This is a genomic window from Vibrio sp. A1-b2 (assembly GCF_021726015.1).
GTDB lineage: Bacteria > Pseudomonadota > Gammaproteobacteria > Enterobacterales > Vibrionaceae > Vibrio > Vibrio diazotrophicus.
The window spans coordinates 200,844-316,186 of sequence record NZ_JAKKCI010000004.1; the positions used below are offsets into that span (position 1 = coordinate 200,844).

General features: G+C 43.8%; 101 protein-coding genes and 1 tRNA gene (2 of these 102 cut by a window edge). 64 read left to right on the plus strand and 38 right to left on the minus strand.

Annotated elements, in window-relative coordinates:
- Positions 1-12, minus strand: the start of a protein-coding gene (locus L3V23_RS11025) for a hypothetical protein (RefSeq protein ID WP_042486183.1). It extends 795 nt beyond the left edge of the window; 12 of the gene's 807 nt are visible here — the first part of the coding sequence; its start codon is at positions 10-12; the stop codon falls past the left edge of the window.
- Between the two features lie 263 nt (positions 13-275).
- Positions 276-2,339, minus strand: a complete 2,064-nt coding sequence (gene metG / locus L3V23_RS11030; RefSeq protein ID WP_102965442.1) for a methionine--tRNA ligase — start codon at positions 2,337-2,339, stop codon at positions 276-278.
- Between the two features lie 159 nt (positions 2,340-2,498).
- Here metG and apbC point away from each other — a divergent pair, with 159 nt between their 5' ends.
- The 3 genes from apbC (at position 2,499) to L3V23_RS11045 (ending at position 6,716) form a co-directional block, all read left to right on the plus strand.
- Positions 2,499-3,572 (plus strand): iron-sulfur cluster carrier protein ApbC, encoded by a 1,074-nt coding sequence (apbC, locus tag L3V23_RS11035; protein ID WP_102965443.1) that lies wholly within the window; start codon positions 2,499-2,501, stop codon positions 3,570-3,572.
- A gap of 208 nt (positions 3,573-3,780) precedes the next feature.
- A complete protein-coding gene (udk, locus tag L3V23_RS11040; RefSeq protein ID WP_042486176.1) occupies positions 3,781-4,422 on the plus strand; it encodes a uridine kinase in 642 nt (213 codons plus the stop codon).
- Between the two features lie 152 nt (positions 4,423-4,574).
- A complete protein-coding gene (locus L3V23_RS11045) occupies positions 4,575-6,716 on the plus strand; it encodes an AsmA family protein (RefSeq protein WP_237292340.1) in 2,142 nt (713 codons plus the stop codon).
- Positions 6,717-6,803: 87 nt separating this feature from the next.
- Here L3V23_RS11045 and cobO read toward each other — a convergent pair whose 3' ends face one another.
- Entirely contained in the window at positions 6,804-7,409 is a 606-nt protein-coding gene (gene cobO / locus L3V23_RS11050; RefSeq protein ID WP_237292341.1) for a cob(I)yrinic acid a,c-diamide adenosyltransferase, read from the minus strand.
- An 85-nt stretch (positions 7,410-7,494) separates the two neighbouring features.
- Here cobO and L3V23_RS11055 point away from each other — a divergent pair, with 85 nt between their 5' ends.
- Positions 7,495-7,962: a low molecular weight protein-tyrosine-phosphatase gene (locus L3V23_RS11055; RefSeq protein ID WP_237292342.1), complete on the plus strand. Its 468-nt coding sequence runs from the start codon at positions 7,495-7,497 to the stop codon at positions 7,960-7,962.
- A gap of 47 nt (positions 7,963-8,009) precedes the next feature.
- Here L3V23_RS11055 and L3V23_RS11060 read toward each other — a convergent pair whose 3' ends face one another.
- The 4 genes from L3V23_RS11060 to L3V23_RS11075 form a co-directional block, all read right to left on the minus strand.
- Positions 8,010-9,290 carry an outer membrane protein transport protein gene (locus L3V23_RS11060; RefSeq protein WP_237292343.1) on the minus strand — a complete coding sequence of 427 codons (1,281 nt, stop codon included), beginning with the start codon at positions 9,288-9,290 and terminating at the stop codon, positions 8,010-8,012.
- A gap of 304 nt (positions 9,291-9,594) precedes the next feature.
- A complete protein-coding gene (locus L3V23_RS11065; RefSeq protein ID WP_102965446.1) occupies positions 9,595-10,890 on the minus strand; it encodes an outer membrane protein transport protein in 1,296 nt (431 codons plus the stop codon).
- A 242-nt stretch (positions 10,891-11,132) separates the two neighbouring features.
- The gene (locus L3V23_RS11070) at positions 11,133-11,855 is read right to left on the minus strand and encodes a DUF3379 family protein (RefSeq protein WP_102965447.1); all 723 of its coding nucleotides are present in this window, start codon (positions 11,853-11,855) and stop codon (positions 11,133-11,135) included.
- Positions 11,848-12,354: a sigma-70 family RNA polymerase sigma factor gene (locus tag L3V23_RS11075; RefSeq protein ID WP_237292400.1), complete on the minus strand. Its 507-nt coding sequence runs from the start codon at positions 12,352-12,354 to the stop codon at positions 11,848-11,850. Before L3V23_RS11075 ends, L3V23_RS11070 begins: the two co-directional genes overlap by 8 nt.
- Before the next feature lie 696 nt (positions 12,355-13,050).
- Between L3V23_RS11075 and fadI the strand changes: the two genes are divergently transcribed.
- From fadI to L3V23_RS11090, 3 genes are all read left to right on the plus strand, one after another.
- Positions 13,051-14,358 (plus strand): acetyl-CoA C-acyltransferase FadI, encoded by a 1,308-nt coding sequence (fadI, locus tag L3V23_RS11080; RefSeq protein WP_237292401.1) that lies wholly within the window; start codon positions 13,051-13,053, stop codon positions 14,356-14,358.
- Positions 14,358-16,481 (plus strand): fatty acid oxidation complex subunit alpha FadJ, encoded by a 2,124-nt coding sequence (gene fadJ, locus L3V23_RS11085; protein ID WP_237292344.1) that lies wholly within the window; start codon positions 14,358-14,360, stop codon positions 16,479-16,481. The genes fadI and fadJ overlap by 1 nt, the downstream gene beginning before the upstream one ends.
- 173 nt (positions 16,482-16,654) lie before the next feature.
- Positions 16,655-17,203: an NAD(P)H nitroreductase gene (locus L3V23_RS11090; protein ID WP_237292345.1), complete on the plus strand. Its 549-nt coding sequence runs from the start codon at positions 16,655-16,657 to the stop codon at positions 17,201-17,203.
- Positions 17,204-17,269: 66 nt separating this feature from the next.
- On the opposite strand, the gene L3V23_RS11095 is transcribed toward L3V23_RS11090, so the two are convergent.
- Complete coding sequence (locus tag L3V23_RS11095) at positions 17,270-18,145, minus strand: LysR family transcriptional regulator (protein WP_042486152.1); 876 nt, start codon at positions 18,143-18,145, stop codon at positions 17,270-17,272.
- A 237-nt stretch (positions 18,146-18,382) separates the two neighbouring features.
- On the opposite strand from L3V23_RS11095, the gene L3V23_RS11100 reads away from it, so the two are divergent.
- The 7 genes from L3V23_RS11100 to recR all read left to right on the plus strand — a co-directional run bounded on the left by L3V23_RS11100 (position 18,383) and on the right by recR (position 24,184).
- On the plus strand, positions 18,383-19,486 hold the full coding sequence (locus L3V23_RS11100) for a response regulator (RefSeq protein WP_042486149.1): 1,104 nt from the start codon (positions 18,383-18,385) through the stop codon (positions 19,484-19,486).
- Positions 19,487-19,697: 211 nt separating this feature from the next.
- On the plus strand, positions 19,698-19,829 hold the full coding sequence (locus L3V23_RS21345; RefSeq protein WP_102940142.1) for a hypothetical protein: 132 nt from the start codon (positions 19,698-19,700) through the stop codon (positions 19,827-19,829).
- 18 nt (positions 19,830-19,847) lie between these two features.
- On the plus strand, positions 19,848-20,240 hold the full coding sequence (locus L3V23_RS11105) for a YbaN family protein (RefSeq protein WP_255209384.1): 393 nt from the start codon (positions 19,848-19,850) through the stop codon (positions 20,238-20,240).
- Between the two features lie 137 nt (positions 20,241-20,377).
- Positions 20,378-20,923, plus strand: coding sequence for an adenine phosphoribosyltransferase (apt, locus tag L3V23_RS11110; RefSeq protein WP_042486144.1), 546 nt, complete (start codon positions 20,378-20,380; stop codon positions 20,921-20,923).
- An 89-nt stretch (positions 20,924-21,012) separates the two neighbouring features.
- Positions 21,013-23,157, plus strand: coding sequence for a DNA polymerase III subunit gamma/tau (gene dnaX, locus L3V23_RS11115; protein ID WP_237292346.1), 2,145 nt, complete (start codon positions 21,013-21,015; stop codon positions 23,155-23,157).
- Between the two features lie 80 nt (positions 23,158-23,237).
- Positions 23,238-23,567, plus strand: coding sequence for a YbaB/EbfC family nucleoid-associated protein (locus L3V23_RS11120; RefSeq protein ID WP_042486139.1), 330 nt, complete (start codon positions 23,238-23,240; stop codon positions 23,565-23,567).
- 14 nt (positions 23,568-23,581) lie between these two features.
- On the plus strand, positions 23,582-24,184 hold the full coding sequence (recR, locus tag L3V23_RS11125) for a recombination mediator RecR (RefSeq protein ID WP_042486136.1): 603 nt from the start codon (positions 23,582-23,584) through the stop codon (positions 24,182-24,184).
- Between the two features lie 53 nt (positions 24,185-24,237).
- Here the strand turns inward: recR and aqpZ are convergent, their stop codons facing one another.
- Positions 24,238-24,939 (minus strand): aquaporin Z, encoded by a 702-nt coding sequence (aqpZ, locus tag L3V23_RS11130; protein WP_237292347.1) that lies wholly within the window; start codon positions 24,937-24,939, stop codon positions 24,238-24,240.
- Between the two features lie 121 nt (positions 24,940-25,060).
- Positions 25,061-25,309: a YkgJ family cysteine cluster protein gene (locus tag L3V23_RS11135; protein WP_171138455.1), complete on the minus strand. Its 249-nt coding sequence runs from the start codon at positions 25,307-25,309 to the stop codon at positions 25,061-25,063.
- 164 nt (positions 25,310-25,473) lie between these two features.
- On the opposite strand from L3V23_RS11135, the gene L3V23_RS11140 reads away from it, so the two are divergent.
- Both L3V23_RS11140 and L3V23_RS11150 read left to right on the plus strand, forming a co-directional pair.
- Positions 25,474-25,914: a YcgN family cysteine cluster protein gene (locus tag L3V23_RS11140; protein ID WP_237292348.1), complete on the plus strand. Its 441-nt coding sequence runs from the start codon at positions 25,474-25,476 to the stop codon at positions 25,912-25,914.
- 622 nt (positions 25,915-26,536) lie between these two features.
- Complete coding sequence (locus L3V23_RS11150) at positions 26,537-27,415, plus strand: hypothetical protein (protein ID WP_102962728.1); 879 nt, start codon at positions 26,537-26,539, stop codon at positions 27,413-27,415.
- 68 nt (positions 27,416-27,483) lie between these two features.
- Here the strand turns inward: L3V23_RS11150 and L3V23_RS11155 are convergent, their stop codons facing one another.
- The 3 genes from L3V23_RS11155 to rlmA all read right to left on the minus strand — a co-directional run bounded on the left by L3V23_RS11155 (position 27,484) and on the right by rlmA (position 30,396).
- Positions 27,484-28,518 carry a hypothetical protein gene (locus tag L3V23_RS11155; RefSeq protein WP_237292349.1) on the minus strand — a complete coding sequence of 345 codons (1,035 nt, stop codon included), beginning with the start codon at positions 28,516-28,518 and terminating at the stop codon, positions 27,484-27,486.
- A gap of 444 nt (positions 28,519-28,962) precedes the next feature.
- Positions 28,963-29,319, minus strand: coding sequence for a hypothetical protein (locus tag L3V23_RS11160; RefSeq protein ID WP_102953852.1), 357 nt, complete (start codon positions 29,317-29,319; stop codon positions 28,963-28,965).
- Positions 29,320-29,577: 258 nt separating this feature from the next.
- Positions 29,578-30,396: a 23S rRNA (guanine(745)-N(1))-methyltransferase gene (gene rlmA, locus L3V23_RS11165; protein WP_102986886.1), complete on the minus strand. Its 819-nt coding sequence runs from the start codon at positions 30,394-30,396 to the stop codon at positions 29,578-29,580.
- A gap of 285 nt (positions 30,397-30,681) precedes the next feature.
- Here rlmA and L3V23_RS11170 point away from each other — a divergent pair, with 285 nt between their 5' ends.
- Positions 30,682-32,565: a methyl-accepting chemotaxis protein gene (locus L3V23_RS11170; RefSeq protein WP_237292350.1), complete on the plus strand. Its 1,884-nt coding sequence runs from the start codon at positions 30,682-30,684 to the stop codon at positions 32,563-32,565.
- Between the two features lie 101 nt (positions 32,566-32,666).
- Here L3V23_RS11170 and L3V23_RS11175 read toward each other — a convergent pair whose 3' ends face one another.
- Both L3V23_RS11175 and gap read right to left on the minus strand, forming a co-directional pair.
- Entirely contained in the window at positions 32,667-33,551 is an 885-nt protein-coding gene (locus tag L3V23_RS11175; protein ID WP_102986823.1) for a D-hexose-6-phosphate mutarotase, read from the minus strand.
- 131 nt (positions 33,552-33,682) lie between these two features.
- Positions 33,683-34,678 (minus strand): type I glyceraldehyde-3-phosphate dehydrogenase, encoded by a 996-nt coding sequence (gene gap / locus L3V23_RS11180; RefSeq protein WP_042486118.1) that lies wholly within the window; start codon positions 34,676-34,678, stop codon positions 33,683-33,685.
- A gap of 336 nt (positions 34,679-35,014) precedes the next feature.
- Here gap and msrB point away from each other — a divergent pair, with 336 nt between their 5' ends.
- Complete coding sequence (gene msrB / locus L3V23_RS11185) at positions 35,015-35,419, plus strand: peptide-methionine (R)-S-oxide reductase MsrB (protein WP_042486115.1); 405 nt, start codon at positions 35,015-35,017, stop codon at positions 35,417-35,419.
- 42 nt (positions 35,420-35,461) lie between these two features.
- Here the strand turns inward: msrB and L3V23_RS11190 are convergent, their stop codons facing one another.
- Positions 35,462-36,283: a DUF2989 domain-containing protein gene (locus tag L3V23_RS11190; protein ID WP_237292351.1), complete on the minus strand. Its 822-nt coding sequence runs from the start codon at positions 36,281-36,283 to the stop codon at positions 35,462-35,464.
- 192 nt (positions 36,284-36,475) lie between these two features.
- Here L3V23_RS11190 and L3V23_RS11195 point away from each other — a divergent pair, with 192 nt between their 5' ends.
- On the plus strand, positions 36,476-36,760 hold the full coding sequence (locus L3V23_RS11195; protein WP_042486109.1) for a DUF1315 family protein: 285 nt from the start codon (positions 36,476-36,478) through the stop codon (positions 36,758-36,760).
- Positions 36,761-36,867: 107 nt separating this feature from the next.
- On the opposite strand, the gene ansA is transcribed toward L3V23_RS11195, so the two are convergent.
- Together ansA and sppA are read right to left on the minus strand one after the other, a co-directional pair.
- Positions 36,868-37,881 (minus strand): asparaginase, encoded by a 1,014-nt coding sequence (gene ansA, locus L3V23_RS11200; protein WP_042486106.1) that lies wholly within the window; start codon positions 37,879-37,881, stop codon positions 36,868-36,870.
- A 120-nt stretch (positions 37,882-38,001) separates the two neighbouring features.
- Positions 38,002-39,849 (minus strand): signal peptide peptidase SppA, encoded by a 1,848-nt coding sequence (sppA, locus tag L3V23_RS11205; RefSeq protein WP_237292352.1) that lies wholly within the window; start codon positions 39,847-39,849, stop codon positions 38,002-38,004.
- A gap of 207 nt (positions 39,850-40,056) precedes the next feature.
- Between sppA and L3V23_RS11210 the strand changes: the two genes are divergently transcribed.
- Positions 40,057-42,060, plus strand: a complete 2,004-nt coding sequence (locus L3V23_RS11210; protein ID WP_237292353.1) for an NADPH-dependent 2,4-dienoyl-CoA reductase — start codon at positions 40,057-40,059, stop codon at positions 42,058-42,060.
- 61 nt (positions 42,061-42,121) lie between these two features.
- Here the strand turns inward: L3V23_RS11210 and purU are convergent, their stop codons facing one another.
- Positions 42,122-42,955, minus strand: a complete 834-nt coding sequence (gene purU / locus L3V23_RS11215) for a formyltetrahydrofolate deformylase (RefSeq protein ID WP_102968121.1) — start codon at positions 42,953-42,955, stop codon at positions 42,122-42,124.
- A gap of 197 nt (positions 42,956-43,152) precedes the next feature.
- Between purU and L3V23_RS11220 the strand changes: the two genes are divergently transcribed.
- The 8 genes from L3V23_RS11220 (at position 43,153) to rnd (ending at position 51,077) form a co-directional block, all read left to right on the plus strand.
- Complete coding sequence (locus L3V23_RS11220; protein WP_042486091.1) at positions 43,153-43,362, plus strand: hypothetical protein; 210 nt, start codon at positions 43,153-43,155, stop codon at positions 43,360-43,362.
- A gap of 158 nt (positions 43,363-43,520) precedes the next feature.
- Positions 43,521-45,452 carry an ATP-dependent DNA helicase gene (locus L3V23_RS11225; RefSeq protein WP_237292402.1) on the plus strand — a complete coding sequence of 644 codons (1,932 nt, stop codon included), beginning with the start codon at positions 43,521-43,523 and terminating at the stop codon, positions 45,450-45,452.
- Positions 45,453-45,460: 8 nt separating this feature from the next.
- Positions 45,461-46,180 carry a tRNA (adenosine(37)-N6)-threonylcarbamoyltransferase complex dimerization subunit type 1 TsaB gene (tsaB, locus tag L3V23_RS11230; protein WP_237292354.1) on the plus strand — a complete coding sequence of 240 codons (720 nt, stop codon included), beginning with the start codon at positions 45,461-45,463 and terminating at the stop codon, positions 46,178-46,180.
- Positions 46,181-46,269: 89 nt separating this feature from the next.
- A complete protein-coding gene (locus L3V23_RS11235; RefSeq protein ID WP_042486082.1) occupies positions 46,270-46,566 on the plus strand; it encodes a hypothetical protein in 297 nt (98 codons plus the stop codon).
- 37 nt (positions 46,567-46,603) lie between these two features.
- Complete coding sequence (locus tag L3V23_RS11240) at positions 46,604-47,167, plus strand: Slp family lipoprotein (RefSeq protein WP_237292355.1); 564 nt, start codon at positions 46,604-46,606, stop codon at positions 47,165-47,167.
- The gene (locus L3V23_RS11245) at positions 47,164-48,024 is read left to right on the plus strand and encodes an alpha/beta hydrolase (protein WP_156102046.1); all 861 of its coding nucleotides are present in this window, start codon (positions 47,164-47,166) and stop codon (positions 48,022-48,024) included. Before L3V23_RS11240 ends, L3V23_RS11245 begins: the two co-directional genes overlap by 4 nt.
- Positions 48,025-48,166: 142 nt before the next feature.
- Positions 48,167-49,855, plus strand: coding sequence for a long-chain-fatty-acid--CoA ligase FadD (gene fadD / locus L3V23_RS11250; protein WP_102953861.1), 1,689 nt, complete (start codon positions 48,167-48,169; stop codon positions 49,853-49,855).
- Between the two features lie 103 nt (positions 49,856-49,958).
- The gene (gene rnd / locus L3V23_RS11255; RefSeq protein ID WP_180980125.1) at positions 49,959-51,077 is read left to right on the plus strand and encodes a ribonuclease D; all 1,119 of its coding nucleotides are present in this window, start codon (positions 49,959-49,961) and stop codon (positions 51,075-51,077) included.
- Between the two features lie 75 nt (positions 51,078-51,152).
- Here rnd and minE read toward each other — a convergent pair whose 3' ends face one another.
- From minE to minC, 3 genes are read right to left on the minus strand one after another with little or no spacing between them, the layout of a single operon-like run.
- On the minus strand, positions 51,153-51,416 hold the full coding sequence (minE, locus tag L3V23_RS11260) for a cell division topological specificity factor MinE (RefSeq protein WP_042486075.1): 264 nt from the start codon (positions 51,414-51,416) through the stop codon (positions 51,153-51,155).
- A 9-nt stretch (positions 51,417-51,425) separates the two neighbouring features.
- Complete coding sequence (gene minD, locus L3V23_RS11265; protein ID WP_042486072.1) at positions 51,426-52,238, minus strand: septum site-determining protein MinD; 813 nt, start codon at positions 52,236-52,238, stop codon at positions 51,426-51,428.
- A 21-nt stretch (positions 52,239-52,259) separates the two neighbouring features.
- A complete protein-coding gene (minC, locus tag L3V23_RS11270) occupies positions 52,260-52,922 on the minus strand; it encodes a septum site-determining protein MinC (RefSeq protein ID WP_042486069.1) in 663 nt (220 codons plus the stop codon).
- 191 nt (positions 52,923-53,113) lie between these two features.
- Between minC and L3V23_RS11275 the strand changes: the two genes are divergently transcribed.
- Positions 53,114-53,395, plus strand: a complete 282-nt coding sequence (locus L3V23_RS11275; protein WP_042486066.1) for a YcgL domain-containing protein — start codon at positions 53,114-53,116, stop codon at positions 53,393-53,395.
- Between the two features lie 20 nt (positions 53,396-53,415).
- Positions 53,416-54,387: a lytic murein transglycosylase gene (locus L3V23_RS11280; protein WP_042486063.1), complete on the plus strand. Its 972-nt coding sequence runs from the start codon at positions 53,416-53,418 to the stop codon at positions 54,385-54,387.
- A 67-nt stretch (positions 54,388-54,454) separates the two neighbouring features.
- Here the strand turns inward: L3V23_RS11280 and folD are convergent, their stop codons facing one another.
- On the minus strand, positions 54,455-55,315 hold the full coding sequence (gene folD, locus L3V23_RS11285; RefSeq protein WP_102965506.1) for a bifunctional methylenetetrahydrofolate dehydrogenase/methenyltetrahydrofolate cyclohydrolase FolD: 861 nt from the start codon (positions 55,313-55,315) through the stop codon (positions 54,455-54,457).
- Positions 55,316-55,515: 200 nt separating this feature from the next.
- On the opposite strand from folD, the gene L3V23_RS11290 reads away from it, so the two are divergent.
- Both L3V23_RS11290 and L3V23_RS11295 read left to right on the plus strand, forming a co-directional pair.
- Positions 55,516-55,592: transfer RNA gene (locus tag L3V23_RS11290), tRNA-Arg, on the plus strand.
- 735 nt (positions 55,593-56,327) lie between these two features.
- Positions 56,328-57,578: a dicarboxylate/amino acid:cation symporter gene (locus tag L3V23_RS11295; RefSeq protein WP_042486861.1), complete on the plus strand. Its 1,251-nt coding sequence runs from the start codon at positions 56,328-56,330 to the stop codon at positions 57,576-57,578.
- Positions 57,579-57,632: 54 nt separating this feature from the next.
- Here the strand turns inward: L3V23_RS11295 and L3V23_RS11300 are convergent, their stop codons facing one another.
- From L3V23_RS11300 to L3V23_RS11310, 3 genes are all read right to left on the minus strand, one after another.
- Positions 57,633-58,553 carry a DMT family transporter gene (locus L3V23_RS11300; protein ID WP_102965522.1) on the minus strand — a complete coding sequence of 307 codons (921 nt, stop codon included), beginning with the start codon at positions 58,551-58,553 and terminating at the stop codon, positions 57,633-57,635.
- Positions 58,535-59,155 (minus strand): LysE family translocator, encoded by a 621-nt coding sequence (locus tag L3V23_RS11305; protein WP_042486858.1) that lies wholly within the window; start codon positions 59,153-59,155, stop codon positions 58,535-58,537. The genes L3V23_RS11300 and L3V23_RS11305 overlap by 19 nt, the downstream gene beginning before the upstream one ends.
- 184 nt (positions 59,156-59,339) lie before the next feature.
- Positions 59,340-60,872, minus strand: a complete 1,533-nt coding sequence (locus L3V23_RS11310) for a bifunctional GNAT family N-acetyltransferase/carbon-nitrogen hydrolase family protein (RefSeq protein WP_042486855.1) — start codon at positions 60,870-60,872, stop codon at positions 59,340-59,342.
- A 500-nt stretch (positions 60,873-61,372) separates the two neighbouring features.
- Between L3V23_RS11310 and L3V23_RS11315 the strand changes: the two genes are divergently transcribed.
- The 7 genes from L3V23_RS11315 to L3V23_RS11345 all read left to right on the plus strand — a co-directional run bounded on the left by L3V23_RS11315 (position 61,373) and on the right by L3V23_RS11345 (position 69,818).
- Complete coding sequence (locus L3V23_RS11315) at positions 61,373-62,842, plus strand: protein adenylyltransferase SelO (protein ID WP_042486852.1); 1,470 nt, start codon at positions 61,373-61,375, stop codon at positions 62,840-62,842.
- A 140-nt stretch (positions 62,843-62,982) separates the two neighbouring features.
- The gene (locus L3V23_RS11320) at positions 62,983-63,711 is read left to right on the plus strand and encodes a response regulator transcription factor (protein WP_042486848.1); all 729 of its coding nucleotides are present in this window, start codon (positions 62,983-62,985) and stop codon (positions 63,709-63,711) included.
- 5 nt (positions 63,712-63,716) lie between these two features.
- Positions 63,717-65,171, plus strand: a complete 1,455-nt coding sequence (locus tag L3V23_RS11325) for an ATP-binding protein (protein WP_102953867.1) — start codon at positions 63,717-63,719, stop codon at positions 65,169-65,171.
- Between the two features lie 24 nt (positions 65,172-65,195).
- Complete coding sequence (locus tag L3V23_RS11330) at positions 65,196-66,443, plus strand: ABC transporter substrate-binding protein (RefSeq protein WP_102965524.1); 1,248 nt, start codon at positions 65,196-65,198, stop codon at positions 66,441-66,443.
- Positions 66,444-66,719: 276 nt separating this feature from the next.
- A complete protein-coding gene (locus tag L3V23_RS11335) occupies positions 66,720-67,718 on the plus strand; it encodes a TRAP transporter substrate-binding protein (RefSeq protein WP_042486840.1) in 999 nt (332 codons plus the stop codon).
- A 72-nt stretch (positions 67,719-67,790) separates the two neighbouring features.
- Positions 67,791-68,453, plus strand: coding sequence for a TRAP transporter small permease (locus L3V23_RS11340; RefSeq protein ID WP_042486838.1), 663 nt, complete (start codon positions 67,791-67,793; stop codon positions 68,451-68,453).
- Between the two features lie 3 nt (positions 68,454-68,456).
- Positions 68,457-69,818, plus strand: coding sequence for a TRAP transporter large permease (locus L3V23_RS11345; RefSeq protein ID WP_042486833.1), 1,362 nt, complete (start codon positions 68,457-68,459; stop codon positions 69,816-69,818).
- 88 nt (positions 69,819-69,906) lie between these two features.
- On the opposite strand, the gene L3V23_RS11350 is transcribed toward L3V23_RS11345, so the two are convergent.
- Positions 69,907-71,247 (minus strand): sigma-54 dependent transcriptional regulator, encoded by a 1,341-nt coding sequence (locus tag L3V23_RS11350; protein WP_102965525.1) that lies wholly within the window; start codon positions 71,245-71,247, stop codon positions 69,907-69,909.
- A 14-nt stretch (positions 71,248-71,261) separates the two neighbouring features.
- On the minus strand, positions 71,262-73,055 hold the full coding sequence (locus tag L3V23_RS11355; protein ID WP_102965526.1) for a sensor histidine kinase: 1,794 nt from the start codon (positions 73,053-73,055) through the stop codon (positions 71,262-71,264).
- Positions 73,056-73,579: 524 nt separating this feature from the next.
- Between L3V23_RS11355 and tig the strand changes: the two genes are divergently transcribed.
- From tig to pyrF, 13 genes are all read left to right on the plus strand, one after another.
- The gene (tig, locus tag L3V23_RS11360; RefSeq protein WP_102965527.1) at positions 73,580-74,884 is read left to right on the plus strand and encodes a trigger factor; all 1,305 of its coding nucleotides are present in this window, start codon (positions 73,580-73,582) and stop codon (positions 74,882-74,884) included.
- A 107-nt stretch (positions 74,885-74,991) separates the two neighbouring features.
- The gene (clpP, locus tag L3V23_RS11365) at positions 74,992-75,618 is read left to right on the plus strand and encodes an ATP-dependent Clp endopeptidase proteolytic subunit ClpP (RefSeq protein WP_042486819.1); all 627 of its coding nucleotides are present in this window, start codon (positions 74,992-74,994) and stop codon (positions 75,616-75,618) included.
- A gap of 83 nt (positions 75,619-75,701) precedes the next feature.
- Complete coding sequence (gene clpX / locus L3V23_RS11370; RefSeq protein ID WP_042486817.1) at positions 75,702-76,982, plus strand: ATP-dependent protease ATP-binding subunit ClpX; 1,281 nt, start codon at positions 75,702-75,704, stop codon at positions 76,980-76,982.
- A gap of 151 nt (positions 76,983-77,133) precedes the next feature.
- On the plus strand, positions 77,134-79,488 hold the full coding sequence (gene lon / locus L3V23_RS11375) for an endopeptidase La (protein WP_042486814.1): 2,355 nt from the start codon (positions 77,134-77,136) through the stop codon (positions 79,486-79,488).
- A 192-nt stretch (positions 79,489-79,680) separates the two neighbouring features.
- Complete coding sequence (locus L3V23_RS11380; RefSeq protein WP_042486811.1) at positions 79,681-79,953, plus strand: HU family DNA-binding protein; 273 nt, start codon at positions 79,681-79,683, stop codon at positions 79,951-79,953.
- Between the two features lie 154 nt (positions 79,954-80,107).
- Positions 80,108-81,967, plus strand: coding sequence for a peptidylprolyl isomerase (gene ppiD, locus L3V23_RS11385; protein ID WP_102965528.1), 1,860 nt, complete (start codon positions 80,108-80,110; stop codon positions 81,965-81,967).
- Between the two features lie 203 nt (positions 81,968-82,170).
- Positions 82,171-82,428: a helix-hairpin-helix domain-containing protein gene (locus L3V23_RS11390; RefSeq protein ID WP_180980286.1), complete on the plus strand. Its 258-nt coding sequence runs from the start codon at positions 82,171-82,173 to the stop codon at positions 82,426-82,428.
- Positions 82,429-82,670: 242 nt separating this feature from the next.
- The gene (gene cmk / locus L3V23_RS11395) at positions 82,671-83,351 is read left to right on the plus strand and encodes a (d)CMP kinase (protein ID WP_042486803.1); all 681 of its coding nucleotides are present in this window, start codon (positions 82,671-82,673) and stop codon (positions 83,349-83,351) included.
- Positions 83,352-83,456: 105 nt separating this feature from the next.
- Positions 83,457-85,127 carry a 30S ribosomal protein S1 gene (rpsA, locus tag L3V23_RS11400; RefSeq protein WP_042486800.1) on the plus strand — a complete coding sequence of 557 codons (1,671 nt, stop codon included), beginning with the start codon at positions 83,457-83,459 and terminating at the stop codon, positions 85,125-85,127.
- 308 nt (positions 85,128-85,435) lie between these two features.
- A complete protein-coding gene (ihfB, locus tag L3V23_RS11405) occupies positions 85,436-85,714 on the plus strand; it encodes an integration host factor subunit beta (RefSeq protein ID WP_042486798.1) in 279 nt (92 codons plus the stop codon).
- A gap of 129 nt (positions 85,715-85,843) precedes the next feature.
- Complete coding sequence (locus L3V23_RS11410; protein ID WP_042486796.1) at positions 85,844-86,131, plus strand: lipopolysaccharide assembly protein LapA domain-containing protein; 288 nt, start codon at positions 85,844-85,846, stop codon at positions 86,129-86,131.
- A 12-nt stretch (positions 86,132-86,143) separates the two neighbouring features.
- Positions 86,144-87,313: a lipopolysaccharide assembly protein LapB gene (gene lapB, locus L3V23_RS11415; RefSeq protein ID WP_042486793.1), complete on the plus strand. Its 1,170-nt coding sequence runs from the start codon at positions 86,144-86,146 to the stop codon at positions 87,311-87,313.
- 103 nt (positions 87,314-87,416) lie between these two features.
- Positions 87,417-88,112, plus strand: coding sequence for an orotidine-5'-phosphate decarboxylase (gene pyrF, locus L3V23_RS11420; RefSeq protein WP_237292356.1), 696 nt, complete (start codon positions 87,417-87,419; stop codon positions 88,110-88,112).
- 43 nt (positions 88,113-88,155) lie between these two features.
- Here pyrF and miaE read toward each other — a convergent pair whose 3' ends face one another.
- Both miaE and L3V23_RS11430 read right to left on the minus strand, forming a co-directional pair.
- Entirely contained in the window at positions 88,156-88,926 is a 771-nt protein-coding gene (gene miaE / locus L3V23_RS11425) for a tRNA isopentenyl-2-thiomethyl-A-37 hydroxylase MiaE (RefSeq protein WP_237292357.1), read from the minus strand.
- Between the two features lie 71 nt (positions 88,927-88,997).
- Complete coding sequence (locus L3V23_RS11430) at positions 88,998-89,762, minus strand: hypothetical protein (protein ID WP_042486783.1); 765 nt, start codon at positions 89,760-89,762, stop codon at positions 88,998-89,000.
- Between the two features lie 310 nt (positions 89,763-90,072).
- Between L3V23_RS11430 and cysB the strand changes: the two genes are divergently transcribed.
- Positions 90,073-91,047, plus strand: coding sequence for an HTH-type transcriptional regulator CysB (gene cysB, locus L3V23_RS11435; RefSeq protein ID WP_042486780.1), 975 nt, complete (start codon positions 90,073-90,075; stop codon positions 91,045-91,047).
- 55 nt (positions 91,048-91,102) lie between these two features.
- Positions 91,103-92,305, plus strand: a complete 1,203-nt coding sequence (locus L3V23_RS11440) for a methyltransferase (protein ID WP_237292358.1) — start codon at positions 91,103-91,105, stop codon at positions 92,303-92,305.
- 41 nt (positions 92,306-92,346) lie between these two features.
- Here the strand turns inward: L3V23_RS11440 and ald are convergent, their stop codons facing one another.
- On the minus strand, positions 92,347-93,471 hold the full coding sequence (gene ald / locus L3V23_RS11445) for an alanine dehydrogenase (RefSeq protein ID WP_042486774.1): 1,125 nt from the start codon (positions 93,469-93,471) through the stop codon (positions 92,347-92,349).
- A 156-nt stretch (positions 93,472-93,627) separates the two neighbouring features.
- Between ald and lrp the strand changes: the two genes are divergently transcribed.
- Both lrp and L3V23_RS11455 read left to right on the plus strand, forming a co-directional pair.
- Positions 93,628-94,122: a leucine-responsive transcriptional regulator Lrp gene (lrp, locus tag L3V23_RS11450; RefSeq protein ID WP_004726475.1), complete on the plus strand. Its 495-nt coding sequence runs from the start codon at positions 93,628-93,630 to the stop codon at positions 94,120-94,122.
- 188 nt (positions 94,123-94,310) lie between these two features.
- Positions 94,311-97,178, plus strand: coding sequence for a DNA translocase FtsK 4TM domain-containing protein (locus tag L3V23_RS11455; protein ID WP_237292359.1), 2,868 nt, complete (start codon positions 94,311-94,313; stop codon positions 97,176-97,178).
- Between the two features lie 71 nt (positions 97,179-97,249).
- On the opposite strand, the gene dsbB is transcribed toward L3V23_RS11455, so the two are convergent.
- Both dsbB and nhaB read right to left on the minus strand, forming a co-directional pair.
- Positions 97,250-97,783, minus strand: coding sequence for a disulfide bond formation protein DsbB (dsbB, locus tag L3V23_RS11460; RefSeq protein WP_102953880.1), 534 nt, complete (start codon positions 97,781-97,783; stop codon positions 97,250-97,252).
- An 83-nt stretch (positions 97,784-97,866) separates the two neighbouring features.
- Positions 97,867-99,459, minus strand: coding sequence for a Na(+)/H(+) antiporter NhaB (gene nhaB, locus L3V23_RS11465; protein ID WP_042486761.1), 1,593 nt, complete (start codon positions 99,457-99,459; stop codon positions 97,867-97,869).
- A 640-nt stretch (positions 99,460-100,099) separates the two neighbouring features.
- Between nhaB and fadR the strand changes: the two genes are divergently transcribed.
- On the plus strand, positions 100,100-100,939 hold the full coding sequence (fadR, locus tag L3V23_RS11470) for a fatty acid metabolism transcriptional regulator FadR (protein WP_042486759.1): 840 nt from the start codon (positions 100,100-100,102) through the stop codon (positions 100,937-100,939).
- 46 nt (positions 100,940-100,985) lie between these two features.
- Here fadR and L3V23_RS11475 read toward each other — a convergent pair whose 3' ends face one another.
- Together L3V23_RS11475 and L3V23_RS11480 are read right to left on the minus strand one after the other, a co-directional pair.
- Positions 100,986-102,146 (minus strand): DUF1887 family protein, encoded by a 1,161-nt coding sequence (locus L3V23_RS11475; protein WP_102962700.1) that lies wholly within the window; start codon positions 102,144-102,146, stop codon positions 100,986-100,988.
- A 177-nt stretch (positions 102,147-102,323) separates the two neighbouring features.
- A complete protein-coding gene (locus L3V23_RS11480; RefSeq protein WP_237292360.1) occupies positions 102,324-104,315 on the minus strand; it encodes a methyl-accepting chemotaxis protein in 1,992 nt (663 codons plus the stop codon).
- Between the two features lie 265 nt (positions 104,316-104,580).
- Here L3V23_RS11480 and hinT point away from each other — a divergent pair, with 265 nt between their 5' ends.
- The 7 genes from hinT (at position 104,581) to L3V23_RS11515 (ending at position 110,552) form a co-directional block, all read left to right on the plus strand.
- The gene (hinT, locus tag L3V23_RS11485; RefSeq protein WP_042486751.1) at positions 104,581-104,931 is read left to right on the plus strand and encodes a purine nucleoside phosphoramidase; all 351 of its coding nucleotides are present in this window, start codon (positions 104,581-104,583) and stop codon (positions 104,929-104,931) included.
- 64 nt (positions 104,932-104,995) lie between these two features.
- Positions 104,996-106,390 carry a hypothetical protein gene (locus L3V23_RS11490; RefSeq protein ID WP_237292361.1) on the plus strand — a complete coding sequence of 465 codons (1,395 nt, stop codon included), beginning with the start codon at positions 104,996-104,998 and terminating at the stop codon, positions 106,388-106,390.
- The gene (locus L3V23_RS11495; protein WP_237292362.1) at positions 106,390-106,779 is read left to right on the plus strand and encodes a YcfL family protein; all 390 of its coding nucleotides are present in this window, start codon (positions 106,390-106,392) and stop codon (positions 106,777-106,779) included. The genes L3V23_RS11490 and L3V23_RS11495 overlap by 1 nt, the downstream gene beginning before the upstream one ends.
- A gap of 20 nt (positions 106,780-106,799) precedes the next feature.
- Positions 106,800-107,390, plus strand: coding sequence for a penicillin-binding protein activator LpoB (gene lpoB, locus L3V23_RS11500; protein ID WP_237292363.1), 591 nt, complete (start codon positions 106,800-106,802; stop codon positions 107,388-107,390).
- A gap of 35 nt (positions 107,391-107,425) precedes the next feature.
- Positions 107,426-108,280: a phosphotransferase gene (locus tag L3V23_RS11505; RefSeq protein WP_102953886.1), complete on the plus strand. Its 855-nt coding sequence runs from the start codon at positions 107,426-107,428 to the stop codon at positions 108,278-108,280.
- A gap of 100 nt (positions 108,281-108,380) precedes the next feature.
- Positions 108,381-108,920, plus strand: coding sequence for an alpha/beta hydrolase YcfP (gene ycfP / locus L3V23_RS11510; RefSeq protein ID WP_102940667.1), 540 nt, complete (start codon positions 108,381-108,383; stop codon positions 108,918-108,920).
- Positions 108,921-109,262: 342 nt separating this feature from the next.
- Complete coding sequence (locus tag L3V23_RS11515; protein ID WP_237292364.1) at positions 109,263-110,552, plus strand: NAD(P)/FAD-dependent oxidoreductase; 1,290 nt, start codon at positions 109,263-109,265, stop codon at positions 110,550-110,552.
- 100 nt (positions 110,553-110,652) lie between these two features.
- On the opposite strand, the gene L3V23_RS11520 is transcribed toward L3V23_RS11515, so the two are convergent.
- From L3V23_RS11520 to mfd, 3 genes are all read right to left on the minus strand, one after another.
- Positions 110,653-111,192, minus strand: coding sequence for a GNAT family protein (locus tag L3V23_RS11520; RefSeq protein WP_237292365.1), 540 nt, complete (start codon positions 111,190-111,192; stop codon positions 110,653-110,655).
- 68 nt (positions 111,193-111,260) lie between these two features.
- Positions 111,261-112,034, minus strand: a complete 774-nt coding sequence (locus L3V23_RS11525; protein WP_102986857.1) for a peptidoglycan binding protein CsiV — start codon at positions 112,032-112,034, stop codon at positions 111,261-111,263.
- A 69-nt stretch (positions 112,035-112,103) separates the two neighbouring features.
- Positions 112,104-115,343: the 3' portion of a transcription-repair coupling factor gene (mfd, locus tag L3V23_RS11530; RefSeq protein WP_237292366.1), read on the minus strand. Its footprint extends 222 nt past the window's final position; 3,240 of the gene's 3,462 nt are visible here — the last part of the coding sequence; its start codon lies beyond the right edge, outside the window; it ends in the stop codon at positions 112,104-112,106.

The following is a 115,343-nucleotide window of genomic DNA, read 5'->3' on the forward strand; positions in this document are numbered from 1 at the left end:
AATGACAAACATAACCAACTCCTTGTTGCTACCTTGTCGTAGAGACGTGACAGTCGAAACTGTGCGTCAACCAGTGAAAGGATTTTATTGTTTACTAAAGGAATTGCAGTTTTAATGCCAAGGGTTATTTTTATTTAAATCAATAACTTAGAATTTGATGGATTGAAATTTCGCACCATTGAAGTGCAAATTGAACTAAAAGTGTGAGCTGGTTCATAAAAAAGGCCCCAGCGCTTATCACGTTGGGGCTTTCTTAAAGCTGATTTTCTGAGTGATTACATCACACGCATGCCAGGCTGAGCGCCTTCGTGTGGCTCAAGAATCCATAGTTCGCTGCCACCAGGACCAGCCGCTAGGATCATGCCTTCAGACATACCGAACTTCATCTTACGAGGCTTAAGGTTTGCAACAACAACCGTTAGCTTACCCACTAAGTCTTCTGGCTTGTAAGCAGCTTTAATGCCTGAGAATACTTGGCGCATTTCACCACCGATATCCAATTGGAATTTCAGTAGTTTGTCTGCTTTTGGCACAGCTTCGCATGAAACGATTTTGGCAATACGCAGGTCAACTTTTGCAAAGTCATCAAATTCGATTTCTTCTGCAATTGGATCTTTGCTTAGCTCAGTTGCTTGCGCAGCTTCTGCTTTTTGTTTTGCAGCGACTTCAGCGGCTGCATCTTCTTTCGAAGCTTCAATCATCGCTTCGATGTTCTTAGGATCGATACGGTTGAACAGTGCCTTAAACGCTGTGATCTCATGGCCAGTTAGCGGAGTAGCGATACCTTCCCAAGTTAATTCTTGGTTTAGGAACGCTTCTGTGCGAGCCGCGAGTTCAGGCATGACAGGTTTCAGATATGTCATTAGAACCCGGAACAGGTTGATACCGACAGAACAGATATCTTGTAGCTCTTGATCATTACCTTCTTGTTTTGCCACAACCCAAGGTGCTTTTTCATCCACGTATTGGTTTGCTTTGTCTGCCAGTGCCGTGATTTCACGGATTGCGCGGCCAAACTCGCGAGCTTCAAATTGCTCTGCGATACGGTCAGCGGCTGCTACGAACTCGTTATAAAGTTCTGGTTCAACAAAGTTGTCTGAAAGCTTGCCATCAAAACGCTTAGCGATGAAACCCGCATTACGAGAAGCAAGGTTAACGATTTTGTTAACTACATCAGCGTTTACACGTTGAGTGAAGTCTTCAAGGTTCAGGTCTAAGTCATCGATACGGCTGTTTAGCTTCGCAGCGTAGTAGTAACGCAGACACTCAGGATCTAAATGCTCTAGGTAAGTACTTGCTTTGATGAAAGTACCTTTAGATTTAGACATCTTAGCGCCGTTAACAGTTACGTAGCCGTGAACGAAAACGTTGTTAGGTTTACGGAAACCAGAACCTTCCAGCATCGCTGGCCAGAATAGGCTGTGGAAGTAAACGATGTCTTTACCTATGAAGTGGTAAAGTTCTGTCTTACTGTCTTTGTTCCAGTATTCGTCGAAATCTAGGTCATCACGCTTGTTACATAGGTTTTTGAATGAACCCATGTAGCCGATTGGTGCGTCTAGCCAAACGTAGAAGAACTTGTCTTTTTCGCCCGGAATTTCAAAACCGAAGTAAGGTGCATCGCGTGAGATATCCCACTGTTGCAGACCAGACTCAAACCACTCTTGCATCTTGTTTGCAGTTTCAGCTTGAAGAGAACCAGAACGAGTCCACTCTTTTAGCATGCTTTCAAACTGAGGCAGGTCGAAGAAGAAGTGTTCAGAATCTTTCATGATTGGCGTAGCGCCAGAAACTGCAGATTTCGGATTGATTAGCTCTGTTGGGCTGTATGTCTCACCACATGCATCACAGTTGTCGCCGTATTGGTCTTCTGACTTACACTTAGGGCAAGTACCTTTTACGAAACGGTCTGGTAAGAACATCTCTTTCTCAGGATCAAACAACTGAGAAATGGTACGGCTAGAGATAAAGCCATTCTTTTTCAGTTCTAGATAGATATGTGAAGCCAGCTCACGGTTCTCTTCTGAGTGAGTGCTGTGGTAGTTATCAAAGCTGATATCAAAGCCAGCGAAGTCTTTTTGGTGCTCTTCACTAACAGCGGCGATCATCTCTTCTGGTGTCATACCCATCTGTTGAGCTTTAAGCATAATTGGCGTGCCGTGGGCATCGTCAGCACAGATGAAGTTTACAGTGTTGCCGCGTAGACGCTGGTAGCGAACCCAGATGTCAGCTTGGATATGTTCAAGCATGTGACCTAAGTGGATTGAACCGTTAGCGTAAGGAAGGGCACAAGTTACCAGCAATTTCCTTGCGGTAGAGAGTCTTGGATCGTTTGCCATACTTAATATTCGCTTTCTTGATAGGTATAAAAATTTTGATGGGTAATACTACCCCATGAGCCATCTAACTCCAAGGTGTCAAAGGTGTGATTGCCTTAGTTTTTTCGGGGTTCTGTACAGGCTTAGCAGGTGGTAGCATAGGGTTAACAAGGAGGACCTATGCGTCAATTCAGTTCAAAGCAAGATTTTTGTGATTGGTTAAACCAATTTCAGCATCCTTTTCTTATTCAAGATTGGGCTTCGCAACCAAATATTGTTTCTGTGGAAGCTCAAGGCTTTAAGATAACACTCCCTTTTGCCGCACTCTCTTTGCCTGAAGAACTTTCAAGCTGGATTGCCCAACGGCAGCAGTCAGGTGAAGTACCTTCTTTCCACTATGAGGTTACTGTTAGTCCTAAAGCGCTAGAGACTCATGTCGCTTCAGAAGTGCGTGGCGTGAAAAACATTATTGCCGTTACATCTGCTAAAGGCGGGGTTGGTAAGTCAACCACGGCGGTCAACCTTGCATTAGCGATTGCAAAATGCGGCGCGAAAGTTGGTTTGCTCGATGCCGATATTTATGGTCCTTCAGTGCCTATGATGCTGGGCCAGTTAGATGCAAAACCAGAAGTTCGTGACAACAAATGGATGCAACCGATATCTGCGCATGGCATTTACACTCATTCAATTGGTTATCTGGTGGATAAATCAGACGCGACTATCTGGCGTGGTCCTATGGCATCAAAAGCATTGGCTCAGCTTCTTACTGAGACAGAATGGCCTGAACTGGATTATCTGGTTATTGATATGCCACCGGGTACGGGCGACATCCAGTTGACGCTTTCTCAGCAAATACCAGTAACCGGAGCACTTATCGTCACGACACCTCAAGATCTGGCGTTGGCGGATGCTCGTAAAGGTGCGGCAATGTTTGAGAAAGTGGATGTGCCGGTGATTGGCATGGTCGAAAACATGAGCTATCACATCTGTAGTCATTGTGGTGAGAAAGAACATATCTTTGGTCATGGAGGAGCACAGGCGCTGGCGAATGAATTTGGATTGTCACTGCTTGCTCAAATTCCGCTCCACATCAGCATGCGCGAAGATATTGATGCTGGTAAACCAACGGTCGCCGCTCGTCCAGACAGTGAGCATGCCGCCGTTTATATTCAACTGGCTGAACGTGTTTGCGCATCGATGTACTGGCAAGGAAAGGCGAAACCTGAGTCAATCATGTTTACCATGGTTGAGTAAGTTTGGTCATTTTCTGCGATTTAAAAGACGATCGAAATGAATGGTCACTGAGTCAGGGTAGATGTAATCGTTTACTCTGACTTTTTATTGTTCAACATCAGAAATTACTGTCATTTAACGCTAATGCAAACTGGTATAACCCTTTTTAACTCCCTATAATCAGGCGGTTTAACTTAATTCCCAAAATACACGTATCGAGTGCACATACATGTCTGATAATAATCAATGCGTCATCGTTGGTATCGCCGGCGCATCAGCTTCTGGTAAAAGTCTTATAGCCAGCACAATTTACAATGAACTGAGTGCGAAAGTTGGTGACCACCAAATAGGTGTGATTACGGAAGATTGCTATTACAAAGACCAAAGCCATCTGAGCATGGAAGAGCGTGTTAAAACGAATTACGATCACCCAAGTGCATTGGATCATGATTTGCTGTGTGAACACTTAACACAGTTAATGAACGGTCACGCTGTTGAAGTACCTGAGTATAGCTACACAGAGCATACTCGTACCGCTAACACCACCACAATGACACCTAAGAAAGTCATCATTTTAGAAGGTATTCTGCTGCTGACTGACCCACGTCTACGTGAGCTTATGCAAGTAACGGTATTTATGGATACTCCATTAGATATCTGTTTGCTGCGCCGCGTGAAGCGTGATGTAGAAGATCGTGGTCGCACAATGGATTCAGTGCTGAAGCAATATCAAAAAACGGTTCGTCCTATGTTCCTCCAGTTTATTGAACCGTCAAAACAATATGCTGACATCATCGTACCTCGTGGCGGTAAAAACCGTATCGCGATCGATGTGTTAAAAGCACACATTGCGAAATTGCTAAAATCGTAATTTTGACTAATGCTTGGCATTAGCCGACTTTATTTTTTAACTGAAAAGTGGCACTTTAAGTGTCACTTTTTTTATATCTATATCGTTGATTAATTGATTGAAAATTATCGGTTAATCACAGGTGTTGATGTTTTCAAGCAAGGATTAAACAGATGAAAAAACTGTTGCTCTTGGTTGCTGTACTTGTAGTCGTCGTTTTAGGCGCAGTTGCAGCACTTGTTTTATTCGTGAACCCAAATCAGTTCAAGCCTTTAATTGTTGAACAAACGAAGAAACAAACCGGATTAGATTTAATGATTGAAGGCGACATTGGCTGGAAATTCTTCCCTTCAATTGGCTTTGAAATAGGCAAAACCGAACTGAAAAACCCACAGGGATTCACAAACCCAAATATGTTCAAAGTGGACAACGTTGGGGTGGACGTCTCCGTGATGCCTCTGTTGGACAAACAACTGGTTATTGGCAATGTTCAGCTTGATGGTGCTGAAATTTATTTAGAAACATTGAAAGATGGTCGAACGAACTTAGACAGTTTGACTAAAGCGAAAACCTCACAAGAAGTTGCTGACACGCAAGCACCAGCAGAAAGCAATAGGCCTTCTCCAACACCAGAGCAAACCAGCGGTGTTCAGGATTGGACTATTCAACTGGCTGGCGTCACTGTCAACAATGCGTTGTTGGATATTCAGGATCGTAAAGCAGGAACGCAAACCAAACTCTACGATGTTCAGCTAAAAGTGGATGAGTTCGAAGCAGAGAAGTGGACCTTAGTGAGCTTCGCTGCAAAAGGACGCAATGAGCAGCAAAAAAACAATCCGCAGAACTTTGCAGCTTCAGGCAATGCTGAAGTCAAACTGTCGAGTGATTTTGCGCAATATGCGTTACGAAATATCAACGTGGACGCGAGCTTTAGCGACCAAGCAAACAACATTGAGTCTGCAAAGTTAGCGTTGGCAACATTCGATTTTGATAAGCCAAATGCGCTAGAGTTTTCTGTAAAAGGTAAAGCTGCAGATATGATGTTAGAGGCGAAAGGCTCTAGCTCACTGGTGGTGAATAAAGAGATCACAAAAGTAGCGGCATACGGATTTACTCTGGAAGCAAATCTGCAGGGCGCAGCTTTACCTCAGTCACCGATGAAGGTTGGCATGCAATCGGATATTGCTTTTGATATCAGCAAAAGCACGCTCAATGTTGTTCTTGCGAAGTTAACGGCTAACGCATTGCAGTTTGACGGTAAACTCGATGTGGCGTTGGCGGATATCCCGAAAGTAAGATTTAGCCTGCATAGCCCAGATATTGATGTAGATGCCTTCCTTGGTAACGAGAAAGCGGCTTCAGCAAGTTCTTCAGAAACGGCTTCTGAGAAACCAGCGTCGACAGAGACCAAACCCGCTAGTACAAGCAAACAAGAGGTGGAGCCGGATCTATCTGCACTGCAAACACTCGACGTTGCCGGCGACATCACTATTGATAAGCTAAAAGCGAACAATGCGAAAATGCAGAACGTGAAAGCGGATGTTGTCGTGAACCGAGGTTTGGTGACACTGAAATCTTTTACTGCCAACTTGTATCAAGGATCAGTATCAGCAACAGCCCTAGTGGATACCAGAAAAACACCTGCCACTTATACGGTGAAGAAATCAGTTAAAGGTGTGAAGGTACAACCTATGCTGATGGATGTGCTTGATAACGATATGCTTGAAGGCACAGGTAATATAGAAGTTAACGCACAGGGTAAAAGCTTAACGCCTACAGGTATCCAAAAGAACCTTGTCGGTACAGTTGCAATCAACTTCGCCGATGGCGCTGTTAATGGTATCAACGTTGCACACTTGTTACGTACTAACTACGCCAAAATAACGGGTGGAGATGTCACTGAAGCTGACCATGTTAAGAAAACCGATTTCAGTGCGATGACAGCGACGCTCAAGCTTGATAAAGGTAATATCACGACCGATGACTTGCATATGCAGTCACCCGCTCTTCGCATCAGAGGGCAGGGTAAAGCGAACTATTTAGATGAGACGGTAGACTTCACTCTCAGCACTTCAGTTGTGGGTTCGTTGAAAGGCCAAGGTGGTAAAGACGTTGATGAATTGCGCGATGTGACGATTCCGGTCAACATCTCAGGGAAATGGTCAGAGCCTAAATACAAACTAGTGTTTGATGATGTACTTAAACAGAAAGCGAAAAAAGAAGTAGACCGAGGTATCGAGAAATTGAGCGACAAGATCAAGGACGAAGATACTAAGAAAGCGGTTGATAGCTTACTGAAAGGTCTGTTTAACTAGCTTGATTCCTCTAATAAACAAAAAAGCGAGTGGGTGTAATGTCCGCTCGCTTTCTTTTATATGAAGAAAATGACTTCAACTAGAGCTTTACCAGTCGATACCTTGCAGAGCTTTAACTCCTGCTTCAAATGCGTGCTTGGTATTCTTGACTTCGGAAACGGTGTCGGCCATTTCAATTAAGGTTCGGTGTGCTGCGCGGCCAGTAATAATGACAGACTGCATATGTGGACGCTGGCTTAGTGCTTCAACCACTTCGTCTAATTCTATGTAGCCGTAGTTGATCATGTAAGTCAGTTCGTCGAACAGAATGACATCGATAGATTCATCTTTCAGCATTCGCTTACACTCTTGCCAAACAAGTTGCGCCGCAGCTGTGTCGCTTTCTTTATTCTGAGTATCCCAAGTGAACCCTGTCGCCATAACTTGGAATTCAACGCCTAACTTTTCAAGCAAGTTTCGTTCGCCATTATCCCAAGTTCCTTTAATGAACTGGGCTACGGCACATTTTTTGTTGTGTCCAACGGCGCGGGCAATAGTGCCAAAACCGGAAGTAGACTTACCCTTACCATTACCAGTAATAATCAACAATAACCCCTTCACTTCCTGAGCGGCTGCGACTCGAGCATCTACCTGTTCTTTTACTTTTTGCTGGCGAGCTTTGTGGCGCTCTTGTTTAACGTCATCATTGGACATGACAATTCCTTTTTCAATCTGATTCTTGTGACTATGATAACTTAATGAAGCGTTGGCAAACACAGATCAAAAACAAGGAATTACAATGACAAAAATTTTAGTGGTTTGCATGGGGAATATTTGTCGTTCACCAACCGGAGAAGCTGTCTTAAGAAGTAAGGCAGAGCAATTAGGTATCGATGTTGAAGTGGATTCAGCAGGCACGATTGGTTATCACCAAGGAGCGTTACCTGATAAGCGAGCGAGAGCCGCTGGAGAGCGGAGAGGTTATTCATTTTCTGGGATGTTAGCTCGCAAAGTAACAAAAAGAGATTTTGAGGATTTTGACTACATATTGGCAGCCGATCATGAGAATTTGGAAGATCTTATGCTCATGTGTCCAAAGCAATTGCAGTACAAGTTGTCGTTATTCTTGAGCCACGGAGAATCGAACTATGAAGAGATTCCCGATCCGTATTACGGCGGAGATCAAGGCTTTGAGTTGGTATTGGATTTAGTAGAAGAAGCCAGTGAACAGTTTCTATTGTTCCTAAAAAAAAGAGGCCAGTGGTAAGCACTGGCCTAATTAAGTAAGCAAATAGCTCCTAGAAACAATAGCTTTTAGAAACGGTAGCTCGCTTGAACACCTAGCAACCAAACACTACCAGTAGTTTGACCTGTGAATTGTCCACCAACTTTTTGAGCCGAGTTATCTGACTCATAACCACGAGATTCTTTGATTGAAGCATCTTTAGCTACGATATAAGTAAAACCAGCATCAACGGTGAACTGTTCTGTAACGTCGTAGCCTGCACCAATGCTTAACCAGATACGGTCCGTTTCTGGAATCGTAATAGTTCGGTTTTGATCACTAACAGCACCCATGTCGTAAGCCACACCGCTACGTAGAGCAAGCTTTGAATCTAACTGGTAAGTCGCGCCGAGAGCGAAACGGTAGTTATCTTTCCAGTTTTCCTCTTTAACCATCTGTGTGCCTAACTTGTCCAACTCAGCTTCAAGTTTTTCGAAGCTGCTCCAGTCAGTCCAGTTGATACTGCCGTGTAAGGCAAGTTTATCTGTTACTTTATGGAAGCTGGCAATTTCGGCGGTTGCTGGCATGGTAAGAACCATGTATCCCTTATCATTGAATACAGTTTTGCCAGTGAAAATTTTTGCTGTACCAGAGAGCTTAAGGTCAACTTCTGATTTATAGGTTAAACCAACGCGGTTACTCGGGTTGATTTGCCATGCAGCACCAGCTTGCCAGCCCCATGCGGTATCTTCACCTTCCATATATTTTAGAGTGGTGCCTTGGGGTAAAGAGTAAGCATTACTTGTAGGAGCTTTCGCACCGAAGTGACCTTCGCCGATAACGTAACGCACACCACCACCGATGCTAACAGCGTCAGTCAGTTGATAACCAAGGTTGGCATTCGCTTCCATGGTTTTTACCATTGCTTCATCACCAAAGTGACTGGCTGCGAAGTTAGAACCGAGTTCGGTCTCCATACCATAGTTTGTGCCTAGAGCAAGGCCAGCAACTAGTGTTTCATTGATTTGATGAGAGAGATAAAAGTTAGGAATAACAGCATCGTTTGCGTAGTCATTAGATTCAGCTCTGCGTGAAGAGTTACCTAAAGTCACATCTCCATGTACATCAACATTCGGGTTTACATAAATTGCGCCCGTTGAAACTTGAGTACCCTTTAGGTAAGTAAGCATTGCAGGGTTGCGCCATTGTGCGCTGGCATTATCTGCCATAGCGGCTTCACCTGCGTAGGCGCGGCCTAGACCAGTTGCCGAGTATTCGGCAAGTTGAAAACCTGCAGCATGAGAAAGAGTTGGTACGCTAGCCAAACTAGCAGCCACCGCTAGAGTAAGGAGAGTCTTATTTGTTTTCATTTTAATTTAATGTTCGCTGAAATTTTAAAAAACTGAACGGTAAAGTCTAAAAGTGAAATTTACGCATGAACAATGAAAAGCAATTTATAACCGATATATGAAACAATATTCTAAAAATATAATTTAATTAAAATTTATGACTGGGTTGTTATGGGTGGGGATGAAATTTCAGCGTACACGTGTAGGGGTTAAGGAGGGTTTTAAGACACAGGTGTGCGCTTAAAATAAAAAAGATTATTCGGAAATATGTAAAAAAGGGCTGGTAAACCAGCCCTTTAGCGTTTGTGTTGTTTCTAACTATTGATTAGAAAGAACGGCTGTATTGTAAGCCTATTAAGATTGCATCTGCGTGAGTTGTACCACTAACCGATGTGTAAGCATAGTTTGTTGGACTTGATGTTGAAGGTAGTACTAACTCTTCTTTAACATATGTGTCTTTACCTAACAGATAAGTAAAGCCAAAGTCTATGTCAGACTGTTGATCAATGTGGTACGTGAAACCAGCAGAGAACCATTGACGATCAGAGTCAGGTACAGAGATAGATGTTCTTGAATCTTGTGCGCTGGTGTCATACATATAGCCAGCACGCAGAGTCCAAGCGCTGTTTAGGTAGTAAGTACCACCAATTGAGTAGTGCCAGCCATCTTGCCATTCGTATTGTTTTGCGTAGCTCTTAGAGCTAGCAGCTAGTGCGGATTGACTTGCATTTAGGTTTTCGAAGTCAATTTTGTCAAATGCACTCCAGCCGATCCATTGAACACTATAGTGAACAGCAAATGACGTATCTTTAATTTTGTGGAATCCAGAAAATTCTGCGATATCAGGCAGCGGTAGTGTGATTTCTTGACCGTAATCGTCTTTTGCAGTGAATTCTGGGCTGTAGTGATAACCAAAACCAAAGCGGTTGTCTTCATCTAACTCGTAAACAGTACCTAAGTTAAATCCAACTGCCCATCCGTCTGCTTTGTCTACATTCAATAGAGACGTAGTCGTTGAACCTGGTACGTTACGCTTCATCGTACCTTGTCCATAGATTAAATCTAGACCTGCGCCAAAGCTTAGTTGTTCATTTACACGGTAAGAACCAGCTAAACCAAAGTTAAAGCTTTTAACATCAGTAAGACCGCCGTATTCAGTAGCTTTGTAGCTATCTGAAAACTCAGTTTTTGTACCAAAGTTAGTGTAAGCATTCACGCCCCAAGCAAACTTGTCGCTTACTGGAACAACTAGGTGAATATTAGGTGCTATAGATGTTCCGCCAACATCATCGTAGTCAGCGTTAGAAGATGTTGCACCTAAAACAGTACCCGTAGAACGATTATAAGCACCACTGGTATAAGTAGCATCTTTGACGTCAATTAGAGTAGTAATCGACTCGAAACCTAGAGAAAGTTCCATTTTGTCGAATAGTGCCATCGCTGCAGGGTTACGCGCCATTACTGAAGCGTTATCTGCGATTACGGCATCACCAGCAAATGCACGGCCTAGGCCAGTTGCTGATTGAGCGTTGAGCTGGAAGCCAGCAGCCATTGCTTGCTGCGTAGCTAGTGTTACTGTCACTGCTAACAGTGAACGTTTAAACAGACGCGTCTTGTTCATGTGTTTTTCCTTTTTTGTATAGCCTCTAGTGGGCTTTTTTGAGCAATTGCTCAGTTGGGGCTGATCCTAGTACCTAGTCTACAATATAGAAATCCGACCATTGTCTAATTGGACGAGAAAATTGCAGAAATGGTGGATAACTGACATGAATTTGTAAGAAATAATGATTTATTAGAGCTTTAACTCTAGTAAAAATGCAATAAGCCCACACTATTTGCGGGCTTATTGTCTATTCAGGTTGGTTATTTCTGAGGGCTTAGTAAAGGTAGGAGGTTATCTGCAATTTTACGGATGTTTTCACTACTTTCACCAACGATAATTAGACTTTTATCGCCGATTGACTCGACCATTCCAGACATTCCATCTTTATCAAAGTGTCCGCTAATATCGCTCTTAACGCCTGCAAGAAACAGTGTAACTTTGCCGCTATCACCTTGGAAAACCATATGCAAAGCGTTAGATTGTCCAAATCCGCAGTGATTTAGGTAGTAAACATGGTACGGGAAGTTCTCGGTGAACTTATAGGCAAAAGGCTGTAATTTTGCATTGATCTGTCTAGAGCTGACTTGTTCGTCAATATTTGACACAAAGCCTTCTTCATCGACCACATGTTTAATGGCGATATCAACCAAACTTGCCTGTGCTGGTGGAACGATGAGTTTCCCCCAGTTAACTTGTCCTGCAACCAAACCGAATACAAAGGCGATAGATGCCGCCATTGCCATTGCTTTACGAGCAAAGTTAACGGTAGTTACATTATCCGCGTGTGAACTTTGATTGAACAAAATTCTGTCGGCTAACCCTTCGGGCACATCAACTTTCATAGCATCAGCGATTTGTGCGTCGAGCTTTAACACATCATCTAAGAACTTTTGGTTAGCCTCTTTGGATAATGCACCAGCGTATTCGCTGTTTTTCCGTTTCGGTTCCGACATGACGCGGCGGCGAAATTCTAAATCATCCATTTTGCTGCCCTCTAAAGTTTTCGGAAGAATCCAACATTTCTTTTAATTGATTACGAGCTCGGAAAAGACGAGTCATAACGGTATTTTGATTGAGTTCGAGAATCTCGCTTATCTCTTCACCGCTAAAACCGCCAATGATCTGTAAGAACAGCGGTTCGCGATACTCATCTTCCAATTTCATGATCTGTTTTTGCAACCATTCTCTCTGGTGGTGAGCATCGTCTGAAACCTTTGCTTCATTTCCGTGTGTCTCAATATCAACTAAATCAAACTGTTTGCGCTCAAAGCGGCGCGCATTTTCTCGTCTCAGTATGGTAATGAGCCAAGATTTAGCAGCTTTTTCATCTTGCAAGCTTTCGAGTGATTTCCAAGCTCGTAAGCAAGTTTCTTGCACCAAATCTTCGGCCACACTTTGGTCTTTGCATAACCAATAAGCGTAGCGATAGAGATCGGTGTGATAAGCGCGCACAAGCGCTTCGTATTTTCTTTGTCTATCCATACCGTTATTGACCGGATGGTTAGCCGATTTCTTTCCAAATATTTTAATTATTGACACTCGAGTCTCCGGTGGCTTCGTAGTGTGATATTTCAATTCATTCCAAATTCGAAACTAAGGTGAGCACTTAGCCACTGAAATGGGTATTCAGGCTCTTTTGGGTAACGATGTTTTAGCATTGATGTGGAAAATTATGCTCAAAACAACTTTTCGACGAAATTAATTTCGTTCTTCTCAATAAATCACATTAAAATTGATCTATTTCAAAATCTATTGCTCAGGAGCAGTTATAGTTGTTCACGTCATCTAGTTAGTCCTTGTGACTAGCATGTTGAGCAAGATGACACTTCCTTTTGAAGGCTGACTTTACTTTCTCCTAATCAGGAAACTGATTATTTTCAATTGGCGTAAGTTAATTGTTTTACTATATATTCCGACCACACAGATTTGTGTGGTTTTTTTTTGCTTTCAATTCCTCTTTTTGAAAATATTTATTTCCTTTCTCACTCTTCAATCACTTTTAAACCATTCAAGACAAGTTGATATAGCTGATATAAAGGTTAGCAGAGCTTAAGCAGGAATACTTGTTTCGCTGCTGATATCACGTTTTCTAAACGCTTGTTTGATTGTATTAACAATCTCGTTACAATGAGCAGGTCAGACCTCTTATTCTAAGGAAAAGTAATGGGTAAACAGATAATGGGCAAACAGGAAGTCAAAACGCGTTCGGGTGAACGTGTCGCTATCGTCGCAGGTCTAAGAACCCCTTTTGCACGCCAAAGTACAGAGTTCAACCAAGTTCCCGCTGTTGATCTTGGAAAGATGGTGGTAAGTGAATTACTTGCTCGTACGAATATCGATCCCAAGTTGATCGAACAGGTTGTGTTTGGGCAAGTTGTTCAAATGCCAGCTGCGCCAAATATTGCGCGAGAAATTGTACTTGGTACCGGTATGGATATTAATACGGATGCTTATAGTGTGACGCGAGCATGTGCAACCAGCTTTCAATCAGCAGTGAACGTTGCAGAAAGTATTATGGCTGGCACGATCGACATCGGTATTGCGGGTGGTGCGGATTCTTCATCGGTACTGCCAATTGGCGTTTCAAGAAATTTAGCAGCGAGTTTATTGGCATTAAGTAAAACCAAAACAATCGGCCAAAAACTCAAAGTACTGAAATCACTATCGCTCAAAGACTTAATGCCTGTACCGCCAGCCGTTGCGGAGTATTCAACTGGGCTTTCCATGGGACAAACCGCCGAGCAAATGGCAAAAACCCACGGGATTTCTCGCGCTGATCAAGATGCATTGGCACATCGCTCACATACACTCGCTTCAACTGCTTGGAGTGAAGGCAAAATTCAGGGCGAAGTAATGACTGCTTTTCCTGAACCTTATAGAAAGTGGATCGAACAAGACAACAACATTCGCCATGATTCGACTTTGGAAGGGTACGCCAAATTGCGTCCTGCCTTTGACCGTCAATATGGCACAGTAACCGCAGCCAACAGTACTCCTCTTACTGACGGCGCAGCAGCCATTATCTTGATGCGTGAAGGTAAAGCGAAAGAGTTGGGGCTGGAGATTATGGGTTACATCCGTTCTTACGCGTTTTCCGCTATTGGTGTTCAACAAGACATGCTTATGGGGCCATCCCATGCAACGCCTATCGCGTTAGATAGAGCAGGCATTACGCTTTCGGATCTTACCTTGATTGATATGCACGAAGCTTTTGCTGCTCAGACTTTGGCGAACTTAAAAATGTTTGCCAGCGATAAATTTGCCCAAGAAGTGTTGGGGCGTGGCCAAGCGATTGGTGAAGTAGACATGGATAAATTTAACGTGCTTGGTGGATCCATTGCCTATGGTCACCCATTTGCGGCGACAGGTGCACGGATGATCACTCAAACACTTCGAGAGTTAAAACGCCGTGGTGGTGGTCTTGCATTGAATACGGCGTGTGCCGCAGGCGGACTGGGTGCAGCTATGATTTTGGAGGTTGAGTAATGAGTGAGTCGAAAGCGTTCCATCTTAGAATTGATGAAGACAGTATTGCTTGGCTTGCCATCGATGTTCCGGGAGAGAAAATGAATACTCTGCAATCTGCGTTTGCCGCAGAAATGCAAGAGGTGTTCACGGAACTGAATCAGTCAAAGAATCAAGTAAAAGGGTTGATCATCCACTCTTTGAAGCCAGACAACTTTATTGCTGGCGCCGATGTTCGAATGTTGGATTCTTGTACTTCTGCAAAAGAAGCGCAGGAGTTGGCGACCCAAGGTCAACAGATGTTCCAGCAACTGTCTGATCTCCCATTTCCTGTTATCGCTGCGATTCATGGCCCATGTTTGGGTGGCGGTTTAGAGCTTGCTTTAGCGTGTGATTACCGTGTGTGTAGCGATGACGACAAAACGCGTTTGGGCCTGCCGGAAGTGATGTTGGGTTTACTTCCAGGATCTGGCGGTACACAGCGTTTGCCTCGATTGATTGGCTTACTGCCGTCATTAGATCTGATACTTACGGGTAAACAATTACGTGCAGCGAAAGCGAAAAAGTTGGGTGTTGTTGATGCTTGCGTACCAAATAGTGTGTTGTTGGATGTTGCAAAGCGTTTTGTGAATGAAAAGAGTAAAAAACGCAGCAAAGGCAAACTGACGACGAAAGAAAGATTGATTTCGCGAACTCAGCTTGGTCGTAAGTTTGTGTTCGAACAGGCCTCTAAGAAGACGGAACAAAAGACGCGCGGTAACTATCCTGCGGCGAAAGCGATATTGGAAGTCATTCAATTTGGCTTAGAAAAAGGCATGAAAGCAGGGCTTCAGTTAGAAGCGGAAAGATTTGGTGAGTTAGTGATGACGTCCGAATCGAAAGCTCTGCGCTCTATCTTCTTTGCGACTACGGAAATGAAGAAAGAAAACGGTAGTGATGCTGAGCCAAGAAGAGTCGAGCGAGTGGGTGTATTAGGTGGCGGTTTGATGGGCGCTGGTATCAGCCACGTCAGCGCATCAAAAGCCAAAGTGCCGGTTCGCATTAAAGATGTCTCGAATGACGGAGTGCTCAATGCACTCAAATACAACTACGGATTATTCGAGAAGCAGCGTAAGCGCCGTATTCTGAGCAAAGCTCAGGTTCAGCACGAGATGATGAAGTTGTCTGGGGGCACTGACTTTACCGCGTTCAACTTGACTGACGTGGTGATAGAAGCGGTGTTTGAAGACTTGGAACTCAAGCAATCCATGGTTTCAGACATTGAAACTCATGCTAAGCCAACGACAATTTTTGCGACCAATACATCCTCATTGCCGATTCATCAAATCGCTGAAAAAGCAGCTCGCCCTGAAAATGTGGTTGGTTTGCATTACTTCAGCCCGGTTGAAAAGATGCCTTTGGTTGAGGTGATACCGCATGCAACTACTTCCGATGAAACAGTATCAACTGTAGTGGCACTTGCTCGCAAACAGGGTAAGACACCGATTGTGGTTAAAGATAAAGCAGGCTTTTACGTTAACCGTATTCTTGCTCCTTACATGAATGAGTCAGCACAAATTCTAATGGCAGGTGTGCCGATAGAAGAGATTGATACTGCGCTGCTAAACGCAGGGTTCCCTGTCGGACCTATTACCTTGTTGGATGAAGTTGGTATCGATATTGGCGCGAAAATTATTCCGATATTGGTTAAAGAACTTGGCCCTCGGTTCCAAGGCCCAGAGGTTTTCGACAAGTTGCTTAACGACAACCGTAAAGGTCGTAAGTCTGGCAAAGGCTTCTATATCTATAAAGGCAGTAAGAAAAAAGAAGTCGATAAATCAGTCTATAAGCTACTGAATTTGAAACCAGAGTCTCATCTCAGTGAGAGTGAAATATCATTGCGCTGCATGTTGCCGATGTTAAATGAAGCAGTACGCTGTTTAGATGAAGGCATCATTCGCAGTCCAAGAGATGGTGATATTGGCGCTATATTCGGTATTGGTTTCCCTCCGTTTTTAGGTGGACCTTTCCGCTATATGGACCATATCGGTCTTCCTAAGCTGGTGGAAATGATGAATAAGCATGCCGAAAAATATGGCGACAGATTTGCGCCTTGTGATGGTTTGCTAACTCGCGCAGGAGTTGGTGAGACTTTTTATTCATAACGTCTTCTATCTATAGACCTTCTATTTATAAGAAGGAAAACAACGTCGGCGAAGCAAAAACAGAAAGTGAGGTGAAAACCTCACTTTTTGCATTGATGAGAATAAAAATTTCTATGCTAGGATTGGTTTAAATTTATATCTTCAACAAATTAAGCACTTAAGAAGGACTTATCATGGATGCTCTTGAACTGCTGCTCAATCGCCGCTCTATGGCCAAGCTTGTTGCTCCGGCTCCAGAAGGCAAAGCTTTGGAAAACATTATCCGTGCTGGGTTACGCGCACCGGATCACGCAAACCTGACCCCTTGGCGTTTTGTTATTGCGCAGGGGAGTGGTCTTCATAAACTTTCGGATGTTTTGGTTAAAGCCGCGATTGCTGATAACAATGATGAAGCCGCGGTAACTAAGATGAAAAATGCGCCTTTCCGAGCTCCTATGGTAATTACTGTGATTGCCAAAGTGACGCCTCATGAAAAAGTGCCTGCGTTTGAACAGCACTTGTCTGCGGGTTGCGCTGTGCAAGCGATGCAAATGGCTGCAGTTGCACAAGGTTTTCAGGGAATATGGCGTTCAGGCAATCTAATGTTCCATCCTGAAGTGCGAAGCGCTTTTGGTTTGCAAGGGGAAGATCACGTAGTCGGTTTCCTTTATCTGGGGACTCCAGAAGTAAGTACGATGAAAGTGCCTGAGCGTGAACTCAGTAAGTTTGTCGAGTTTCTATAATCTTTAATAACAGGAAGTAGAGATAAGCAAAAAGGGCCGAATGGCCCTTTTTTTAACGCAATTGTTTTAATGCAAGTGGTAGGCGATTACAAAATCGATAAAGAGACGCACTTTTTCTGGAAGGTGGTCTTTATGGTTATACAGCATATAGATATCGCGCGGATTCGCACTCCACTGGTCAAGTACTCGAACTAGACTGCCTTCGGCAATGTATTCGGTGATCATGACGTTCGGCATCAGGGTAATACCTAACCCCTCAGAGCAAGCAATGCGAACTACATCTAGAGTGTTGGCTTGGAAACGACCTTTATCTAAGTTAATAACCGTTTCGCCTTCCGTGTTGGTGAGTTGCCATTTCAGTAAAGGATGTCCTTTAAGCAGTGAATGTCGACTCAGCTCTTCCGCATGTTTAGGAGCAGGGTTCTTAGCTAAATAAGTCGGGCTTGCAACCAAAATATCTTTTACTTCACTGATTTTGCGGGCAATTAAGCTTGAGTCTCGTTGTGGGCCAATTCTGAAAATGACATCCCACTCGGTTGGATCAAGTTGGTCTGCTTGATTGCTAGTCGTCAGTTCAATATTAATTTCTGGGTACTGCTTCATAAACTCATTGAACATCGGCATCATCAAACGCTTAGTCAGGTTTGAAGGTGAAGAGATCTTAAGTTTGCCAGATGCGCCACGGCACTCGTCAGTGATCTCTTCCGCCATTGAAGCCAAACGGTGTAAGAGAGGAGAGCAATCTTTGAAGAAACGCTCTCCAGCTTCTGTAAGAGAGAGTTTACGAGCGTGGCGATTAAGAAGTCTCAAGTTCAATGAGTCTTCAAGTGCTTGAATGCGTCGAGTGATCGTAGCAACTGGAATCATCGTTTTGCGAGAAGTTGCCGTGTAACTTCCATTCTCGACCACCAGTCGAAAGAGATTTAGATCGTCTAGTTTCATTTTTCCTGACACATTATTTTACGAATTTGCTTAACTTATACGGATATCTGAAAGCAAAGGTTGAGTCATGTCAACTTGTTTGACGATTTTGAGACATTGCGTACATATAGTATGCAACTAGACCTGAAAGTGGAATATTTGTATAAATCCTTTTTACTGACTACTTTTTAAATAACGAATTCACCTGCTTTGAAGTCAACGTCATTGCATATAACAAACGCATAGTGGGGTTAGGCTATGTACAAAACTCATCCACGTATGGATCCGCAACCGATGGCGGAGTCTGTACACAAGAAGCTAATCATGTTGGTTGATGATGACCCCATTTTTAGACGTATTACGAGTGGCTATTTGTCGGCACAGGGTTATGAAGTGATGGAGGCCGAGAATGGTTTGGATGGACTTAGAAAGCTAAGAACCGTTGAGCCTGATTTGGTCCTGTGTGACTTGTCTATGCCTGTGTTAGACGGCATAGAGTTTGTGGAAGAAGTCAGTTTAGAGTACCCATCGCTACCATTGATCGTTGTTTCAGCAACTGATGAAATGTCGGATGTGGCAAAAGCCTTACGTTATGGGATTAAAGATTTTCTGGCGAAGCCTATTGGTAACCACGCTCACCTAGGTTGTGCAATAGAAAGCACTTTAGAAGATTCCAACAACCACATTGTTGACCAACGTGATTTTTCCAGCCAATGGTTCCGTGTTGACGGCGGTGGCGATGTGCCCGAAGAGCAAGAGTTGCATTGGCATCTGGACTTTCTACGTTCAAACCCAAATGCAGCCCGTGATTTGTTGCACGCGTTGCTGCCTGAAAACGACACTTCACAGGGTGTATGGAAGTGCAGTTATCGCCTTCTTCAGTCTACGGATACAATGCCGTTAGTCTTTGACTATGCGTGGCTGATGAATGGTCAGTTTGCTTTCTATTTGGTTGACTCAGCGACGAACGATGAAGACAACGTTGCGAGTACATTATTGGTGAGAGCACTATTTCATGACTACCTGCGTAACCTACGCAGTTTCAGCGCGGATCTCAAAGACTTGGCTGACATCTTGGAAAAAGGGCTAGAGTGTTCGCCTTGCGCGCAACCAGTGTCTGCACTATTTGGTTTGGCTGACTTAACGGACGGCACACTGTCCATTTTGCCAGCAGGGCTGGACAGCCAGTGGTCAAATGGTTACATGACGCAACATATTTCTGCTGGCGTGAATCTTGGTGAAAATTGCATGAAAAATTTTATTACCAAAGATCTTCTGATTCACGGAGGATGCCAGCTTTCTTTGGGTAAGATTGGGGTAAGTAGTTTTTCTCTTGATATTCATCGTGGTGCCGAAGCATAAGGCTTCGGCACTTACACTTAGTAATTTCAGCTTACACTTATACATAGTGTGAGCCTTGTATCTGCCTATCAATAACCACACAATTACTCTGTGTTTAAGTTGAATTGTTTAAGGTATAGTCTGCGCCGAAAACAATGATGCATCAATTCGTTTACTTGTCATTAACGAGATGCAATAACAAGACTCAACACACAAGCTCAGAGACGTACCCATGGCAGATAAAGATTTTAAAGAACCATATAACGTTTTATATTTTTTAGGTTTTATTGCAGCCCTATTGATCCCAACGCTTCCAGCAACATTAACTTGGATTCGCGTATTTAGTGGATACGAGGGTTTCTAACTATTCAGAGGTTTCACCATCAGTATTCGTCGCTACACATATAATATTGTTGGTGCTGTGAGTGTATGCCTAGGTATTCTGGGCATCATCCTTCCTTTGCTACCAACCACACCATTTATCCTGTTAGCCAGTGCTTGCTTTGTCAGAGGAAGCCCACGCTTTCACACTTGGTTGCATCAACACGCCTTATTCGGCCCCATTTTAGAAAATTGGCATCAGAATCGAGCGGTTTCCAGAAAAGTGAAGATTCGGGGAACCATATTTATCGTTGCCAGTTTTGCATTCTCTATCTGGTTTGTGCCTCATATTTGGTTAAAACTTCTACTGTTTTTTGGGCTTGTGGTATTGATCACTGGGTTTCAGCGCATACCTACCTACGAGCTGGTTGCTAACCAGCAAGAAAATCACTAGCATTAGCGGGAAGTGTGCCCACTCTTCGTAGTGGGCGTTTGTTTTTTCGGCGCTATGAAATATTAATTTAGGGTGTGCCGGAATTTTAATACCAGTACATAGATTCTTGTACTGAATGAACCGAAGTTAATTTAGTTATGACAACCGAAACTCTTTCACTGATCAAATCAAGCATCAAATCAATTCAAGACTATCCAAAGCCAGGAATCTTGTTCCGTGACGTAACGAGTCTGTTGGAAGATGCTCAAGCATATCAAGCAACTATTCAGTTATTGGTTGATAAGTACAAGGATATGGGATTTACCAAGGTTGTAGGTACAGAAGCTCGTGGTTTCCTTTTCGGTGCACCACTAGCTCTAGAACTAGGCGTAGGTTTTGTACCAGTGCGTAAGCCGGGTAAACTTCCTCGTCAAACCATCGCTCAATCTTATGAATTGGAATACGGTACAGATGTACTGGAAATTCATGTCGATGCTATTAAATCTGGCGACAAAGTACTTGTTGTTGATGACCTGCTAGCGACAGGCGGTACTATTGAAGCGACAACTCTTCTGATTCGCCAACTTGGCGGCGAAGTAGAACACGCTGCATTTGTTATCAACCTACCAGAAATTGGTGGTGACAAGCGTTTAGAAGGTTTAGGCTTAAACGTTTACAGCATTTGTGAATTTGAAGGCCACTAATACCTTTTCAGTTGTCGGACAGTTTGGTTTCTAACAGTCCAGTGGCTGAATAGACTAATTAGGTATAAACATCTACAACGGAAGGTTTCATGAGTTATCTTGCCTTAGCGCGTAAATGGCGTCCTACCAAGTTTAAAGAAGTGGTAGGGCAGGCCCATGTATTAACAGCTTTAGAAAATGCTTTGGCTCACAATCAACTTCACCATGCGTACCTGTTCAGTGGTACTCGTGGTGTAGGTAAAACGACGATTGGACGACTTTTTGCGAAAGGGCTCAATTGCGAAACAGGTATAACATCAACGCCTTGTGGCGAGTGTGCAACCTGTAAAGAAATTGACCAGGGACGTTTTGTTGATTTACTAGAAATCGATGCGGCGTCGCGCACCAAAGTTGAAGATACTCGTGAGCTTCTCGATAACGTCCAGTATAAGCCAGCGCGTGGTCGCTTTAAGGTTTATCTGATAGACGAAGTTCACATGCTGTCGCGTCACAGTTTCAATGCATTATTGAAAACGTTGGAAGAACCGCCTGAGTATGTGAAGTTCCTGCTTGCGACCACCGATCCTCAGAAGCTGCCGATGACGATTTTATCTCGTTGTCTTCAGTTTCATCTAAAGCCGATCAGTATCGAAAATATCCAGCAACAGCTTGAGCATGTTCTTAATGAAGAAAGTGTCGCATTTGAGCACAAGGCTTTAGGTCTTATTGCTCATGCCGCTGATGGCAGTATGCGTGACGCGTTGAGCTTAACCGATCAGGCGATTGCGCTGGGTAATAATCATGTGGGCAACGATATTGTATCGCACATGTTAGGTACACTTGATACTGACCAAGCGCTGCACCTGTTGCAATCAATCAGCTCCAAGCAGCCACAAATGGTGATGGAGTCTATTGAGACATTTGCACAGAATGGCGTTGAATGGGATGGACTGCTTCAGCAGTTGGCGAGCCAATTGCACCGTGTTGCCATGTTTCAGGCATTACCAGCAAGCCTAGATAAATCGGCGCCAGATGCTGAGAAAATTGAATGGTTAGCGAAGTCTCTGACACCTCAGGATGTGCAGCTTTACTATCAAATTGCGTTGAAAGGCAGAACTGATCTTGCTGCTTCGCCGACAGGTCGAATCGGTATGGAAATGATCGCTTTGAGAATGATGGCATTCAGACCATCTCAAGTGTCGTTGACCTCAGCGATATCGACGCAAAGTGAACCTGCAATACCAGCAACAGTAGCTGAACCAGCCGCTCAAGCACCTGTAACACCGAGACCTCATGTCGCCCCTTCGGCTCCTGTAGCACCAAGTGCTCCGCAACATTCTGCGGCTCCGGCTCAACCTGTGCCACAATCAGCGTCAGTTCAGAGTCAACCTACACAGAATCATGCCGAGCAATATAACGCGCCGCGTGATGTCCAACAGGCGCCGATAAATCCTGTTTCTCAACCTGAACCTTATGTTCCAGCAGAAGAGCAAACTGTTGCAGAACCTCCTCAGCAAGAACGCAAAACATCTTCGCCTTTAACTGGGTTAAGACATCAGTTGCGTTCACAGCGTGAAGGTTTGAATCAGCAAGGAAATTCTGGTCAAGGAAACACAGGTCACGGCTCAAAAAAGTCTGAAGCGGCATCTGCAAAACCTGTTTCGGTGTTAGAGCGAGTGGCACAACGTGCTCAAAACGCTTCGCCGATGTCGCCAGCGTATGAGAGCAACGAACCTGAAGATCAAGAAGCATATCAATGGCGTCCAACTCAGCCAGTTGCTGAAGTTGAAGTAAAAAAAGAACTGACACCGACTCAAATTAAAAAGTCTCTGGAGCATGAAAAAACACCAGAGATGACCGCTAAGCTCATTGATGAAGCTTGTGCTCAAAATGAATGGGCGAGTTTGATTCAAAGCTTAGAAACGGCGAAGCTTGTTGAGCAACTGGCGCTTAACTCTGTGTATAAGAAACAGGGTAATGTTATCGAGCTGCTATTGCGCTCCAGCCATGCTCACCTGAATACGGATAAAGCTCAAAGCGAGCTGCTACAAGCGCTTAACGCAAAATTAGGTGAAGAGTGTGTACTTTCGGTCTCTTTAGGCGAAGAAGGTGAAACACCGCTCGAACTGCGCGAAAGGCTGTACCAAGAGAAACTTTCTCATGCCATGAGCCAACTATCGACAGATCCTAATGTACAATTTATTGAGCGTCGCTTTAGCGCCGAACTTGATAAAGACAGCGTAAGACCAATTTAACCGAAACGGTGGGGTTGAGATTTTAATCTTTTATCCCCACTGTATGTGAAACAATCAAAGATAAAACCAGAGAGATAAAGATGTTTGGTAAAGGCGGAATGGGCAACTTAATGAAGCAAGCCCAACAAATGCAAGATCGCATGCAAAAGATGCAAGAAGAAATCGCAAACATGGAAATCACCGGTGAATCTGGTGCAGGTTTGGTAAAAGTTACAATCACTGGTAGCCACAGTGTTCGCCGTGTTGACATCGATGAAAGCTTGATGGAAGACGACAAAGAAATGCTGGAAGATTTGATTGCAGCTGCGTTTAACGATGCTGCTCGTCGTATTGAAGAAGCATCAAAAGAGAAAATGGCTGCAGTTACTGGCGGTATGCAACTACCACCAGGCATGAAGATGCCTTTCTAAAAAGTAGGTGATTGATGCGTACCAGTCATATGCTGGAGCATTTGATGGAGGCCTTACGTTGTCTGCCTGGGGTTGGTCCCAAGTCTGCCCAACGTATGGCCTTTCATTTGTTACAGCGCGACAGAAAAGGTGGGTTACTTCTCGCTGAAGCTCTTGGTCAGGCAATGGTGGATATTGGCCATTGCAGCCAATGCCGAACATTCACTGAAGAAGAAACTTGTCATATCTGTAACAACCCTAAACGTCAGGAAAACGGCCAACTTTGTGTGGTTGAAAGCCCAGCAGACATTGCTGCTTTAGAAGCAACAGGCCAGTTTTCGGGACGTTACTTTGTTTTGATGGGGCACTTGTCTCCACTTGATGGCATAGGCCCAAGTGATATTGGATTAGATGTTCTGGATTTCCGTCTTCAAAAAGGCGGGATCAGCGAAGTTATTTTAGCAACCAACCCGACGGTAGAAGGCGAAGCGACAGCGCACTATATTGCTGAGCTATGCCGTGAACATCAAGTATCGGCAAGTCGTATTGCCCATGGTGTACCTGTTGGTGGTGAATTAGAGCTGGTTGATGGCACTACGTTGTCCCACTCTTTATTAGGTCGCCAAAGGCTTTCCTAAAATTCGATTTAGCATCCAGAGCCGCTGCTTGTTACAGCGGCTTTTGTTTATCTTCAATCAATTTCTTTTATTTCGCCATCCACAATCTTATAGACTATGGCTCCGATCATTCCGCCCACAATAGGCGCCACCCAGAACAGCCACAATTGCGACATCGCCCAGTCACCCACAAAAACAGCCACGCCAGTGCTTCGAGCTGGGTTAACTGAAGTATTCGTTACCGGAATACTGATTAAGTGAATGAGAGTCAAACACAAGCCGATAGCAATAGGTGCAAAACCTTTCGGGGCTCTAGCGTCTGTGGCACCCATGATGACGAACAAAAAGACGCCTGTCATAACCAACTCGCTCACCAGAGCAGCCATGAAAGAATATCCACCGGGAGAGTGTTCTCCATAACCATTGCTGGCAAATCCAGACGCGCCTATATCAAAACCGGCTTGACCTGTAGCGATAACATACAGCACGCCGCCAGCAATAACGCCACCAATGACTTGGGCAAGAACATAAGGGAGAATATCTTTACTTTCAAATCGACCACCAGCCCATAAACCAAAAGTAACAGCAGGATTTAGGTGGCAGCCTGAGATATGACCGATGGCATATGCCATGGTGAGAACCGTTAAACCAAAAGCGAGTGATACGCCTAGTAAGCCAATGCCGACATCGGGAAAGCCAGCAGCTAATACTGCGCTGCCACAACCACCGAGAACCAACCAAAATGTACCTACCAGCTCTGCGAGATATTTCTTCATAGTCACATTCCTATATGTAACAAAGACACATCTGAAGCGTAGTAGAAAAACGCAACTCACTTAGAGTAAAGGAAAATTAATCTGTTTCAAAAGTGGTACTTAGATCTAAAAATAGCCGAAACTAGGTCAACTGTTCGAGTTCAGTAAGATTTTTCAGAGCTTCTTGATTAGTTGAGCCGCAGACGACAGGGCAGGGTTTGAAATCATGGCAGACATTCGGTCTCTCTGGTTTGCCAAACAACTTACACAAGTTATCGTCATTCAATTGAATGCATCGTACACCGGCAGGTTTTCCATTCGGCATACCCGGAATTGGAGAAGATATGCTAGGTGCGATACAACATGCACCACATCCAAGTCGACAATTCATCATGACCTACCGCAAGTAAAAGCAAAAAGAAGGGCGCAGATGTTAACAGAAAAACCAGTAGCGGTAGACATTTTACGACGTTTTTTTCAGCATATTTGCCCTTGAATTTTATGTGGTGGGGCGGTATAACACGTCCCCCGGTTACAAACAGAAAGAATTCAGCAATGACAACTCCATTTTGGGAAAGCAAAACACTAGAACAAATGACAGAAGCAGAGTGGGAGTCACTGTGTGATGGCTGCGGTAAGTGTTGCTTGCATAAGCTGATGGATGAAGACAGCGATGAGGTGTATTACACCAACGTTGCTTGTAGCTGGCTAAATAGCAATACCTGCGCTTGTAAAGACTACCCAAACCGTTTTGAATCAGGCGAAGAGTGCTTGAAACTCACTCGCGACAAAATTGATGAGTTCCACTGGCTTCCAGATACCTGCGCATACCGATTACTGTCTCAAGCTGAACCTCTACCGCAATGGCACCCTCTCATCACCGGTTCAAAAGCCGCAATGCATGCAGAAGGTGAAAGTGTTCGCAATAAAGTCGTATATGAAATCGACGTTGTGGATTGGGAAGACCATATTTTGAATCATCCTTCGCGACAGTAGGGATACCAAGGCGCGATAAGGGTTTAATCAATACCTTATCGCCATAAATCGCCTCAAAACGCACATCTTACTAATCTCTGCCGCCACTTTATGGCGGCAGAAATCAAATCGAATTCAATGGATTTTTCTCCACCGCATCTTCTAGGTGATCTGGTGCTAGGTGCGCGTTGCGCTTGTTTTGCTTGATATTCGAATGTCCAAGTATTCGTTGTAGCTCAATGGTGTTTCCACCATGCATCATGCAGTGAATGTAAGGTCGGAGTATCTCGGGTCAATAAGTACGAGAAGATAATAGGAGGAGGTCGGTGGCCTCATATACGTAGTTGTTATAAACGCAAGTGTTATACAGCGTGTACGTTCCCGATGATTAACTATAAAGGTGAGAAATTCGTACTGGACAAACAAGTACTAAGGGAAGCACCTAATCCAAATATTAGATAGTAGATGTGATCAAGCATCGGAAATTTCTGGCCTTGGCGACGATAGCCAGCACACAAAAAGTCGACTAGATCTACTTACGAATTAACTATATTGATTCATATCTGTTTTTGCTTGTTTTAATAATGAAATATGACTCAGATTGAATACACTAACGCTTTGTTTTTTGTATTCGGTGGCAGGGATGTATTTTAGGTTTGGTGTATGTTTAGTAAGTGTTCTCGTTTCCTTTGGTGTGTCAGCTTCTAGCAACAAGTTCGTTGATTACTACGTTCAAAATGAGCAAGAGGCTCGGGATGTTGATAAGAAGTGCGATGTAAAAGTAGAAGTATTACTTAAAAGCAAAAAGCTCGATGAAGCGGCAGAAGTATCTGACTCTACGAAGTGCAAAGCTGCAAGGTATGCGATTGCAAAGTTAGATCGGGAGAAGCGAGAAAAAGACGAGGAAATACGCAAGCAAAGACTCCAAGCACGTCAGTCTGAACTCTTGAGTAAGTATGAAAAACTTTCGATTGCTCAAAGGTCAGATTCAAGTAAAGCAGCCAAAGCTCTAGGTATTGATTGCAATCAACCTATGGGCTGTAGTCTAGGAATGGTTGAACAACAATATGTAAAAGAGCTTTCACAGAGAATCGACCAAGGCCAAGTAGATGTAGACGCAGGTTATGAGCAATGCCTTAAAGTTGTAGTAGAAAAAGATCCATTTGCTTCAATGAGGGGAAAAACTGAATGCGACTTATATCGAGAGCAGAAAGTAGTTGGCTACGCACAAGAACTGGAAAAATTGGATTTCAAAGGACGACTAAATAGCTTTTCAAATTGTGATACCACCAAACGTTATGACGTTTGTGAAGATGCAAATGAGCGTGCCAATAAGTCACTTGTTAAGGCGAGCACTTTAGATAGAAAGGCTCAGAAAGCATTAGGTGAGCAATGTATCGAGTTACTATCAAAGGCGAAAAATGGTACTGAAAATGAGTTCAAATCACTTCGTAACAAACTCAAATACATGTACGAGTGCAACGGAGTAAAAAGCACCATAAGTCTAACTCGTTATAAATAGGCATTGCATAGAATTGTTGATTAAAGGAAACGCAGCCATGGGTGCGTTTCCTTTTTGCCTACAATAAGTTAGTAAGCCACTCTTACAGAACCCGCATTAGGCACTTTGTCACTCTTCTCAATTCGGGTTGTATACTTGTCATTGTTCAAATAGTCTGGTGTTTTCAAAACCAAATATGCCTTCCTCCCCAAATAGTCGATACAAAACCATATACCTTCTGGTCCATATACTGAAAATCTAGGCTCATATTTATGTGCATTTTCACCTTGAATAGCTCTGAATCCTGAACTTCTTAATAAGAGGTGAGCCAAAACACCTGGGTATTCATCAACTGCTCTAAGAAACCATCGGTCATTTATTTCTATGCGACAAGAATTGTTGGAATTCCCTATTTTGACAATACAATCGACGACGGAATCTCTATCGACAAGCTTGATGTCTGATGACAACAGAAACGTTAATAAGTAATACATATAAGTATCATCTATCATTTTTTGTCTCCAGCCATAGCTAGTAGAATTGAGTTCTTTTATTGTTCCAAACATAGGAACGACATCTTCTAGCCATGCTCTAACCAGTGTGGTAACGCATGATGCCCAACTATTGCCTCTGAAAAGCAATAGAGTGTCATACGCTTCAAGGCTTTCTACCGTTAAAATGTCGCCGATTTTCAAATCAGAATAAAAAATAGTTAGATGAACATGCAGTTCTTCAAATTTCGCCTGTGCTTGGTCTCTGTGGTTCTGCACAGTAATTTTTTTCTCTAAGGCAACAAGGTTTAAGTAAGTTGGCTTGAGAAAAGCAAATTTTCTATCTTTGCCTAATGCTTCGTTAGAAAGGTATTCAATTAAAGAATCTACTGCATTGATATATGCGTTTAGAGCTTCTTGAGAAAGTTTGGTGATTTCATCATTTATTTTTGCTCTTCTGTCTAGGCTATGTTGATAGGTTAGAAATACTAAAGTGGAAACAGTACCTATAGCGCCTAGCCAAGTACCACCAGTGTCTCGAAATACGTCCATGGAGCCAGCTAAAACAACCCCTATCATGCATGAAATAACACCCACAACCATAAATAGGTAGTACCTAAATCCTTTCGCCACTGAAACATCCTTTTAAACGCATATACGCGCAAATATACACACATAAGTCATTGACACTTAGGATAACTCAACTTGAGATTTAATGGCAGAAATCGAAAAAGCATCACCAGATATGCTTCACTTAATGGCGACAGCAAAACAGAAAGGTCTGCGTTTGGTGGATGAGTCAGATTAAATGCAATTGATGGTCCTCTCCGCAAGATTGTTTGCGAGAAACTTGGCATCAAGTCTAAAACCTCAACCAACACCGACCTTCGGCCTACACAAGATGTCGCCATTAAACTAAATTTGTGATTTTAACTTGTTGATATAAGACGATAAAAAATTTAGAGGTTCACATTTTGAACCATCCAAGTAGAAACTAAATCTCACATAACAAAAATCCCACAGTGTATTAAACATTGTGGGATTTTTTAAAGCCTGAGAAGAATTGGGAGAGTGGGGTTAGGCTAATAAGAGTAATAGGCTACCAACGGTTGCCGCTGCGGAAAGATATTGCCCCGCAGAGAAGAACGAATCATCTTTGTCTTTTACTTTGTCTGGGTGTTCCATACCCAAAGCACCATAGGTAAAGGCCTCCACCTTATCACTCATGGTTTTATCGCCTTCAGGCATTGTGCCGTTTTGCTCAATATCTTGTAATGCGGCAAGCAACGCCTTTCCTTCGTCAGAAAGCGTTACTTTGTTTTGTTCGACTTTCAGTGGTGCTGGTGAAGCCGACTCTGTACTCGCAGAAGCTTGATTTTTTACCGGTTGAGTGGCATTCAGATTAGATACTGATCCTGCGCCTACTGGGTTCATGCTGCTCTCCTAAATCCATCCTCAATAACTATATCGACAGGCTTATGTCAAACTTGTGTTATTTTTTGAACATATTTTCACTGTTTCTTACAAAGCAATTAGCATGCCTATTTTTTATACTTTTCTAGATTGGGATTTGGGAGAGGGATGCTTGGGGTGTTGTTGGAGAAAGAAGTTGTGTTTGTTATTGAAGTTACAATGGTTTTTGTGGCCCCTGTAACTTCAAGTCGCTAGCAGTATTCGACAGGTAAGGGATAACTAAGCTTTTCTATACACTCGAATCATAAAGTCTGCTTCGCATTGAACACTGGCTGAGTTTTTCAATTCCGCTTTGTAAGCTTCACTTGCGCGCCATGCAAACGGAGTCATCTGAAGTAGATCAAATGCATCATCTCCGCTTAGTGTCATCAAGTAATTCACTTTCTCTTCGTGTTCTAAGGTGAAGTTTTCAATGACTTCAGGCTGCTCTTCATGCAAGCGTACGTCTTGATAGATACCTTGTTTAAACTCGTATAAATGTCTTGCTGCTGGGGTGACTGTAATAACAACACCGCCTGATTTGATGCAGCGATTCAGTTCATCTGCTTTGCAAGGAGCATAGATGCGTAAAATTCCGTCGAGCGCTTCGTCGGCAAAAGGTAAGCGATGGCTTGAAGCAACGGTAAAATCACAGTTTGAGTAGCGCTTTGCCGCATATCGAATAGCCACTTTGGAAATGTCCAGCCCGAAGGTATTGGCTTGCGGGTTCTGCTGTTTTAGGCAATCTGCAATATAGGTTGTGTAGTAGCCTTCACCACAACCGATGTCTAACAGCTGGTGGTCTGTGTTTATTAAGAAACGTTGGCACAACTCGGCGACTTTCTCACGCATAGGGTTGTAATGACCGCCATCGAGAAAACGACGTCTTGCTTGCATCATCTCTTTGTTGTCACCTGGATCTTTCGAGCGTTTATGGTGAGCAGGCATCAAGTTGACGTAGCCTTCTTTTGCCAAATCAAACTGATGGTTGTTTACACATGAATAGGTGCGTTGGTTAAGAGTGAGTGGATGCTGGCAAAGCGGACACTGGTAAGCCATGGTGTTCTCAAGGTAGTAAATGGAAGCGTAAGTGTAGCGGTTACTCCACCAAATAAAAAGCAAGTTAACAGGCAGGCGTTGCATGACTTTTGGAAGGGGAATCTTATTTTTATCGCGTTTGCACTGCTATACCGACAATAATTTGGTTTATGCCAATTTGTTGACATAAACCTTTGCATAACAATGAGTTATATATTGAAAGTTTTATATCTTTTTAGTGGATAGCCTATGGCAATGAGGTTAGTATCTCGCCTGTAAAAACAACAATATGAGAGCTGTTAAATAATGTCATTTTCGCTAAAGCAAAAGTTAATTGGTGCTAGCCTAACCGCAGTTGTTGTTATGGCCGGAGCATTAACGTGGTTGTCTATAGACCGTATCTATGATCAGACGCAAAAAGCAATGTCAGAGCGTGTTGAATCTCTAACGACTGCGACTGCCAAAGGTATCTCGGATTGGGTTGCTGACAGAAAATCTATCACTTCAGCATTTAAAGCCTATGCAAACGCTGCGGATCCAACGCCTTTTTTACAACAAGGCCGAGTTTCGGGCGGTTTTGATGAGCTGTATTACGGTACCACCGAAGGGGTGATGAACCGTTCTTATCCTGAGAGATATCAAGAAGGTTACGACCCTCGCAAACGTCCTTGGTATATTGATGCATCGACGGCTGGCAAAATGATTGTAACTACGGCGTATCAAGATGCAGTGACCAATGCATTGCTTATCACTATTGCTGAACCTGTTACTGTCAATGGACGCTTTTCTGGTGTTGTCGGCGCTGATGTGTTGATTGAACAGCTAGTCTCTGACGTGCTTTCATCCGTTGCGGGTGAGAACGCTAGAACCATGCTTATTGATACTCAAGATGGCAACTGGCTAGCGCATCCAAATAAAGACTTCACGCTAAAACCTGTATCTGCAGTATCAAAAGTGTTAACTATCGACGCGATCAACAAAGCGGCGAGAGACAAAACTTTTATTCCTGTTACGTTGAATGGCGTACAAAAGTGGTACTACTTCAAAGCTGTGCCGGGAACTCAGTGGATCTTTGCGGTAGAGCTGGATAAAGACACTGAGCTTGCTTCAACGGATTCATTACTTTGGGGACTAATTTCAACGGCGGTTGTGATTACGTTTTTAGTGTTACTTGCCGTGTCTTGGTTGGTTAATTTCTTGATTAGAGATCTTTCTCGCGTGAGCAAAGCGTTGGAAGAAATTGCCTCTGGTGATGCGGACTTGACGCAACGCCTGACGATTCATTCTGAAGATGAAGTAGGTAAACTGGCGCAAAGCTTTAACCAGTTTGTGGGCAATATGCAGCAAATGGTAGCGAACTTAGGTAATGTGTCTGCCGAGCTTTTACAGCAATCCGCTCATGCTGCGAAGCAATCAGACCAAAACAATATGCGCATTCAGCAGCAGCAAGATGAAATCAACATGGTTGCGACTGCGATTAATGAAATGTCAGCTGCAACTCATGAGATTGCGGGTAACGCTGAGCAGACGGCTGGCAACTCTAATGATGCCGTTATTGCATGTGATGCCGGTGCTCGTCAGGTTTCTCAAACACAGGTTTCTATTGAAAATTTAGCGACCGAAGTGGAAGTGGCAACTGGCGTTATTACTGAGCTTGAAGGTCACAGCAACCAAATCAGCAATATCCTATCGACGATTCAGGGAATTGCAGAGCAGACAAACTTGCTAGCGCTAAATGCAGCGATTGAAGCTGCGCGAGCGGGTGAGCAGGGTCGAGGATTTGCGGTTGTTGCCGATGAAGTTCGAGTGTTGAGCCAACGTACTTATGCATCGACAAAAGAAATTCAGCAAATGATTGATACGCTACAGAGTACAACAGGTAAAGCGGTATCGATCATGAATGACAGCCGCACATTGGCGACGACCAGTGTAAACGATGCAATCAATGCTTCTCAGTCGTTAGAGCAAATTAGAACGGTAGTGTCTGCGATTAGTGATATGGCAACACACATTGCGACTGCGGCGGAAGAACAGGCATCAGTGACGTCGGAAATTACTCGTAATACACAAGGTATTCGTGATGTATCGAATGAGTTCTCTATTGAAGCGAAAGATGCAGCAGAGCAGGCCGCAATACTCTCTTCGCTCTCTCATGAGCTTGAATCTGAGATTCGCCGATTCAAAGTTTAATATTGCCCAGACGCTTTATTTAAATACATAAACAAAAATCCGATAAACAGTGTTTATCGGATTTTTTCTTTTCGGGTTCGAACCACACTAAGACGAGATGGTTAGTTTGCCGAAATGGTCGTTGCTAATAGGTACTGTTCACCCGGTTGCAACGTTTGACCTGCAGAAAGGCATGGTGCATGGATGGTCGACTCAACACAGAACATGGTTTTGTAGCCGTCATCAGGCATGTCAGCCATTGCTTTTGAACCTTGAGACCAAGGGTTCCACAGCACTGCGCAATTGTGACCACTGTTTTCAACCAACAGCGCTCGTTTTAGCACTGGGTCTGTAACTGTGATTTTGGATTCTGGCATAGTGTAGACACGATCGATCGTATCAGTGAGTACCAGTGTCTCTTCACCTTGGCAGATTTTTGAATCTTGCAGCTTGTCGATGTATTCAGCTCCCATACCTGTCGTGGTAATTTGAGCTACATCGCCAACATTCAGGTAAGTATGAAGTGCACTTGAGAACGTCCAAGCTTTTTCATCCGTGTTGTTTACTTCCAGTGTCACTTTCAACTCATCACCAATTTCGACAAACAAGCGGGTCTTAAACTTGTATGGCCAAATTGCCAGTGTTTCTTCTGACTCTTCAAGCTCTAGAACAACTACAACACCTTGTTCATTTTCTCTGTGTTCTGCCAATTTCCATTGGCTGATACGTGCAAAACCGTGTCCAGGTTCTGCAATTTTGCCAAACCAAGGCCAACAAACTGGAATACCACCGCGAAGTGCAGCTTTGCCGTCAAAAGGTGTGTTGCTACTCATCCAAATCAGGTCTTCTTTGCCAGCAGGAACATAAGAAAGAACATGAGCACCATGCAGAGCGATAGCGGCGGTAGCTTTATCGTGGATAACACGAACGATTTTCACCTCATCTTTTTCAACGATGGTCACGTTGTCAGAGAGGTAAGTAAGGGTAGGGAGAGAAAGTAGATCCATAAATATCATTCCTCGTTCAGCTTTTTGCTTAGACTGATTGTTATTAGGAAAATCAAATCTGTAGAAACAAAAAAGGCGACACATCGGCCGCCTTTTCATATTCTCAACGAATTTCTTCGCTAATGCTTACATTACTTAGAGATGTGAGCGATTAGGTCTAGAACTTTGTTTGAGTAACCGATTTCGTTGTCGTACCAAGATACAACTTTAACGAATTTGTCAGTTAGAGCGATACCAGCTTTAGCATCGAATACTGAAGTGCATTTTTCGCCGATGAAGTCTTGAGATACTACTGCGTCTTCAGTGTAACCAAGAACGCCAGCCATTTCGCCTTCAGAAGCTTCTTTCATCGCTTTACAGATTTCTTCGTAAGAAGCAGCGTTTTTCAGGTTAACAGTCAAGTCAACAACAGAAACGTTAGCAGTTGGTACGCGGAAAGCCATACCAGTTAGAAGACCTTTAACTGCTGGAAGTACAACGCCTACTGCTTTAGCAGCACCAGTTGAAGATGGGATGATGTTTTGAGAAGCACCACGACCACCGCGCCAGTCTTTAGCAGAAGGACCGTCTACAGTTTTTTGAGTTGCTGTAGTAGCGTGAACTGTAGTCATAAGACCAGATTCGATACCGAACTTGTCGTTAAGAACTTTAGCGATAGGCGCTAGACAGTTAGTAGTACAAGAAGCGTTAGAAACGATGTCTTGACCTGCGTAAGTGTCGAAGTTTACGCCGTTAACGAACATTGGAGTTGCGTCTTTAGAAGGGCCAGTCATAACAACTTTCTTCGCACCAGCAGTGATGTGCTTACGTGCAGTAGCGTCGTCAAGGAATAGACCAGTTGCTTCAGCAACAACGTCAACACCGATTGCATCCCATTTTAGATCTTCTGGGTTGCGTTCTGCAGTAACACGTACAGTCTTACCGTTTACGATTAGGTTACCACCTTCAACTTCAACAGTGCCGTTGAAACGACCGTGAGTTGAGTCATACTTAAGCATGTAAGCCATGTAATCTACGTCGATTAGGTCGTTGATACCAACAACTTCGATGTCATTACGTTCTTGTGCTGCACGGAATACGAAACGGCCAATACGGCCAAAACCGTTAATACCTACTTTGATAGTCATTATAGTTGCTCCACAACTTAATTTCTGATTAAAGATAACTGGTAGTAAAATTACAAAATCCAGTAAACATCTGCAACAGATAATCCGACTTAACTTGTTTAAAGTCAAAAAAAACTGTCGCTTTTTTTCACAATCACTTACAACTGATTAGTTTTTAGACGTGCTACTGCTTTTCATCCCTACCAATTGACGTAAAATAATCAAGATACGAGGTTATTGATGCTCAAATAACCCGCAATACTATGGTGAAAAAGTATGTGCTACAAAATCATAGGTACGCAAGTTTTTAGCGAAAAAAGTCAAAAATAATTATTACAAAAAAGGAGAAGTCAAAGCGTGGTTGATAAAGCCCAAAATCTTGAGAAGCCTGACGAATACTGGAAAGACCAGTTATCGGAAGAGGAATATTACGTTTGTCGCCAGAGAGGAACTGAAGCGCCTTTCTCTGGTAAGCTACTGCATAACAAACTAACTGGCGATTACCATTGTACTTGCTGCAATGCGCTTTTGTTTAGTTCTGAAAACAAATACGACTCTGGTTGTGGGTGGCCAAGTTTTGATGCGCCTATTAATGATCAGGCCATCCGTTATTTAGAAGATCTAAGTCACGGAATGATAAGAACTGAGATTCGTTGTGCTGCTTGTGACAGCCATTTAGGTCATGTATTTCCTGATGGTCCACAGACTACAGGTGAACGCTTTTGTGTTAACTCGGTGTCGTTAATTTTCAACAAAAAGTGAAAAAGTTGGTGGTAGACCACCAACTTTTGTTTGATAGCAACATTATTTCAAAGAGTTAGGGACGATGCTTTTTCGGTATTGTCCCTCTTTGATCAACTTAACAACCGTTTCTGCAATATCGTCAAGCTTCTCAAATTTCTCTTCATCAAAGCCATACATCAATGCAAGTTCGGACTCGCTGGCGATAGGTACATCATATTCCTTACCGACCATAGCCCAAACATAGGCATGTTCTTTATCACCAGAAGCATGATAGTTGCTCGCCAGTGATTTAAGGATCTCGGTGTTGATATTGTCTGGCTTGCTTAACTCTAAAGCGTGATTAAGTAAGATGATGGTTTTTTCACGGTCTCGCGAGGTATAGAAGGTAGCTAATGCGTACTGTAACTCAGCGGTTTCGAGTTCAGGCTTGCCTTCCAATTGTAAAAACTCACGGCGAGCTTTATGGTCACCCTCTTGGCTCCATAAAAAATAAAGAGATTCTGGTGTGCGTTGGTTACGAAGTTCGGTCGCGATACGCTTTAAATCTTCACCTGCATTCACCAGTGCATTGACTCGTCTTTGCTTGAGATCTGCTTGGTCAATCGCCTGAATTTGAGACGCGAGCTCTAAACATTTTCGGTAAGCACTGGTTAGATTGTACTCTTCAATTTTGTTTACTGGAGTCGGGTCTTTAAGTACTTCGAAGCGATGCCAGATCAGGTCAGTTCTGGGGATACGGCATTGTCCGTCATTAACATTTAGTCTTTCACACTGCAGTGCTGGGTTGTCTGCACAAAGTTTATCGGTGTTCTTTTTATTTTCTAAACACCCTGATAGAGCCAAAGGCAGTGATAAAACGAGAATGGCTTTTATTGTGTTCATATTTTGGCCTGTTGACCTTATTTATAGAGATTCTTTTTTGTAACGGATTGAACTGAATAAATGCAGGAGCTATGCCACATCATGTTAGAAAAATGTTTAGCTTGTGATCCGATACACTTATTTATTTAGCTTGTCTTGACTCAATATGCCAGCAAGTTATTTTGGCGCAAATCGTTAAATTAGGAATGCACCATGGACGCAAATCAACTTGTTGCTGCTATCACACCGGAAGCTTATGAGCGCTTATTGTTTGCTGTTGAAACGGGTAAGTGGCCTGAAGGTACTTCACTTTCTCCAGAGCAGCGAGATTCTTGTATGCAAGCTGTGATGTTGTACCAATCAAAGCACAATAACAACGCTGACCATATGAGCATTGGCGTTGGTGGCGAGATGATCTTTAAATCAAAAGCAGAATTAAAAAAACGTTTTCAAGATAATCAAGAAGATATCGTACGTATTAATCCTAATCACGAGTAGTGGTTTGGGTCGGAAAAAGAAAACCCCGTATGTGAATACGGGGTTTTCTTACTTTATGAGGGTGGTTCTTTTAAGCTTAAGCCGCTTTTGACTTTAGCCGTTGTAATTTACAGAGACATTTCGCCACGCAGCACTTGCTGCATCTTTTGCTTCACTTCTTCGTAAGAGAGATTTTGGCTCAATAAGTAGTGAAGTTTTGCCAACGCCGCCTCAGGCGTCATATCGTAACCACTGATAACACCTGCATCAGCAAGTGCACAGCCCGTTGCGTAGCCACCCATGTTGACTTTACCTGCTAAACATTGGGTTAGGTTTACGACAATAACTCCACGTTCAGAGGCATCTTTTAGCTGTGCCAGTAGTTCTGGATTTTGTGGTGCGTTTCCAACCCCAAAAGTAAGCAGAATCATGGCATTCACGGGTTGCAATAAGGTATTGCGAATTACCTCGTGAGAGATGCCCGGGTACATGGTGATCACACCGATAGGTTGCGGCGTAATGTGGTGTACGCGGAATTTACCTTCAGGCACCTGACCAATTTGCACGCCATTGCTGACATGGATATTGATACCCGCTTCGAGCAGTGGTGGAATGTTTGGTGAAGTAAATGCGTTAAAGCCATCTGCATGAGACTTAGTGCTGCGGTTACCGCGCATCAAGTGATTGTTGAAGAACAGAGTGACTTCATTAATCGGGTAGTTTGCTGCGATGTGCAGTGCATTCAGCAAGTTGGCCTGACCATCCGAACGTAATTCTGCAAGTGGGATTTGTGAGCCTGTCACAATGACCGGTTTACCTAAGTTCTCCAGCATGAAGGACAATGCAGAGGCGGTATAAGCCATAGTGTCAGTGCCATGCAGAATAACGAAACCATCGTATTTGTCGTAGTTGTCCGCGATATCATCAGCGATTTTTTGCCAGTCTTCTGGCGTCATATCTGAAGAGTCAATCAGTGGTTCGTACTCATGAACCGTAAACTCGGGCATTTCGTCACGATGGAACTCTGGCATATTTGCCAATTGCTTTTCCATGAATCCAGCAACAGGAACGTATCCGTGTGAGGATTTCTTCATGCCGATAGTGCCGCCAGTGTAGGCGATATAGATATGTTTTCTTGCCATGATTACAACTACTAAAGGTGGTGGTAAATAGTGTGGCGATTATAACGAAAACGATTGTAATAAAAAGGGGCGCTGTGTATTTAGCGCCCCCTAAACGGAAATTTCGTGCTGCTAGTCTGACTATTGTACTTGGCAGGGCAGACAGAACGCGTATTGTCCTTTTGGATCGTTAAAACCGCTTAGCAGGTTCGCATCGTTAATTAACTGACTTGCTGCCGGTTGAAACGCTGCTGGAACCACGCTGGAAACATCCAAACCAAGACTTGCTTTGATCTGTCCAAACAGGTCTTGCAGGATTTGCTGTGCCGGACTTAGCGGATCGGACACCCAGAACAGGTTGTAGTCTTCAACTTTGGCCAGTTCAGCCGCGAGCTTAACGGCGTCATCAAAGTCACCCAATTTATCGACCAAACCTAATTTCTGCGCATCTTGGGCTGTCCAGACTCGACCTTGAGCTACCTGATCAACCTGTTCAACGGACATACCTCTGCTTTCACCCACTAGCGAAATGAAACGGTGGTAACCATGTTCAATGCCCATTTGCAGCGCTTTTTGCGCCCCTTCGTTAAGGCCAGTAGTGATACCAATACCTGAGAATGGTGAAGTACCAACACCATCGGTAGAAATGCCAAGCTTGTTAAGACCTTTTTCAAAAGTCGTAATGACGCTAAAGATACCGATTGAACCGGTGAGGGTTGTTGGCTGAGCAACGATTTTATCTGCACTCATTGAAATCCAGTAACCGCCGGAAGCCGCTAGGCTCGACATTGAAACAACCACAGGTTTACCTGCTGCTTTTAATGCATCAATTTCGTTACGAATCACTTCGGAAGCAAATGCGCTGCCCCCTGGGCTGTCTACTCGTAAAACCACCGCTTTGACGTTGTTATCATTGCGTGCTTGGCGAAGAAGAGACGCTGTGCTGTCGCCACCGATGCTACCGCGAGGTTGAGAACCATCCATAATTGTGCCGCTGGCAACCACAATAGCGATATCATCGTTGGTTGCACTCATTTGAGGCGTTACCGTTTGTGCATAGTCGTAATAACTCACAGCGTTGTAGCTGTCTTTACCATCACTGCCAAAGGTTTTAGCAAGCTCAAGGCGAATTTGCTGACGAGTTGCCAATTCATCAACGAGGCCAATGTTCAGTGATAACTGAGCTAAGTCTCCCGATGTTTGTTCAAGAAGCGCAAGAAACTCATCCATGTTTGGCGTTAATGCGTCAGCATCAATGCCTCTGTTGGTGGCAACATCATCGATGTAGGCTCCCCATAACTGAGTTAACCAACGAGACGCCGATTCACGCGCTGCATCTGACATGTCGTCACGGATGAAGGGTTCAATGGCTGACTTATAGGTTCCAACTCTGAATACGTGAGTGTTGACGTCGAGCTTCTCTAGAAGGGTTTTGTAATACATGTTGTAAGCACTGTAGCCATGCAACAAAACTGCGCCATCGGGAGCCATAAACACTTTATCGGCGTAACTTGCCAAGTAGTATTGGCTTTGGTTGTACATGTCGCTCAGAGCAAAAACCGGTTTGCCAGAAGCTTTGAATTCATTAATGGCTTTCGCGATATAGCGCAATTTGGTTAGGTTGGTTTCTGGCATATTACGCAGTGCCAAAACCAAACCCGTAATCTTGTCGTCGTCTTTAGCGTGACGAAGTGTTTCGACAATATCGAAGAGCACGTTTTCTTTTGGCAGATCTTTGCCTAACACTGAGCCCGTTACTGAATCCATCGGGCTTAAATAACTGCTTTGCTCAACGATGGGGCCAGATAGGTTGAGCACTAAGGCAGATTTTTTCTCAACCACAGGTGCTGGGGTCTCATAAGCGTAAAGGAAATACACTAACGCGATACTGAGTAGGAAAATGAGGTTGGTAAGAGCGATACGAATGAAAGTGATTAGTTTCCAAATCCCTTTAAAAAGCAGCCCAATAAATCGGAATATTGTTTTCATTGTGTCTCCAGCAATGCCATCGAAATGCTTGTTAATATCACCAAAACAACACCTTGGAATATTAATTAAGTTGCATCGTACGTGATCTAGTATACGCAAACAACCGCAAGATTGATCGGTGTTACAAAAATGTAAACACTTGTTTGATTTTTGTGTGAGTGAGGAATAGTGTGGTCGGAAAACAATAACGATAAAGGTTAACTCTCCATGTACCCAAATCTGCTACAGCCATTGGATTTAGGATTTACTCAGTTAAAAAACCGAGTTTTGATGGGTTCAATGCACACTGGTTTAGAAGACGAAAAAGAAGGCTTACATAAGCTTGCCGCATTTTATGAAGAACGGGCAAAAGGTGGTGTAGGCCTGATTGTTACGGGTGGATACTCGCCAAATCTTCGCGGACGCTTACATCCTTTTGGTGCCGAGTTTAGCAGTGTGAAACATGCTAAAGCGCATAAAGTGGTGACTGAGGCGGTACATCAACATGGTAGTAAAATTGCGCTGCAACTTCTTCATGCTGGCCGTTATGCCATGCATCCTTTCTCACAGAGCGCATCTGCGATTAAATCTCCAATCAGTAAGTTTGTTCCTAGCGAAATGACTCCGCGTCAGATCCGAAAAACCATTCAAGCCTTTGCCAATAGTGCTGAGTTGGCTCAACTCGCAGGGTATGACGGCGTTGAAGTGATGGGGTCTGAAGGCTACTTGCTAAACCAGTTTATTTGTAAACGCACGAATATGCGTTATGACGACTGGGGTGGTAGTTATCTCAATCGAATCCGTTTCCCACTTGAAGTGGTCAGAGCCATTCGTGAAGCGGTGGGTGAAGAGTTCATCATCATCTTCCGTTTGTCGATGCTGGATTTGGTTGAACAAGGCAGCACATTTGAAGAAGTGTTGATGCTGGCTAAAGAGCTAGAAAAGGCTGGCGTGACAATCATTAATACGGGTATCGGCTGGCACGAAGCTCGGATCCCGACCATAGTGACGCAAGTTCCTCGTGCTGCGTTTAGCTGGGTAACGGAGAAGATCAAACCTCATTTGTCGATCCCAGTGATTACCTGTAACCGTATCAATACTCCGGAAGAAGCGGAGAGCATTATTGCTTCAGGGAAAGCGGATATGGTTTCGATGGCTCGCCCATTCTTGGCAGACCCAGAATTTGTCAATAAGGCAGAGCAAGGTCGAGCAGCATTTATCAATACTTGTATTGGCTGCAACCAAGCCTGTCTGGATAACGTGTTTAAAGGTAAACGTGCATCGTGCATGGTTAACCCGCGCGCCTGTTACGAAACAGAGATTGTGGTTCAACCTGCAAGCGTTAAGAAGACTGTGGCGGTGATTGGTGCAGGTCCAGCGGGGCTGGCTTGTGCAACGACGTTGGCTGAGCGTGGGCATGATGTTGACCTGTTTGAAAGAAACGATCGCATTGGCGGTCAGTTCAGATTAGCGATGCAGATCCCGGGCAAAGAAGAGTTTCGTGAGACGATTCGTTACTTCGCCAATCGTATTGATGAAACAGGCGTGCGTTTGCATTTAAGAACGGAAGCTGACTTCTCTATGTTGTCGGAGTATGACGAAGTGGTAATGGCATCGGGTGTTGAACCGCGTAAAGTCGACATTGCAGGCTTGGAAAACAGCGAAAAAGTGGTGGATTACCAAACGCTGATCCGCGAAAAGACACCGGTAGGCAATAAAGTCGCTATCGTTGGCGCGGGTGGTATTGGGGTTGATGTCGCAAGTATGATTACTGAGCCATCCGATCATGATTTAGATGACTGGTTACATGAATGGGGCATAGATAAAGAGATTACTTATCCTGGAGGTTTGTATCCTTATCCGGATTCACGTAGTGAAAAAGAAGTGTGGTTGCTACAACGCAGAAAAGGCAGTGTCGGCAAAGGGCCGGGCAAAACAACAGGCTGGGTTCACAAACGCACCTTAGAGAAGCGCGGCGTACACATGCTTGGTGGCGTTCAATATCAAGGTATTGATAGCCAAGGTTTTCATATCGGTATTGATGGTGAATCAAAGATTCTGGATGTAGATAAAGTGATTATTTGTGCAGGGCAGGTTTCTGTTCGACCATTTGAAGATAAATGGCCTGAACTGTCCGGCAAGCTCCATGTCATTGGTGGTGCTGAACTTGCGGGTGAACTGGACGCGGTACGTGCCATTCGCCAAGGGGTGAAACTGGCGGTGTCTATTTAATCGCTGGTTATCACTAAAGAAAAATGGCGCTGATTCAGCGCCATTTTTCATTCTCATAAACTTAAAGAATCACCGTCTTGTTGCCGTAGACGAACACGTGGTCATTGATCACTTTGTTCAGAGCTTTGCTTAGAACGTTCTTCTCTACATCACGTCCTGCCTGAGCCATATCTTGTGCACTGAAGGTATGATCCACAGGAATGACATCTTGCTTGATGATTGGACCTTCATCCAAATCGTTGGTCACAAAGTGAGCCGTTGCACCAATGATCTTCACACCACGCTCATAAGCTTGCTGGTAAGGTTTCGCACCAATAAACGCAGGTAAGAAACTGTGGTGAATGTTAATGATTTTATGGTGAAATTTCTCAACAAATCCCGGAGTCAGAACACGCATGTATTTAGCGAGAACAATATAGTCCGGTTGATATTGTTCGATCACTTCCAACAGCTCTTTTTCATGCTCTTGTCGGTTAAGACCTTCGTGAGATACACAGTGATAAGGGATGTCGAATCTCTCTGTTAAGGTTTGCAGTTTGTCGTAATTACCCACCACTGCTGCGATATCTACATCTAAGCTGCCATCGTAGTTTTTCATCAGAATATCACCCAAGCAATGCGCTTCTTTGGTGACCAGTATCACAATACGCTTACGTGATGAACCGACCAATTTGCGCTTTGCACCTTGAGGTAAAGCTTGGTCTAAGTCTGCCAATAGAGTGTGGTCATTGAAGTAGCCTTCAAGCTCGGTACGCATGAAGAAGTGACCACTGGTATTGTCAACGAACTCATTGTTATGAATGATGTTTAGCTGATGTTTGTAACAGATGTTGGTGATTTTTGAGATAAGTCCTGGAGCATCACTGCAATGCGTTAGGAGAGTTTTCTTTTCCATTAAATACGACTTCCGGGCGTGCAAATTTTTCATTCTTAGAAGAAATAGATTGGCTTGAACGGCAAACCAATTCCGAATTTGGCTTCTATAATTAATCTATTCTCCTAATGGTTTCAACTAATATAACTAGGCTCAGTGAATCCTCGGCTATTGAAAGCGTCTCTTCTGTTAGTACTTGTTTTGCGAAGGTGGTATTTATGGACAAAGAATTACTTGCACGTAAATTGTACGTTGAACGTGTTATTTCATTGATGGGTGATCACAGTGTTGATGACGACATTTTAGAGTTTATGTGGGAGAGCAAGGCGTCACCGGAAGAGGCGGCGAAGGCGATGATGCCTCAAGTTGAGCTAACCTCACTCGAAGTGGGTTCTAAGTGGTTAAATCGCTATTTAAATAGGAAATAGTTCCGCTATGTCAGGTACGGCTTAGTTTCGTACCTGACACAATCTGTTTGGAATGTAAGTGCCTACCAACTCCTTCTCAAATATAGGGGGTAACTGCATTCGCTCCTGACCTAAAAACCTGCCATAATCGCGCCAAAGTTATTATTTTTTTGACGTGGATGATCCAAAAAACCTTTTCTCAACAAGGCGCATTAGGCAAAGCCATTCCGGGCTTCCAGCCTCGACAAGCTCAAATCGATATGGCTCAGGCAGTTGCAAAAGCAATTGCTGGCGAATCGCAGTTGGTCGTGGAAGCTGGAACAGGAACCGGCAAAACCTTCGCTTATCTCGTGCCTGCGCTATTAAGCGGAAAGAAAACCATCATCAGCACGGGTTCTAAAAACCTGCAAGAGCAGCTGTTTCATCGTGATCTTCCCTTAATGGTTGATGCTCTGGGCTTTCACGGCAATGTCGCATTGCTCAAAGGTCGTGCTAACTATTTGTGTCTAGACCGCCTGAGCAGACAAATGATTGAAAGTCACACCAATGACTCTGCTGACCCGCAACTGCTCACACAGCTGGTGAAGGTGAGGTCATGGTCATCAGAGACCAGAAGCGGCGATTTAGGTGAGTGCGATGCACTGCCTGAAGACAGCATGATCATTCCCACTATTACTTCTACCAATGACAACTGTTTGGGTAAAGAATGCCCGAGCTATACCGATTGCTTCGTCAATAAAGCAAGACGCAAAGCGATGGATGCCGATATCGTGGTGGTTAACCATCACCTGTTCTTAGCCGATTTAGCAATTAAAGAGACAGGGTTTGGTGAACTGATTCCGGAAGCAGAAGTATTTATCTTCGATGAGGCACATCAGTTGCCTGATATTGCCAGCCAATATTTTGGTCAGTCTGTATCGAGCCGACAAATCCAAGAGCTCGCCAAAGACATTGAAATTGCTTATCGCACCGAAGCCAAGGATATGCGCCAACTGCAAAAAGTAGGCGATAAACTGGTTCAGTCTGCGGCGGATTTACGCATTGTGCTTGGCGATTCGGGGCACAGAGGCAACTGGAGAGAAGCGATGGCTTCGCCTTCTATTGCTCGTGAAATTGAACGTGTTAAAGACAGCCTCAACTTTGCGATAGAAGTACTCAAAATCGCTTTAGGGCGCAGCCAGTTATTGGATGCTGCCTTTGAGCGCGCCAATCTGATTAAAGGCCGAATTGAAAGGGTATGTGATGTTTCGATTACGGGTTACTCGTATTGGTTTGATACCACGCCACGTCATTTTAGTTTGCATATTACGCCGCTTTCCGTTGCCGATAAGTTCCACGAACAGATCGAAATGAAGCAAGGGGCGTGGATTTTTACCTCAGCCACGTTGGCAGTGAATGACGACTTCGGCCACTTTACTCATCGTTTAGGATTGCAGCCTGGTGAACAGTTCTCGTTGCCTAGTCCTTTTGATTATCAAAATCAGGCAAAGTTGTGTGTTCCAAGGTATCTGCCAGAGCCAAACAGTCCGGGGCTTGCTGACAAACTGGTACGCATGCTTTCTCCTGTCATTGAACAAAACCAAGGGCGCTGTTTCTTTTTATGTACTTCACACAGCATGATGCGCGAACTGGGCGAGAAATTCAGAGAAACACTGACCTTACCTGTTTTAATGCAGGGTGAAACCAGCAAACAGAAAACCCTGGCTGAGTTTATGGAGTTAGGCAACGCTTTGCTCGTGGCAACAGGTGCTTTCTGGGAAGGGATTGATGTTAGAGGTGACACATTAAGCTGTGTTATCATCGACAAACTTCCGTTTACCGCTCCAGATGACCCGCTGTTAAAAGCGCGTATTGAAGATTGCCGTTTGCAAGGCGGAGACCCGTTTGCTCAGGTCCAGTTGCCAGATGCGGTAATAACCTTGAAGCAGGGTGTTGGACGACTTATTCGAGACAAGAAAGACAAAGGAGCACTGATCATTTGTGATAATCGATTAGTGACCCGAGACTATGGCGGAATATTCCTTGCCAGTTTGCCTCCTATCCCGCGTACGCGAGATTTGGATGTGGTCAAAAGCTTTCTTGCACAATTATCAGAAACAGAAACAATTTAGAGATATTCATGAGCGCAAAAATTCTTGCCTTAGACACAGCGACAGAGCAGTGTTCAGTCGCCTTAATGGTTGGTGATAAAGTTTATTCTCGCAGTGAGTTTGCTCCTCGCGACCATACAAAAAAAATTCTGCCAATGGTGGATGAGGTTCTAAAAGAAGCGGGCTTAGCGCTGAGTGATTTAGACGCGCTTGCTTTCGGTCGTGGTCCGGGTAGCTTTACAGGCGTTCGAATTGGTATCGGAATTGCACAGGGTTTAGCATTCGGTGCGGATTTACCCATGATTGGCGTATCGACGTTGGCGACAATGGCGCAAGGTGCGTACCGTCAACACGGTGTGACTCACGTTGCGAGCGCGATCGATGCACGAATGAGTGAAGTTTATTGGGGCCGTTTTGAGCGTCAAGAAGATGGCAGTTGGAATGAAATCGACGCGGAATGCGTGATTCCACCGGCTGTGCTTGTTCAACAAATCGAAACTGCTGAGCAAGTCCAGAAAGATGAGAATACTTGGGCGAAAGTAGGAACTGGTTGGCAAGCATACGCTGATGATTTGGCAGCGCTGCCACTGAATTTGACCGAGAGCGAAATACTTTATCCAGATTCGCAAGACATTGTTTATCTTGCTCAGTTTGAATGGGCAAAAGGCAATACAACAGCAGTAGAAGACTCTAGCCCAGTGTATTTACGTGACACAGTGGCATGGAAAAAGCTACCGGGACGTGAGTAAGCGTAAGGTCGCGGATAAACTTTGAGTTGAGAACAAGTCACTTGCAAGGGTAAGGATGAAAACCTTACCCCACTTACTGTAGGAGCTTTATGGTTTCAATTAATGGATTGCCCGGCAATGTCTCGAATACCAACCGAACATCCAAGGCAAAGAAAAACAACGGGGTCAAAAAAGGTACTGAAGTTGCGACCAGAGCGACGAAAGTGGCTGAAGCCGTCTCGCACTCTATCCGCCCTGTTGATGAATCTGAAATCCATCGAGCTCAAGTTGAGTACGATTTACCAGAAGGCCGCTCCAGAAAAGCCATGGAAGCTTATATGGATGTGATGAATCGTGCTAAAAGAGAGGAACTAGCCCAGCTGTTAGGGGTCGATATTTATATTTGAACCATTTGCATCTTAAAGCCTAGCCTGAGAGGCCATCATGAAACCATTCACTTTACGCCACTTATTCGCCTTGTCTGCTGTCTTTGTTATTTCCGCCTGTACCTCATTACCAACCGAACTGAACGCTTCCTCAGAAGAAACGGTTATTTCTGATTACAAAACATGGGTGGAATCCGGCACTGCGCAAGGTAGTGAAGTCCGATTAGGCGGTGTTATCGCCCATATTACCAACCTCAAAGACAAGACCCGTATTGAAGTGGTTAATGTGCCAGTTGATAGTGTTGGCAGGCCAAGCGTTAAGGTTGAGCCTCAGGGACGTTTCGTCGGTTACGTGAATGAGTTCTTAGATCCGGTCACTTTCGCAGAAGGTCGATTAGTGACGCTACTCGGCAATACGGCTGAACCTGAAACAGGCAAAGTGGGTGATTTCGAACATCAGTACCCTGTGATGACAGTCAAGGGTTACCACTTGTGGCGAGTCGAAGAGCGCATCATCATACAAGACAGCGGCCCTTATTTATATCACCACTGCTTAAGTTATTTCTGTCGTGATAGAGATGACATGTATCGTGAAGGCAGAGTAATACAAGAAGTAAAATGATGTTCAAACAGACTCAATACTCAATCCATAGCGGCAGGATAGCCGCAGTGGAATTTGGAGATGCAAAAACGGCCGAAGTATCGGTCGTTTTTATTCATGGCTGGCTAGACAACGCTGCGAGCTTTTTCTCGGTCATGCAAGAGCTGGCTGAGGTTGCGCCTCAGTTACACCTTTGCGCAATCGATTTACCGGGGCATGGCTTGTCTGAGCATAAAAATGGCAGCAATTTTTACCCTTTTCACGACTATATCGATGATTTTTGTCAGTTATCGCTTAATTTCTCAGCAAACAAGCTGGTGATCGTAGGTCATTCTCTTGGTGCTTTGGTTGCAAGTTGCTATAGTGCCGCCTTTCCTGAACACGTGGATGGATTAATTCAGATTGAAGGCTATGCACCTTTGGCTGAATCTGCTTCCGAAAGCGTTGAAAGAATGCGTCAGGGAGTGATGAGCCGTCAGCGTTTACGCAAGAAGCCACAACGTGGCTATGACGATATATCACAAGCGATAGAGCGTCGCTCGATGGCTAACCATATTAATCCTGAGTTGATTGCTCCCATTGTCGAACGGGGTATCAAACAGGTCGATGGTAAATGGCACTGGCGCCATGACGTTAAGTTAAAAAGTGAATCTTTATATCGGATGTCACCGCAACATGCGGCTGAAATTATCAATGCGATTCAATGCCCTCATCGATTAATCCTCGGTGAGCATGGTTTTCAAAGTTTAAAGCAACATCGCAACATTTCGGAGCAAAGTTGCCCTGAGACGTTCACTGTTTCTGGTGGTCATCATTGCCATTTAGAACAACCAGAGCAGGTTGCAGAACTAATTTTTGGCGTAGTTAACAAAATTTAAACAAGTGTTTGAGCCTTTTCGTGCTCAAGCACCGAGGCTGTGCTGTAATAAGCGCCATAAAAATAATGGCACGACATAAAGTCAATCCACCATGAGAAGGTCATTGACGACAAATTGCCAGCCAATAACGAGGAGTATTACTGTGGATAAACCTTGGCTTTCACGTTACCCAAGTGAAGTACCAGAGACCATAAATCCAGATCAATATCCATCATTGGTGGAAATGTTCGAACAATCGGTCAATCGATTTGCTGATCAACCTGCTTTCATTAACATGGGCACGGTTATGACTTATCGCAAATTGGAAGAGCGTAGCCGAGCATTTGCTGCGTATCTGCAAAACGATTTGAAATTGAAGAAAGGCGATCGCGTAGCGCTAATGATGCCAAACCTTTTGCAATATCCGGTTGCGTTGTTCGGTATTTTGCGTGCGGGTCTTATCGCAGTTAATGTGAACCCTCTTTACACTCCTCGCGAGTTGGAACATCAGCTAAATGATGCAGATGCACGAGCGATCGTTATTGTTTCTAACTTTGCCAGCACGCTAGAAAAAATCGTTGCGAATACACAAGTTAAACATGTGGTTCTGACCAGTCTTGGTCAGATGCTGCCACGTGCAAAAGGTACTGTGGTTGATTTCGTAGTTAAGTACGTAAAAGGAATGGTACCGAAGTATCATCTTCCTGGTGCAATTTCTATGCGTAAGGCACTGCATAAAGGTCGTCGTCAACAGTATGTGAAACCTTTTATGGCGGGTGATGATATTGCTTTCCTTCAATATACCGGTGGTACTACGGGTGTAGCGAAAGGAGCAGTACTGACGCACAGAAATATGATTGCCAACGTATTGCAGGCAAAAGGTGCCTACGGTGCGGTATTGCGTGAAGGGCGTGAATTAGTGGTTACGGCGCTGCCGCTTTACCACGTATTCGCGTTAACCGTGAACTGCCTGCTGTTTATTGAGATGGGCGGCAACAACTTGCTCATTACCAACCCGAGAGACATTCCGGGTTTCGTGAAAGAGCTACAAAGAACATCTGCGACTGCTATTACTGGGGTAAACACCCTGTTTAACGCGTTGGTGAACAATGAAGATTTCCATGAGTTGGATTTCAGCAATCTGAAGTTGTCTGTTGGTGGCGGTATGGCTGTACAGCGCGCTGTTGCTGAAAAGTGGAAAAAGATCACCGGCATCCATTTGCTCGAAGGTTACGGTTTAACAGAATGTGCCCCATTGGTGACTGGCAACCCTCATAACCTCACTGAATATACAGGTGCGATTGGTTTACCTGTACCTTCAACGGAAGTTCGTATTGTTGATGATGAAGGTAACGTATTGCCAAATGATCAAGTGGGAGAGCTGCAAGTGCGTGGTCCGCAGGTCATGCAAGGTTACTGGCAGCGTCCTGAAGCGACCAAAGAAGTGTTGGATGAAGATGGCTGGTTATCTACAGGTGATATCGTAAGATTTGACGAAAATTACTTACTGCATATTGTTGACCGTAAGAAAGACATGATTCTGGTTTCAGGCTTTAACGTTTATCCGAATGAAATTGAAGATGTGGTTGCTCTGCATGGAAAAGTTCTTGAAGTTGCCGCGATTGGTCAGGCTCATGAAATTTCAGGTGAAGTAGTGAAGATTTTCGTGGTTAAACGTGACCCGAGTTTAACTAAAGAAGATGTCATCGAGCACTGCCGTGAGTACTTAACAGGCTACAAAGTACCTAAGTTAGTCGAGTTCAGAGATGAGCTGCCAAAAACTAACGTTGGTAAGATTCTGCGTCGCGTATTGCGAGAAGAGAACGACGCAGCCTTAGCTAAAAGTGCGTAACCTTATATTTAATGATGTTACAATGCCGACCTAAACCGTCGGCATTTTTGTTCCCGTGGAGATCATGCTGATGCCGAAAAGGGAAACTCATAGTGAGCCATTTGTGAATTATCAGATTATTACCCAGTTTAACGAACTAGAGCGTGTGTGCTTATTAGCACGAGATGCCGATGTCGTTATGCTTGATACCGAATTTGTTCGTACCCGTACTTTTTTCCCGCAGTTAGGACTTATCCAACTGTTTGACGGAGAAAGTCTGTCCTTGATTGATCCGCTTACCATGGACGACATGTCGCCATTTACCGAATTACTCAAAGATACCTCCGTTCTGAAAGTGCTTCATGCCTGTGGTGAAGATTTGGAAGTATTCCAGAATGCCTTCGGTTGTGTACCATTTCCAATGGTCGATACCCAAGTGATGGCTGCTTTTCTCGGTTACGGCCTTTCAACAGGCTTTGCTTCTTTGGTGAAGGACCTGCTGGATGTCGAGCTAGATAAAAGTGAATCTCGCACTGACTGGCTGGCTCGTCCTTTATCACAAAAGCAGCTTGATTACGCCGCAGCGGATGTTTTCTATTTACAGCCAATGTATGAGCAACTGCTAGAGAAAGTGACTCAAGCTGGCTGGTGGGATGCCGCACAGCAGGAATCTGAATTGCTGGTAGAGAAGCGCATTAAGTCAGTCAATCCTGATAATGTGTATTTAGAGATCAAAGGCGCATGGCAGCTTAGCCCTAAAGAGTTAGCTATCTTAAAACCGCTGGCAACGTGGCGTTATCAGGAGGCAGTGAAACGCGATTTAGCCTTGAACTTTGTGGTGCGTGAAAATGAGCTGCTGACTATTGCTCGTCTGGCACTGCGCAGTTCTAAACGTATGATCGAAGAGGGTGTAGATCCACACGCTGTTCGTCGTCATAGCACTAAGCTGATTCAAATCGTGAAAGATGCAATGCAAACTCCGGAAGATTACTATCCAGAGAAGATCGTCCCTCTGATGGATTATCCAGGTTATAAGCAACTGTTTAAGAAGCTCAAAGATGAAGTGAAGGCGGTGTCTCAATCAACAGGTCTTGCAACGGAATTCTTGGCATCGAAAAAACAGCTGAATCAACTATTAAGTTGGGTCTGGAATAACGAGCGTGATCCAGAGCATCTTCCTGATGTGATGAGTGGATGGCGTCTTCCTATTCTTGGCGAACGTTTAGATAAGCTGGTGAATTAAGCGTGTAGCGCTTTTGCGAATAGAAATGAAACAGCCGACAGTGAAGTGTCGGCTGTTTTTTATGATAATCGCGAATTATTTTTCGTCGTCTGGAAGCTTAACGTTCAGCTCTAGCACTGAAATATCATCATCTTTATGTTCGAAAGAGAGCTCGACCATTGATGGGTCTATTGCCACGTATTTTGCAATCACTTGAAGAATGTCTTCTTTCAGCTGTGGCAAATAGGTTGGCGCAGGATCATTCTGGCTACGACGTTCTGCCACGATGATCTGTAAACGTTCCTTCGCTAAACTTGCGGATGTTTTTTTCTGTGGTTTGAAAAATTCAAGTAAAGACATAGTCGCTGTTTAGCCCCCAAAAAGTCGTTTAAAGATGCCTTTCTTCGGCTCGGTTAGGAAACGGAATTCGATTTCTTCGCCAAGTAGGCGTGATACGGTGTCATCGTATGCCTGACCAGCATCAGACTGCTCGTCGAAAATAACTGGAACACCTTTGTTTGATGCGTTCAGTACCGCTTGGCTCTCAGGAATAACACCCAATAGAGGCACATGCAAAATTTCTTCAACGTCTTGTACGCTAAGCATTTCACCTTGATTAACACGTGTTGGGTTGTAACGTGTCAAAAGCAGGTGCTGCTTAATAGGCTCCATACCTTGTTCTGCGCGCAGTGACTTAGAATCTAGAATGCCAAGAATACGGTCTGAGTCGCGAACAGAAGAGACTTCTGGGTTAGTCGTCACAATCGCTTCATCTGCATAGTAAAGTGCCATCAAAGCACCTTGCTCAATACCTGCTGGAGAGTCACAAATGATGAAGTCAAAGCCCATTTCTTTTAACTCATCGAATACGCGTTGCACACCATCTTTGGTCAACGCATCTTTATCGCGAGTTTGAGAAGCAGGAAGAATGAACAGGTTCTCGTTACGTTTGTCTTTGATCAGGGCTTGGTTCAGCGTCGCTTCACCATTAATTACGTTGACGAAGTCATACACAACGCGACGTTCACAGCCCATAATCAAATCAAGATTACGCAAGCCGATATCAAAATCGATAACCGCTGTCTTTTTACCTTTTAAAGCCAAGCCTGACGCAATCGCTGCGCTAGATGTGGTTTTACCCACACCGCCTTTACCCGACGTTACGACAATAATGCGTGCCATTTTTATAATTTCCTTTAAAACTTAAATTGCGAGAGATTCGAACAGAAGTGAGTCATCATTCATACTCAGCATGACTTTCTGCTGCCAAAACTCACTTTCAATCTGATCGCTAAGCCAATAATTCCCAGCAATGGAGACTAGCTCAGCTTGTAAATCGTGACAAATAATACGTGCTTCTTTTTGACCGCTCGCACCTGCGATAGCGCGTCCACGCAGAGTGCCGTGAATATGAATGGAACCATCGGCAATCACTTCAGCACCCGCGCTAACATGGTTAAGGATCACTAAGTCGCCATCTTTGGCATACACTTGCTGACCGGAGCGAATAGGGGTGCGAACCACTTTGGTTGGTGCCATTTTCGCTGGCGCGTTAGTTGGGCTGTTACTGGCGGTCATCACGGCAAAACCCGCTTCAGACGCGAGCGTTTGGCTGCGTTTATCTTTGCAGCCGGAAATACCAACAGGAATTAAGTTTGCCTCGCTGATACCGTTTTTCAGCTGCACAAAATCGATGTCTCCGTCGACTTTAGCGATATTGATAACAACAGGGGCATTTGCAAAAAATGCAGGCGCTTGCGCGATTTTTTGTTTGAGAAAATCTATAGTGTTGGTGATGTGATTGTCAGAAAGGTGTAAAACTGACAAAGTAAAACTACTACCTTTTAGGTCAGGTGTATTAGACATTGAAACGTTGACCTCATAAACTCTTGGCTAGGCGTTGCCTGAGACTAGGGTTGTCATGTTATATTCAGCGCCCATGCGCAGCAAGTTATCTTGCGGTTAATTAAGTGATTTGGTCGCATTTTTGTCGAATCTTGACCATTTCTAGACAAAACTCGTCATTAGTACGTGTTATTTACAATAAAAGGCTCATCATGCTTTGTTCTATCTACAAAAGTCCTAAGAAAGAAGGCACCTATCTCTATATTCCAAAAAGAGATGATTTCTCGCAGATCCCAGAAGCGCTGATGCAAACATTCGGTAAACCGATATTTGTGATGTTGGTTAATCTGGAATCACGCCAATTAGCTCAGGTAAATGTGGAAAAAGTCAAAGCATCGCTGGATGAACAAGGTTTCTTCTTGCAATTGCCGCCACCACCAGAGAATCTATTAGAACAACATAAAGAAAGAAAAGCTCAGAACAATCCTGAGTGAGAATACTCAAGGAGGCTAGGTTGAGAAAATTATTATCAGTGGTTTTGGGGTTAAGTCTTTCTGCGCCCGTATTGTCGAACGAATTGAGTTTCGAACAGTATGTAGAAGGACTGAAGCAACAAGCCCGCGAAGAAGGTATTTCAGAGCAGATTCTTCAGTCAGCTTTTACCAACGTAGAATACAAGCCTCGTGCAGTTGTTGCTGATCGTAATCAGCCAGAGAAAAAGAAAACGCTGGATGAATATATTCCAAGTGCTGTGCCGGATTGGAAAGTAAAACAAGCTCGCGCCTTGTATGAAAAGCATTACAAAGAGTTGAGCCGCATTGGTGAACAATACGGTGTTCAGCCTCGTTTCATTGTTGCTTTGTGGGGTGTGGAAAGTAATTTCGGTGCCAATATGGGGCGCTTTAGCGTTATTGATGCTCTATCTACTATGGCCTACGAAGGTCGACGCGAAGAGTTCTTCCGAAAAGAGACCATGGCAGCTCTGCAAATTCTTCAGCAAGGTCACATTAAACCTGATGCTATGAAAGGCTCTTGGGCTGGCGCGATGGGGCAATGTCAGTTTATGCCAAGTTCATTCTTAGCCTTTGCTGCCGATGGCAACAGTGATGGTAAGAAAGATATTTGGGGCAGTAAGTCGGATGTGTTTGCTTCAACGGCGAATTATCTGAGCCAGTCTGGTTGGGATGATAAATACACTTGGGGTCGCCAAGTCAAAGTGCCTCATGGTTTAGATAAAAACCTCGAAGGCCGTCAGCCAGAGAAAGGCAAATACTTACGCGAGTGGAACGAGCTGGGTATTACTCGCTATGATGGCAAGCCACTTCCAGCGCTCAGCGATGATATTAAAGCGTGGCTGATTATGCCTGATGATGAAGACGGTCGTACGTATTTGGTTTACAACAACTACAACGTGTTGATGAAATGGAACCGTTCATACTACTTTGCGTTAGCGGTTAGCCATTTGGCGGATAGAATCGTGTATTAGTCTTAATCGACATGCATTGAAAATAGAAAAGGGCTCTTAGAGCCCTTTTTCGTATCTACTTGATCACTTATTTCTTGGTGTGGAATTGTTCACACGCAATCATAGTATTCTCAATCAAACTTGCTACCGTCATTGGACCCACACCGCCCGGTACTGGTGTAATGAAGCTTGCGTTGCTGCGAGCCACATCGTACTCAACGTCGCCCACCAGTTTGCCACTCTCTAGTCGGTTGATACCGACATCGACCACCACAGCGCCTTCTTTGATCCAAGCGCCCGGAATGAAGTTTGGTTTACCCACAGCGACAACTAAGATATCCGCTTGGCGAACATGACCTTCAAGATCCTTAGTGAATCTGTGACAGGTCGTTGTTGTACAACCAGCAAGTAACAGCTCCAGTGTCATTGGTCGGCCAACAATGTTTGATGCGCCAACAACAACGGCGTGTTTGCCGCGCATAGGAATGTTGTAACGATCTAAAAGGGTGATGATACCTTTTGGTGTACATGAACGTAGTTTTGGAATGCGTTGAGCCAGACGTCCAACGTTGTATGGGTGGAAGCCATCCACGTCTTTTTCTGGGTGAATACGCTCTAGTACGTGAGTTGAATCGATGCCAGCTGGTAGAGGAAGCTGAACAAGAATGCCATCGATTTCTGGGTCTTGGTTAAGTTGATCAACCAAATCCAATAGTTCTGTTTCTGAAGCCGTTGCTGGTAAGTCGTAAGACTTAGAAATAAAGCCCACTTCCTCACAAGCGCGTCGCTTACTGCCAACATAAACTTGTGATGCAGGGTCTTCACCCACAAGCACTACTGCTAGTCCCGGAGCACGTAATCCAGCTTCTGTTCTAGCTTTTACTCGTGCTGCAACTTCTGAACGCACGGTTTTAGAAATAAGTGTTCCATCAATATTTTGAGCAGTCATGACTTTCCTTCACATTTAGAGCGAAAATTTTTGCGCGCATTGTCGCAGAAATTTTGATGAACATCTATAAGCAAACGTTTGCTTTGGTTTATTTTTCGGCGTTAGTGGGTTGAGTGGTAAATTTTTAGGCATTTAAATCAGAAACTAAGATAAAGCCGTTGATTTACCATCTTTAACTCGTATAATCCTTTCCCTGTAGCGCGCCCTTAGCTCAGCTGGATAGAGCACCTGCCTTCTAAGCAGGTGGTCACAGGTTCGAATCCTGTAGGGCGTGCCATTATTTTAGACCTCGGCATGTTAACTCTGCCGGGGTTTTTTATTTGTCTATATCTCATCTCTCTTTTCCTTCAGTGTCAATGGACTATCGCTAGTTACGGATTTTTAAATCTGTCTTACTCTCAGTGACCATATTTATAGTGCTACCTTTTCCCCTATAACTGAAACCGAACTCCTTTGTTTTAAATGCGTGAGAGATTTGACGTATAAATTTAGGGAGGGATGTTTTCAATTGTGATGACGACTAAACCAAGTGAGCTGTTCTTTAGTGTTTTTCACTGCTTGTGGGTGCTGAAACGTGTTCAATCGAAAGTGTTGGTCGTCACTTCTTAAATATCAATGAATAGTATCAATTGTATTCCGTTGTTCATGGAGAGAGTAGAATCTATGGGTGTTTGTAAAGAGTCACAAGCCTAAATGTTATAAGAAGTCAGACCTGTTATTTATTAAACGTCATCGATTCCGAGACGGTTTTTATTGAGTCATCTTACCTTGTCGTTAGTCTCTGTGTTTGAATTTAACTCATTGAAATTTATTGGTAAATTATTTTTACGATTAGAGTGTTTAGTGAGGATTAGTAGTTTTCTGAAATCAAGTCCTCGTTAAGTAATCATTCATTCTAAAAATGACGTTGAGTTTGGCTATTTATACCTATTTACCTCACTTCTCTTTTGTTGTGTAATCCGGCCTTTGATTTTTTTATTTTCACTAGCACTTTTAAGAAACAAGGAATGAGATGAATACGCAAGTACAATCGCAACCCAAAGGGTTTTGGTCTGGTCTAGCACTGTGGAAAAAAATATTGATAGGTATGGTTGCAGGTCTCGTGGTCGGTACCATTATGGGACCTAGCGCTGCCATATTGAAACCTATTGGGACACTTTTTATCAACGCGATTAAAATGTTGATTGTCCCTCTGGTCTTTTGCTCACTTATTGTTGGCATCACCTCAATGAAAGACACTCGTAAGATGGGACGCATTGGTGTAAAAGCTATCGTTCTTTATATGGGTACAACGGCAGTGGCTATTGCAATCGGTATGGGGCTTTCCTCAATATTGGAACCGGGTGCTGGTCTAAATATGGTTGCGAAGAACCTCGAAGACAGTGGCAAAGCGGCTCCAGAACTTGTTCAGACGCTATTGGCGATGATCCCGCAAAACCCTGTGAACGCAATGGCGGCAGGTAATATTTTGCAAATTATTGTATTCGCTGTTGGTCTGGGTGTTTCTTTAGTTTTAGTTGGGGAAAAAGGCGAGCCCGCAGTTAAAATTTTTGAAAGCCTAGCTGAAGCGATGTATAAGCTCACTGAAATTGTGATGACACTTGCTCCTTACGGTATTTTTGGCCTGATGGCTTGGGTTGCAGGCACATATGGCTTAGATGTACTTCTGCCTTTGATTAAAGTGATTGCGGCGGTATACATTGGCGCGTTAATTCACATTCTCGTTTTTTACTCTGGTTTACTGAGTATTTTAGGCCGCTTAAATCCTATCAACTATTTGCGCAGTATTACTAATCCAGCAGCCGTTGCGTTTACCACTTCTAGTAGTTCAGGTACTTTACCAGCCACTATCAAAGCATCTCGTGAAGAGTTGGGTGTTTCTGAAGGCGTATCAAGCTTCGTGCTTCCTCTGGGTGCAACTATCAATATGGATGGTACTGCTTTGTACCAAGGCGTTTGTGCTCTATTTATTGCACAAGCGTTTGGTATTGATCTTGAAACATCAGACTACTTAACCATTATCCTGACGGCGACTTTAGCTTCTATTGGTACCGCGGGTGTTCCAGGTGCTGGCCTCATTATGCTGTCTCTAGTGTTGAGCACTGTTGGCCTGCCAATTGAAGGTTTAGCGATTGTTGCAGGTATTGACCGTATTCTTGATATGGCGCGTACGACAATCAATATCTGCGGTGACATGATGGTTGCTGTACTGGTGGCGAAGAGTGAAGGTGAACTAAGCGAAGAGACCTATCATGCTTCTTAAGTTCATTATTGTTGTGTAATAAAGAGCCAGCGGAGTGATTCGCTGGCTCTTTTTCTAGCTAAGAATAACTCCAAGGAAAATCAATATTATTCCCCAAAGGTGATAAATCTGAACAAACTCTCCGAGAAATAGGGCAGAGAGCATAGCGCCAAACACTGGGATCAAGTGAACGGAAAGGCTGGCTTTCGCTGGACCAAGCAGTTTCACGCATTGCATATAAAGCAAGAAGGCACCTATAGAAGGGAAAATGCCGATATAGAGCAAGCTCATAATCGAGTGTGCGTTCCAAACCGGATATTGACCTGAATACACTTCCCATAAATAAAACGGTAACAGAGCCAGTATCGCTAATATCATTTGCACTGACATCAAACCGAGCCGATTGATACTCGGGGGCAATTGTTTAAGGCCGATGGTGTATATCGCCCAACAAACCATGGCTAAGAAAATAATAAAATCACCATGGTTGATGTTGAGTGCGAGAAGGTTGTTCCAGTCGCCAGCACTAACGATCGTCAGTATGCCGCATAGGGAAAGAGTAATTCCCAGACACAGCCGCCAAGTGATCGCGAGGCCAAAAAACAGAGCGCCAAAGATGCTGATCAGAATAGGAATAAAGGCGTTCAGTAAAGTGCCGTTGGTTGCCGGTGTCGATTGCAAACCGAGATAGATAAAAGAGTTAAACGCGGCAAAGCCTGTAATCGAGGTGACCAGTGTTAAACGCCACTGCTCAATATAGAGCCTCCATTCCTTAAAAATGTACTTATAAGAAAAAGGCAGCAATAAGATGCTTGCCAGAACCCAACGGCTGAATGAAAGGGTTACTGGCGGAATTTCATCGCGAACCGCACGACCGACAATAAAATTGCCCGCCCAGAAAAGCGGTGGCAGCAGGAAGAAAAACACGATCACCGCTCGCGATTCAGAAAGTTTTCTGACTCCCGTATTTAAACGACCTAACTCAAAAATAGCCATATACCGACACCCATCATCAACGTTCCCGAAATACGGTTCATTAGCTTCACGTTTTGAGTTTTTCCAAGTGCGCGTTTCAGGCCTTTACCGCCAGTTGCGTATAGCGTCATACACACAAACTCGGACACAAGAATAATGGATACCAGAAAAATGAGTTGTGGTGTCAGGCTGATGGATTGGTCGATGAATGGTGGTAACAAAGAGATCATAAAAGCCCACCCCTTAGGGTTAGCAATAGCGGTAATAAAACCTTGAGCTGTCAGCTCCCAGTTGCTGCCTTTGTATGATTCTTCACTATCAACATTTAATGCAAGTTTGCCTCTTGAAAGCCACATTTGCACGCCGAGGTAAAAAAGATAGCAAGCACCGATAGATTTGAAGACGGTGAATAGCCAAGGGTAGGTAAGCATGACCGCTGCAATACCCACAACCGCTGAAACCGCGACAACAGCTACCCCTACCAATTCTCCTGCCATCATCCAAAGCGTACGCTTGTAACCGATGGTCATACCCAAAGTGAGTGCAAGTGTCATACACATACCAGGGGTGATAGAAACGAAGAAAAAAGTAGGAATAAACATTCCTAACAACGCGGTATTCATAGAGATATCCATATCTTGAAAGTAGGAGAACAACAATAAGCGTAGAGCGTATGACGATCAATATTTGTTTGATGTGGTTCGCAGAAAAATTAGGCTTAAATTGAGATTCAAACAAAAACGCACAGCAAAAAAACGCACAGTAGTTACTGTGCGCTTCGAAGTTCTAATGAGCAGTATTCACTGACTAGGACTTAGGTTGTGTGAATCCGCCGTAGAGATCCATTCTGCGATGGCGAAGATTAGTTACCGAACCTTCGGTATTCAGCTGCTTAAGCTTATCTAAATCGACATCAGCAAAGATGATCATCTCGGTATTGGGGCTGGCTTCTGTGATTGTCGCATCGTGAGGGAAATAGACGTCAGATGGAGAAAATACTGCAGATTGTGCGTATTGAATATCGACGTTATCCACGCGTGGTAAGTTACCGACACTTCCTCCAATGGCCACGTAGCACTCATTCTCTATTGCCCTAGCTTGTGAGCACAGACGAACCCGTTGATAGCCGTTTTTGGTATCTGTCCAGAAGGGAACAAAGATAATTTGCACATCTTGTTCTGCCATCATTCTGCCCAGTTCTGGAAACTCGCTGTCGTAACAAATCAGAATGCCAACACGTCCTGCGTCGGTTTCAAACACCTGCACTTTGTCACCACCGTCGATAACCCAATCTCGCTTTTCATGCGGAGTGATGTGGATTTTACTCTGTTCATCAATGGTACCGTCGCGATGAAGCAAATAAGCCACGTTGTAGAGAATGCCATCTTCCAACACAGGCATACTGCCCGCAATGATGTTGATGTTGTAAGTAACGGCCAACTCAGAAAAACGCAGTTTAATTTCTTCACTGAATGACGCAAGAAAACGAATCGCCTCTACCGTATTTTGATCGTTTTTAAGTCCCATTAATGGGGCGTTGAAAAATTCAGGGAAGAGGGCGAAATCAGCTTTGTAATTGGAGAGTGAATCGACAAAGAATTCAGCCTGATCCATCAAGTCTTCCGCGCTGGTCACGGCCCGCATCTGCCATTGTACGATACCGATTCTGACCAACGTTTTTTCAATGTCGTGAATGGAGATAATATCGTCTTCATAAAAAAAGTTATCCCATTCCAACAAGGTGGCGTAACCACGCGAACTGTCATCTTCTGGTAGGTAATGACGCATGATACGTTTTACGTCAAAGTCGTTGGAAAGTTGGAAGGAGAGTATCGGGTCGTGGATTTCGCGGCGTTTGATTTTTTCAATGTACTCGGTCACGGGCATAGTATTGGCGTAAGCGCCGTATCCGGGAATTCTTCCGCCAGCGAGGATCGCTTTCAAATTGGTGCTACGACAGAGCTCTTTACGAGCCGCATATAAGCGTCGTCCTAAGCGTAAACCACGATAATCGGGGTGCACAAACACATCTAACCCATACAATGCGTCACCGTTAGCTTTATGCTGAATAACGTTGTTTTCATTGATGATATCGGTGTAAACATGGGGAAGAGAGAAGCGGTTGTAATCGACTTTGATAGTGAGAGCGGCGCCAATGATTTTGCCGTCGTCTTCGATACAAATTTGTCCATCAGGAAACTGGTGAATCAAATCCATAATTGTCATGCGTGGCCAAGCTCCGCCCACGTCATGAAAAACTAAATCCATTAGCTCTGCTAATTCTGGATAGTCGCTTTTTTCAATCACGCGCAATGTTAGGCGCGGTGTTGGATTTCTCATTCATCCTTATCCTTCTATTGCTGTCCTTTTTTCATACTGGACAATTTGAAGCTTCAATACAAGGGCTAATACGGTAAAGGCTTTGTCGATAGGTAAGGTTTCTCTGTCTATGTTGCTAGGTTTAGGTCGCTACATTTAGAAACGCATTTCAGTGTGTTACTTACGTTGTAACAAAAATTTAATCTGTCTAGTTATTGCTCATTCGCGAAATTTTCATCATATTGTCATTACATTGTCATATTTATCGAGGAGAGCATTATGCATGTGGAAATGATTCAACCAACTCTTTTAGGCGTTATTGGTCGCACGCTAGTGTTTTCCTTAGTTGCGGTAGTAAGCGTATTCGCTCTGATTTAACCGTTAATCAGCAAGTGACACTAAGAGCCCCAAATCAAGTTGGGGCTCTTTTATCTCTGTTCTATATAACCTAGTATTTAACTCAGGTATTTGCTAACGTTCGAACAAATAAATCAGCGCAATCGATCCTTGTGAGAAATGTTATGTCGTTCTGGGATACCGTCACATTGACGACTCGTTTTAGCGAGTTACCTAAAGCTTTTTACACACCTATTGACCCTCAGCCTTTGAGTAATACCCGATGGGTGACTTGGAATAGCGATCTAGCCAAGCACTATGGTTTTCCTGACAAACCGAATGACGAACTCTTACAGGCTTTTTCAGGGCAGGAAGTGCCAGAGCAGTTTGCCCCGTTGGCGATGAAGTATGCTGGTCACCAGTTTGGCGTTTACAACCCTGATTTGGGGGATGGACGTGGATTGTTATTGGCAGAAGTGGCGTCGAAAAGTGGTCAAGTGGCTGATATTCATGTTAAAGGAGCGGGTTTAACACCCTATTCGCGAATGGGCGATGGGCGTGCTGTTTTACGTTCATCGGTACGCGAATATCTGTGCAGTGAAGCGATGGCTGGGCTGGGAATTGCAACTACCAGAGCATTAGGTCTAATGACCAGTGACACACCGGTTTATCGTGAAAAACAAGAGTACGGTGCATTGTTGATTCGTATGGCTGACACTCATATTCGTTTCGGCCATTTCGAACATTTTTTTTATACCAATCAGTTAGATCAGCAAAAACTCCTCGCTGACAAAGTGATTGAGTGGTATTTCCCTGAATGTGCCGGACAGGAAAATCCGTACGCCATGATGTTCAATCAAATCGTGGATAAAACAGCACTGATGATTGCGCAGTGGCAAGCAGTGGGTTTTGCGCATGGGGTAATGAATACCGACAATATGTCTATTCTTGGGCAGACTTTTGATTACGGTCCTTTTGGCTTTTTAGATGATTATCAGCCTGAATTTATCTGTAACCATTCTGACTATCAGGGGCGTTATGCCTTCGATCAGCAACCTAGAATTGCGTTATGGAATTTGTCGGCACTAGCACATTCTTTATCGGCGTTAATTGAGAGAGAAGATCTTGAACAGGCGTTGAATCAATACGAAGTTCAGCTCAATGGTTACTTTAGCGAAATGATGCGTAGAAAACTTGGCCTGTTAACGCGTTTACCTGAAGATGGCACCATTTTCGATACCATGTTTGATATTTTGGCTGCCAATAAGGTCGACTACACCCGATTCTTCCGCCAGATCTCTATGTTGGATAAAGCGAAGCCACAAGAGGTGATTGACCTGTTTCTCGATCGCGAGCAAGCCACTCAATGGCTGGACTCGTATCTCGCTCGCTGTGAGCACGAGTTAAATAGTGAAGGTGAACCTGTGAGCACGGCCCAACGCTGTGAGAAAATGCGTCAGGTAAATCCCAAATACATTTTAAGGAACTATTTGGCGCAGATCGCGATAGATAGAGCTGAAGAAGGCGATTTTTCAGAGTTAGAGCGCCTAGCCGAACTATTGAAAACGCCATTTGATGAACAACCACACAACGAACATTACGCTAAGTTACCGCCAGAATGGGGCAAAACTTTGGAGATCAGCTGCTCTTCATGAGAACGTTTACAATAATTTGACTGAATAATGTGATCTTTATCCATGATGAATTCAAGTTTTAGTGAAATAAGCGTAATCAAGAAAGCGCTACGGTTATAAAATCTATTCACTATTTGTTACATACGGAATATGGAAGAAACATGCTGGAAGATACTCGCATCCTCGTCGTTGATGATGATAAAGAAATATGTGAGCTGCTGGATGAGTATCTCAGTAAGTCCGGATTCAATGTCGCCGCTGTCGGTGATGGTGTAGAACTTCAGGCTTACTTAGATGACAAAGGGTATCCTGACCTTATCTTGCTGGACGTGATGTTGCCGGGGGATGATGGTTTCGATATATGCCAACATATTCGCCGTGATTCTAATGTCCCTATCATTATGTTGACTGCGGTATCGGATGAAACCGATCAAATCATCGGTCTGGAAATCGGTGCGGACGATTATATCGCTAAGCCGTTTAGTCCAAGACAGTTGGTGGCTCGTATCAAAGCGGTACTGAGACGTTTCAATGCCAACGAAGAGAAAGGCGAAGAAGTTTTGCCGAAACACGTGGTGTTTGGTGATTGGCGTTTAGATACCACGTCTCATCGTATTGTGCATGCTAATACTGGGGAAGAGCATGACCTGTCTGGTAGTGACTTCGCATTGTTGATGCTGTTTTTGACCAATCCGAACGAAGTGATCGACAGGGACACCATTTCTATTGCAACCCGTGGGCGCGAAGCCTTGCCTTATGAGCGCGGTATCGATGTTCAATTGAGTCGTTTAAGACAGCGTCTGGGTAGCAGTGAGCAGTTTCCTAACTACATCAAAACCATGCGTGGCAATGGTTATAAGTTAGCTATTCCTGTTCAATATGAGCATTAATCTCTATGTCAGCTCCACGTTTTTGGAAAAGATTTAAGCCCAACTCGTTAGTGGCTCGCACCTTGATGTTGACGCTGCTGGCAGTGGTTATCGCTCAGGGTATTGCTACCTCCGTCTGGTATAGCCAATCAAAGGCCAAAGAACTGGAAGGTATTCATTCGGCATCAGCCAGTATGGCGGGTATGTTCGCCTCGACCGTGACGTTTTTCCAGTCTCTTCCTGTTCGCTATCGTCATATTATTTTGGATCAAATCCGAAATATGGGCGGTACACGTTTCTTTGTATCCTTGAACAAGGAAAGTTTAATTGTTGAGCCGATAGAAGAAACGAGCCTGAAAAAGGCATCGGTAAAGGCGGTGAAAGAGGTCCTCAATGACAAACTGAACAATGTCGGGCAGGTGCTGGTGGATTTCTCTCGCCCTGAAAGACTGCGTTTACTCAAGAACAGCATTTTCATGAATGACTTACCCAAGTCATGGGTTCATCACACGCTTACTTTGGAACCGCTGAACCCTCCGGTGATGGTGGTGCAGATTGAACTGGATGAAAAAGAGTGGATATACATAGCAGCCTTGCTGCCTTCACCATACATCACTTTGGATGACACCATCATAGGCAAAGAGCAGATTATCTATTTGTTCTTTTCGACTTCCATATTGCTAGTGCTTACTTACCTGTTAATGCGCAGGCAAGTTAGACCTTTAAAAAACTTAGCCCGTGCTGCCAATGATATGAGTATGGGTATTGAGCAGCGACCTTTGAATGAAGAAGGTGCCAGTGAATTAATTACCGCTACACGCGCATTTAACCTCATGCAGCAGCGCATTCGTCGCTATGTATCGGACAGGGAAAATCTCTTTTCCGCGATTTCACACGATTTGAAAACGCCCATTACCCGTTTGAGACTGCGAGCTGAACTGCTTGAAGATGACGTTAAGCGCGAGAAATTTAACCGTGATTTAGATGAACTTGAGATGATGGTTAAAGGCGCATTGCAGTGTGTTCGTGACACCGACTTGCACGAAAACAACGATTTTATCGATCTCAACGAGCTGATTCTGTCGATTGCAGAAGGGCATAATCTAACGACTCAAACTGTCCACTTTAAGCCAATTGCCATTGAACCTATTGTCGCAAAACCGTTAGCGATGAAGCGGGCACTTACCAATCTGATTAACAACGGCGTTAAGTACGGTTATGAAGTTTGGGTGAGCATTGAAGAGACAGAAGACTGGATCACCATCTGCATTGAAGACCGAGGGCCGGGTATCCCTAAAGATAAACTGGAAACCGTTTTTGAACCTTACTTCCGCATTGCCAACGATGATGAAGGGCATGGGCTTGGTTTAGGGATCAGTCGTAGCATTCTTCGCGGACATGGTGGCGACATGGTGATAGAGAATCTGTTGAGTGGTGGTTTGCGCGTTAAACTGTTTATCCCGCCAACACTCGAAGTGTAAATTCCTTACTCACAAGGAAAAACAATGAAAATAAGCAAAACTCTTCTTGCCGCTTCACTGCTTTCTGCTGCTACACCGACGTTTGCCGGTGAGGTAGAAGTGCTTCACTGGTGGACTGCCGGCGGTGAAGCCAATGCTATTTCTGTATTGAAAACCATGTTGGAGCAACAAGGATACTCATGGATTGATTTCGGTGTGGAAGGCGGTGGTGGCGAAAGCGCAATGAGAGTTTTGAAGACTCGTGCTGTTTCAGGTAATCCACCTTCAGCGGCGAATATCAAAGGGCTCGATATTCAGGAGTGGGCGCGTCTCGGCTTTTTAACCAACTTGAATGAAGTGTCGGGAAAAGAGCACTGGGATAGCGTTATCCCTAACATCATCAGTAATGTGATGAAATATGACGGCCAGTATGTCGCAGTACCCGTGAATGTTCACCGAATCAACTGGCTTTGGGCGAATGCTGAGGTTCTGAAGAAAGCTGGTGCGAGTGTGCCGACCACATTAGACGAGTTCTTTGTGGCCGCAGATAAAATTAAAGCGATAGGACTGGTTCCTTTGGCTCATGGTGGTCAGCCTTGGCAGAATGCAACGCTGTTTGAAGTTATCGCTTTAGACGTATTGGGTTCAGAAGACTACATAAAAGCCTTTGTCGATCTGGATATGGACATTCTAGGCAGTGACAAAATGGTCGAGGCTTTTACTCAGTTTAAACGAGTCCTCAGCTATGTTGATGATGATGCGCCCGGTAGGAACTGGCTTGAAGCGACCTCAATGGTGATTAAGGGCGAGGCGGGAATGCAGATCATGGGTGACTGGGCAAAAGGTGAATTTTCTGCGGCTGGTAAGGTACCCGGAAAAGATTATATCTGTGCACCTGCTCTGGGGACGGCCGGAAAATTCACTTATAACGTCGACAGTTTTGCGTTCTTTGAACTTCACGATGAAGAGAACTTTGAAGCGCAAAAGGCATTAGCGTCCACGATACTTAACCCTAAGTTTCAGGAAGTATTCAACCTGAACAAAGGTTCGATACCTGTGCGGGTCGATATGGATATGTCTCACTTCGACCAGTGTGCACTCGATTCAATGCAAGAGTTTAAATCATCGGCGAAAACAGGCGATTTGGTGCCAAGTATGGCTCATGGGATGTCGACCACCAGCTATGTTCAAAGTGCGATGTTTGATGTGATCACCAACTTCTTTAACGATCCAGATGAAACACCAGAACAGGCGGTGCAACGCCTTGTGAAGGTGGTGAAATCCTCAATGTAGCTTTATCGCTGTTACTAGGGGCGAACTCAGCTGCGCTGCTTCTCTTTCAATAGGCGGGAAATGACACAAACGTTAATTTTTAATGTGTCATTTTCCACCCATTTCTACCTTCTTCATTACCCGTCTTATCAAGATGACATTTAGAAACTAAATGTAACTAATTGTTTTTCAATGAATGTTAATTAATTGTTTCAACTTGGCTTGCTCCTTGCTCTATAGAGTTCATGCGGCGCTCATTGATGAGTTAGCTGATGATATAAACCAAGGAGAATAATAATGTTAAAGCCTCTTACCCTACTGACTGCCTCTATCCTAGCTGTTACAAGCTTCAATGCTGCTGCGAACTGTGACCCAGGTGAAATGGTGATTAAATTCAGCCATGTAACTAACACAGATAAACACCCTAAAGGCATTGCGGCGTCATTACTTGAAAAGCGCGTTAACGAAGAGATGAATGGCAAAGCTTGTATGCAAGTTTTCCCTAACTCAACGCTTTACGATGATGACAAAGTGTTAGAAGCATTGTTGAACGGCGACGTTCAGTTAGCCGCTCCGTCTCTGTCTAAATTTGAAAAATTTACCAAAAAGTTCCGCCTTTTCGACTTACCTTTCCTTTTTGAAGACGTAGACGCAGTAGACCGCTTCCAGAACTCAGAATCTGGTGAACAGCTAAAGAATGCAATGACTCGCCGTGGTGTGAAAGGTCTTGAATTCTGGCACAACGGTATGAAGCAAATTTCTGCAAACAAACCAATTATTGTTCCAGAAGATGCTAAAGGTCTTAAGTTCCGTGTTCAGGCTTCAGACGTGCTAGTTGCTCAGTTTGAACAGTTGGGTGCTAACCCTCAAAAAATGTCATTTGCTGAAGTGTACGGTGGCCTACAAACCAAAGTTATCGATGGTCAGGAAAACACTTGGTCAAACACTTATGGTCAGAAATTCTTTGAAGTTCAAGATGGTATTACTGAAACCAACCACGGCATCCTTGATTACCTAGTGGTGACTTCTTCGAAATGGTGGGACGGTCTACCAGCAGACATCCGTGATCAGCTAGCGACCATTCTTAACGAAGTAACGGTTGCTCGTAACTCGGAATCGAACAAAGTAGAAGAACAGAACAAGCAATACATCATTGAAGCGGGCGGTGTTGTTCGTCAGCTATCACCAGAACAACGCCAACAATGGGTTGATGCTTTGAAACCTGTTTGGAAGAAGTTTGAAAAAGATATCGGTAGCGATCTGATTGATGCTGCTTTGGCTTCTAACCAGAAGTAATGAAGTTTGCCCCTGCTCTTTACGGGTAGGGGCTTTTACAAAATAACGATTACAACAAGAGCTTAGTATCTTATGGAACAGTCATTTTTTGCCAAAGTCGGTCGTTTTACTGACAAAGCGGAAGAGACATTGATCGCCTTCTTCTTAGGTGCAATGACGCTACTCACTTTTGCCAACGTAGTGATGCGCTATCTGTTTAACGGCAACATTCTCTGGGCGTTAGAACTCACCGTATTTATGTTTGCATGGATGGTGCTCGTCGGAGCTTCCTATGGAGTGAAAAAGCACTTTCACATTGGTGTTGATGTGTTGATCAATTTGGCACCGCCTGCAGGCCGAAAAATTTACGCTTTGATCGCTATTAGCTGCTGTCTCGCTTTCTCAATTTTATTGCTGATCGGTTCGTGGAATTACTGGTACCCATTTGCGACTGAACGCGCCTGGTACGAAACCGACGATATTCCGATGCCGGAAATGCTGCAATTTCTAGCGGATTGGCTGAACGAAGGTGAGCGTTACGAGAAATTGCCTCGATTTATTCCTTACATGGCATTACCAGTAGGTATGGCTATGCTCACTTTCCGTTTTTTACAAATCGCGTATCAAATTCTAACTGGCAAGTTAGACCGAATGATTGCGGGTCATGAAGCCGAAGAAGACCTTGATGCATTAAAAGCGGAATTGGCTGACGTGGAAGATGTTATGGGCGTCAAAAACAAGACTAAGGAGCAGTAAGCCATGGCTATTTTGTTGTTATTCATACTTGTAATTGGCTTCATGCTGATTGGCGTTCCAATTGCTGTATCGCTTGGTCTGTCGAGTATTCTGTTCTTAATGTGGCACTCGGAGGCTTCACTTGCTTCGGTTGCACAAACCCTATTCAATGCGTTTGAAGGCCACTACACCCTTTTAGCTATCCCATTCTTTATTTTGGCTTCCAGTTTTATGTCTACTGGCGGTGTAGCGAAACGTATTATTCGCTTTGCTATCGCGATGGTAGGTTGGTTCCGCGGTGGTCTAGCAGTGGCTTCGGTTGTCGCTTGTATGATGTTTGCGGCGCTTTCTGGATCATCACCAGCTACGGTTGTTGCTATCGGTAGTATTGTTATTGCCGGTATGGTGAAAAATGGTTACAGCAAAGAGTTTGCAGCGGGTGTGATTTGTAACGCGGGCACCTTGGGTATTCTTATCCCGCCTTCAATCGTAATGGTTGTGTATTCAGCAGCGACTAACGTTTCGGTTGGACGCATGTTCCTTGGTGGTGTAATTCCGGGACTATTGGCTGGTCTTATGTTGATCATTGCGATTTACATTACTGCCCGTATCAAAAACTTACCAAAACAGCCTTTTGTTGGTTGGAAAGAAGCGATGGCAGCAGCAAAAGATGCGAGCTGGGGTCTGTTGCTGGTGGTGATTATCCTTGGTGGTATCTACGGTGGTATCTTTACACCAACAGAAGCCGCAGCAGTTGCAGCTGTCTACTCGTTCTTTATCGCAAACTTTATTTATCGCGATATGGGGCCGTTCGCTGACAAAAATAATACCAAGAACTTCGTCGTCAAAGTGTTCGAGTCTTTTGTTCATAAAGATACGCAAAATACTCTTTATGACGCGGGTAAACTGACGATCATGTTGCTATTTATCATCGCTAACGCGCTGATCTTGAAACATGTTCTGACGGAAGAACGCGTACCACAGATGATTACAGAATCCATGCTTTCTGCTGGATTAGGACCAATCACCTTCCTAATCGTAGTGAACGTATTGTTGTTGATCGGTGGGCAATTTATGGAACCATCAGGTCTGCTAATCATCGTCGCTCCGCTGGTTTTCCCAATTGCAATTGAGTTAGGAATTGACCCTATTCACTTAGGTATCATGATGGTGGTGAACATGGAGATAGGCATGATAACACCGCCTGTCGGGCTCAACCTCTTCGTAACCGCAGGGGTCGCCAAGATGTCCATGATGCATGTGGTGAAAGCCGCTATGCCTTGGGTAGCGATCATGTTCCTGTTCCTAATCATCGTTACTTATGTGCCAATCGTATCGACATGGCTACCAACCTTACTCATGGGACCGGAAATCATTACCCGATAGAGAAGGATATTCTAGTCAACATAACAAAACGCCCAGCATTGCTGGGCGTTTCTTTTGTGTCTCTAAACCACTTTCATGAAAGTGGTTTTTACTCTTTGTAAGTGTCTTTATTTATCTGATATTTCTGCATTTTATCGTAAAGTGTTTTTCTTGGAATTTTTAGCAGTTCCATGGTGTCTTTAATACTGCCTGAGCACTCTATCAGTGTTTGTTCGATAAGAGACTTTTCATACTCAGCAACCTGATCGGCGAGACTGGTCAGCACTTTTGCATTTTTGCTCTGTTCACCAAGTTCTGAAAGTTTGCCCAGTAAAACGTAACGTTCCGCAGCGTTGCGCAGTTCTCTCACATTACCCGGCCAGTCGTGACTGAGCAGCGCTTGTAGTGCACTCTGAGGCAGAGCGGTCGCTGCTTTACCATAACGTGCTGCTGCCACAAGCAGGAAGTGGTGAAATAGGGCAGGGATGTCTTCGCGACGCTCGCGAAGCGGCGGAATATCCAGCGTGACAATGTTGAGTCGGTAATAAAGATCCTGACGGAAAGTCCCTTCTTGAGCCGCTTTTTTAAGATCCACTTTGGTAGCAGCAATCACTCGAATATCCAACGGAATCAGTTCATTGGATCCGACTCTCTCAATCACGCGTTCTTGCAGTACGCGTAGCAATCGAATTTGAGCCTGCATCGGCATCGATTCAATTTCATCAAGAAACAGCGTACCACCTTGGGCATGTTCAAACTTACCAATGCGTTTTGCATCTGCACCGGTAAATGCGCCTTTTTCGTGTCCGTAGAGTTCACTTTCGATAAGGTTTTCCGGTACCGCTCCGCAGTTAACGGCAACAAAGTTTTTCTCACGTCTTGAGCTTTGTTCGTGAAGAGAGCGGGCGACAAGTTCTTTACCTGTGCCTGTTTCACCAAATAGCAGAATGTCAGCGTTGGTGTCGGCAACGTGAGTAATGGTTTCTCTTAATGCGATGATACTGTTGGTTTCACCGATAATCCGAGGACCAAGTGTCTGGCTGGCTTTTAGGCTCCGTTTTAACTGTTGGTTTTCCAGCGTTAGTTTTCTGCGTTCAATCGCGCGATTCACAGTCTCTATCAATCTTTCTGGAGCAAAAGGTTTTTCAATAAAATCGTACGCTCCGTCATGCATCGCCTGTACCGCCATAGAGATATCACCATGGCCTGTAATGAGAATGACAGGAACATCGCTATCCTGATGGTGAATCGATGACAGCAGATTTTGTCCGCTTAAGCCGGGCAAGCAGATATCCGTGACGACCACCATAGGCAGTTTGTCCTGCTTAATGGCTAATAATGCGTCTTCGGCACTTGAGAAAAAACGCGCATCGATGTCTGCCAGTTCAAAGCTTTGCTCAATGGCGATTCGAATGTCGTCTTCGTCATCAATAAAAAATACATCGCACATACAACTTCCTTAATTTACTGCTCTGAACTTTGTTGGGGCTTGTTTAACGTAATAGTGAATCTCGCGCCTCCTAGCGGTGATGAGTGGGCTGTAAGATCGCCACCCATGCCATGCATAATTTGTTGCGAGATAGATAATCCTAACCCTAAACCATTTTTCTTGGTGGTAAAGAAGGGCTCAAACAGGTTTTTCATTTGATTCAAATGGAGCCCAGTACCCGAGTCGTCAACATGAATGCAAACGCTGTTTTGATGTTCTTCTAACGTCAGCACAACTTTCTTTATCTCCTGCTCATCTACGGCCTGCATAGCATTAGTCAGCAAGTTAATGATTACTTGTTCTAGCTGGATTGGGTTAATACTGCATCGAATTGGTGACTCTGGCGCGTGAATGTCAAACTCTACGTAATGGGATTTAAACTGAGGTTGCATAAGTTCCTTTGCGTTGATGATCAGAGGAAGCAGTTGCGCTTCTACCTGATCGCCAGTATCTGTTTTTCTCGCAAAAGATTTGAGCTGTTCACTTATCTTTGCCATACGCACCGTTAAAGCGGATATACGTTCTAGATTTTCGTCGGTCCGTTCTGGTTTTCCGTTGGCAAGAAATCGTCTGCCGTTATCGGCAAAGCTTCGAATAGCAGCGAGTGGATTGTTCAGCTCATGACTGATGCTGGCAGACATCTGTCCGAGTACCGCCAACTTAGCGGCTTGGATCAACTCTTCCTGAGTCTGTCTTAATGCCTGTTCGGCTCTTATCCGTTCGTCAATCTCGACATGAAGTTTTGAAGTTCGTTCCATCACCAAAAACTCAAGCTTTTGTTTGGCTTCTGCTTGTAGTCTTTCTATCTGGCGTTGGCGGACTTGTCTGTGATGCAACAGCAAAAAGGCGAGATAGATGATGGCGAAAATCATAGTAAGAATGATTAGGAAGCCAAAGGTATCCCAGAACACGTTTACTTTGGGCGATAAGACGTGAATGTTGAGCGCGAGATTATCGAGCTTGTTGGTTGAGACAATATAGTCGTCTTTAATCCAGCCTTGCTTAGGCTTTATCCACTCGGTTTCTGCAAGATTGACATCACCATAAAAACCCAGGGAGGGAATCGCACTGTCTAGGTACTGGCGGGTCTCCTGTATTTTTTGTCGCGACTCTTCGCTCAGCTCGGAAACACTGTGAAACAGCCAGTCTGGTCTGCTGGACATGAAAACAATGTTGTTGTCATCAGTTGCAACAAAGTAGCTGTTCTTGCTCTGCCAGTTGTCTTCGATGGAGGAAAGATCCATTTTTACCACCACGACGCCAATCACTTCCGCCGCATAAATAACGGGATAGGCATAGTAGTAGCCGCGCTGACCAGAGGTGGAACCTAGGGCAAAGTACTGACTTTTTTGGCCGGAAATCGCGTCGTAGAAGTAGGGACGCCAAGCAAAGTTTCGGCCAATAAAGGAACGGTCTAGATTCCAGTTGCTGGATGCGATGGTATTGCCGATGCCATCCAGTAAATAAGTGTCAGCCGCTTGAATGACCTCGTTGACTTGCTCCAAATAGCGATTGGTTAAGTCAATTTGCGCACTGTTTTCTGGGTGGCTCAGTGCGTCAACCAGCTCTTTGTCTTTGGAGAGCAGGCGAGGTATGTGCGCGTATTTGTCGAGTTTGGCTGAGATGTGGCTTGAGAAGCGTTCAAGTTCTGACTGTTGTTCTATCAACAGAGATTGATAGCTATAGCGCCAAACGAGATGAGCAGTCATGGCGGCGATGACACCATAAATTATCAAAAACAATACTGAGAGTTGGCGCACAGACAGCATCCTTGTCATACCTTTCTTTCCTCGTTTACTTCGCCACTAATGATAATGGGAACTTCAAATTATCTGTTTAAAAACATCTCGAATATGGGAGACAAAACAAGAGCCAGATCTCTTTTTGATTATTTGAGGAAAAAAATCCCTCGATTCTCTTGAAAAAGCCTATATTGTCCCCATTTCAGTGCCATCGAGTGAACCATTAATTGATGGATTTTTTAGCACTCAAAGAGTTTTTTAGGACATTGGCTTTTTCTTGCTGGGTATTCGCTCGACAGCTAAAGCTGAGATCGGTAGTATATCGCGTCTAATTTTTTAGTCCTGAGGCTAATCAGAGATACCTTTATTCGGCGCAAATCGACAAAAGATGTCACTCATTAGTTCGATATTTAGGTGAAGTTCACTGAGAGTATCGATGCTCAATATTTACAGTTAAGTGTTCTACCGAGCACAAAATAAGGATGAAGCCAAACAGAGATGTTGGCTCATGATGCTCAGGAATACTGAGCCAGTTTTGAGGTTTATATACAATGCAAGTTACTGTTGAAACGCTAGAAGGCCTAGAGCGCCGTTTGAATATTACTGTTCCTGCTGCAAACATCGAAGATGCAGTGGCAGCTGAGCTACGCAACATCGCGAAAAATCGTCGTTTCGACGGTTTCCGTAAAGGTAAAGTACCGATGAAGATGGTTGCTCAAATGTACGGCAAAGCAGTACGTCAAGACATTCTTGGTGAAGTGATGCAACGCCACTTCATCGAAGCAATCGTAAAAGAGAAAATCAACCCAGCTGGCGCTCCAACTTTCGCACCAGTAGAAGTTAAAGAAGGTGCAGACTTAGTATTTACTGCAACTTTCGAAGTGTACCCAGAAGTTGAACTGAAAGGTCTAGAAAACATCACTGTAGAAAAACCTGCAGCAGAAGTTCAAGATTCTGACGTTGAAGAGATGCTAGAAACACTACGTAAGCAACAAGCGACTTGGGCTGAAGTAGAAGAAGCTGCTGAAAACGGTAAGCGTGTTTCTATCGATTTCGTTGGTTCTATCGACGGCGTTGAGTTCGAAGGCGGTAAAGCTGAAAACTTCCCACTAGAAATGGGCGCAGGTCGTATGATTCCAGGTTTTGAAGACGGTATCGTTGGCAAAACTAAAGGTATGGAATTCGAAATCGACGTGAACTTCCCAGAAGATTACCACGCTGAAAACCTAAAAGGTAAAGCAGCTAAGTTTTCTATCAAAGTGAACAAAGTTGAAGCTCGTGAACTACCAGAACTGAACGATGAGTTCGTAGCTAAGTTCGGCGTAACTGAAGGCGGTGTTGACGCACTTAAAGCTGAAGTTCGTAAGAACATGGAACGTGAACTTAAGCAAGCAATCAAAGCGCGTATCAAAGATCAAGCGATTGAAGGCCTAGTGAAAGAAAACGCAATTGACGTTCCAGCGGCTCTAGTAGATCAAGAAATCGACGTACTACGTCAACAAGCTGCACAACGTTTCGGTGGCAACATCGAAGCTGCAAACCAACTTCCACGTGAAATGTTTGAAGAGCAAGCTAAACGTCGCGTAGTTGTAGGTCTACTTCTAGGTGAAGTAATCAAGACTGAAGAGCTAAAAGCAGACGACGAGAAAGTAAAAGCGCTTATCGAAGATATGGCGACTGCTTACGAAGATCCATCTGAAGTTATCTCTTACTACGAGCAAAACGAGCAAATGATGAACAACATGCGCAACGTAGCTCTAGAAGAACAAGCGATTGACGCGATCATTGCTAAAGCAACAGTTACTGAGAAAGCAATTAGCTTTAACGAGCTAATGAACCCTCAAGTTGCTGCTTAATAAGCAATCTATAGCGTAGAAGGTTGACGAGACATCAACTATTCTGCTAACAATGGTCCGCATGATATATATCATCCGGGCCATTTATTTTTAGGGATATTAAGACTATGAGCTACCAAGAAAAAAACGCAATGTCGCCGATTATTGATGCGCTAGTACCAATGGTGGTTGAACAAACTTCCCGTGGCGAACGTTCATACGATATCTATTCACGTCTTTTAAAAGAGCGAGTTATTTTCTTAACGGGTCAGGTAGAAGACCACATGGCAAACCTTGTCGTGGCTCAGCTGCTTTTCTTAGAGTCGGAAAACCCGGACAAAGATATTTTCCTATACATCAACTCACCAGGTGGTAGCGTGACTGCGGGTATGTCTATTTACGACACTATGCAGTTTATTAAACCAAACGTGAGCACAGTATGTATGGGACAAGCTTGTTCTATGGGCGCATTTCTACTAGCTGGTGGCGCACCTGGTAAACGTTATGTTCTACCAAACTCGCGCGTAATGATTCACCAACCGCTAGGTGGTTTCCAAGGTCAAGCTTCTGACATCCAAATTCATGCGCAAGAAATTCTATCGATTAAGAACAAGTTGAATCACTTGTTGGCAGAGCATACCGGTCAACCGCTTGAAATTATTGAGCGAGATACTGACCGCGACAACTTTATGTCTGCAGAACAAGCAGTAGAATACGGTTTGGTGGATTCAGTACTGACCCACCGTGGTGAGTAACAGTTCTGGTAATTGTTTAACGCAATTTAATTGAAATTGTTATACACTCAAACCATAAAGAGTAAAGGCTAAGAGGTTAGCGAATGACAGATAAAAGCAAAGAGGGTGGTAGTAGTAAACTGCTGTACTGCTCTTTCTGTGGCAAAAGCCAGCACGAAGTTCGCAAGCTGATTGCAGGTCCTTCTGTGTATATCTGTGACGAATGTGTTGATCTATGTAACGACATTATTCGCGAAGAGATTAAAGATGTGTTACCTAAGAAAGAGTCGTCAGCATTGCCTGCGCCTCGTGAAATTCGTGCACATCTTGACGACTATGTAATTGGCCAAGAACACGCTAAAAAAGTGCTCGCTGTTGCGGTATATAACCACTATAAGCGTTTACGTAATGGTGATACGACAAGTGATGGTGTCGAGCTTGGTAAAAGTAATATTTTGCTGATCGGCCCTACAGGTAGCGGTAAAACTCTCCTTGCTGAGACATTGGCTCGCTTCCTAGATGTACCATTTACGATGGCAGATGCTACTACGCTAACTGAAGCGGGCTATGTTGGTGAAGATGTTGAAAACATCATTCAGAAACTGCTTCAGAAGTGTGATTATGATGTAGCAAAAGCGGAACGCGGTATCGTCTATATCGATGAAATTGATAAGATTTCTCGTAAGGCTGAAAACCCGTCAATCACACGAGATGTTTCTGGTGAAGGTGTTCAGCAAGCACTATTGAAACTGGTTGAAGGTACGGTTGCGTCGGTTCCACCGCAAGGCGGCCGTAAACATCCTCAACAAGAGTTCTTGCAAGTAGACACTTCTAAGATCTTATTTATCTGTGGCGGCGCATTTGCTGGTCTAGATAAAGTGATCGAACAACGTGTTGCAACGGGTACTGGTATCGGTTTCGGTGCGGAAGTTCGTTCTAAAGATCAAAACAGAACAGTAGGTGAGTTGTTTACTCAGGTAGAGCCTGAAGATCTAGTGAAATATGGTTTGATTCCAGAATTCATTGGTCGTCTGCCTGTGACTGCAACACTGACTGAGCTGGATGAAGAAGCACTGATTCAGATTCTGTGTGAACCTAAGAACGCTTTGACGAAACAGTACGCAGCACTTTTCGAACTTGAAGATGTTGATCTAGAGTTCCGTGAAGATGCACTTCGTGCAATCGCAGCAAAAGCGATGGCTCGTAAGACTGGTGCTCGTGGCCTACGCTCAATTCTTGAAAGCGTATTGCTTGAAACCATGTACGAGTTGCCTTCAATGTCTGACGTTGAGAAAGTTGTGATTGATGAGTCAGTGATTAACGGCGAATCAGAACCACTAATGATTTTCTCAGGCAACGAGAGCCAAGCTGCTGGCGCTGAGTAAATTTGCCAAGTCTCTTGGGTTTAAAAGCCATTAAGAGTCAATAAATAATCAAAGGAGGTAATCATTACCTCCTTTTTTTTATTCTGTTATTGAATCCAGTTAGTTAGCCCCCATATACTCCGATATATATCAAAGCGGAAGAGAGAATAATATGAACTTGGAGCGTTCCGAGCGTATAGAGATCCCCGTATTACCTTTACGTGATGTGGTTGTGTATCCACATATGGTGATCCCTTTGTTTGTTGGTCGTGAGAAATCGATTCAGTGCCTAGAAGCGGCAATGGACAACAACAAACAAGTTCTTCTGGTTGCACAGAAGCAGGCCGAAACAGATGAACCTACTATTTCGGACTTATTCGAAGTGGGTACGGTTGCTACCATTCTGCAATTGCTGAAGTTACCTGACGGCACAGTGAAAGTGTTGGTCGAAGGTCAACAGCGCGCCAAAATTAATGAGTTTCATGAAGGTGAGTTCTTCTCTGCAAGTGCTGAATTCCTGATCACTCCAGAGTTAGATGATAAAGAGCAGGAAGTGATAGTACGCAGTGCTATCAACCAGTTCGATAGCTTCATTAAACTGAATAAGAAGATTCCACCTGAAGTTTTGACTTCATTGAATGGCATCGAGGAAGCTGCACGCCTAGCGGATACTATTGCAGCACACATGCCTCTTAAGTTAGTGGATAAGCAAAAAGTTCTTGAAATTTTAGATGTGACTGAACGTCTAGAGTTTTTAATGGGACAGATGGAATCTGAAATCGATTTGCTGCAAGTTGAAAAGCGCATCCGCACTCGCGTTAAGAAGCAAATGGAGAAATCTCAGCGTGAGTACTACCTGAATGAGCAAATGAAAGCGATTCAGAAAGAGCTGGGTGAAACAGAAGATGGTGTTGATGAGTTCGAAGTTCTAAAACAGAAAATCGAAGAGTCAAAAATGCCAGCAGAAGCTCGCGAAAAAACAGAACAAGAGTTGCAGAAGCTGAAAATGATGTCTCCGATGTCTGCAGAAGCAACGGTAGTTCGCAGCTATATCGATTGGATGATCAACGTTCCTTGGACCAAGCGTTCTAAAGTGAAACGTGATTTGGCAAAAGCGGAAGAGATTCTTAATGCTGACCATTATGGTCTTGAGCGCGTGAAAGAACGTATCCTTGAATACTTGGCAGTTCAAAGTCGTATTAGCAAGTTAAAAGGTCCGATCTTGTGTTTAGTTGGTCCTCCGGGTGTTGGTAAGACATCACTAGGTCGTTCAATTGCAGCAGCAACGGGGCGTAAGTACACGCGTATGGCGCTCGGTGGCGTTCGCGATGAAGCTGAGATTCGTGGTCACCGTCGTACTTACATCGGTTCTTTGCCGGGTAAACTGATCCAAAAAATGTCGAAAGTTGGTGTGAAAAACCCGCTATTCCTACTTGATGAAATCGATAAGATGGCATCGGATATGCGCGGTGACCCAGCTTCTGCACTATTGGAAGTGTTAGATCCAGAGCAAAACAACTCATTCAATGACCACTATCTCGAAGTGGATTATGACTTGTCTGACGTAATGTTTGTTGCGACATCTAACTCGATGAATATTCCGGGCCCACTGTTGGACCGTATGGAAGTTATTCGTCTATCAGGCTACACCGAAGATGAAAAACTGAACATTGCTAAGCGCCACTTGGTTGAAAAGCAAATAGAGCGTAATGGTCTGAAACCTTCTGAAATTACCATTGAAGATTCAGCGATTATGGGTGTGATTCGTTATTACACACGTGAAGCGGGTGTTCGTAGCCTAGAACGCGAGATCTCTAAGATCTGTCGTAAAGCAGTGAAAAACATCTTATTAAACAAAGATGTAAAACATGTCACTGTGAACCAAGATAATCTTAAAGAATACCTTGGTGTACAACGTTTTGACTTTGGTAAAGCAGACGAACACAACCGTATTGGTCAAGTAACAGGTCTTGCTTGGACAGAAGTTGGCGGTGATCTGTTAACCATTGAAGCTCAATCTATGCCTGGTAAAGGTAAGCTTACTCAGACAGGCTCATTGGGCGAAGTGATGCAAGAGTCGATTCAGGCGGCAATGACAGTTGTACGTTCTCGCGCAGAAAAACTGGGTATTAACCCAGATTTCTACGAAAAACGCGATATTCACGTGCACGTACCTGAAGGTGCGACACCGAAAGATGGACCAAGTGCTGGTACGGCAATGTGTACAGCATTAGTGTCTTGCTTAACAGGTAACCCTGTGAAAGCTGATGTTGCAATGACGGGCGAAATTACCCTTCGTGGTGAAGTTTTGCCAATCGGTGGTTTGAAAGAAAAACTACTGGCTGCTCATCGTGGTGGTATCAAAACGGCGCTAATTCCAAAGGACAATGAACGTGATTTGGAAGAGATTCCTGACAACGTAATCGCTGATCTTAAAGTAATTCCTGTACGTTGGATTGACGAAGTTTTGAAGGTTGCACTGGAAAATGACCCTACTGGTGTGGCATTTGAAGCCGAAAAAGAGTGATGTGCAGCAAAAATAAGTAAAAGATTACGCTGATAGGCTCAAAAAGGGCTTGTCAGCGTTTTTTTTGGAGGCTACCGTTATTCACTATAGCTTTCAGCCCAGTTGTAACAAGGCTTTAGGTTATCTTTAAACATCAATGGAACGAATAGGCGCCGAACAAAATAATAAATTGGCGACCAAAGGGGAATCACAGTGAATAAAACACAATTAGTAGAAAAAATCGCAGCTAACGCTGATCTATCAAAAGCTTCAGCAGGTCGTGCTCTAGACGCATTTATCGAAGCAGTAAGCGATACTCTTCAGTCTGGCGACCAAGTAGCTCTAGTTGGCTTTGGTACTTTCCAAGTTCGTACTCGTGCAGCTCGCACTGGTCGTAACCCAAAAACTGGTGAAGAAATCCAAATCGCAGAAGCTAAAGTTCCTGCATTCAAAGCTGGTAAAGCACTGAAAGACGCTTGCAACTAATTTCTTAGAATGACTTTTTGCTGCTTGCAGCAAAATTTATTCGAACCTTTTTTAATTATGCGCATCCTACTGATGCGCATTTCTTTTTCTGATATTATCGCGCTATTCATTTTTGGCTGAAGTCTAAACTTCAAATCCGGAGAGCAGTAAAACTATGATGGATCGATTACGCGAGGGTGTTAACAGCATCGCGGTAAAAATTATCCTAGGACTAATCATCCTTTCTTTTATCTTCGCAGGGGTAGGTAGCTACCTAGTCAGTGGCGGTAATAACGCGGCGGCTAAAGTTGGCAGCATTGAGATTGACCGTGGTCAGTTTGAGCAAGCTTATCAAAACGAAAGAAACCGTATGCAATCTCAAATGGGTGACTATTTTGCTAACTTACTAGCAGATCCAGCGTACGTTGCTTCTTTCCGTAAATCTGTTTTAGATCGCATGATCAACGATGTCCTCATTGAGCAGCATGCGAATTCATTAGGTCTAAGAATCAGTGACGAACAAGTTCGTAAACTGATTTTGGACATGCCTCAGTTCCAATCTGAAGGCAAATTTGACCAAGAAATCTACCAAGCAGCACTGCGTCGTGCTGGCTTCAATGCTGAGTCTTTTGCTGAGTATCTGCGTCGTGATCTACTGCGTAGTCAGCTAACGTCTGCACTACAAGGTAGTGAGTTTACTTTACAGGGTGAAATTGACGCTCAAAGCGCGCTGATTGCACAAACTCGAGACATTCGTACTGTTACGTTGTCTTTGAACGACTTTGCCAACAATGTGGTTGTAAGCGACGAAGACGTACAGAAGTTCTACTCTGAGAATCCAGAGCGTTACACTCGTCCAGAACAAGTAAAAGTCTCTTATATTGAGCTATCAGCCGAGAAGTTGGCTGAGCAAGTGACTATCAGCGATGAGCAAGTGAAAGAGTACTATCAAGAGCATCTAGGCAAGTATTCTACCGCTGAGCAACGCGAAGTTAGCCATATCTTAGTACAAGGCGATGACGAAGCTAAAGCTCAAGCGATTCTTGATGAGCTGAACGCAGGTGCAGATTTTGCAAAACTTGCTGAAGAAAAATCTGAAGATATTGGTAGCTCAGAAAATGGCGGTTCTTTAGGTTGGATTGAACACGATACAATGGATCCTGCATTTGAGGCGGCAGCGTTTGGCTTGGCTTCAGTCGGTGATGTATCTGGTCTTGTTAAGTCTGATTTCGGTTACCACATTATCAAATTAGATGGCATCAAAGCTTCAGTTGCGAAACCGCTGGAAGAAGTGGCGGCAGAAATTAAGACTGAGTTGTCTTCTCAAAAAGCGGTAGACACTTTCTATGAGCTACAAACTGAGCTAGAGAAAGTCGCGTTTGAATATCCTGATTCGCTTGATGAAGCAGCTAAAGCGATTTCGGCGCAAGTAGCTAAGACAGACTTTATTTCACAATCAGATATGCCATCAGCTCTGCAAAATGCATCAGTTCAACAAGCGATTCAGTCTCCTGAAGTGAAAGAAGATGGCTTGAACTCTTCTGTCATTGAAGTAGCACCAGAACATGTCGTTGTTGTCCGTGTTGATGAGACACGTCCTGAAATGGTACTGCCTCTAGAAGAAGTCAAAGATCAGGTTGTTGCACAACTGTCTAAAGTAAAAGGTGAGCAACAAGCACTAGAACTTGCAGATAAGTTGATTGCGAGTCTTGAGCAAGGTGACAAGACTCTGCTTGAAGAGAACAAACTGGCATTCGGTGAGTTAGAAACGGTAGACCGTGGCTCTCAACTTGCTCAAACTGTTTACTCTATGCCTAAACCGCAAGCAGACCAGGTCGTGTACGCTCAAGCGAAAGATCTGGACGGTAATATCGTTCTAATTGAACTAAGCAAGGTTGAAGCGAAGATTGAACCTCAATATCAAAATCAAATTGGTGCGCAGCTTTCTCGTATTGCAGTGCAACAAGATATTGCGGGCGTTCTGTCTGTGCTAAGAGCGAATACGGATATCGAATATTTTGCTGTGAGCCAATAAGCTCAAAAAATGTAATTGATATGTTTAACGAAAGGGGCTGCTATTGCAGCTCCTTTTATTTTGTTCAAACCTAAATCTGTCTCTCGTTGCAGCTTGTTTAAGATGGCTTCGTTTAATTAACAGAGAGAGCAGCAAATATGGTGAAAAAAATCGGTTTGATAAATCAATGGCTACTGGCATGTCTATTAGCATTAGCGCTACCTATGACGAGTGTGTCCGCAGCAGATAACAGTACCAATCAGACAGTGAAAACAGATGATATTGTGATAACGGTGAATGTGAATACCGCATCAGCCGAAGAAATATCCACTTTACTAAAAGGTGTTGGACTGAAGAAAGCGCAAGCGATTGTTGAATATCGCGACCAGCATGGACCATTCGCATCTAAAGATGATCTTACAAAGGTAAAAGGTATCGGCGCCTCGACAGTAAAGAAAAACAATGATCGAATTCTGCTGTGATGGTGTAGGGCTCAATTTCTAACCATTTTGGTTTAAACACAGGCTCAAGCAATTACTTGGGCCTGTAAATTGGTTGCATAACCAGCTATCAACTGCGCGTTTGCTCATTAAAACGCGATATATGGAAATCCTTCCTAGCACCTTTGCTTTATTCCCACTATAATTTTTCGCCGATGAAACGTGGATACTCTTTATCTACGGAAATAAAAGTTATCTTCGAATAACAATAAGTGGAGTAAAACATGCCCTCACACACTCCGGTGATCACTGTCGACGGCCCAAGTGGCGCAGGCAAAGGCACCCTTTGTATGCTATTGGCAAACAAACTCGGTTTTCATCTTTTAGACTCAGGTGCGATTTATCGAGTATTAGCACTTGCAGCTATCCATCACGGTGTGGATCTTGAGTCCGAAGACGCGTTAGTGCCTCTGGCTATGCATTTAGATGTTCAGTTCATCGCTGAAGGTGACTTAGTTAAAGTTATCCTTGAGGGCGAAGATGTTTCCAAAGAACTGCGCAAAGAAGAGACTGGCATGGCGGCTTCTAAAGTCGCGGCTCAACCTCGCGTTCGTGAGGCTTTGCTGCGCAGACAACGCGCATTTGCTGAAGGAAATGGATTAGTAGCTGACGGTCGTGATATGGGAACGGTGGTATTCCCTAACGCTGAAGCTAAAATTTTCTTAGATGCCAGCGCTGAAGAAAGAGCTCGTAGACGATTCAAGCAGTTGCAACTGAAGGGGCTTGATGTTAAATTTGACGCCCTTTTAAGCGAAATCCAAGAGCGTGACGATCGAGATCGTAACCGCCCAGTGGCTCCATTACGCCCTGCAGAGGATGCGCTTGTGCTTGATTCAACCGAAATGTCTATCGACGAAGTTGTCGAAAAAGCACTACAATATATCGAATCGAAGTTGGCGGAATAAACCACGTCAGCTAAGAGCGTTGGTCGCAAGGATGATGACTGGCGAATTTAATAACCCCCATGCGGTAGGATGCCCGTGGACGTTTAATTATTGAAGATTAAATAAATGACTGAATCTTTTGCTCAACTCTTTGAAGAGTTCCTAAATGAAACTGAGTTCCAACAAGGTAGTATCGTTAAAGGTACTGTAGTAGCTATCGAGAACGGTTACGTTCTTGTAGATGCTGGCCTTAAGTCTGAGTCTGCTATCCCTGCTGAACAGTTCAAGAACGCTGCTGGCGAACTTGAAGTTGAAGTTGGTTCTGAAGTAGATGTTGCTCTAGACGCTGTTGAAGACGGTTTCGGTGAAACTCAACTTTCTCGTGAGAAAGCTAAGCGTCACGAATCATGGATCGTTCTTGAGAAAGCATACGAAGAAGCTGAAACTGTTGTTGGTATCATCAACGGTAAAGTTAAAGGCGGTTTCACTGTTGAACTAAACGGTATCCGTGCATTCCTTCCAGGCTCTCTAGTAGACGTACGTCCAATCCGTGACACTGCTCACCTAGAAAACAAAGAGCTAGAGTTCAAAGTTATCAAGCTAGACCAGAAACGTAACAACGTAGTTGTTTCTCGTCGTGCTGTTATCGAATCAGAAAGCAGCGTTGAGCGTGACGAACTTCTTGAAACTCTACAAGAAGGTACTGAAGTTAAAGGTATCGTTAAGAACCTTACTGACTACGGTGCATTCGTTGACCTTGGTGGTGTTGACGGTCTTCTACATATCACTGATATGGCATGGAAACGCGTTAAGCACCCATCAGAAATCGTTAACGTTGGTGACGAAATCCTAGTTAAAGTTCTTAAGTTCGACCGTGACCGTACTCGCGTATCACTAGGTCTTAAGCAACTAGGCGAAGATCCATGGGTAGCAATCGCTAAGCGTTACCCAGAAGGTCACAAACTATCTGGTCGCGTAACTAACCTAACTGACTACGGCTGCTTCGTTGAAATCGAAGAAGGCGTTGAAGGTCTAGTTCACGTTTCAGAAATGGATTGGACTAACAAGAACATCCACCCATCTAAAGTTGTTAATGTTGGCGACGAAGTTGAGGTTATGGTTCTTGATATCGACGAAGAGCGTCGTCGTATCTCTCTAGGTCTGAAACAGTGTAAAGCTAACCCATGGCAGTCATTCGCTGAAGCGCAAGCTAAAGGCGACAAAGTTACTGGTAAGATCAAGTCAATCACTGACTTCGGTATCTTCATCGGTCTTGACGGCGGCATCGACGGTCTAGTTCACCTATCTGACATCTCTTGGAACGTTCCTGGAGAAGAAGCTGTACGTGAGTACAAGAAAGGCGACGAGATCTCTGCAGTTGTTCTAGCAGTAGACGCAGAGCGTGAGCGTATCTCTCTAGGCGTTAAGCAAATGGAAAACGACCCATTCAATGCTTATGTAGCTGACAACAAGAAAGGTGCTCTAGTTAACGGTACTGTTACTGCAGTTGACGCTAAAGGTGCAACTATCGAGCTAGAAGAAGGCGTAGAAGGTTACATCCGCGCTTCTGAAGTTGCTCGTGACCGCATTGAAGACGCAACTCTAATCCTAAGCGTTGGTGACAGCGTTGAAGCGAAATTTACTGGTGTAGACCGTAAGAACCGCGTAATCAACCTATCTATCAAAGCTAAAGATGAAGCTGAAGAGCAAGAAGCAATGGCTTCTATCAACCAAGAAGATGGTGCTTCTTTCGGTAACGCAATGGCAGACGCTTTCAAAGCAGCTAAAGGCGAATAATAGCTATAGCTATCGCTAAATAAGAAGGAGCCGAAAGGCTCCTTTTTTTTGCCTTAAAGCTTTCTAAGTTTAAAATTCTAGAATGTTTAACCCGCTGAACCTTATGCAATTAGTGGTCTTTTTCTTTAAAATAGAGTGTTTGCGCGGCATCTCTAACCTAGATGAGCTAATGTTTTAGTAAATAAACAGAAATTCTTTATAAAACTATTAGGTGTTTTGCTGGATCATTTTCTACAATACAAAGTAAGTGTTTGTTGGAATTGATATTACTCACTATAATGAGTAATAAAAAATCTGTGAGGGAAGTTATGACTAAGTCTGAATTGATCGAAAGGCTCTGTGCTGAGCAAACACATCTGTCGGCAAAAGAAATCGAAGATGCGGTAAAAGATATTCTTGAGCATATGGCCAACACTCTAGAGAGTGGAGATCGCATCGAAATTCGTGGTTTCGGTAGTTTCTCTCTTCACTATCGCGAGCCACGCGTTGGCCGTAACCCTAAGACAGGTGAAAAAGTGGAACTTGAAGGCAAATATGTGCCTCATTTCAAACCTGGTAAGGAATTACGCGAGAGAGTGAACGGTTAAATTCTCTAGCTTGATGAAATTGGCGGCATACTGGTGAGGTGTGCCGCTTTTTTATGATATATAGACATGGTTTGTCAGGGCTTTTTCCTGCATAATCAGTAAAGCCGATTTATTGATAGGTGATGGACTATGAAAATTATAAAAATCGTTGTGGTACTCGCTCTCTTCTTGATTGCGCTGGCTTTGGGTTCCCAAAACCAAGAAGTCGTGACTTTCAATTATCTACTCGCACAAGGTGAGTTTCATCTATCCACTCTCCTCGGTTCTGTATTTGTCACTGGTTTTGTCCTTGCTTGGATTATTTTTGGCAGCTTACATCTTAAATCTCAATTGAAAGTACGTAAGTTAAACAAACAACTTAAAAAAGCGACGCCAGCAGTTAAAGACTCATCTGAAAACAGAGTTAATATTGGATAAGGCTGTTTTTAGATGTTAGAAATTCTCTTCTTGTTACTACCAATCGCTGCCGCTTATGGTTGGTATATGGGTAATCGTAGTGCCCAGCATGACAAGCAGAAGCATTCTCACCAAATCTCACGTCAATATGTTACGGGTTTAAATTTGCTATTGTCTGATCAGTCAGACAAAGCAGTTGATCACTTTATTGAGCTTCTTCAAGTAGATAACGAGACCATAGACACTCACCTTGCTTTAGGTAATTTGTTTCGTTCCCGTGGGGAAGTTGATCGTGCTATTCGCATCCACCAAAACCTAATCTCCCGTTCAGGGCTGACCATAGAACAGAAAAATCTAGCTCTTCAGCAGCTAGCGAAAGATTACATGGTCTCCGGTTTCTTGGATCGCGCGGAGAAAATTTTTGAACAACTTATCGATGAGCCTGAGCATCGCGAGTCCGCTTTACAGCAGTTGACATCCATTTATCAGCAAACACGTGAATGGCACAAAGCCATTGAATGTGCATCAGCGTTGGTAAAAATGGGACGTAAACGCATGAAGAGCAGTATTGCTCATTTCTTGTGTGAGTTGGCAATGCAGGAAAAAGCAAATGGTAGCGACAGCAAAAGTATTCAGCTTTTTAAACGAGCACTAGCAGAAGATCCTAAATGTGTGAGAGCAAGTATTGCTCTAGGAAAGTCTTACTTAGAAAGTGAAGATTATAAGCAGACTATCCATTACATGAAGATGGTTCTGGACCAAGATATCGACTTCATCGGTGAAGTATTACCCACACTGGCTGAGTGTTACTACCATCTTGGTCAAGAGCACGAACTGGTCGAGTTTCTGCGTAAGTGTATTGAAAACAAAGCGGGTGTATCTGCCGAGTTAATGCTGGCTCAGTTGGTTGCTCAGCATGAGGGTGTTGCAACTGCGCAAGAACTGTTAACTCGTCAGTTAGTGAAGAACCCAACGATGAAAGGTTTCTATCGTCTGATCGATTATCATATTGCTGAGGCAGAAGAAGGGCGAGCGAAAGCCAGTTTGTCTACGCTTAAGAAGCTTGTCGGTGAACAGTTAAAAGTTAAGCCGCATTATCGATGCCGGAAATGTGGATTTTCAACCCATTCTTTATATTGGCACTGTCCTTCTTGTAAAGGGTGGGGATCCGTCAAACCGATTCGGGGTTTGGATGGAGAATAGTAATAGGTCAAAAGGCCATCATTATTGGTATGTCATCAGCCAATAAGACTTGCAGCTCTAATGGCTGCATTTTTTTAAGCTCAATCAATACTTAGGAGTAGAAATGAACGACCAGAAAGTGATCGTTGCACTGGATTATGATAATCAAGCGGATGCGCTTGCATTTGTCAGTAGAATCGACCCAACAAGCTGTCGCTTAAAAGTGGGCAAAGAGATGTTTACGCTTTTTGGCCCAGATTTCGTTCGTGAACTACATAAACGTGGCTTCTCTGTATTCTTAGATCTTAAGTTTCATGACATCCCAAATACCTGTTCTAAAGCAGTAAAAGCTGCCGCTGAACTTGGAGTTTGGATGGTCAACGTCCATGCTAGTGGTGGTGAGCGCATGATGGCTGCTTCTCGAGAAATCTTAGAACCGTATGGTAAAGACCGTCCATTGTTAATTGGTGTAACGGTATTGACGAGCATGGAGCAAAGTGATCTTGCTGGTATTGGCTTGGATATTAAACCTCAGGATCAAGTAATGCGTTTAGCGACCCTGACAAAAAATGCTGGCTTAGATGGCGTGGTGTGTTCTGCACAAGAATCTCAAATGCTCAAACAAAGCTTAGGTAAGGAGTTTAAATTGGTGACTCCTGGTATTCGTCCGGCTGGCGCTGATGTTGGTGATCAACGCCGTATTATGACGCCATATGAAGCCGTTCAAGCAGGTTCAGATTACCTAGTAATTGGCCGACCAATCACTCAAGCTGCAGACCCAGCCGTAGTACTTGCAGAAATTAACGCATCATTAGCGTAAGTAATTGAACTACAAAAAAGCCAGCGATACTCGCTGGCTTTTTCTATACCGGGGAACCGGAATGGAATCGAAACTCAGTGTCGTTGGAAGAGATAAGCTTGGCTTCTACTTCGCCAAAATACTTAACTCTGTCTGTAATATCTTGTGTAGATATTTTCTCAGCAAGTGCTAAGTAATCCTGATAGTGACGTGCTTCAGAGCGCAAGAGAGAAATATAGAACTTCTGAATAGATTCTTCTAAATAAGGAGCGAGCTTAGCAAAGCGTTCGCATGAGCGGGCTTCGATATATGCACCGATAATTAGCTTATCTATAAGAGCTTCTGGTTCATAAGTTCGGACGTGTTTTATCATGCCTTTCGCGTAACGACTCGCTGTAATAGGGCGATATTCTAAGCCTTGTTGTTCAATGATTTCCAAAGCCTGATAAAAGTGATGCAGCTCTTCTTTAATAAGGAGCACCATTTTGTCAATCATGTCTTGTCCATAAGCGCAGCCTTCTTTGGCGCTAATTGATTTTGATAGCTGGCTTTTCCCGCGCAACGTATCTAGGCTTCCTATGCCTTTGTAAGCAAATAGCTCATATGGCTCCACAAGCTGGGTTATCTGCTTTTTACCTTCTTCAGTAAGCGCATATCGCTTTAGTAAAAAAACAGCGCTCTGAGCCGCTTTCAGCTCACATAAGAGATGGTCTCGTAGGATTCTAGATAAGTTCGCAGGTCTTCTGGCTTCTTCAATCCAAGCATCAGGTGTCGTGCATTGTAGAAACTGATGGATTGGGGCGAGCAGAGTATTGAAGGTTTGGTTTTGGTTCATAATTCTTATAATAAAAAAGGTTGCCGAGGCAACCTTTCATCAAACTGATTGTTACGTTGGTAACAAGTATATTACCACTTTTTCTTTTCACCAAAGAGCGCTTCCATATCACTGTTACGTTCTTTTTCTTCGATCTCTTGAAGTTCAGTTGCGCTTTTTGATTGGCGTCTATGCTCGAGATCATCATACATTTGCTGTAGCTTATCTCGTGCTTGGTTTGAGTAGTTATCGTTCTTTGTGCTCAGAACATCTAAGCCTTTACGTAACAACTGAATCGCGGTACCCGGTTGGCCTCGAATGATCGAATCATTTGCTCGTTTAATAACGTTTTCAATGTTGATACGGACTTGAATATTTTCGAGACGAGCATTTTCAGTCACATAAGCTTGGGTTTCAAAGCGACCTTTATTATGTTCACTCTTGATCGTATCGCGTAAACGCTTGACCAGTTTAAGCATCACAATCGCTTGCTTATCACTGCTAGGAACTTTAAAGGTTGTACTGTCACCACCCGGATGATGTTCTTTCAAATGTTTAATTTGCGCATTCATATGTTCAATACGTTGTGCCAACTGTTTATTTTTTGGCTCAAGTTCAAGCATGTTTTGCAAGCAATCCAAAATTCGAATATTTAGGCAAAGCAATAATTCTTTACTAAAAGGCAGGTGATGAGCATTACCAATTAAATCTTCGGTAGCATCAATGATTGCCAAGTATTTTGAGGATTCTTGCTTTCTTGCCGCTTCAACTTTGACTTTATACTGCAACATAATGTTGTAGCCCAAAACCAAAACTAACAGTACTGCAACCAGCGCAATGATTAAACCTATATTCATAAATTCCGTGTCTTCATTTTTCAATGACTAGTGAATAGGATACAACAACATAACTTATCACTACACCTAGAAATTTACTAATTTCATTATGTTTTTTTTGAAGCAAAAAAACGCTCCTATCTATTTTGTTTGAAGGTTCGCACAAAGTTTTGCCGCTAATACTTAAGAATAGAGTTAATTTTTCATCTTAAGCAGTATTTTCTTAAATTTATCTGTTTGCTGAGCTGTGAGACCTTGCAAATTCTATTAGTATGGGTATATAACTAATAATTATAAAGCATACTCATTTAGGCAAGGAATTAGGGCAGTTATGAAGTTGCAGCAATTAAAGTATATCGTTGAGGTGGTCAACCATAATTTGAACGTTTCTGCCACAGCCGAGAGTTTGTATACATCTCAGCCAGGGATCAGTAAACAAGTTCGTTTATTGGAAGACGAGTTGGGCATTCAAATATTTGAACGAAGTGGTAAGCACCTTACTCAAGTAACGCAAGCTGGCGAAGATATTGTACGTATCTCGACAGAAATACTTTCTCGTGTCGAAAGTATCAAAGCCGTTGCGGGTGAACATACTCATCCAGAAATGGGTACGCTTAATATTTCAACTACTCATACGCAAGCACGCTATGCTCTGCCTGAAGTTATTAAAGGATTTACTGCTCGTTATCCAAAGGTATCTCTTCATATGCATCAAGGGACGCCGAGTCAAATGTCTGAAGCAATTGCCAAGGGTGTAGCGAATTTTGCTATTGCAACTGAGGCATTGCATCTATACCAAGATGCAGTAATGCTACCTTGTTATCACTGGAACCGTTCAATTGTTGTCCCTAAAGATCATCCACTAACTAAAAAAGATCGCATCTCAATTGAAGATTTGGCTGCTTTTCCTTTAGTGACTTACGTGTTTGGTTTTACAGGGCGTTCTGAACTGGACACGGCTTTTAATCGGGTAGGGTTAACACCTAAGGTTGTCTTTACTGCTACAGATGCAGACGTGATCAAAACCTATGTTCGTATGGGGATTGGTGTTGGTGTGATTGCCAGTATGGCAATTGATAAAGAGCAAGATAAAGACCTTGTCGCGATTGATGCGAGCCATATCTTCGGCGCGAGCACAACCAGTATTGGTTTCCGCAGAGGTACTTTCTTACGCTCTTATATGTTTGATTTCATGGAGCGATTTGCGCCTCATTTGACCCGTCCGGTGGTTGAACAAGCTATCTCTCTGAAATCCAATATGGAGATTGAAGAGATGTTTAAAGATATTGAACTTCCGGTACGTTAAGGCTTTTACTTCATTTATCTCTCCCTCTAAACTACAGCCTGTTTAGGGGGGAGCCATGCAGTCCAAATTTCAAACTATCGATACTTATTTAGTCACGCACCAGTCTCTTTGGCGTTTTGAAGCATTTCTGCAATGTTTTGACGGCACTTCATTGTGGCAACAGCAATACCCTCAGTTGCATCACTGGCTCGAGAGTCTGAGCATAGAAGAGATCGAGCGTATGAAGAATGACACTGATGAGTTGATTAATCAGTTGTCTAACTTGATTCCTGAACTTGGTCTTATTTCTCAACTAACCCGTTTGCCCTTTACTCAGCATTCTGTATTGGAACGAAACCTTGTACTTGAGGCGGGAATTCCCGGAAGAAAGCTTTCTCAGATTAAAGCGTTAGGACAAAGTGTACTGAATCAGCATCATGGCCATGAGTGGTTAGAATGGTGTGCTGGAAAGGGGTATCTTGGTCGAATTCTTGCTTTTAATTCAAAGCAACCTGTTGTGAGTTTTGAGTATCAGCAAGCGCTTTGTGAATCTGGACAAAGTGATGCTGAACATCTCAATTTGCCGATGACTTTCGTTCAAGGCGACGCATTTGAATCAAAAAGTGCGCAAGTTTTTCACTCTGAGCAACATGCGGTTGCGCTGCATGCGTGTGGCGATTTGCATGTTCGATTAATGTGTTACGCCACAGCTGCCAAGACAAAAGCGGTTAGCTTTTCGCCATGCTGCTACCATTTAACACACCATGATACTTATCAAGCTCAATCTTCTTTGGGGCAAAACTCCGAACTCCGATTAACCAAGCAGGAACTGCGAATTCCACTTCAGGAAACCGTAACTGGTGGAGAACGGGTTAAACGTCATAGGCAGCAGGAAATGAGTTTCAGGCTGGGGTTAAATGCTCTACTGAGAGAAGAGTTAGGGTTTAGCGAATATATGCCCGTTCCTAGCATCAAGAAGTCCATGTTGAGTGAAGGCTTTGAAGCGTTCTGTTTATGGGCAGCCGAGCAAAAAGGCATCCTTCTTCCAAAAGTGAATTTCGCACATTATGAAAAAGTGGGTACACAATATTTTTGGCAAATGGAACGACTTAGTTTAGTTCAGCAAAGTTTTCGCCGCTTATTGGAAATTTGGCTAGTTTTAGATAAAGCGATGTTTTTGCAAGAGACAGGCTATCACGTCGAGTTGAGCGAGTTTTGCAACAGAAAGGACACGCCGAGAAATATCCTTATTCATGCAGTAAGAAACGAGAGCTTATAGTGTCTAGGACACCGAGCATAAACTCGGCGTCCTTTTTGAGGTCAATTAAACATTTCTATCGCTTGTCTAGGATCTACGTAGTCAAGCTGGAAGGCATCGGCGACTGCTTTACAAGTCACTTTACCGTGAATAACGTTTAATCCATTGAGCAATCCAGAATCTTCAAGTAATGCTCTTTGATACCCTTTGTTCGCGAGTTTAAGGATATAAGGTAGCGTCGCATTGTTTAGCGCGTAGGTTGAGGTTCTCGCGACCGCTCCCGGCATGTTTGCTACGCAGTAGTGGACCACATCATCGATAATGTATGTCGGTTCTGCGTGCGTAGTTGCATGGGACGTTTCGAAGCAACCACCTTGGTCAATGGCAACATCGACTACCGCAGAGCCTGCTTTCATCTGGCTAATGTGCTGCTTTGTCACTAGCTTTGGAGCCGCAGCTCCGGGAATTAAAACCGCACCTATCACTAGGTCGGCATTTAGAACATTTTGTTCTACCGTATCTTTGGTTGAGAATAAGACTTTCGCGCTGCCCTGAAATTCTTCATCAAGCTTGCGTAATGTATCGATATTTTTGTCGATGATGGTCACGTCAGCCCTTAAGCCAACCGCCATTCTCGCAGCATTTGCGCCGACTACACCGCCACCTAGAACGACGACTTTCGCTGGTGCAACGCCCGGTACACCACTGAGCAATAAACCACATCCACCACGTGATTTTTCCAAAGCCTGTGCGCCCGCTTGAATAGACATTCTGCCTGCGACCTCAGACATTGGTGCTAATAGTGGTAAGCGACCCATATTATCTGTTACAGTCTCATATGCTATACAGACAGCTTTGCTCTTGATTAGCTCTTCAGTTTGTGGAAAATCTGGAGCTAGGTGTAAATAAGTAAATAATATTTGCCCTTCTTTGAGCAATGCTCGTTCTACAGCTTGAGGTTCTTTAACCTTTACAATCATCTCTGCTTTCGCAAATATGTCGGCAGCGGTAGGAAGAATGGATGCGCCCGACGCGATGTAATCGTTGTCGGAAATACCAATGCCATGTCCGGCATTTGTTTCTATCAATACTTGGTGGCCGTGAGAGACCAGCTCTCTCACACTTGATGGGATCATACCAACACGGTATTCGTGGTTTTTGATTTCTTTAGGTACACCAATGATCATCCTGACTCCTTAGTCTTACTTGGTTGTATTGACTGTGTCTTGAGTTTTATGGCGAGTTTATTGCTAGTATATGCGCTATTGTTTAAGATTTGAAACTGCATATTAAAAAGTTGTAGTATATTTTTTGCAAGGAAGTAATTAAGGTGGAATATAAAAATGGCAGACAACTATAAAAGGCCGTCCAAGGATCTTGATCGTATCGACCGCAACATCTTGAATGAGTTGCAGAAAGACGGTCGTATTTCGAACGTTGAATTATCTAAGCGAGTAGGTCTATCTCCAACGCCGTGCTTGGAGCGTGTACGTCGCTTAGAACGTCAGGGATACATTACTGGATATACAGCGTTATTAAACCCTCAGTACCTTGATGCATCACTATTGGTTTTTGTAGAAATTACTCTAAACCGTGGTGCGCCAGACGTGTTTGAACAGTTTAATACTGCAGTACAAAAACTGGATGATATTCAAGAATGTCATTTGGTTTCAGGTGATTTCGACTACTTGTTGAAAACTCGTGTATCAGACATGGGTGCTTACCGTAAGTTACTTGGGGATACCTTGTTGCGTTTACCTGGTGTAAACGACACTCGAACCTACGTAGTAATGGAAGAAGTTAAACAAACCAATCAGTTAGTCATTAAAACTCGTTAATCGTGCTGAAGCTCAGAATAGTGGTATTTCTTTCCGCATTCTGACTTTAGTTAATTGGGTTTTTGACCTTGATATGGTTAAATCTTCGAACAAACCGAGCGGCTTTTGCCGCTCGGACTGTTTTCACCTATCCAATATGAGTATAGTGTTACTCACGTTGGCCATAATAATCATATTCAAGTTGGTTTATGTTCAAAGAGAACAAAAATAAAGTCGAAACAATTATCAAAACGAGTGAAGAGTTTGACTCTGGACGTTTGGATGGTATTCAAAGACTTAAAGAGTGCGGGCTGATACTGGCTGTTCTGGCTTCTATTTTATTAGCAGTAGCACTGTTCACATTTAGTCCTGCCGATCCCTCATGGTCTCAAACTGCATGGGGTTCTGATATTCAAAACGGTGGCGGAATTGTCGGCGCTTGGGTCGCTGACACGTTATTTTTTGTCTTCGGTTCACTTGCTTATCCTTTACCCATTATTTTAACCGCTGGTGCGTGGGTGGTATTTCGTAAACGCCGTGAAGATGAAAGCATTGATTTAATGCTTTGGGGAACGCGCTTGCTTGGGCTAGTGGTCCTTTTGTTAACCAGCTGTGGGTTGGCGGACATTAATTTTGACGACATCTGGTACTTTTCGTCTGGTGGTGTTGTCGGTGACGTTCTTACTAGCTTAGCTTTGCCTACGCTAAACGTTCTGGGAGCTACGTTGGCCTTGCTTTTCTTTTGGGGCGCAGGTTTTACACTATTAACAGGCATTTCATGGCTGAGTATCGTAGAAAGACTAGGCGACTCTAGTATCGCAGGTCTTCATTGGGTACTTAATCGCATGCGTGGTGAAAAAGACGAAATCATTGAACCTCAACTAACGCCGCCATCGCTTATAGAACCTATTCAGACCCAAGCGTTAGAACCAGCAGATGAAACTCTCGATTCTGTTGAAAGCATTTCTGCTGTTCCTCAGGAGACAGAATACGAGTCTCAGCCAACAGAACGTCGCTTCAATATTCATATGCCGAAAGAAGAGCCAGTGAGCCGTTCTATAGCTGAAGAGGAAGAATCCTTATCAACGCCACTCTCTCCAGCTCCTAATTATAATTATGACGAGGATGAGGAAATTCCTCCTCGTAGTAAGCAACTGTCAGCAACAATTGAAGAGCTCGATATGGTTGCCCGTGAATCGGATGACTTTGCTCAAGATGATGTTCCCTCTAGCTCTGAGCCTGAACACGATCGATTCATTGACCAGATAGATATTGTTGACGAACCACCCGTAGATGCACGCCAACTTGAAAATGTAGTGAATGCCGTAGAGTTGGAAGATGACACTCACATTGAGCCCACAATTTCTAACTTTGATGTTCTCGATGATGACGAGGACGAATGGCAACCTCAGTCTGCGCAGTCTGAATATGACATTGATGATTATGAAGATGAAGACAGTAACGAGATAGAAGAAGACAAAGACCTCACGGCTTTCCAGAGTCTAGTTTCTGACGCTCAGGCAAATATGGCAGGGCAACAAAACCCATTCTTGATACAAAAAGACGTTAACTTGCCAAAACCGTCTGAACCAATGCCGACACTGGAACTGCTCTATCATCCAGAGAAACGTGAAAACTTCATTGACCGAGCAGCTTTGGAAGAGATCGCTCGCTTGGTTGAAGCGAAATTGGCAGATTATAAGATACAAGCAGAAGTGGTCGATATCTTCCCTGGACCGGTTATCACGCGTTTTGAACTGGATTTAGCACCGGGTGTTAAGGTTAGCCGAATTTCGAGCTTGTCGATGGATTTAGCGCGTTCTCTGTCTGCCATGGCAGTACGTGTGGTTGAAGTTATACCGGGTAAACCATACGTCGGTCTGGAATTACCGAATATGAGCCGCCAAACCGTGTATTTGTCTGACGTTATAAGCAGCCCTCAGTTTAAAGAGTCTAAATCTCCGACCACAATCGTACTAGGGCAGGATATTGCAGGTGAAGCTGTGGTCGCCGATCTTTCCAAAATGCCTCATGTGCTTGTTGCGGGTACAACAGGCTCAGGTAAATCGGTGGGCGTGAACGTCATGATTCTAAGTATGTTGTATAAGTCGACACCGGAAGATGTTCGTTTCATCATGATTGACCCGAAAATGTTGGAGCTTTCTATTTATGAAGGTATCCCGCATTTGCTGTCTGAAGTAGTGACAGACATGAAAGACGCATCGAATGCATTGCGTTGGTGTGTTGGCGAAATGGAACGTCGATACAAGCTTATGTCTGTATTAGGTGTGCGAAACATTAAAGGTTTCAATGACAAACTGAAAATGGCCGCTGAAGCTGGTCACCCGATTCACGACCCATTGTGGAAAGAAGGTGACAGTATGGATGCGGAAGCGCCACTGCTTGAGAAGTTACCTTACATTGTTGTGGTCGTGGATGAGTTCGCAGACTTAATGATGGTGGTGGGCAAGAAAGTTGAAGAGCTGATCGCTCGCCTTGCTCAGAAAGCTCGTGCCGCGGGTATTCACCTGATATTGGCAACACAACGCCCTTCTGTTGATGTGATTACAGGCCTAATCAAAGCGAATATTCCAACTCGCGTAGCGTTTACGGTATCGACTAAGACTGACTCTCGAACCATTCTAGATCAAGGTGGCGCGGAATCGCTACTTGGTATGGGTGATATGCTTTATTTGCCTCCGGGTTCCAGTCATACAATACGTGTGCATGGTGCATTCGCATCCGATGATGATGTACATGCTGTGGTGAACAACTGGAAAGCGCGCGGTAAACCAAACTACATCAGTGACATTATCAGTGGCGATCAAAGCCCAGAGATGATGCTACCGGGTGAAAGAATGGAAAGTGATGAAGAGGTTGACCCTCTGTTTGATCAGGTAGTAGAACACGTTGTAGAAACGCGTCGAGGTTCTGTTTCTGGCGTACAGCGTCGCTTTAAAATTGGTTATAACCGAGCAGCGCGTATTGTCGAACAGCTGGAAGCTCAGGGAATAGTGAGTGCTCCGGGTCACAATGGTAACCGTGAAGTTCTTTCTCCAGCACCAATCAGAGATTAACAATCAACAAGTTGTGAGTATCGAAAAGGCGCCAATTGGCGCCTTTTTTAATGACATTCAGTGAATTATTGTTAGCTGAAGAATCGTCTTTTCTCTTTAAAAAACTGGGAGATAACAATGACAGCAAGTACAAACAGGTTAGCGGCAAAGATAACGACTAGCCATTGAGGCATTGATAAATCGAAGAACTGCCAAACGATCTCACTACAGTCGCCATAGGCTTCGAACATCCAAGGGAACCATTGGTTTAGTGGTGCCCAGCTCGGGAATTGAACAAACACATCGCAGGTGGCAAAAGGAGACGGGTGGAACTGATATTGAACGTGCTGGAGCGACAGCATTAATCCTTTGTAGGCGCTATAACCCCAACCCGCAAAGCCTAACCAACGAAACAGTGGATTCTTAGGTGCAATTAATCCCACAATTGCAGCACCACCGATTCCCAACATCGCAACGCGTTCATAAATACACATCACGCATGGTGCTAACACCAACACATGCTGGAAGAAAAGCGCACACGCTTCAAAAAACAGCACAAATCCCAACAACAACATCCATGAGATTCGGCTTTTAGAAAATGTGTGCAATTTAGAAAAGAAATTCACAGTTGATCCTTACCGTTTAAATAAAAAAGCTCTGAGTTATCAGAGCTTTTTATCTTGAAATAGTTTCCTATTCAATACAAATTTTAGTGTCCCTCTGGAGCAAGGCTACCAACGGCACTAATAGGATGATGAGAAAGCCAGCCTAAATCGTAGAACATATGCGTCATTGGCTCGGCTAGGAAGATTATGCCAGCTAGGCCTACCAATGTAAGTACTATGGTATATGGCAGCGCCATCACTACCATTCGACCGTAAGATAGACGAATTAGCGGAGCCAGTGCTGAAGTTAGCAAGAACAGGAACGCGGCTTGACCGTTTGGTGTCGCAACAGATGGTAGGTTAGTACCAGTGTTAATAGCAACGGCGAGCAAATCGAATTGATCGCGGGTAATAATTCCCTGAACCATGGCTTCTTTAACTTCGTTGATGTACACAGTACCAACAAACACATTGTCCGAAACCATGGATAGCAGACCATTTGCTACATAGAACAAGGCTAGCTGTGTGCCACTGTCTTCAATGTGAAGCACTGCATCGATGATTGGCTTGAACAAGTGTTGGTCAATTATTACCGCAACAATCGAGAAGAACACGGCCAGTAGGGCGGTAAATGGCAATGCTTCTTCAAACGCTTTACCCATTGAGTGTTCTTCGATAACACCAGTAAATGCAGTCGCAAGAATAATTACAGAAAGTCCAATAAGACCAACTGCTGCTAAGTGAAGAGCTAAACCTACAATTAGCCAAACAGCGATGATACCTTGTACCCAAAGCTTAGCGACATCTTGATTAGTACGCGTTTTACGCTCTTCTGTGTCAAAATCGATAAGAATTTGTCGAACGTTGGCTGGTAGCTCACTGCCGTAGCCGAACACTTTAAATTTCTCGACTAATACACAGGTAATAATACCGCAGAAAAATACTGGGACAGTGACAGGAGCCATGCGGATTAAGAACTCACCGAAGAACCAGCCAGCCTGATCTGCAATGATAAGGTTCTGAGGCTCACCAACCATAGTCATTACGCCACCTAAAGCGGTACCTACACCTGCATGCATTAATAGTGAACGCAAAAAGCCACGGTAGTTCTCTAAATCATCACGAGTCAGTTCTGAAATGTGTTCATCATGAGTGTGGTCATGTGATGAGTTGAATGTCTTCCCTGAAGCAACTTTATGATAAATAGAGTAGAAACCGACAGCGACACTAATAATCACAGCAATAACGGTTAGAGCATCTAAGAAAGCGGACAAAAATGCCGCAGTAATGCAAAACGCAACGGAAAGTGCAACTTTTGAACGGATACCAAGCAGTATTTTAGTGAATATAAACAGCAGCAGATTCTTCATGAAGTAGATACCTGCAACCATAAATACCAGTAGAAGCAGTACTTCAATATTGGCAACTAATTCGTGTTTTACTTGACCTGGGCTAGTCATCCCAATCGCAATTGCTTCTATTGCCAATAAACCGCCAGGTTGAAGCGGATAGCACTTAAGTGCCATTGCCAAAGTGAAAATAAATTCAATGACAAGTAGCCAGCCGGCAATAAACGGATTGATAAAAAAGAAAACGATTGGATTAATTATAAGAAAGGCAATTATGGCAACTTTGTACCAATCAGGTGCTTTTCCTAGGAAATTCTTGATAAAAGCGTTTCCAAGGGACATCGGCATGGTAATTACTCTCACTGTTATAAAAAAATTAACAAGGATATGTGCAAGCTTTGATTTGAACCTCAATAGGTTTGGAATCAAAGTCTTTCAACAGTGACTTAGAGAGGCAATAATGAAATTTGCCTATTTAGAACCTTGCCAAGTCACTCCCTGATCAAAACAAGCACTCTAGACTTCGACCGCAACTCTACCTGCATAAGTTATTTAGTCAACAATCTGCTTGAAAGTGTTGAAGCTAGGATTATTTATTTTTTAGCTCGATATTGTGGCTTCTTTTATAACCTGAAGCTAATTAAAAAATTATTTTCAAGCCTATAGGATTAATAAATGTGCGTAAATACTACAAAGCTCACGTAAATCACTCTATTTAGGTAAGTTTATTTTGCCATTTGTTCAATTATTATTGTGATTAAACTCTCTTTTTTTATGTGGTTTTTATGTATTAAAAGTTACCAATTGAAATATTTTGAAACATATTTTAAGCGCTTAAATAAGATGAGAGATTGGTTCGTCGGAGAATTCTTTTTTCATGCGTTAGCTTTGTGACAAGTTTAGGGCTGCTTTGTTTCCGCTTGGTGATAACTAGTGGTATGATGAGTCACATTTGAATCTAATAAATAGAAAACTGGATAAGTACTTAATGGTTATTAAGGCAAAAAGCCCAGCAGGTTTCGCAGAAAAATACATCATCGAAAGCATTTGGAACGGTCGTTTCCCACCAGGCTCCATTCTTCCTGCAGAGCGTGAACTCTCTGAACTTATAGGTGTTACTCGAACAACGTTACGTGAAGTTCTTCAGCGTTTGGCACGAGATGGTTGGTTGACTATTCAACATGGCAAGCCAACGAAAGTGAACCAGTTCATGGAAACATCTGGTTTACATATTTTAGATACGTTAATGACGTTAGATGCAGACAATGCAACCAGTATTGTTGAAGACCTACTAGCGGCTCGTACAAATATCAGCCCTATCTTTATGCGTTATGCATTCAAGGTAAATAAAGAGAATTCAGAACGTACAATTACTAATGTGATTGAGTCGTGTGAAGCGCTTCTGGCTGCTGAGTCATGGGATGCATTTATGGCATCTTGGCCATTTGCAGAGAAGTTACAGCAGCATGTTAAAGATGACGGTGAGAAAGACGAAGAAAAGCGTCAGTCAGTGTTGATTGCTAAGACTTTTAACTATTACGACTACATGTTGTTTCAGCGTTTAGCATTCCATTCTGGTAACCAAATCTACGGTTTGATTTTTAACGGTGTGAGAAAGCTTTACGACCGTGTGGGAAGTTATTATTTCTCGAATCCAGAAGCTCGAGAACGCTCTCTGGCGTTTTATCGAGAACTATTGGCGATTTGCTGCTCGGGCGATCGAGAACAGCTACCGGGTGTGATTCGTCACTATGGCATTGATAGTGCTCAGATCTGGAACAAGATGAAAGATACTCTGCCATCGAACTTCACTGAAGACGATTCCTAATAGAAAAGCCCGCTGGAAAGCGGGCTTTTTTAATCGCGTTATATTTCTATATGTTTTCTCTGCCGCCGGCTTGTTTAAACCAAGCTGTAAGGTGTGTTTTGAGATCTTTTAACTCTTCAGGGCCGATTAATGCGAGCCCAAGATCTTCCGCTCGAGTAATATCGTTATGGCGTAGAGGTCTGAAGCTTACTAACATCGCTCGTGCTTGTAACCCTCCGAGCAAGTCTCTTAGAGATTCCAGTTTATACAAGGTGTCATCGCCATCATCACGCATACCTTTGGTTTTGCACTCAATGATATACAGCTTGTTGTTAACAACGGTTGCGATGTCCAGCTCGTTACGAACTTCTTTCTCACCCAACTGACGGTAAACCTGAACGTTTAAAGAACGATCCTGAATGGTCGGTAAGTCATCTTGAATCTGCTTAACAGTGCTGTGTACAAGAGTTTCTAACCATTCGCCGTTCGAAAATCGACGTGCATCTTCGTTTGCAAACGTGAGAACACCATTTTCATAGGTGGCAATCTCTGTTTCAACCAAGTCATTCAATAACATGTTCAGTTCACGGTAGCCTTGCTGTTTTTCAGAAAGCTCTACATCTAACCGCTGCTCTTTGCGACATGTTGTTGCTAGATAGTTCAGTGTTGCTAAGCCAGGACCAAGTTCTAAAGCATTACCCGCCCAACGTTCACCCAAGTTATACAGTTTTTCATCCAACTGAGGTGGGATGTTATGTTCACTGAACTCACCACGAGCACCGAATATGGTCAGGTAATCAGAGATGGTGATGTGGTCTTGTACCTGAGTATCCGTATTGCCATCCGGATAAAGCCAGCATAAACAATCACTGTTAGGTTCCACGACGAATATGGGCCAGTGATAGGAGCGGAATACTTCGTAAACACAAAGAAGTCTGTGTCTGAGACCGCAACTTGCATTGAGTTTGATAGGCAGGTTGCGTTGCTTTAAGTCATCAGCAAGAACGTTTACCGCTTTCTTGATCTCGGCAACGTTAGATCCTGCCGGAATTTCGAAAAACTCGGAAGTGATATCTCGCTGGCTCAGTACTTTGTTCAGGCGAAGATACATTGCTTCTTGCGAGCTATCCCCAACAAAAACAATATGACGACTTGCAGTTCTGTTATCTAAAAGTGGAGTAACCAGACGGACGGGGTCTTGGTCAATAATGCCAACATGAACAGCCATAGTTTTTCCTCATGTTTGGCTTGCAAAAAGAGTTAAGTATGAAAGGTTTGCCGCAAGCCATAGCTATCATATAACGGTGCGAGACGTAAAAAACAAGGGTGACCTTATAGAAAAGGTCACCCTTATGGTAGTTTTTACTCAATGATTACAATCTTGAGCTTAAAGTGCACAGTAAAATTACAATTTAAATCTGTGTACTAACGAACTTTGCTGTGCTGCTAGTTGGGTTAAGTTCGTGCTGTTATCTGCAATTTCAGCCATTGCACGATAGCTCTCATCAGAGATCAAGTTGATGTCCTCAATACTGCGGGCAATACTTGTTGTTGTCTCGTTTTGTTCTGCTGCTGCTTGTGAAATATGCGTACTCATCTGACTGATTTCTATGATGAGTGCCTGTATCTCTTCCATTGCGCTGTTGGCATTTGACGCTTGCTCAACAGATTGCTCCATATCTTTCATACAGCTTTCAATCACTTTACTTGCTGAAGTAGAGCTTGATTGAAGGTTACTGATCATATTCTCGATTTCAGCGGTTGATTCGGTCGTGCGTTGTGCAAGAACACGTACTTCATCAGCAACCACAGCAAAACCTCGACCTTGCTCACCTGCACGCGCTGCTTCAATCGCGGCGTTTAGTGCAAGTAGGTTGGTTTGCTCTGCGATGTTGCGAATTACATCGAGAATGCTGCCAATTTGGCTGCTCATTCGGCGTAGATCGTTAGTAGCTTCCACTGATTCATTCAATCGAGCTTCCAACTGGTTAATGGTCGAAATGTTTTGGCTCATGATTACTCGACCCGATTCAGAGGCGGTTTCAACTTGCTGAACCATCTGCAGAGAGCTTTGAGCACTATTTGCTACTTCACCCACTGAATGCGCCATCTCTGTCATTGCTGTTGCAACGCTCGCCGTTTGTTCACGTTGATTGTTTAACTGAGACTGTGCGCCTTGTGATGTTGCTTGGTTGTTGTTTGCTGTAGACGTTAGGGCATCTGATGCTTGGTTTAGCTTTTTCAGAATGTCATGCAGGCTATCTGCGAGGGTATTGATATGACCACTCACACGACTGAATTCGTTGTTGTAACGAATATCGATACGTTGCGTCATATCACCATCAGTTAAGCTTTCTAGTGTGGTAAGAATGCGTTTAAGAGGTTCACGTACACTTTGAGCTAAGTGGTAGCCAATAGCGATGGCAACAACAAGTACAGCGATACCAATACCAACCGCTTTGTAGAGGCCTTGTTGATAAACATCACCCGCTTCAACCAATGAGCCGTTTAGATCGTTGGTCGCGGCTTCGTTAAATGAATCCAAAATGGTCATTGCGTTATCGATTTCTGCCGCAAGGTTACCAATGTTTTCATAGAGGGCTGCACGAGCTTTAAGATATTCGTTGTGTTGGTCGAGTACGCCGCCTTTCTTGCCGATGTCTTGAGTAAATTGCTCAACTTTCTTTTCAAATACACTTTTAAGACCTGGAAGTTGAGTTACCAGACCGCGATATGCGTAGTTGAGATGAGTCACCGCTTTTTTGTTCAGTGCTACAGCTTTTTCAACAAAAGCGACATCACTACTTGCCAATGCATCTGAAGTGATTACCTCCGCATCGCGAAGTTTAATGAAGTAACTTTTCGCCATGACTTTGACTGAAATATTGTTTTCACCGTCAACGGCTTCTTTCATGCCAGCGCTCAGCTCTGCCTGTAAGCGTTGGAACTCTCGAGTTGATTTTTGTACCTTAGCTTGCGCATCAAACATCGCCTGATAATTATTCATCGCTTTATCGGCTTCGGTGAAATAACGGTCTTCTAATTGTTTAAGCGCTTCGACGCGCTCAATCAGATCGGAGTGTGAAACACTGGCTTCTTGTAGCTGATTTAATGTTTCGCTGAACTTGTCCTTGGCGGAAACAAACGAACTGCGAATTTCGTCCATTCGTTCAAGATTCTGAGTTGTCAGAAAGTCCTTAAATGATTTGTCTGCAGACAATAACTGAACGCTAGTTTGATTGGATAAAGAAACAAGCGGAAGCGCTGTTTTCGATACACTTTCAAAATTAGAATGAATTTGGTTCATTCCGCTCATCATGATGGCAACTGTTACAGCGAACATGACGATAATTAATGCAAAACCAGCATACATCCGTCTTATTACGGAACCTTGCATACTTCTACCCCCAATAAATACATTCTCAAAAAATAAAAAAACTAAAAGTTGCTCTATGGCAAATGGCTCAACGACTAGACAAGCAAGTGATATTCTATGAATGATTAATCGACAGTTTTTAGAGGAAAGTTACAAAATTGTAATTTAGCTGGCGTGAAAATTGAATTCTGTTAACTGGATAATGTTTTGTATTGAGGTTTGAAGCACCTTGACGCATACTCAAATGCACAATGATTTATACAAAATGCCTACTACGGAGCACTTTATGGCTGAGGAAACCATTTTCAGTAAAATTATTCGCAAAGAGATCTCAGCAGATATCCTCTATCAGGATGATTTAGTTACTGCATTTCGAGATATCAATCCTCGCGCTCCAAGCCACATTTTAATCATTCCTAATAAGTTGATTCCTACCGTGAATGATGTGGAAGAGAGTGACGAGCTTGCTTTGGGTCGTATGTTTACTGTGGCTAAGAAATTGGCGAAAGAAGAGGGCATTGCAGAAGACGGCTATCGTCTACTAGTAAACTGCAACTCACACGGCGGCCAAGAAGTTTACCACATCCACATGCATCTTGTCGGTGGTCGCCCTCTAGGTCCACTATTGATGAGTTAAGTATGAATAATGCCCTGTTAACCAACGGGGCATTATTGTTTCCATCCTAATTTTTGCGGAGTGTGTGGTGAAGGCCAAAAAGCGACACATTACGGTTCCCATAGCCTGTTTGCTGTTAAGTGCATGTGCCAATATGACGGCAGGTAACCTGTTCAGTCATTACAGCGCCCAGAACCAAGATTTATATCAAACGGTCAAGCAGGGGCAATTCTCTGAAGCTACCGATTTATTTGAAGATTATGTTGCGGGCGATATTCTGGACAATCTGGAAAAAGGTCGCGTCTATTTTTTAAATCAGCAGTATACCGAAAGTAAAGCAACACTAGAGCTTTCAGACCAAGCTATAAGACAGCAGCAGAGCAAGGCGATCATTTCAGTTTCAGACACTGCGACCAGCGTAGGTTCGCTCGCGGTCAACGACAACTTAAATGATTATCAGCCTGCGGATTATGAGTTAGGTTTCCTGCATCTCTACCTTGGCCTGAACTACGTTCAAGCCAATGATCTCGATGGTGCTTTAGTTGAAATGCGCCGAGCGAATCAGGTTCAGGAACAAGCTCGCGCAAATCGTGAAGCTGAACTTGAACGTGCTCAAAGTGAGCTGCGTGAAAACGGCGTCAGTGCCAATCTGGGCAGTGTTCTTTCTCGATATCCAGATGCAGGCAAAACATTGCAAGCCGTGCAAAATGGTTATCTACTCTATCTTTCTGCACTCCTTTATGAAGCTTCAAACGATCTTAACAGTGCTTATGTCGATTACAGACGAGCATTAGCGGTTGCCCCTGAAAATAAAGCCGTTATCGACGGAACTTTACGGGTCGCTAAACGTCTTGGTATGAAAGAAGACTTAACTTTGTTGGAAAAACAGTACGGTTCGGCACAAACTCTGCAAGAAGGCCAAGGGCGAGTTATTATTTTAGATGAACAAGGTGTTGTAAAGGCGATGGAAAGCTGGCGATTATCTTTACCTCTTTATGACAGCAGAGGTAATAGTGCGCTGTATTCTTTAGCTTTACCGTACTATAACAACAGCGTAGTGCAGCAGAAATTTCATATGCAGTTGAATGGTAAAGAGTTAGCTTCTTCTGCATTAACTAACGTAGATTTAATGGCACAGCGGAATTTGTCTGAAAAGATGCCGGCAATCGTTATTAGACAAGCTTTACGGGTGGTGGCAAAAGAACAGTTGCGTAAAGAAACCACCAACGGTAATGATGTCGGTAACTTAGTGTTGAATGTGTGGAACACATTGACAGAACAACCAGATACACGCAGTTGGATTACGTTACCAGCGACGGTTCACGGTATCACTGAAGTCGTACCATCAGGTGAACAGACCTTGAATGCGGCTGGTAAGTCATACAGCTTCAATGTTCCTGACCAAGGAACCACTCTTGTTTGGGTGTCTCAACAAGGGTCGAACGCAACTATGTGGCACAAGCAACTAGGGAAATTGTGATGAAAAAATGGCTTGTAGCTTTACTGTCGACGCTGGCGATAGTGGGCTGTAGTAAAAACACAGCAGGATTAAGTGTTGAAGGTGAATCGCAAAGAGTATTATTTGCTGACAACGTACTAGGTAATCGACTTGTTATTGATGATATATCAACGATAGACGTTGATGGACACGCGCGAGGCGTGGTTCGTTTAGTCAGTAATTACATAGGCGACCAACATATTCAGTACCGATTCTACTGGTATGACGATAACGGTTTGGAAGTGAATACTCGTCTTGCGCCTTGGAAGCAAGCGATCGTTCGCGGCATGGAAAGTATCTCTATCTCAGAAGTGTCGGTAAATCCAAATGGAAAACAATTTCGTGTTCAGATCCGCGAATCTGACGACTAGGCAATTTTAGAGGAAGCCAAATGAAAAAGAGTGTTATTGCGTTGCTTGGATTAGCTGTGATTCTTGGTGGATGTTCAAACAAAGTCAGTTACGGTGATGCGCAAGCCGTAGAAACGGTTAACGTTGATTTTGGTTCAACGGATTTGCAAAAGATCGCTGGTGAGATGGTAGATAGCATGATGATGTCCGGTTCTGTGGCGGCGATTACTCGTGACTCGCGCCCAATCGTTTTTGTCGAACGCATCAAGAATAAAACCAGTGAGCATATTGATACTGAATCGATCACTGACACCATCAGCACCAAAATGCTGAATTCAGGAAAGTTCCGATTTGTTGATATGGATCGTGTAGAGTCAGTTCGTGAACAACTTAACTTCCAGAACAACGATGAGCTAGTAAACCAAAGCACCGCAATTCAGTTCGGTAAAATGCTGGGTGCCCAGTACATGCTGTATGGAAACCTAGCCAGCATCGTGAAGAATGCGGGTAGCGATAAAGATGTTTACTACAAGATGACAATGCGCTTAATGGATCTGCAAACTGGCTTGATTGAATGGGCAGATGAAACTGAAATCCGTAAGCAAGAGTCTAAAAGTTTACTTGGTCTTTAATCCCATCTAGTGTGGAAAATTGAATGAGGTGAGCAATGGCTAGAATGTCTTGGCATGAAGCGTGTCAGTTAGACCCCACGTTGCAGTCTGTTGCTCACTTTTTTTCTTTTCCGCCCGAATACGCACAAACCCTAACGGGTGGATTAACCAATCGCTGTTGGAAAGTGGTTTGCCAGAAAGGCAAAGCCTACGTCTGGCGACCTAATACCCCTATCACCAAAGCCTTTTCTATTTCTCGTTTTCAGGAATACCAGATTCTTAAGGCGATTGAGTCGACACATATTGGCCCTGCACCGATATTCATTAGTGATCAAGGGCTGTTAGTTGAATGGGTGGAAGGGGAATCACTGCACAACGGGGTGAATTTCGACTCGTTACTCAAAATACAATCTAGAATCCACGCTATTGATACAACCAAAATTCCAGTTGTTCCTTTCTCATTCTTAGCTCGAGTTGACCATTACTGGTTTCAAATTAAAGAGAGCTTAAAAACTCCCGAATTTGAGAAACTTTACCGAGACTGGCGAAATCCACCAAGTTTGCCCAATGTTGGCTATTCGTTGTGCCATTTTGATTTGGCCGGATATAACATGGTGAAAACTGAACATGGCCTCAAGGTTATCGATTGGGAATACGCTTCTATTGCTGATCCAAGATTGGATCTCGCTTTGAGTATTGATGTAGCAGACGAGAACCCAGTGGAAGCTATTGCTCGCTACTGCCAGTTGAGAGAAATAGAAGATATCGATACTTGGATTGAAGGATCGAAAGCGTGGTTACCGAGAACAGCAGTGATGGCAATGCTCTGGTACTTGCTTGCTTTCCAGCTTTGGGGAGATGAGCACTATTACCATCAGGCGCTTCAAATAAAAGAAACATTTTGCAGTTAGGATCACTGTTTGTTGTTTATGTCTCATTTGTTTTCGTACGATTTACTTTAAAACCTTAGCGTTCGTGGTAGATTAAAACCTCAAGGAGCGGGGGAGTATTATGATTATTTATTTGCACGGTTTCGACTCAACCAGTCCAGGGAACCACGAAAAAGTTCTGCAACTGCAATTCATTGACGACGATGTTCGTTTTATCAGCTACAGCACGCGACACCCTAAACATGATATGCAGCACTTACTGAAAGAAGTCCATAAAGTGATTGAGCATTCTAATGATCCAAACCCAATCATTTGTGGCGTGGGGTTAGGGGGATATTGGTCTGAACGTATCGGCTTTTTGTGCGGTATCAAACAGGTGATCTTTAACCCGAATCTCAACCCAGAAACCAACATGACTGGCAAAATTGACCGTCCTGAAGAGTATGAGGACATCGCGACCAAATGTGTTGAACAGTATCGCGTGAAGAACAAAGGTCGCTGCTTGGTGATACTGTCACGTAACGATGAGATGCTGGATAATCAACTCACGGCGAAAGCATTAGAAGATTATTACGACATCATATGGGATGAAACCCAGTCGCATAAGTTCAAGAAAATCTCTCAACATCTTCAAGCGATAAAAGCCTTCAAGATGGCTTGATTTGATTGGTTCTGAATATGAATAACGGCCGAACAGTGGGCCGTTTTTTATTATGTAACAGATGGTTTATTTCCCTACATTTTGAGTGAATATAAGGTTGCGTGAAGGATTTAGCTCTATATAATGTGAGCCTCGAAATAAATTTGATGTATATCAAAAAAACGATAAAGAGCAAGAGATAAAACTTGCCTAGAATTTAGATTGAAATCCATTTCTGTCCCAAACACTTAAACATTAATAATTAGCCTCAAATCGTTGAGCTTAGTACGAATTTAAGAATTTCTTCAGTGTGAATTTGTCATGCTGAACTTTGATTTTTCATTATTTTTGAGGAATGTTGTTGTGACACGCATTATTGTAGTTGGTGGTGGCGCTGGTGGTCTTGAGCTTGCAACTAAGCTTGGACGTACCTTGGGCCGTAAAAACCGAGCTGATATCACTCTGGTTGACAGAAAATCCAGTCACCTGTGGAAGCCGCTATTACATGAAGTTGCTACTGGCTCACTGGATGAAGGTGTTGATGCACTGAGTTACCGTGCGCACGCAAAGAACCACAGCTTTGATTTCCAGCTAGGAAGTCTTGAATCCATTGATCGTGACAGTAAGAAAATCGTACTAAGCGAATTATGTGACGATCATGGTGAGTTGTTGATGCCAAAACGTGAACTGTCGTATGACATTCTGGTCATGGCGATCGGTTCAACCTCAAACGATTTCAATACCCCTGGTGTTCGTGAGAACTGTATTTTCCTTGATAGCCCAGAACAAGCTCATCGTTTCCGTACTGAAATGAACAACGAGTTTTTGAAGCTGCATGCGAAAAATGGTCACGGTACGGTAGATATCGCGATTGTTGGTGCAGGTGCGACCGGCGTTGAGCTGTCAGCAGAACTGCACAATGCGGTGAAAGAACTTCGTACTTACGGATTCGGCGATCTCGACTCAAGCAAACTGAATGTAAACCTGATTGAAGCGGGTGAGCGTATTCTTCCTGCATTGCCTCCTCGTATCTCGTCTGCGGCGCACAGTGAGCTGACTAAACTTGGCGTTAACGTACGCACAGCAACCATGGTAACACAGGCAGAAAAAGACGGTTTAACAACCAAAGATGGCGAAAAAATTACTGCGCAAATCATGGTTTGGGCGGCGGGTATTAAAGCGCCAGATTTCATGAAAGATATCGCTGGCCTTGAGACTAACCGTATTAACCAGTTAGTGGTGAAAGGCACGCTGCAAACCACTCGTGACGACAATATCTTCGTTATTGGTGACCTTGCGCAATGCACGCAGGCTGATGGTTCGTTTGTACCGCCTCGTGCTCAAGCTGCTCACCAGATGGCCTCACAAGCGTTTAAGAACATTGTGGCAATGATTAATGGTCGTGAGCTAAAACCCTATGTGTACAAAGACCACGGTTCTTTGGTTTCGCTAAGCCGTTTTTCTACCGTGGGTAGCTTAATGGGCAACTTAACCAAAGGCTCTATGATGGTTGAAGGTCGTATTGCACGCGTCGTGTACATTTCACTGTACCGTATGCATCAGATGGCGCTGCACGGCATTTTCAAAACCGGTTTGATGATGTTAGTGGGCCGCATTAACCGAGTATTGCGTCCTAACTTAAAACTGCACTAATCGACATTGATTCAATTAAAAAAATCCCACTAACTAGATAGTGGGATTTTTTATGTCTGGCAATTTGATTATTGGTTCTATCCGTTTGTTTAACCAGTATTCAGTCGGGGATTAAAGAGAACACTATCCCGTCTTTGGGTTGATCATTAAACATGAATCGGTTGCGGGCAATGTACTCTTTCAACGCGCCACAAGCTAATGCCAACTTTTGGCTCGGTATGTTTTCAGGATCACACACAATCTCTATTCTGGTGAGCTTTAGCTGGCTAAAACAGAATTCAATTAATGCATCGACGGCTTCTTTTCCATAACCTTTGTGCTGATGATTATCGGCAATCCAATAACCTAAACTCGCCATATTAAATACGCGATAGAATTCGTTGATCGCGACCATTCCGACTAATGTCTGCGTCTGTTTTTCAAACACTCCGAAGCCGTAAGCATCTGCCTTAACCCAATTTAAACGGTTCGCCAAGATGAACTGCTCGGCATCTTTCTCGGAAAATTGATCGTGACACCAGTCAACCCACTGATGAAGAGATGGGGAGTGACGAATGCAGCCGGATAAGGCTTCGGCTTCCTCTAACTTAAGCAACCTTAGCTGTAGTCGCTGAGTCACAATCTGAAAGTCTGGCAGCATGGTCTAATCTCAATTGTTGTTCTGGTTTTATGAATACAAAAAAGCGCCCATAGGGCGCTTCAATATATTTACTGCTCTGCTACTTTTCGCACCTGGATAATCATGCCCATCAAAGGGTGGTCCAAATAGTGCGTTTCGCTACTGCGCATACGTCTTTTCTGGTCGATGCGATAACTTTTCAAGAAGCTTTCTACTTTTCTTGTTGGAGAAACAGGTGCTAAGTTACCTGCTTGAACCGTGCCGTCGGCTTGTTCGTCAGTAGGTGTCAGCTCTAGCGGCGTGTCCTGTATCAACACTTCACGAACACTCGGCTCTTTTAAGTCCATCATCACTTCAGCGTAGAGATAATGCTGAACGTAAATCTGTAAGGTACCGTCTAGCTCATAAAATGGTTTAGCAATACTTTGTTCTGTCACACCATCAATCGATGTTTGTGTGGTTGCGCTATTAATGGCGCTGCCATCAGGACGATATTGACGCGAGTAATCTTTACCTGCCTGAATATGGAATACAGGTGCAGAACTTCTTCCTTCATCACCCTGACGCCATGCAGTGTGTAGCAAGACGTCAAAGCCAGCGTGCTTTTTCAACTCTTGAACTTGGTCATTAAGTTGATAATCTGAATAGGCAAGCATTTTAACGCCTTTCGATTGACGATAGGCAGCATCAGAAAAGCTGCCAGCTCGAGCCATGTTAATTTCAGGCAGGTTATCTGGCCAAGATTCGCTGATTTTTTCTGCATCTACTGCTCTTTTGAAGATGATGACTTCAATATCAAACTGTCTCTGAGCCAAGCTAGGCATTGAAACCAGTAAAAGCAGTAATGGGATCAGTTTTTTCATTATGACTCCGTCATTCGGTGCTTCGCACCTTACATCATTTTTTAAGGCTTCACTTTTTCAGAGAGGCCTTTACGCTGTTGGAAGTAGATTTTGCTGGAATTCGCCCAGCATGTCTGCAACAAACTGAATTCGTTCTCTTCTGTCGACTAATGGTAACGCATACTTAAATTTGGTTGGACCATCCATCGCAAATTTTTTCGGTTGAGACTGCAACAGTTTAACCAAAAACATAGGGTTAATGTCAGCATTTGGATAGAACTCGATATAGCCGCCTTTCTCATGGGCTTCAATTTTACGAATTTTAAGTTGTGCTGCATCAAGCTTAAGTTGCGCAAGAGCCAGCAGATTCAAAGCCGCATCTGGCAATTTGCCGAAGCGGTCAATCAATTCTACTTTCAGTTCAGCAAGCTCGCTTTCATCATGGACGCTGGCAATTTGTTTATACATAGACAAACGCGTATTGATATCAGGAATATAGTCTTCTGGTAACAGCGCTGGTAAACGCATTTCCACTTCTGTTTGTTCGCGGAGTAAGTCATCCAAGGATGGTTCTTTACCCGATTTCAATGCTTCAACAGCTTGCTCCAGCATTTCCATGTAAAGCGTGAAGCCGATGGATTGGATCTGACCACTTTGCTCATCGCCCAACAGTTCACCAGCCCCTCGAATTTCCAAGTCGTGTGTGGCTAACGTAAAGCCTGCACCTAGGTCTTCCAACGAAGCGATAGCTTCAAGACGTTTGACTGCATCCTTAGTGATTGCTTTTGGTGGCGGCGTTAACAAGTACGCATAAGCTTGGTGGTGCGAACGGCCTACACGACCACGCAATTGGTGTAACTGTGCCAAACCTAATGAATCCGCGCGATTCATAATAATGGTGTTGGCGGTCGGAACGTCGATACCTGTTTCAATAATGGTAGTACACACCAACAGGTTGAAGCGCTGATGGTAGAAATCATTCATCACGCGTTCCAGTTCACGTTCGCGCATTTGCCCGTGAGCAGTGGTAATTCGAGCTTCAGGAACCAGCTTGGTTAAGTCTTCCGCCACTTTTTCGATGGTTTCGACTTGGTTGTGCAGGAAGTACACCTGACCACCACGCATGATTTCACGCAGAACAGCTTCACGAACAACACTGTCTTCACTTTGGCGGACAAAGGTTTTTATCGCTAAACGACGAGCAGGTGGGGTTGCGATTATCGACAGGTCACGCATTCCACTCATTGCCATATTCAATGTGCGCGGAATTGGCGTTGCTGTGAGAGTCAGGATATCCACATCCGCACGCATCGCTTTCACTTTTTCTTTCTGACGAACACCAAAACGGTGTTCTTCATCAACAATCAGCAAGCCTAAATCAGCAAACTTAATATCGTTAGAAAGCAGCTTGTGCGTCCCGACTAAGATGTCGACTTTGCCTTCAGCCACATCTTGTAGAATTTGTTTTTGCTCTTTGGCTGACTTGAAGCGAGAGAGCACTTCGACACGAATTGGCAGGTTGGCAAATCGGTCACGGAAGTTCTCAAAGTGTTGCTGCGCCAGCAGGGTAGTCGGAACTAATACCGCAACTTGTTTGTTGTTATCCGTACACAAGAACGCCGCGCGCATCGCCACTTCAGTTTTACCAAAGCCCACATCACCACACACCAGTCGATCCATTGCTTTGGCTTGGCACATATCAGACAGTACTGCATTAATTGCCATTGCCTGATCATCGGTTTCCTCAAACGGGAATCCCGCTTTGAATGTCGCGTACTGATCTCTGTCCAGAGTGAACTTAAAGCCCGGTTTAAGCTCACGTTTGGCATAGACATCCAACAATTCAGCTGCGACGTCGCGAACCTTTTCAGCGGCTTTGCGACGAGCTTTAGTCCATGATTCACTGCCCAGTTTGTGTAACGGCGCACTCTCTTCCGCGCCGCCTGAGTATCGGCTAATCAGATTCAGCGATGAAACTGGAACATAGAGTTTGGCTTCATTCAAATACTCCAGTGTTACGTATTCTGTGGTTAAACCACCGGCTTCCAAGGTTTGCAGGCCGACGTAACGGCCGATACCGTGGTCAATATGAACCACAGGTTGACCCGGTTTGAGTTCAGCAAGGTTGCGAATTACAGCATCGCTATTGGTGGTTTTACGATCTTTTTTGCGGCGTTGAATGACGCGGTCACCCAATAAATCGCTTTCACAGATCAGTGCGATCTTGTCGGTTCCAAAAATAAAACCATGCTCTGAGGAGCCTAGAATCAGCGCAAATCTATCGCTGCTTTGTAGCGCTTCACTAAATGAGCCCTTGCTGTGTGGGCGAAGCTTGATCTGTTGTAACAGTTCAAGTAAGGCTTCACGTCGACCTTCCGATTCTACGGAGAAGATGATCTTGCCAGTAAATTGCTCGCTGAACTGACGCAGTGCCGCCATCGGTTCTTTGTTTTGGTGCTGAACGGCAAGCGTAGGAAGAGCGCTGATATCAGGATTCGTGCGACCGGCTTTTTCAGCCACAGGGTCGATACTCATCACGGTATGAGGCAGTTCCTTGAACTGTGTAAACAATTCGTCTTTCTTAAGCCACAGTTCTTCTGGTGGAAGCAAAGGACGCAGTGGGTCTACTTTGCGCTGATCGTATCGGTAGTCGACGTCTGTTAAGAATTGATCGATGGATTTTTCTAAATCCCCAACAGAAATAAGCTGGCTGTCCGCTGGCAAATAATCAAACAGAGTCTCGGTTTGTTCGAAAAACAGTGGTTGCCAGTATTCAATACCAGCAGGCCAAGTGCCTTTTGAAACCTGCATGTAAACCGACTCAGGCTCGCGACGCGCTTCAAAGCGTTGACGCCAGCGAATTCGAAAATCTTCAATCGCACTTTCTGTTGTTGGAAATTCGTGCGCCGGAAGCAGACAAATCTCCTGAATTTCTTCAATTGAGCGTTGGTTCTCTGGATCGAACGTGCGGATGGTATCAATTTCATCATCGAAGAAATCAATACGATACGGGTCTGAGCTGCCCATAGGGAACAGGTCAAGAATAGAGCCTCGGCTCGCGTATTCACCCGGGCCAAACACTTGGTCTACATGGCGATAACCAGATTTTTCCAGCTGTAATCTCAGTTTTTCTAACGAGAAAAGATCGCCGCGTTTTACCATCAAGGTGTGCTGAAGCAAAAAGTCCCGCGGCGTTTGGCGTTGAAGCAGTGTGCTTACCGGTACAATAGTAACGCCTGACTTTAGCGTAGGCAGCTTATACAGTCGGGATATGCGGTCAGAGATAATTTCCTGATGAGGCGAGAAGTTATCGTACGGTAAGGTTTCCCA

What these genes read in the sequence shown, in the direction of transcription:
- L3V23_RS11330 (WP_102965524.1), top strand. Translation starts at nt 65,196, where the DNA reads ATGAAAATAAGCAAAACTCTTCTTGCCGCTTCACTGCTTTCTGCTGCT.
- L3V23_RS11120 (WP_042486139.1), top strand. Translation starts at nt 23,238, where the DNA reads ATGTTTGGTAAAGGCGGAATGGGCAACTTAATGAAGCAAGCCCAACAA.
- minC (WP_042486069.1), bottom strand. Translation starts at nt 52,922, where the DNA reads ATGTCTAATACACCTGACCTAAAAGGTAGTAGTTTTACTTTGTCAGTT.
- L3V23_RS11335 (WP_042486840.1), top strand. Translation starts at nt 66,720, where the DNA reads ATGTTAAAGCCTCTTACCCTACTGACTGCCTCTATCCTAGCTGTTACA.
- purU (WP_102968121.1), bottom strand. Translation starts at nt 42,955, where the DNA reads ATGGAAAAGAAAACTCTCCTAACGCATTGCAGTGATGCTCCAGGACTT.
- lon (WP_042486814.1), top strand. Translation starts at nt 77,134, where the DNA reads ATGAACTTGGAGCGTTCCGAGCGTATAGAGATCCCCGTATTACCTTTA.
- L3V23_RS11135 (WP_171138455.1), bottom strand. Translation starts at nt 25,309, where the DNA reads ATGAATTGTCGACTTGGATGTGGTGCATGTTGTATCGCACCTAGCATA.
- L3V23_RS11055 (WP_237292342.1), top strand. Translation starts at nt 7,495, where the DNA reads ATGACAAAAATTTTAGTGGTTTGCATGGGGAATATTTGTCGTTCACCA.
- L3V23_RS11045 (WP_237292340.1), top strand. Translation starts at nt 4,575, where the DNA reads ATGAAAAAACTGTTGCTCTTGGTTGCTGTACTTGTAGTCGTCGTTTTA.
- ycfP (WP_102940667.1), top strand. Translation starts at nt 108,381, where the DNA reads ATGATTATTTATTTGCACGGTTTCGACTCAACCAGTCCAGGGAACCAC.
- L3V23_RS11075 (WP_237292400.1), bottom strand. Translation starts at nt 12,354, where the DNA reads ATGGATAGACAAAGAAAATACGAAGCGCTTGTGCGCGCTTATCACACC.
- apt (WP_042486144.1), top strand. Translation starts at nt 20,378, where the DNA reads ATGACAACCGAAACTCTTTCACTGATCAAATCAAGCATCAAATCAATT.
- L3V23_RS11350 (WP_102965525.1), bottom strand. Translation starts at nt 71,247, where the DNA reads ATGTGCGATGTATTTTTTATTGATGACGAAGACGACATTCGAATCGCC.
- lapB (WP_042486793.1), top strand. Translation starts at nt 86,144, where the DNA reads ATGTTAGAAATTCTCTTCTTGTTACTACCAATCGCTGCCGCTTATGGT.
- clpP (WP_042486819.1), top strand. Translation starts at nt 74,992, where the DNA reads ATGAGCTACCAAGAAAAAAACGCAATGTCGCCGATTATTGATGCGCTA.
- L3V23_RS11225 (WP_237292402.1), top strand. Translation starts at nt 43,521, where the DNA reads ATGATCCAAAAAACCTTTTCTCAACAAGGCGCATTAGGCAAAGCCATT.
- L3V23_RS11240 (WP_237292355.1), top strand. Translation starts at nt 46,604, where the DNA reads ATGAAACCATTCACTTTACGCCACTTATTCGCCTTGTCTGCTGTCTTT.
- folD (WP_102965506.1), bottom strand. Translation starts at nt 55,315, where the DNA reads ATGACTGCTCAAAATATTGATGGAACACTTATTTCTAAAACCGTGCGT.
- L3V23_RS11430 (WP_042486783.1), bottom strand. Translation starts at nt 89,762, where the DNA reads ATGAATATAGGTTTAATCATTGCGCTGGTTGCAGTACTGTTAGTTTTG.
- L3V23_RS11090 (WP_237292345.1), top strand. Translation starts at nt 16,655, where the DNA reads ATGGATGCTCTTGAACTGCTGCTCAATCGCCGCTCTATGGCCAAGCTT.
- L3V23_RS11455 (WP_237292359.1), top strand. Translation starts at nt 94,311, where the DNA reads ATGTTCAAAGAGAACAAAAATAAAGTCGAAACAATTATCAAAACGAGT.
- udk (WP_042486176.1), top strand. Translation starts at nt 3,781, where the DNA reads ATGTCTGATAATAATCAATGCGTCATCGTTGGTATCGCCGGCGCATCA.
- fadJ (WP_237292344.1), top strand. Translation starts at nt 14,358, where the DNA reads ATGAGTGAGTCGAAAGCGTTCCATCTTAGAATTGATGAAGACAGTATT.
- L3V23_RS11070 (WP_102965447.1), bottom strand. Translation starts at nt 11,855, where the DNA reads ATGGATGATTTAGAATTTCGCCGCCGCGTCATGTCGGAACCGAAACGG.
- hinT (WP_042486751.1), top strand. Translation starts at nt 104,581, where the DNA reads ATGGCTGAGGAAACCATTTTCAGTAAAATTATTCGCAAAGAGATCTCA.
- L3V23_RS11495 (WP_237292362.1), top strand. Translation starts at nt 106,390, where the DNA reads ATGAAAAAATGGCTTGTAGCTTTACTGTCGACGCTGGCGATAGTGGGC.
- L3V23_RS11150 (WP_102962728.1), top strand. Translation starts at nt 26,537, where the DNA reads ATGTATTTTAGGTTTGGTGTATGTTTAGTAAGTGTTCTCGTTTCCTTT.
- L3V23_RS11390 (WP_180980286.1), top strand. Translation starts at nt 82,171, where the DNA reads ATGACGAGTGTGTCCGCAGCAGATAACAGTACCAATCAGACAGTGAAA.
- aqpZ (WP_237292347.1), bottom strand. Translation starts at nt 24,939, where the DNA reads ATGAAGAAATATCTCGCAGAGCTGGTAGGTACATTTTGGTTGGTTCTC.
- L3V23_RS11505 (WP_102953886.1), top strand. Translation starts at nt 107,426, where the DNA reads ATGGCTAGAATGTCTTGGCATGAAGCGTGTCAGTTAGACCCCACGTTG.
- L3V23_RS11440 (WP_237292358.1), top strand. Translation starts at nt 91,103, where the DNA reads ATGCAGTCCAAATTTCAAACTATCGATACTTATTTAGTCACGCACCAG.
- L3V23_RS11100 (WP_042486149.1), top strand. Translation starts at nt 18,383, where the DNA reads ATGTACAAAACTCATCCACGTATGGATCCGCAACCGATGGCGGAGTCT.
- L3V23_RS11175 (WP_102986823.1), bottom strand. Translation starts at nt 33,551, where the DNA reads ATGGATCTACTTTCTCTCCCTACCCTTACTTACCTCTCTGACAACGTG.
- gap (WP_042486118.1), bottom strand. Translation starts at nt 34,678, where the DNA reads ATGACTATCAAAGTAGGTATTAACGGTTTTGGCCGTATTGGCCGTTTC.
- L3V23_RS11245 (WP_156102046.1), top strand. Translation starts at nt 47,164, where the DNA reads ATGATGTTCAAACAGACTCAATACTCAATCCATAGCGGCAGGATAGCC.
- L3V23_RS11235 (WP_042486082.1), top strand. Translation starts at nt 46,270, where the DNA reads ATGGTTTCAATTAATGGATTGCCCGGCAATGTCTCGAATACCAACCGA.
- metG (WP_102965442.1), bottom strand. Translation starts at nt 2,339, where the DNA reads ATGGCAAACGATCCAAGACTCTCTACCGCAAGGAAATTGCTGGTAACT.
- ihfB (WP_042486798.1), top strand. Translation starts at nt 85,436, where the DNA reads ATGACTAAGTCTGAATTGATCGAAAGGCTCTGTGCTGAGCAAACACAT.
- fadI (WP_237292401.1), top strand. Translation starts at nt 13,051, where the DNA reads ATGGGCAAACAGGAAGTCAAAACGCGTTCGGGTGAACGTGTCGCTATC.
- L3V23_RS11410 (WP_042486796.1), top strand. Translation starts at nt 85,844, where the DNA reads ATGAAAATTATAAAAATCGTTGTGGTACTCGCTCTCTTCTTGATTGCG.
- apbC (WP_102965443.1), top strand. Translation starts at nt 2,499, where the DNA reads ATGCGTCAATTCAGTTCAAAGCAAGATTTTTGTGATTGGTTAAACCAA.
- L3V23_RS11295 (WP_042486861.1), top strand. Translation starts at nt 56,328, where the DNA reads ATGAATACGCAAGTACAATCGCAACCCAAAGGGTTTTGGTCTGGTCTA.
- minD (WP_042486072.1), bottom strand. Translation starts at nt 52,238, where the DNA reads ATGGCACGCATTATTGTCGTAACGTCGGGTAAAGGCGGTGTGGGTAAA.
- L3V23_RS11170 (WP_237292350.1), top strand. Translation starts at nt 30,682, where the DNA reads ATGTCATTTTCGCTAAAGCAAAAGTTAATTGGTGCTAGCCTAACCGCA.
- L3V23_RS11195 (WP_042486109.1), top strand. Translation starts at nt 36,476, where the DNA reads ATGGACGCAAATCAACTTGTTGCTGCTATCACACCGGAAGCTTATGAG.
- L3V23_RS11060 (WP_237292343.1), bottom strand. Translation starts at nt 9,290, where the DNA reads ATGAAAACAAATAAGACTCTCCTTACTCTAGCGGTGGCTGCTAGTTTG.
- lrp (WP_004726475.1), top strand. Translation starts at nt 93,628, where the DNA reads ATGGCAGACAACTATAAAAGGCCGTCCAAGGATCTTGATCGTATCGAC.
- L3V23_RS11480 (WP_237292360.1), bottom strand. Translation starts at nt 104,315, where the DNA reads ATGCAAGGTTCCGTAATAAGACGGATGTATGCTGGTTTTGCATTAATT.
- L3V23_RS11220 (WP_042486091.1), top strand. Translation starts at nt 43,153, where the DNA reads ATGGACAAAGAATTACTTGCACGTAAATTGTACGTTGAACGTGTTATT.
- pyrF (WP_237292356.1), top strand. Translation starts at nt 87,417, where the DNA reads ATGAACGACCAGAAAGTGATCGTTGCACTGGATTATGATAATCAAGCG.
- L3V23_RS21345 (WP_102940142.1), top strand. Translation starts at nt 19,698, where the DNA reads ATGGCAGATAAAGATTTTAAAGAACCATATAACGTTTTATATTTTTTA.
- rlmA (WP_102986886.1), bottom strand. Translation starts at nt 30,396, where the DNA reads ATGGCTTACCAGTGTCCGCTTTGCCAGCATCCACTCACTCTTAACCAA.
- fadR (WP_042486759.1), top strand. Translation starts at nt 100,100, where the DNA reads ATGGTTATTAAGGCAAAAAGCCCAGCAGGTTTCGCAGAAAAATACATC.
- L3V23_RS11305 (WP_042486858.1), bottom strand. Translation starts at nt 59,155, where the DNA reads ATGAATACCGCGTTGTTAGGAATGTTTATTCCTACTTTTTTCTTCGTT.
- L3V23_RS11275 (WP_042486066.1), top strand. Translation starts at nt 53,114, where the DNA reads ATGCTTTGTTCTATCTACAAAAGTCCTAAGAAAGAAGGCACCTATCTC.
- L3V23_RS11210 (WP_237292353.1), top strand. Translation starts at nt 40,057, where the DNA reads ATGTACCCAAATCTGCTACAGCCATTGGATTTAGGATTTACTCAGTTA.
- cysB (WP_042486780.1), top strand. Translation starts at nt 90,073, where the DNA reads ATGAAGTTGCAGCAATTAAAGTATATCGTTGAGGTGGTCAACCATAAT.
- L3V23_RS11315 (WP_042486852.1), top strand. Translation starts at nt 61,373, where the DNA reads ATGTCGTTCTGGGATACCGTCACATTGACGACTCGTTTTAGCGAGTTA.
- rpsA (WP_042486800.1), top strand. Translation starts at nt 83,457, where the DNA reads ATGACTGAATCTTTTGCTCAACTCTTTGAAGAGTTCCTAAATGAAACT.
- lpoB (WP_237292363.1), top strand. Translation starts at nt 106,800, where the DNA reads ATGAAAAAGAGTGTTATTGCGTTGCTTGGATTAGCTGTGATTCTTGGT.
- L3V23_RS11095 (WP_042486152.1), bottom strand. Translation starts at nt 18,145, where the DNA reads ATGAAACTAGACGATCTAAATCTCTTTCGACTGGTGGTCGAGAATGGA.
- ppiD (WP_102965528.1), top strand. Translation starts at nt 80,108, where the DNA reads ATGATGGATCGATTACGCGAGGGTGTTAACAGCATCGCGGTAAAAATT.
- L3V23_RS11355 (WP_102965526.1), bottom strand. Translation starts at nt 73,055, where the DNA reads ATGCTGTCTGTGCGCCAACTCTCAGTATTGTTTTTGATAATTTATGGT.
- L3V23_RS11340 (WP_042486838.1), top strand. Translation starts at nt 67,791, where the DNA reads ATGGAACAGTCATTTTTTGCCAAAGTCGGTCGTTTTACTGACAAAGCG.
- cmk (WP_042486803.1), top strand. Translation starts at nt 82,671, where the DNA reads ATGCCCTCACACACTCCGGTGATCACTGTCGACGGCCCAAGTGGCGCA.
- cobO (WP_237292341.1), bottom strand. Translation starts at nt 7,409, where the DNA reads ATGTCCAATGATGACGTTAAACAAGAGCGCCACAAAGCTCGCCAGCAA.
- tig (WP_102965527.1), top strand. Translation starts at nt 73,580, where the DNA reads ATGCAAGTTACTGTTGAAACGCTAGAAGGCCTAGAGCGCCGTTTGAAT.
- clpX (WP_042486817.1), top strand. Translation starts at nt 75,702, where the DNA reads ATGACAGATAAAAGCAAAGAGGGTGGTAGTAGTAAACTGCTGTACTGC.
- ald (WP_042486774.1), bottom strand. Translation starts at nt 93,471, where the DNA reads ATGATCATTGGTGTACCTAAAGAAATCAAAAACCACGAATACCGTGTT.
- L3V23_RS11345 (WP_042486833.1), top strand. Translation starts at nt 68,457, where the DNA reads ATGGCTATTTTGTTGTTATTCATACTTGTAATTGGCTTCATGCTGATT.
- L3V23_RS11310 (WP_042486855.1), bottom strand. Translation starts at nt 60,872, where the DNA reads ATGAGAAATCCAACACCGCGCCTAACATTGCGCGTGATTGAAAAAAGC.
- recR (WP_042486136.1), top strand. Translation starts at nt 23,582, where the DNA reads ATGCGTACCAGTCATATGCTGGAGCATTTGATGGAGGCCTTACGTTGT.
- tsaB (WP_237292354.1), top strand. Translation starts at nt 45,461, where the DNA reads ATGAGCGCAAAAATTCTTGCCTTAGACACAGCGACAGAGCAGTGTTCA.
- ansA (WP_042486106.1), bottom strand. Translation starts at nt 37,881, where the DNA reads ATGGCAAGAAAACATATCTATATCGCCTACACTGGCGGCACTATCGGC.
- minE (WP_042486075.1), bottom strand. Translation starts at nt 51,416, where the DNA reads ATGTCTTTACTTGAATTTTTCAAACCACAGAAAAAAACATCCGCAAGT.
- L3V23_RS11320 (WP_042486848.1), top strand. Translation starts at nt 62,983, where the DNA reads ATGCTGGAAGATACTCGCATCCTCGTCGTTGATGATGATAAAGAAATA.
- L3V23_RS11525 (WP_102986857.1), bottom strand. Translation starts at nt 112,034, where the DNA reads ATGAAAAAACTGATCCCATTACTGCTTTTACTGGTTTCAATGCCTAGC.
- miaE (WP_237292357.1), bottom strand. Translation starts at nt 88,926, where the DNA reads ATGAACCAAAACCAAACCTTCAATACTCTGCTCGCCCCAATCCATCAG.
- L3V23_RS11475 (WP_102962700.1), bottom strand. Translation starts at nt 102,146, where the DNA reads ATGGCTGTTCATGTTGGCATTATTGACCAAGACCCCGTCCGTCTGGTT.
- L3V23_RS11065 (WP_102965446.1), bottom strand. Translation starts at nt 10,890, where the DNA reads ATGAACAAGACGCGTCTGTTTAAACGTTCACTGTTAGCAGTGACAGTA.
- L3V23_RS11325 (WP_102953867.1), top strand. Translation starts at nt 63,717, where the DNA reads ATGTCAGCTCCACGTTTTTGGAAAAGATTTAAGCCCAACTCGTTAGTG.
- L3V23_RS11140 (WP_237292348.1), top strand. Translation starts at nt 25,474, where the DNA reads ATGACAACTCCATTTTGGGAAAGCAAAACACTAGAACAAATGACAGAA.
- L3V23_RS11190 (WP_237292351.1), bottom strand. Translation starts at nt 36,283, where the DNA reads ATGAACACAATAAAAGCCATTCTCGTTTTATCACTGCCTTTGGCTCTA.
- nhaB (WP_042486761.1), bottom strand. Translation starts at nt 99,459, where the DNA reads ATGCCGATGTCCCTTGGAAACGCTTTTATCAAGAATTTCCTAGGAAAA.
- L3V23_RS11160 (WP_102953852.1), bottom strand. Translation starts at nt 29,319, where the DNA reads ATGAACCCAGTAGGCGCAGGATCAGTATCTAATCTGAATGCCACTCAA.
- L3V23_RS11300 (WP_102965522.1), bottom strand. Translation starts at nt 58,553, where the DNA reads ATGGCTATTTTTGAGTTAGGTCGTTTAAATACGGGAGTCAGAAAACTT.
- L3V23_RS11520 (WP_237292365.1), bottom strand. Translation starts at nt 111,192, where the DNA reads ATGCTGCCAGACTTTCAGATTGTGACTCAGCGACTACAGCTAAGGTTG.
- dnaX (WP_237292346.1), top strand. Translation starts at nt 21,013, where the DNA reads ATGAGTTATCTTGCCTTAGCGCGTAAATGGCGTCCTACCAAGTTTAAA.
- sppA (WP_237292352.1), bottom strand. Translation starts at nt 39,849, where the DNA reads ATGAAAACAATATTCCGATTTATTGGGCTGCTTTTTAAAGGGATTTGG.